Here is a 115343-nt window from a genome sequence, read left to right as displayed (position 1 = left end):
GCCGCACCGCCTCGGTCAGCTGACCGCCCTGGTCGTAGCCGACGTATCCGGGCGGCGCACCGACCAGGCGGGCCACCGAATGCTTCTCGGAGTACTCGCTCATGTCGATGCGGATCATGGCGCGCTCGTCGTCGAACAGGAAGTCCGCCAACGCCTTTGCCAGCTCGGTCTTGCCGACGCCGGTCGGACCGACGAACATGAACGAGCCGGTGGGACGGTTCGGATCGGCCACGCCCGCCCGCGCCCGCCGCACCGCGTCGGACACCGCGCGCACCGGATCGGCCTGCCCGACAACGCGACTGCCGAGTTCCTCCTCCATGCGCAGCAGCTTCTGGGTCTCGCCCTCGAGCATCCGCCCGACCGGAATTCCGGTCCATGCCGACACCACCTCGGCGATATCGTCCGGGCCGACCTCCTCCTTGAGCATCACCTCGCCGTCGGCGGCCGTGCCCGCCTTCCGCTCGGCCTCGGCGAGTTGCTTCTCCAGCTGGGGGATGCGGCCGTACCGCAGCTCGGCCGCCTTGCCCAGATCGCCGTCACGCTCGGCGCGCTCGGACTCGCCCTTAAGCGTCTCGAGCTCTTCCTTGATGACACGCACCCCGTCGATGGCCTGCTTCTCGTTCTGCCAGCGGGCCATCAGCTGGTTGAGCTTCTCGCGATCGTCGGCCAGTTCGGAGCGCAACTTCTCCAGGCGCTGCTTGGAGGCCTCGTCGGTCTCCTTGGCGAGCGCGACCTCCTCGATCTCGAGCCGGCGCACCGCGCGCTCGACCTCGTCGATTTCGACGGGGCGCGAGTCGATCTCCATGCGCAGGCGCGAGGCCGACTCGTCGACCAGGTCGATCGCCTTGTCCGGCAGGAACCGGGAGGTGATGTAGCGGTCGGACAGCGTGGCCGCGGCGACCAGCGCGGAGTCGGTGATGCGCACGCCGTGGTGCACCTCGTACCGCTCCTTGAGCCCGCGCAGGATCCCGATGGTGTCCTCCACCGACGGCTCGCCGACCAGCACCTGCTGGAACCTGCGCTCGAGGGCGGGATCCTTCTCGATGTGCTGGCGGTACTCGTCGAGGGTGGTCGCGCCGACCAGCCGCAGCTCGCCGCGGGCGAGCATGGGCTTGATCATGTTGCCCGCGTCCATGGCCGATTCGCCGGTGGCCCCGGCGCCGACGATGGTGTGCAACTCGTCGATGAAGGTGATGATCTGCCCGGCGCTCTGCTTGATCTCCTCGAGCACGGCCTTGAGCCGCTCCTCGAACTCGCCGCGGTACTTCGCGCCCGCGACCATCGCGCCCAGATCGAGCGAGACCAATCGCTTGCCGCGCAACGATTCCGGCACGTCGCCGGCGATGATGCGTTGGGCCAGGCCCTCGACGATCGCGGTCTTGCCCACGCCGGGCTCGCCGATCAGCACCGGGTTGTTCTTGGTGCGGCGGCTCAGGACTTGTACAACCCGCCGGATCTCGGTATCACGCCCGATGACCGGGTCGAGCTTGCCGTCGCGAGCGGCGGCGGTCAGATCGGTGGAGTACTTCTCCAGCGCCTGGTAGCTGCCCTCCGGATCGGCGGAGGTGACGCGGGCGTTGCCGCGCACCGCGGTGAACGCCTCGCGCAGCGCGTCCGCGGTCGCGCCGTACTTCAGAAGCAGTTGCGAGACATCGGAATCGCCGCGGGCCAGGCCGACCATGAGGTGCTCGGTGGAGACGTATTCGTCGCCGAGCTCGGTGGCCAGCTGCTGGGCGGCGGTGATCGCGGCCAGGGCCTCGCGGCCCAGCTGCGGGGTGGTCGTCGCGCCGGAGGCCCGGGGCAGGCGCTCGACGATGTCCTGGGCCTCGCGTCGCACCGCTGCCGGGTCGACCGCGACAGCCTTCAGCAAGGGGGCGGCGATGCCGTCGGTCTGATCCAGCAACGCCACCAGCAAGTGCGCCGGACGAATCTCCGGATTGCCCGCGGCCGACGCGGCCTGCAGGGCGGCAGTCAGGGCCGCCTGGGTCTTGGTGGTGGGATTGAACGAGTCCACATTCACCTTCCTACTTGTCGTCTGCTGCGCGGGCGGCCCACTCGGCCGCCCACGATCTGTTCAACGCAGTAGAAGTTGAGTCTGTTCCGCTCAAGTTTGAAATTTTTCTCCGGCTCACGCCGCGCTCGTCCCACGCTAACCCGTCGTGCCCACCCGCCGCGAGGATTCGGCCGCGACCGCGGCGGTAGCGTCATCTCCTCATCACCAGGTGATAACCGTGCGACCACGGATTCATCGGGGATACTGGATCGCAGGCCCCGGCAACCGGTGGTCCGCAGAGGTCTGGAGCAGAAGGGATGCTGGAGTCGTGGATGCGCGTTCGGCTGCGCTGGTCCGCGCCGATTTCCGGTCGATCATCGAATCACCGACGGGCCCGGAACGGCTGATCGGCGCGTTCTACGGGCATATGTTCGCCGAGGAGCCCGGGCTGCGCGAACTCTTCCCACCCGCCATGGAGATGCAGGCCAAGCGGGTACTGACCGCCGTGCAGTACGTGCTGGACCACCTCGAGGACTGGGATCGCGCCCAGCACTTCCTCGAGCAGCTCGCCCGCGATCACCGCAAGTACGGGGTGGAGGCGGCGCACTACGACGTCGCCGGGCGTGCCCTGCTCGCGGCCCTGCGCACCTACCACCACGCGGGCGACTGGTCCCGCGGCCTGGAGGAGGGCTGGCGCGATATCAGCATCTTGATCTCCGCATCCATGGCGATCGGCGCGAATTCCGACACCTCGCGGCCGTACTGGGAGGCGACGGTGGTCGGCCACCGCCGCGTCCTGGACGACCTGGCGATCGTGCGGCTGCAGTCCGATACCCCGATTCCCTACCAGGCCGGGCAGTACGTACCGGTGTCGATTCCGCAGCGGCCCCGGATGTGGCGGTACCTGTCCCCGTCGATTCCGACGAATCCGTACGGCGAGATCGAATTTCATGTGCGCAAGGTCCGCACCGGCTGGGTCAGCCCCGCCATCGTCACCGAGACCGAGGTCGGGGACGTCTGGCAGATCGCCGGGCCGCTGGGCGCGCTGCATGTGGACCGCGACAGCGACAGCGACGTGCTGATGATCGGCTCGGGCACCGGCATCGCGCCGCTGCGCGCCCAGCTCATCGAGATGGGGCGGCGCGGGGAGAATCCGCGGGTGCACTTCTTCATCGGCGGCCGCTACCCGTGCGACCTGTACGACGTGGACAACATGTGGCAGCTGTCGCTGAGCAATCCGTGGTTGACGGTGGTTCCGGTGTGCGAGAACGCCTCCAACCCGTGGTGGCACCCGCATCCGCCGGCCGATCCGCCGTTCGGCATGCACCGCAGGCTGATCGGTAACCTGGGTGCGGTGGTGGCCAGCTTCGGTTCGTGGGCCGATCGCCAGATCCAGATCGCCGGGTCGTCGCGCATGATCGCCGACACCACCCGCGCCCTGCTCGCGGTCGGCACGCCCGAATGGGCCATCAGCACGGATCCGGTGTAATCCGGCTCTATATTTCGTAGTGCGGCACAAGGCTTTTCGATCGTTAGGGATGGTGCATGACCCTCGGGCCCGATGAGACCGGCGAAATCCACCTGGGCAGGCCCACCGAATCGCTGGCGACGGTGGTGGGCCATCACCGCCTCCGGCACGACCTCGCGGTGATCCGGCTGATCGGGGAGTACATACCCTTCGCCGCGGGCCAGTCGGTGCAGGTACAGATTCCCCAGCATCCGGGCGTGCGCCGGCGACTCTCGCCCGCGCTGCCCCCCTCGCTGGACGGCAAGCTGGAATTCCACGTGCGGGCCGTCCCGGGCGGGTGGTGCAGCGGCACGATCGTCGCGGACACTCAGCCCGGCGACGAATGGGTGATCACCGAGCCGGAGGGCTGGCTATCGGTCGACGAGGGCGCCACCGATGTGGTGATGCTGGCGGGCGGGACCGGGCTGGCCCCGCTGCGGTCGCTGCTGCTGGACATCTCACGCCGCCCCGAGCCGCCGCGCACCCACCTGTTCATCGGCGGGCGCTTCCCCCGCGACCTCTACGCCTCGGACATGCTGTACCTGCTGACCGGCGAATTGCCCTGGCTCACGGTGGTTCCCGTGGTGGAGAGCTCGGTCGATCCGGACTGGCCGGACCCCTGGTACGACAGCTGCCGCGTCGATGTGGGATTCGACGTCGACGAGATGCTGGAGGGCACGCTGGCCGACGTCGTCGGGGACATGGGCCCGCTGCCCAACCACCAGGTGCTGGTGTGCGGCTCCCCTGGCATGACGCGGGCGACGGTCGATCGCCTCATCCAGACCGGCACCCCGGCGGAATCCATTCGATACGAAGGCGTCTGAGACGCGGGGCCGCCTACTCTCCGGGGATGAAGTCGGCGATCCGGGTGCGCGAGGTGATCCGGAGCTTCTGCAGGATGGCGCTCATCTGCGCATCGACCGTCCGGCGCGACGTGCCGCGCCGGGCCGCGATGACCGAATTGGTGTACCCGGCCGCGACCAGCCTCGAGATTTCCCGTTCGGCGCCGGTGAGGGCGTACCACTCCCGCCCCCCGGCGCGCCGTTCCCGCGTCAGCACCCGCGCGGTATCGATCGTCGCGGCGCCCAGAGCCAGCCGATGCACCTCCTGAGCCTCCGGTTGCAGTGCCGCCCCGTATCTTTCGGTGGCATCGAAAGCATCCCGGCCGAGTACCTCGCTCGCCACCTCGACCGCCTCCTCGGCGATGTCGCAGAAGGCTCCGAGCCGGGTGAGGTCGACGCCGAGCACGGCGCGCAACGTCCGGGTGCCGCCGGCGATCAGGGCGATCTCGGCGGCCGAGGTCAGGCTGCGCGGCCCCGCCGCACCAGCGGCCGCACCGCTCGCCGCGATCATCCGCGCCAGCGCCCAGGCCCGGAAGTGCAGGGCCCACAGGGCAGCCCACTGTTCCCGGGTGGCCACGACGTTCTCCAGCACCGCGCGCTGCAGGTCCAGGGCCTCGTCCACGCGGTCGAGCCGGGTGAGCACGATCGACCAGGTCAGCTCGGCCCAGTGCCGGGTCCACTAAACACCCACGGCGGCGGTACGTTCCAGATATCGCCGGGTGAGCTCGCGCGCCTGTTCGGGCGGTCCCAGCAGCGCGGCCGCGAGCGCCGCGAACTGTGCGCTGGGAATCGCGCCCGAGACGTTCCCGAGACCATCGAACTTCTCGCGGGCGCGCTCGAGCACCGCGACCGCCGCCGGATCCTTCTGGACGACGAAAAGTTCTACGCCCCGGGCGAAGTCGACGGCAGCGGGTAGCTCGAGATCCGCTGCCCGCCAGTCGCCGACCGGCTCCGGCACGCACTCCCGGACGCACTCGTCGAGCAGCCGCGCGGCGTCTCGGGCAGCTGGCGAGGCGAATTCGCGATCCGAAATGCGCTGCCTGGCAGCCCGTTCTCTGGGCCTGGCTGACGTCGGCACCCCAATTTCGCGAAAAGTCACGGAAATCCGTGGCTTCAGATGGTTTTCAGTGCACCTCCGTCGATGTACAGGTCGGTGCCGAGGATGCTGCGGGCGTGGTCGGAGACCAGGAAGGCGACCTGGGAGGCAATTTCGTCGGCCTCGATCAGCCTGCCGGTGGTCATGCCGACTGCGGCGGGTAGCTGGGGAAGGAAATCCTCGATTCCGATCCCGTTGGCAGCGGCCATTTTTCCGCCGGGTCCGTCCGGCGATTCCCAGAATGCGGTGCGCACCGGGCCGGGGGAGATGGTGTTGACTCGGACGCCTTGCGGCCCGAATTGTTCGGCGAGTGCCTTGCTCAGCGCGGTGAGCGCGGCCTTGGCGACGCCGTAGTCGGCGACCGCCGCACCGGGGGCACGGCCGACGATCGATGACATGTTGATCACCGTCCCGTGGCGTTCGATCAGGCTCGGCAGCGCGGCTCTGGTGACCCGGATCGCGCTGAAGAGATTCACATCGAGGGTCCGCCGCCAGGTTTCGTCATCGATGTCGAGGAAACCGTTGATCGCATTGAACTCCGCGCCCCCGACGTTGTTGACGAGGATGTCGACGCCGCCGAGCGTTTCGAGAGCCTGACTGACGAGCTCGGCCGCACCTGCGGGAGTTCCGAGGTCGACGGCGACCGCCGCCGCACCGGTCTCCCGCAACTCTTCGGTGACGGTGCGGGCGGCCCCGATCACTCGAACGCCTTCCGCGATCAACCTCGCCACGATGGCCAGCCCGATGCCCCGGCTCGCGCCGGTGACGATCGCGGTACGTCCGTTGAGTCCCAGATCCATTCGTACTCCTTGTTTCTCAGTAGCGGTGTCTCAGTAGCCGACGGTGAAACGGCGCTGAACGAATCGCGGCTGCTCGACCTCGTCGAGCAGAGCGATGGCGAGGTCGGGTGCGGAGATATGGCTGGTGCCGTCCGGGCGTAGCAGGATTTGGTCTCCGCCGATCCGGAAACGACCGGTCCGCTCGCCGCCTGGACCGATTCGCAGCGCCGACGGGCTGAGGTAGGTCCAATTGCGGTTGGACTGCCGGTAGAGGTTGAGCGCGTCCCGCAACGCCCGCACCACTGCCCCATACTCGACGGGTACTTCGAGGTCCTCGATCAGGCTCCGCTCGAATTCCGCTCCGCCGTCGACGATCTGCTGTCCCGGCGAGATCTCCAGACTGCCCGCTCCGCCGACCGTGATCACTCGCACCGACGGGTGCCGGTTCATCGCGGCGATCATCGCCTTGGCCCCGGTGACGAAGTTGCCCGCATGGGCAATGGTGTCGGGGACGCCGTATCCGGCGTTGACAGCGCTGATCACCACATCGAGTCCAGCGATGGCCGCGGCGATGCTGTCGGTGTCCAGCCAGTCGGCGACCTGCCAGTCGACCTGGCCGCGGTCGGCGGGGAAACGGGCTGCGTCGCGAGCGAACGCGGTGACCCGATGTCCACGTCGTTCGGCCTCGCGCACCGTCTCGCTGCCTATCACCCCGGTCGCGCCGAAGATTCCGATGTTCACGATACTCCTCCGACTACACTGCGTGCATTTACTACACGCTGTTCAGTAACAGCACTGCAGATACTAGCCGCACGGGGTAAAGTGTCAACCGTGGCCGAAGTCGTACAGCGTCGCCGGGAGCGCCTACGGGCGCAGACCGCCGAGGACATCAAGGCGATCGCGCTGCGGCTTTTGGCCGAGGGTGGTCCGGACGCAATCTCGTTGCGCGCCATCGCCCGTGACATGGGCATGACCGCCGGTGCCATCTACGGCTACTACGCGACCCGCGACGACCTGATCACCATGCTCATCGGCGATGTGTACGGCAGGCTGGTGGATGCGGTGGAGACCGCACGCGACCAAGTTCCGGCGGACGATGCGGCCGGCCGCGTGGTGGCCTGGGGCGAAGCGGTGCGCCGCTGGGCGCTGGCGAATCCCGAAGGCTTCCGGCTCATCTACGGCGATCCGGTCCCCGGATATCAGCCACCGCCGCGCGGTCCGGCGGCTGAGGCCGGGGCGCGAGCCTGTACCGGACTGGTCGGCCTGGTAGCCGCGGCCTGGCCCCACGCAGCCGCGCTACAGGACGACCCCGCCGTCACCTGGTCCGATTTCGACGCCGACCTGGCCGCTCACGTTCAGGCCGATTTTCCCGAACTGCCGCCCTCCGCCGTGGCGCTGGCGTTGCGGGCCTGGGGTCGCATGCACGGGCTGATCGCACTGGAGATCTACGGTCATCTCGGCCCGCAATCCCACGATCCCGCAAAGCTCTACCACGCTGAGATGGTGGACCTGGTGCGTTCCCTGGGGCTGTGATCCCTCGGATCGCTACGAGCTAGTGCGTTCACCACGAACGTTTGCCGGTTCAACAGCTACGCGGGGTGCCGGTAGCTTTCGCCGGAAATCGGGTGGATATGCCGTAATCCGTTGGACTGCAACAGATTAGAGGTACATCCTGAATGCAGGGTGGCGGTAAGGATCGTGCCACCTGGTACATGAGCCTGGTCAGAGGCACGCCTTCCGCTCGGGGCGATCCCCGGTCCTCGCATCAGATGCGAGACCGTTCCGCATGACGGGGGTCCACCGGAACAGACCGCGGAACACCTCAACGGACCGGCACGCAAGGTCGCAGATATCTCCGAATCAGCCGCGCCGGACGCAACCGGCCGGCCGGTCGGTGAACCTTCAAGAGGTGAAGGTGACCGATCTGGCCGGATGGAGTTCCGGACTGCGCGCGAACGACAACGGCAACGGCTTGACCAGCCCCCAACCACTAGATGGATGATTCCAAGGGGTGTGGTGGGAGCTCCGGCCGCTAGTCAGGACAGCAGCCGTCGGGGAAGTTCGTTGGTCCATTCGCGTTGCTCGGGGGTGTCGGGGACGGTCAGCCCGCGAGCTTGCTCGAGTCGATTCCATGCCGTGTCGGGGTCGGTGCCGCTGATGACGAGGAGCGCGGCGGCCAGCAGCGATGCGCGGCCGATGCCGAAGCGGCAGTGGGTGAGGACGTGTGCGCCGTCGTTCAGTGCCGCCGCGAGGTGCTGGAGGGTCGGCAGCACGCTGGCCCGGTCGGGGACGCCGCGGTCGACGATCGGGATGGAAACGAACTGCAGGCCCGCCTAGCGTGCTGTGCGCGCTTCGGCTCCGTGGTCGCACTCGTAGAGTTCAGCGACGGTGAGCGCGCAGACCAAGTGGTCGACGCCGGAGGCCTTCAGAGCGTCATCTCGTCTTCGAGCCACTCTCCGCCGCGTGGCTTGGCCATGATGCTCAGCCATTTGGGACCCTGATGGTCAACGGTGTAAAAGTTGGGGTGCATGCGCATGTTCATTGCCTCGGGTTGTGGTGGTTGTTTACGGAAATCGGCATCGCGAAGTCAGGCTGAACATCGAAGATGTTGCCGGGCAAGGGTTTTGCGCGCTGTCCGGCGTGATTCGGGGCAAGGTGCCCGTAGATCAAGGGTGTGAGCAATGACATCGACACCCTCGCCACGGCACTGTATGTCACTACCGACGACCTGTTGACCGCCCGCCCGGATCTGCGGCCGTGGCGACCGTCGATCGGGTTTGCCCCACGGTTGACCGACGCCGAGCCCACCCGACCTTGGGATCATTCATCTAGGCGTTGTATTCGTCGTGGAGGTGCCACCATGAATACGGTGAGGTCTGCGGCCATCCATCGGGAGAGTCCTCCCAGGTTTCCTGTCTGCCGAGGGGGGTCAGGTCGAGCAGGTTGAAATCGATGCGGAGCCGGTCGACACCGCGTGCGGTCGTGTAGTAGGTGCGGTAGACGCTGTCACGATCGCGCAGGAAGACGCTCAGGCCGAATCCGCCGCCTGTTCCGCAGTCGGCGTCGAAGTCGGTGTGCTGTGAGGAGTACCAGGGCACGGTCCAGCCCATGCGCTGTTTGAACGGTTCGATCTCGGTGAGCGGGCCGGGGGAAACCAGGGCCAGTGTGGTGTCGCGTGCGTGCAGGTGAGCCAGGTGGCCGATGTTGTCGGTGAAGCTCGAACAGCCGAGGCAGTGATGGCTGCCCGGCCACATGAAGTGGTAGACGATGAGCTGGCGGCGGTGCTCGAACATGTCGAGCAGGTCGGCTTTGCCGTCAGGTCCTTCGAAGACGTAGTCGGTGTCGAAACCGACCATGGGCAGCCGGCGGCGTTCGGCGGCCAACGCGTCCAGCGCGCGGGTCAACTCTTTTTCCTTCGCCAGGAGCTCGTCCCGGGCAGCCTGCCACTGCTCGGGTGAGACCACGGCGGGAAGGGCCGGCGGCGGGCTGGTCTGAGAGTTCATCGGTTCACCATCGCTTTTCAGTGTCTCGGTCCTTCTACCGGTCGGCGCCGAATGCGGCCAGGACGGGTTCGGGCGTACGGCGCGCGAACCGCTCTTGGAAATCGAGGACTCCGACCCAGGTCGGGCGCAGGCCGATCCGGACCATCCGCAGGCCGGGCTTGTCGATCGCCTCGAGGTAAGCGGTTCCGGCCTCGTCGCCCATCACCTGGCGCTGCATGGTCGCGTATTCCGGGAGTACGCCCGGAGCCTCGGTCAGCGACACCTTCCCGCGCAGCATGAGCACCTGAGGGGGGCTGTCGGTGGTGTCGACGCAGATCGCGACGTCGGGACGGGCCCGCAGGTCCCGGACCTTGTACGTTCCGGCGAAGGCGCCGATGACCAGTTCGTCGCCGGTCCAAAGGAAGTTGACCGGGATCACGCGGGGTGTCCCGTCCTTGCCGTTGTAGGCCAGGCGTGCCACCAGGGATGTGGTGAGCAGTCGCTGAGCCGTGGAGGTGTCCAGCAGTCGCACGTCACCTTGCGGCAGGCTCGCCGCTTTGCTGTTCAAGAAGCCCATGGCTCCAAACTAGGCGGAGCTACTCCTAAAAAACAAGCATTATTCCTAAATTAGGATCGACTGCTATTCTGGTTGCCATGAACGGCAGGCGTAGCTATGGGGATCCGTGCGGTGTGGCCCGCAGCCTCGATGTCATCGGTGAACGGTGGGCCCTGCTGGTGGTGCGTGAGCTCCTGCTCGGCCCCAAGCGCTTCAACGACCTGCTCGCCAGCCTGCCCGGTGTGAGCCCGAACGTATTGAGCCAGCGGTTGCGCGACCTGGTCGACCACGGTGTCGTTCACCGTCGGGACCTGGGGGCACCGGCTCGCGTCCACCTCTACGAGCTGACCGAATGGGGGCGCGAACTGGAACCTGTACTGCTCCAGCTCGGTCGGTGGGGAAGCCGGGCTCCGCTCCCACCCGATCGCGAACTCGGCCTCGACTCGCTGCTGCTCGGCATCAAGGCCGGTTTCGACCCAGCGCGTGCCGACGAACTCCACGGCACCTACGAGTTCCGCGTCGGCGCCGACACCTACGTTGCCGAAGTCACCGACGGCTCCGTTCAGGTCGGCCGCGGGCGCGCGGAGCGACCCGACGCAACGCTCACCATCGACATCGACACCTTGCGGGCCGTGTGCGCCGGCCGACGCACCCTGGCCGACGCGGTCGGTTCCGGCGATCTACACCTCGACGGCGACCAGCACGCAGCAGCGCGCCTGACCGACCTGCTCCTGGCACCGTTCTCAACGCTGCCGACCATCAGCTGACCGCGTGTCCATCATCCGAGCTCCCGCGCAACTGTTGATGTTGTGCTGGGTTTGGACCAACCCAGGCCCTTGGCCGACGATGCCGGAGTTGTTGCCGACGTGCATGTGGTACTGGTCGCTCGTGCCACCGTTGACGTGCACCTGAACGGCAGCATCAGCTTGCCCGCGGGAGGGCAGCTCGTCGAGAGGCAGATCCTTCGTCATGTCCATCACCATTTCCAGGAGAGCGGTACGCACGGTTCCGAGCAACCCCACCAATGTAGGCGTCAATACCTGGAAGTAGATGCGCCGCACGGCCGTTGGCCACTCCAACAGCTTGGTCCACTCGGCGGCGAGGATCGGAAACCCCGACAACCCCATCGTGATGGGTTCGTCGCTGGAGCCCGCCATAACCGCCAGCTTCTCGACAGGATCGGTGATGCACAGCTTTTCGGGTACGTACTCACGCAGGTCAGCGGGAACAGAGAATCGGCTGAGCTGCTTGGTTTCCCTATAAGGGCCCGCGCTGACCTCGACATAGAGCGGTGCCGCCAACATTCGATACGCCGGCAGCGGGTCGTTGTCTCCGTAGCCCTTGAGTTTCCGCGAAGCCCACAACCTCAAGTCGTCGGACCCGGTAACGGCACCGAGCATGAGGCACTTCCTCAGCAACCCCGCCAGGGGTTCGTGCTCGATCTCCGACACGGTCTCGAAGATCGCGGAGCAAATCGGCATCAGCCATGGGGAAAAGCTTGCCACTACCGGCCGACGAGTCACCGTGCACACCCCCGCGCGGAAAGGCTGGGCGGAAACCGGTACCCCCTTGCTCACCGCTACGGACCTGTTCGCCGGTGGAGGTGGCAGCTCTAGAACTTGCCGGACAGGTGTCAGGAAAGTGGCAGGCAGGAACCCAGATGGCCGCGCGTCGTCAGGTTCGGGACTGTGGCGCTGGCGTCTACCCCAAAACGACAGGGCGGCTCGCCGGTTCGACGAGCCGCCACGTTCGGCGCGGGGTCAGCTGTTCACGGACGGTTCGGATTCGGCCGGCGGAGTGACCGTCGACGCGGGCGCGTTCCCGGGCACCGGTATGCCCGGCGGCAGCGCCGGCAATCCGGGCGCCTTCGCCTGGGTGAAGGCCGCGGCCATGGCGACGGACAGCAGCAGACAGGCCTTGGGTATGCCGGTCACGAGTACCGCCGCCGCGGGGTGCAGCTGGTGCAGGTGGCCACCCAGGCGCAGCCCGTTGCCGATCATGGCCAGGCCGAGCCCGGTCCCGGCGACAGCATCGAAAACCCAGCGCGCCCAGCTCTCGTGCCACTCGGGCACGAACCGCACCCGGCAGCAGAAGGCCTGCGCGGTGGTAACCGCATCCAACAGGACCGGACTCCGACCAGCAGATGGATGCTACTTATTCAGTGTTCGCCCGAGTTCTCGTCTCTGTCCTTGCCCTTGCCCCCCTTACCTTTGCCCTTGCCCTTACCTTTGCCCTTGCCTTCACCCTTGTCCTCGTTGTCGGCACCACCCGCGCTGCCGCCATCATCAGAACTCTGCGGGTCGAAGATCTGCACGGGTTCGACAGCACCAGCCCGATTCCTGTAGTCGGTGCCCGTGGCACCACTGAGCAACCTGCCTGTGTCGTGCCGTTCGTCACGGGCCTTGCCGGTGCGATCATCAACGGTCGCGCTCATCGGTGCAGGCTTCTCGGCTTGGGCCAAGGTCTTGCCGGACTCCGGAGCGGTTTGCTTCCCCACTCGCCCTTCTCCCGATCCCGGGTCCAACACCTGGGCGGTGGCCACGCCTGCGGACAGGAAGACGGACAGTATGCCGACCGCGGCGGCGGTCGCGATTTTGTGAATCAACGTATAGCCCCTTCTCGTGCCGGAAGTGGTACGTGTGCGATCAACCGATCCAGCCTAAAAGCGGGCAGAAGCCTCGTCCCTGACCCTCAGTCCTGCGGCGATTCCCGCTATCGGGGGGCGGAGGGGAGTTCCGCTGGTGGCTCTGAGCAAGCTCTGACCGTTCTTTGATCCCGCTCGCGTCCGATTCAGGCCGTTCGGCCCCTCGAGCCCGAAAGGGCAGTGGATGATCGCCGCAGTTGCGCATGCTGGAATGCGCACCCGGCGCCGCTGAATGTGTCCCTTCGCGCAGAGCGGCACCGGATCCGGTGGGCTCGCCCAAAGCCGCACCGGGCTCGCGGTCCGGGTGTCCGCGGGGTAGCGCCGGGTGGCGTTCGTCAGCGGGCCGCTATGTCGAACAAGGTCAGCTCCCGCACCTGGAGGTTGCACCCCGGGCAGCGAGATCACCCGCATCGAATGGCGCTACCTCAAGCCGGGCGGGCAACAGGGCGTGCTGTTCTGACCCCTTCTTCTCCGCACGCCCGTTGCGCGACACCCTGTTCTGACACCGCCGCAGGTCAGCCGGGAATGCTGCCGAGGATCGGGCGGATATGGTGTAGCAGCTGTTCCCGGTGCCGGAACGCGGCTCATTGGTGAGGTCGTGTTACGTGCTGCAAATCGCCTGCAGCGCTTCGATCCCGGCGCGCAGGTGGGCGGCCACGACCTCGGTCGAGGCGAGCGTGACCTGGTGCTGCTGCTGGATTCTTTCGATCTGGCGCAAGGTCTGGAGGTCTCGGGCGATGTCGTCGAGGACCGAGCGGATCTGTTCGGACGTTCCGACACCGGTGGTGTCTGGCCGCGCGGGAGCGGAGGTGCCGGTCATGACCGATCGCGGTGGTCGCGGAGCTGGTCGCGTTCGGCGGTGAGTGCGGCGTTGGTGTCGCGCAGTTCGGTGTTGGCGTCTTCGAGGTCCAGGATGCGCGCGATCGCGGCGAGGTTGACCCCTTGCCCGGCCAGGATGGCGATGCGCGCGAGGCGTGCCACGTCGTCATCGCTGTAGCGGCGGGTCCCCCCGGTACTGCGCGCGGGGGTGAGCAGCCCGTGCTGCTCGTACAGGCGCAGCGAATGCGTTCCCATCCCGGACAGCTCAGCGGCCACCGAGATCCCGTACACCGCCTGGCCCGGCCCGGGCCGGTGACCGCGCCCAGACCCGGGCGGGTGGTTGTTCCGATCAGGCAACATGTGTGTTCCTCTCTCGCTGCCTCCAGATTACCTTGCCACGATGCTTGCACTCACCTAGCTAGAGTGCTAAAACAAATCTAAGTCAAATGACAGAGGTTATCTGAACCGACATCGAGATTGGAGTGAGTGGAGGTGGCGACCATGTTGATGCGCACCGACCCCTTCCGGGATCTGGATCGTTTGACCCAGCAGGTGTTCGGCACCCCGGCCCGCCCGGCGGTCATGCCGATGGACGCCTGGCGCGAGGGCGATGAGTTCTTCGCCGAACTCGACCTGCCCGGCATCGACCCCGAATCCCTCGATCTGGATATCGAGCGCAACGTGGTGACCGTGAAGGCCTCGCGGCCGGAACTGGATCAGGGCCGGAGCATGATCGCCGCGGAACGCACCCGCGGAGTGTTCTCCCGCCAGCTATTCCTGGGAGAGAACCTCGACACCGACGCCATCCGCGCCGAATACCGCGACGGGGTACTGCGCCTGGTGATCCCGGTCGCGGAGAAAGCCAAACCCCGCAAGATCGAGATCACCCGCCACGACGAACGCCAGGCGATCAACGCCTGACCCGCGCGGCATCACGGCAGGATCCTGTGATGGCACCCGCGAGGATGTACGCGATCGGTCTCTCACCGGCCGAGACCGTCGCGGAGCTGTCGTGGCCCGAGGCCCGGTTGCTGGAACTCGATCCGGATCTCGAGGCGTTGTTCGCCGAGGTCGACCAGGTGCTGTGTGAGGCCCGGGCCCGGTGGTGGCCCCTGCCACCGCGCGAGCCTCACATGCGCCGGCCACGGCCCGGCCAGCGCCGGCGGCAGCGGGCCACCCGGCTCCGCGGCCGCCGACCGGGCGCCGAGCCGGCCCGCCAGCGCGCCCCACCCCTCAAGGGCGCGGCGGCCGGTCTCGGTACCCGATGAGCAGTGAGAGCGAGGTGATGCCCGTCAACAACGCAAACCACACGAACCGTTCTCGAACACCAAGCGCTTCCGCGCGATCGGGACGGCGGCCCGGCCGGCAAGGACCTGCACACCGGCACCAGCCGCCGGACACCACGTCCAGCGCGTGCACAGCCACTGTGGGTGGCATCTGCAGGCAGGCACGAGCCGCGTCCCGCGCGGGAGCACCACGACAACCTCACGTTCACAATCCATCCGCCGACGGGTGAGCCCGGTCAGCGCCCAGGACTTCCGGGCTCACCCGGCCTTTCCGACTTAAGGAAGGGGACTCATCGTGATGAGCACCTGGCCCGCCACCCCGGCAGGCAGCGACTTCGACCGCGCCCAACAGAACATCCTCGTCCGCGAGGACGACCGCCACATCGGCCTGGACACCACCGTGCTGCGCCCGCCGCCCGAAGCAGTGCGCGCGGTGATCGACCCCGCCGACCTCACCGACCGTATCGACCAAGCCTGGATCACCCCACTGGACCTCGATGACGACCGCGACGACGACTCCGACTACGGCCCCGCCCACTGACCACCACAGCACCCCGGGCGGGTCGGCCCGCACCGCGACCACACGGCACCACCCACGCACCCGCGAGCAGGAAGAACCGGCGCGCTGGCAACACGGGCAGGTCGCCTGGTTCAACACCGAGAAGGGCTTCGGGTTCCTGACCCCCGACACCGGCCCCGCAGTGTTCGTCGACCACCAGGTGATCGAGGTCTGCGGGTTCAAGACCCTGGTGGACGGGCAGACGGTGGTGTTCACCGCCGCCCACACCCCACGCGGGCCCGAAGCCACGCGCGTCGTGCCCTACAGGTCGACGGCCTCGATGGCGGCGACGTTGGCGCGCCGGTAGCGCGTGTGCTCGGCGCCGGCGCTGCGAATGGCGTTGGGACGCCACTCCATCAGGGGCTTCACCGGGCACTCGTCGGGAATGCTCTGCTGCCACCGGCGCGTATCGGCCGGGAAGTGATCGGGGTCGTGCATGTGATGCGCACGGCCGCCCGGTAGCCGATGACCAGCGTCGCGGGCACGCCCGGGGACAGCTCCACCGGCACGAGCGAGCCGTAGGTCTCCCGCATCCGGCGATAGCTGGCGTGCGGATCGGCGGCGAACTCGGACGAGTACAGCGCCACTCGCTGGCCAGCACTGGCGATCGGCGAATCTGTCACGGCTCCACCTCGCTGGCGCTCGGCTCCGCCGTGCCCGGGGCTGGCTGTGTCATGGTGCCCTCGCTGCGCTCGGTCACACCGGCCTCAATTCGATCACAGTCCGGTCGTGCAGGTCGACGACGATGCGGGCGGCGCCGTGATCGTCGGCGCGGATCGAGGGTTCGTGGGCGCCGTGCGCGACATAGGTCCGCCCGGGCTGCAGCCCGTCCAGCACGAGCCCGAATCGCCCGGGCTGCAGGCCCGGCCGCAGGACGGCGTCCAGACCCGTGCCGTCGGTGACGGCACGGGCGACCATCACGTCCGGATACGGCACCTCGACGATCCGCGGGCCCAGGTCCCAGGACCGGGGGCGCGGGGCGGACATCATGTCGGAGAACGCGAACGGGCGTCCAAGCCCGCCCATCCCGAGCATGCCGTTCGCGTGCACCGAGGCAGCCCGGAAATCCCGGACGCCGGGCCGGTCCGCGGATTCGACGAAGCCCAGCTGATCGACCGCCGCGCGCCACAGCTCCGCGTGCCAGTCCTGATCGCCGAATTCGTTGGCCAGCAGCATCGCTGCGGCGAGCGATTCCGCGTTGGTCGCCGAGCGCGAGCCCCAGTCCTCGGCGGTCGGGGATTCCTTACCGGCCGAACCGGATTCGAGGTAGCGGCCGGTTTCCAGCCAGTCCCGGCGCAGGATTTCCCAGGCGCGCCAACCGAGTTCGGGTAGCAGCGTGACCAGGAACGCCGAGATGCCCGCCGTCGTGGTCGGTCCGCGGAAGGCCCGGGCGGTCAGTCCCAGGCCGGAGACGAGGAAGGTGACGATATCGCCGTCCGCGGCGGTGAATTCGGTCTCGAGGGCATGGCGTAGGCGCGGCGCCAGCTCGGCGGCGTGCCCGGTGCCGTACAGCGCGTCCGAGATGGCCAGGCCGGCCGCGCTGACCGCGTTGCAGTAGGGGAAGACCAGCCCCCGGGTGCGCGAGCGGCCGACCGGGACCGGCTCGCACGGCCACAGGCACAGCTCACCGCCGAAGTTGCGCAGGACGATGTCGTTGATCGCGTCGCGGCCGTAGGCGACCGAGCGATCCCGCGACCACCGGAACTCGAGCGCGGCCGGGTCGCGGTAGCGCAGGTCGCCGGTGGCCTGTTCGAACATGCCGAGCTGCAGGTTGAGGTATCCGGTGAACATGATGTTCTGCGGGACGTCGATCGGGTCGCTGCGACGCCGGATGTCCCAGTTGCCCAACAGGTTTTCCCAGTACCAGTAGCCCCAGACCTTGGTGTCCTGCATACGGTCGATCAAGTTGCGCTGCGCGGTGTGCAGCGGACCGGCCAGAGCCGGGGTGTGCGCGTAGTTGTACATCGACAGCGCCCAGCCCAGCGCGTTGAGCTGGTATCGGTACTGCTGCAGCGGCCCCGGGCCCTCGTCGTCGAAGCCGTGCCAGTCCTCCAGCGGCTGCATGGCAATGCTGAGCAGATGACGGGTCAGGGCGAGCTGATCCGGAGTCGCCTCCGACACCACCGGCGCGGTGGCGGGCTGGCGCAGCGGCACCGGGTTGGTGCGTGCCGGGGTCTGCCGTTCCCGGAGGAACTGTGCGCGCTCGGCGCCGACGCGCTGGGCGGCCTTGTGCCGGACCAGTTCGCGGATCATGCCCGCGGCGGTGCCGCCGAGCGCGATCAGCAGTGCGGCCCAGCCGAACCAGGACAGTGAGCCGGCCATGTCACCACCGGCCATGTCGCCGTGGTACCCGGCGAGCCCGGCGCCGACCGCCGCGGACACGACCACGATCGCGGGCAGGGTTACATAGTCCGAACGCGCGATGGACCGGAACATGTACGCCCAGCCGGCGGCGAGCAGGACCCCGAAGAAGGCCATGACGTGGCTGACGAGGACAACAACGGCGGGCGCGATCCACACACCGACGGCCAACAGCGACAACAGGACCACAACACCCACGGCCGCCAATGCCCGATGGCCGCGCAGCGCCAATCCGGCCAGGCAGATCTCCACGGCAATGAGTACGGCATGCCCGGCGATCATCGCCGCGCCGAAGTGATCGTGCGGCGAAGGCATCGCGACCAGCAGCCCGGCACCGGGGACGATCAGTCCGGCGCCGAAGGCACGCCAGGGGATCGAGAGCCCCAGCGCGGCGGGGGCTACCGCCGCGACCACCCACACCACCACAACCACGGACACGGTGCGCGTCCACCACCGCGAGACCAGCGGTCCTCGCAGGCGAGGCGCGGAGCTACCCTCGACTACCGCGCTCGTATCGACCGCCGAGCTCATAACGCCTCCGCGACTCGGGAGACAACCAGTTCCGGGGCGACGCCGACCTCGGCGAGCACCGCACGAACGGGACGGGACGCACTGCGGCCCCGAACCGTTCGCCACACGTTCCGGACCTCGGGCCCGAGGAGCATCAATCCCCCCAGCAACAGACAACACACCACGACCAGCGCACCTCCTCGACGGTTCCCTCGTCCCGTCTCGAAGTAGCGTGAATACCTAAGTAGCCGGTCCCACATCGGTATGCGTCCCGGTCCCGGACCGGTGGCGTAGAAGGCGAAACCGCCGCCTGAGGGGGGTTATAGACAGGACAGTGGGCTTTCGCTGAGCGAGGCCTGGCGGAGCAGCTCGACGTGATGCGTATCGGGCCGTCGTACGAGGCTCGCGCTCAGTCCCGGACCTTCGCGGAAACGGCGGAATCACCTCTGCCGGAACACATCCTCCCCTCAGAACAACGGGTCGTGCCGGATGCTGGCACCCGGGGTGCCCGCGGCCATCAGCCGGAACTTGGTGGTCTGCACCATCGACGGCGAACCGACGATCTGCACGTCCCGGTCCGCCCAGGGCCCGTAGCTCGCCACCACCCTGCCGATCTGGCCGACCCGGCGCGGGTCCAGGCCCGGCAGCTCGCGCGAGGGTTCCCCGGAATCGAGGTACCACCAGGGGTTTTCATTGCTCTCGGCGACGGGCGTGACGGTCAGCCACTTGTTGGCCACGGCCAGCGAGCTCAGCATCTCCAGGTCGTACAGGTCGCAGGGATGATGCCCGCCGACGAACAGATGCACCTTCGGGTTGGATCGCCGCTGCGTCATCGCCATGAGTTGTGCACGCAGCGGGGCGATTCCGGTGCCACAGCCGACCATCAGCATCTTGCGGCGGGTGTTGCGCGGGACGCCGAGCCCGCCCAGCGGCGAGCCCAGCAGCCACTGATCGCCGACCGCGGTGCGCATCATCGCCGGGCTGACCCAGCCGCCGGTGACGCTGCGGATGTGAAACTCGATCTCCCCGTTGTCATTGGAGGGAACAGCCGGGGACAGGTACCGCCACATCCGCGGGCGCGCGGGAATCTGCACGCTCATGTACTGACCGGCGGCGTACCGCATCGGCTGATCCAGCTGCAGCCGCACGATGGCCAGATTGCTGAGCGTCTCGCGGCGCTCGATCACCGTGCCGGTCCACACCGGCGGCGTGTCCTCCTGCTCGGCGGCGGCCATCATGGTTCCGGCGATCAGCTCGACGGCCTCGTCCCAGGCGCGATCGACGTCGTCGGTCCACAGCTCGGTGCCCGCATTGGCGCGCAGCGCGACGGTCAACGATTTCCCCACGGCCGCATAGTGTTCCGCGGTAACACCGTACTTGCGGTGATCGCGGCCGAGCTGCGCGAGAAAGGGCAGCAGCTTGTCCGGATCTTCGAGTTCGTCGACGACGTAGCCGATCGCCTTGACCAGCCGGTCGCGCTGGGCCTCCAGGGCCGCGGGGAAGAAGTCACGGATGTGCGGGTGCTCGGTGAACAAGATCGCGTAGAACGAGCGGGCCAGATTTTCGGGCCCCGACTCATTCGCAGCAACCGCCTTGAACGTCGTTCTTATCAATGCGATGGTCTGCGAATCCATTTGTCTCACAACCCCATTTCACACTCGAGCAAGAGCCTGGCCGCGGGTGGTGCACTGGCGGTCAATCGACAGCAGCCGATGGAGACCGAGTGTAGGCGAGGTTTGCCAGCAACGGAACTGGTCGTCTAAACAACGGGAATGTAATTCCCCAAAAACCAGGATAGGGCGCGTATAGCCCCATGGAAACAGACCGTTTACCAGGGACACGCCGGGTGATAGCGGCCAAACCCTCAGCGAAATACCAGTATTCATTTTGCAAGCCTCACGTTTGCAGCGATCATCCTGCAACCGCCGAGAGCTCGGACCGCGACCCCGCCCCTCCGCTCGGCACGCGCGGCTGGCAAGCTTCGAGCCACCTCGAGACAACTTCGGCACGAATGTCTCACCCGCGCTGTGTATCTCTTCCATCTGCAAGCACAGCACATATCTCGCAACAAAACGCAGTCCTGCGAACCGCGCGCACGAGGACGACCGGCCGGCCCATCACGCGGCGAACTACCTCAGCGCCCGATCCGGTACCACGATGGCGATTTCCCCGATAGCCGAGCGCATCTCGGTCAGACCTTCGAATAGCGGTCACGCGGCCCGCGCGCCCGGGTGAGCCTGCCGCCGTCTACCTCGGCCCGGTATTACACGAGGTGCGGGAGGCCGGCATCCCGGAGTTCGTGCGCGTATTGCGTGAGCGGTGCGCCCGTTGGGGTTACGGCCCACCGACCGCGGAAAGGCAGCTGGCGGGTGGATCGACCAGGATGCACAGGGACGGGGCGCGGACCGGCCGGTAGCCGGGCGGGACGCCGCCCGCGGCAATGAGCTGATTGTAGGTTCCGACGGCGTCGGTGGGGCGACGGGTGAGCGTGGGGTCGGTCCGGACATCCACGGTGTAGAGGCCGAATCGGGGTGCGTAGCTGCCCCATTCGTAGTTGTCGGTGAGACTCCAGTAGTTGTAGCCGATGACGTTCATGCCGTCGGCCTTGGCACGCTGCAGCCAGAACACGGTGTCGCGCAGGTGATCACTGCGGCTGTAGCCGTCCGCGCGCGGGCGGCCGTTGTCGGTCGGCAGGCCGTTCTCGACGATGTAGAGCGGCTTTCCCGGGAACCGTCGCGAATAGTATTGCAGCGCATAGTAAATCCCCTCGGGACGCACCGGCAGATCCGACAGCCGCGCGCTCGAGATGCTGGGTATCGCCGACCCGGTGGCTTGCGAGATGCCGTCGAGGAACGCCGAGGCCGGATCGTAGGCGAAGTAGTAGTCGATCCCGACATAGTCGAGCCGGTTCGCGATGCGGTCGACGATCCCACCGTTGACCCGTGCCTCCTCACCGGCGGCGTAGCCGAGGTTGCTGGTGACCTGTGCGCCGGGCTGCACCTGGTGGATGTAGTCGTAGATGGCGTTGTGCACCTGCGCGATTCGGTCCAGCATCCGGTTCGGGTCCGCGGCGCCGTGCCGGGCCTCCTGCTCGGCGTAGGCGACCGGCTCGTTCACGGTGACCCACAGCGGATTACGCGACCGGTAGCGGTCGACGACCCTGCGCGCGTTGTCCAGCCAGTCGCCGACCATGCCCGCAGCGCGCCAGCCGCCCCGGCCGGCCTCCCAGCCCGGGTACACCCAGTGGTCCAGCGTGATCATCGGCCGCATCCCGGCCCCTTCGATGCTCGCGACGACCGCGTCGTAGTGGCGGAACGCGCCCTCGTCCCACACTCCCGGCGCGGGCTCGAGCCGGGCCCATTCGATCGAGATCCGGAATACCCGCACCCCCATCGCCGCGGCCGCGTGGATGTCCGAGTCGTAGCGGTCGTAGAAGTCGACCGAGTCCTGCAGTCTGTCGTAGGCGGGGTTCGCGGCGACGTAACGCGTCCAATTGCTGTCGGGCGCATGCCCCTCCGACTGGAAGCCGGAGGTGGACACGCCCCAGAGAAATCCGGGGCCGAGCGACGGGAGGCCCGCGGCCGGCCGCATCGGCGGGGCGGCCGGAGCCGGTGGACACATCAAGACGGTCGATGCCGCGGCGGCGAGCGCGGCGAGGACGGACCTTCGAAACCGGGATCGCATAGTTCCAGCGTAGACGGATTCGGCTGCGGTCCCTGGGCGATTCGGTTCGGTCCGCGCGTTGGCCGGCCTCATCGTCCTGCACCGCCGATACGAAGACAGCGCCCCTGGGATCCAGGGGCGCTGTCTCGGTGGATGTTTCGCCGGTTACCGGCGCTTGTTGCGCGGCTGCCACACCACCAGGGCCGTACTGCGTTGCGGCGGGGTGAGATCGGGCCGGTAGGCCGAGCGCAGCCGCTCGACCTCGGCCGTCAGCTCGCCCACCCGCTCCTGCAGCGCCTCGACCTGATTGGTCAGGTCGATGATCCGCTTGATACCGGCCAGGTTGACGCCCTCGTCCTGGGACAGCCGCTGCACCTCGCGCAGCAGCTCCACGTCCCGATTCGAATAGCGCCGACCGCCGCCCGAGGTGCGGTGCGGCGTCACCAGACCCAGCCGGTCGTAGGTGCGCAGCGTCTGCGCGTGCATTCCGGCCAGCTGGGCGGCAACCGAGATCACGAAGTACTCGGCGCTCGCTCGACCCCTGTCTTCACCGGGTGGGGGCGGAGCCCCTGCGTGACCGGACATTACGCACCTGCCCATCCAGCTCGCGGATCGAACCCGGCGGCCTTCTCCGCCTCCGCATACTGCCGTAGCGCCTCGGTGGCATTGTCGTCCAGCTTGGGCGGCACCGCCACCTTGACCGTGACCAGCAGGTCGCCGGCGCCGCCGGTGCGCTTGGGCACACCGCGCCCGCGCACGCGCAGGGTGCGGCCGTCGGCGGTGCCCGCGGGCACCTTCACCCCGACGCGGCCCTCCAGCGTCGGCACGGAAACCGTTGTGCCGAGCACCAGTTCGCTGTAGCTGACCGGCAGCACCAGGGTCAGATCGTCGCCGTTGCGGCCGAAGACCTTGTCCTGGCCGACGTGCACGGTGACGAACAGGTCACCCGCGGGCGCGCCGCGCAGGCCCGCCTCGCCCTGACCCGCCAGGCGAATTCGCTGGCCGTCGCGCACCCCCGGCGGGATCCGCACCGTAATGGTGCGGGTCCGGTTCTGGATGCCGGTGCCGCGGCAGTCCACGCACGGGTCGTCGATGATCGACCCCGTGCCACGGCAGTCCTCGCACGGCTCGCTGAATCCGAACGCACCCTGGTTCCGGCTGATGACGCCGGTTCCGTTGCAGTGCGGGCAGACCCGCGGACTCGTGCCGGGCTTGGCGCCGCTGCCGTGACAGGTGGTGCACGGCGACGGACTGGTCATCCGCAGCGGGACCGTCACGCCCTGGGCGGCCTCGCGGAAGCCCAGGGTCGTCTCGGTCTCGACATCGCTGCCCCGACGCGGACGCGACGAGGTGCGCGTGCCGCCGCGGTTGAACAGGCCGCCCAGGATGTCGCCCAGGCCGCCATCGCCGCCGGCGGTCTGCGCGCCGCCGAAGATGTCGCCCAGGTTGAACTCGTTGAATCCACCCTGCGTGTAGCCGCCGCCGGGCGAGAAACCCCCGCCCCGCGGGAAGCCACCGCTGGCGAACAGCCGCCGGGCCTCGTCGTACTCCGAGCGCTTTTCCGGATCCGACAGCACGGCATGCGCCTCGCTGACAGCCTTGAACCGCTCCTCGGCCTTGGCATCACCCGGGTTCTTGTCCGGGTGCAGGTCACGGGCCAGCTTGCGGTAGGCCTTCTTGATCTCGTCCGGGGAGGCACCGGAGGAAACACCCAGCTCTTTGTAGAAGTCCTTTTCGAGCCACTCACGATTCACGGGGCATCTCCTCCTTTCTGTGCTCTACACATTCTCCCGCCCCACCGCCCGAGTCGGGTTCTATAGATCTCTGCTGCTGCTCAGATGTCGTCGCCATCGGCGCCAACGTTCGGTGAACCCGTCACCAGATCCGTTACCCCGTCGGTGACTCCGACAAGCGCGTGCCGCAGCACGCGGTCACCGAACCGGTAACCCTTGCGCATCACGACTCCGATCACCGGATCGTGACCCTCGCCCTCGTGCTGCACGGCCTCGTGCAAGGTCGGGTCGAAGGGCTCGCCCTCCATGCCGAACTGCTCGAGCCCCTGCTTCTGCAGGGCCTCGGCGAGCTTGTCCGCCACCGACTTCAGCGGGCCGGACTCCAGGTCGCCGTGGGCCCGGGCACGATCCAGATCGTCGAGCACACCGAGCAATTCGGTGACCACCGCGGACTTGGCGGTGTCGATCGCGGCCTTGCGGTCGCGCTCGACGCGTCGGCGGTAGTTGGCGTACTCGGCAGTCAGCCGCTGCAGATCGGCTGTGCGCTCGGCCAGTTCGGCGGCGACGGAATCGTCGCCGGACGGCGCGGGCTCCGGCGCGGGGGCCGCGGCGGCATCGGCCGCCGCGGCCTCGCGAACCTCACCGGTGACCGGATCGACCTTGCGATTGTCGAAGATCGTGATCGGTTCCTGTTCCGGGCCTTGCGGATCGATCGGCCCGGCGCCGTGTTCTGTCACTTCTTCTCCGGCTCTTCGACGACCTCGGCGTCCACGACCGTGTCATCGGACTGCGGGGCGGTCTGGCCGGTGGCGCCGGCCGCTCCGCCGAATCCCGCGGCGCCGTCGGAGGCGTCGCCGGCCGCGGAGGCCTCGTAGATCGCCTGGCCCAGGGCCTGCGACTCGGTGGCCAGCTTCTCCACCGCGGTCTTGATGGCCGCGATGTCGGTGCCCTTCAGCGCCTCGTTGGCGCCGGCGATGGCCTCCTCGACCTTGCCCTTGATGTCCGCGGGCACCTTGTCCTCGTTGTCCTTGATGAACTTCTCGGTCTGGTGCACCAGGGACTCGGCCTGGTTGCGGGTCTCGGCCTCCTCGCGACGCGTCTTGTCCTCGGCCGCGTGCGCCTCGGCGTCCTTGACCATCCGGTCGATCTCCTCCTTGGACAGGCCGGAGCCGTCCTGGATCTTGATCTTGTTCTCCTTGCCGGTGCCCTTGTCCTTCGCGGTGACGTGCACGATGCCGTTGGCGTCGATGTCGAAGGTGACCTCGATCTGCGGCACGCCGCGCGGGGCCGGCGGGAGGCCGGTCAGCTCGAAGGAGCCCAGCAGCTTGTTGTGCGAGGCGATCTCGCGCTCGCCCTGGAACACCTGGATCTGCACCGAGGGCTGGTTGTCGTCCGCGGTGGTGAAGGTCTCCGAGCGCTTGGTCGGGATGGTGGTGTTGCGCTCGATGAGCTTGGTCATCACCCCGCCCTTGGTCTCGATGCCCAGCGACAGCGGGGTCACATCGAGCAGCAGGACGTCCTTGACCTCGCCCTTGAGCACGCCGGCCTGCAGGGCGGCGCCGACGGCGACGACCTCGTCCGGGTTCACGCCCTTGTTCGGCTCCTGGCCGCCGGTCAGTTCCTTGACCAGCTCGGAAACGGCGGGCATACGGGTCGAACCACCAACGAGCACAACGTGATCGATGTTGGAGACCGAGATGCCGGCGTCCTTGATGACCGACTGGAACGGCTGCCGGGTGCGGTCCAGCAGATCGGAGGTGATCTTCTGGAACTCCGAGCGCGTGAGCTGCTCGTCCAGGAACAGCGGGTTCTTGTCCGCGTCGACGGTGATGTAGGGCAGGTTGATCGAGGTGCTCTGCGAGGAGCTCAGCTCGATCTTCGCCTTCTCCGCGGCCTCGCGCAGCCGCTGCATCGCCATCTTGTCCTTGGTCAGGTCGATGCCGCTGGTGCCCTTGAACTTGTCGACCAGCCACTGCACAACGCGCTCGTCCCAGTCGTCACCACCGAGGTGGTTGTCACCGGAGGTCGCGCGGACCTCGACGACGCCCTCGCCGATCTCCAGCAGCGAGACGTCGAAGGTGCCACCACCGAGGTCGAAGACCAGGATGGTCTGCTCCTTGTCGCCCTTGTCCAGGCCGTAGGCCAGGGCCGCGGCGGTGGGCTCGTTGACGATGCGCAGAACGTTCAGGCCCGCGATCTGGCCGGCCTCCTTGGTGGCCTGGCGCTGCGCGTCCTCGAAGTACGCCGGGACGGTGATGACCGCGTCGGTGATCTCCTCACCGAGGTAGGCCTCCGCGTCCCGCTTGAGCTTCATCAGCACGCGCGCGCTGATCTCCTGCGGGGTGTACTTCTTGCCGTCGATGTCGACGTTCCAGTCCGTGCCGATGTGGCGCTTGACCGAGCGGATGGTGCGATCGACGTTGGTGACCGCCTGGTTCTTCGCCGGCTGGCCGACCAGCACCTCGCCGTTCTTCGCGAACGCGACGATCGACGGAGTGGTCCGCGATCCCTCCGAGTTGGCGACAACGACCGGTTCGCCGCCTTCGAGAATGGCGACGACAGAGTTCGTGGTCCCGAGGTCGATACCGACCGCACGAGCCATTGTGATTCCTCCTGTATGACGAACGTATATGTGTCGATGCAGGGCAAATGCCTGCCGTGGCCGCCGGGCGGCGGCCACCGGACCTCACCCCGAACACCGCCTGGAGCACGGTCCTGCGCAACACTGAGCGTGGTCGACTCAATCCTGCACCCGCGAGGGGTACGAGTCAAACATAAACTTGAGTCTCACGCGCTCAATCTTGCGTCGATCAGCTCAACGAGCGGCACGTCTCGTCCATTCCCGAACGGCCGAAGAATTTTCCACCAGGTGACCGAATCGCCGGAAACCACCTGGTCAGCAGTGGTCCGCGTCACATCGATCCCGCAACGGCGCCGGGTCCGGATCGGTGAGCGGCGGCCGGCGGGGCCCGGACCGCCTCGACGAGGGTCCGGACCGGCCGCGCACTATCCGGCCGCAGCCAGCACCGTGTCGGCCAGATCGCGGTCCAGGGTGACGCGGACCAGCGCGGCGGCGAATTCGGCATCGTGGCCCGGCGAGCTCAGCCGGTCCAGACTCGCCGGATCGTCGGGTAGCCCGAGCCGCCTGGCGCCCTGCCTGGCCCGGTCGTCGAAGTGTGGCCGCACCCAGGTCCAGACGTCTTGGATCTCCCGCAGGAAGATGTCCGCGCCGACCGGGCCGATGCCCTTGAACTGCTGCAACAGTTCGGCCAGACGGCCCGGATCGCCGTCGGCCTCCTTCGCCAACCGCCGCAGATCGCCGTGATAACGCTCGAGCAGCAGCGTCGAGTTTTCGCCCAGACGGGTGGCTGTGGACTCGTCGTAGCGCCTGTAATGACCGCGGCCGAGCGCGTCGACGAGGTCCTGCCAGTCGGCCGCCGCGACGTGCCGCGGGGTGGTGTACCCGGAAGCGATCAGCTCCCTGACCGCGCGCAGCGCGATCTCCGAGGAAATCCGGATGCTCAGCAACTCGGCGAGCATCAGCAATTGGAACAGAGGCGCGGGCTTGTCGGCCGGCTCGATGCCGGCCCGCCGCGCGTAGCTGGTGCCCGCGCGATCGAGCAGCTCTCGCACGATATCGGTTCGGCTCATCTCGCACCTGCCTTCCTCTTCGGCCGGCATACCCGGTCTCGGGTCACTCGTCCGCCGCGCGCGGGATTCAGTCGCGCGGCCGGTTCAACATGGGGAAACGCCCCGAGCCGAGCAGGGCGGCGACGGCATCCCTGCGCGCCTCGGGTGCGGCATAGTCCGGATGTGCGCGAAATATCGCGGCCGTGTCGTGCAGCCGGATCATCTGCTGTTCGGCTTCCGCCGTGGTGCGGCCACCGGCGGTGACCGGGTGGGTGGCATAGGCCGGGCGGCGCGGATCGATGCGGCCGAGCTCGACGGCGCGCTCGACGCGGCGGGCACAGCGACACGGGGCCTTCGGGTCGACCAGGCCGCAGGCGGAGTTCACGAAGTTGCCGAGGCGTTTGCGGGCCCGTTCCAGACGCTTGCGATGCGCGGCCGGGGTGGTGTCGGTGATCCAGGCCGCCTCGTCCGAGCCGAGCTCGAAGACGTCGTGCAGCACAAAGGCGACGCGCTCGTCCCGGCTCAGGCACTGCAGCATGCCCTGGCTGCAGTTGAGCCTGACCTCGTGGGTGAGCACGGTCGCCTCGGGTCCCCGGTAGTCGTCGGCAGCCAGCCCGTTGCGCAGATCCGCGGCGAAGTCGTCGAGCGAGACCTGCGCGGCCTCCTGGGGGCTGCGGCGGCGCAGGTTCAGCAGGTAGTTCACCCCGATGCGGTAGGCCCAGGTCGACAGCCTGGCCTCACCGCGCCAGGTGCCGAGCCGCTCCAGCACGCGCAACAGGATCTCCTGGGTGGCATCCTCGGCGTCCGGCACGCGGCCGGTCATGCGCAGCGCCAGCCGGTACAGCGGATCCTGCAGCAGACGAGCCACTTCCGTCACCGCCGCACGCTCGCCCGCCACGGCCCGCGCCACCAGTTCGGCCTCCCCCGACTCCGGGTCGGCCACCGATTCGATATCCACTCCACCATCGTTCGGCGGATCGGCACACCTGGCAAGTGAGCGTCACCGCCGACGGCGGCCCCGAACACCCGGGCCGCCGCGCTCGCGGTGCGTGCCGACCGCCCGGCTCAGTGCGACACGACCTTTTTCGCCGAGGCGGATTCGAGCAGCCGGTGCCTGTGCAGCCAGTCCGCCACGGCCGCACCGATGGCATCGGGCTGGTCCTCCGGGGCATGATGCCCGGCCGCGCCGACCGAAACCGATTCGGCCGCAGCGAATGTGGCCACCGCCCATGCGATCGCCTCCGGCGCACCCAGACCCACGCCGTTCTCCACACCCATGACCAATTTGGGAATCTCGGGCGTAGCCGCCATGACACTGCCGTAGTTCTCGACAATGGCCACGACATCGGGCATCTCGCCATGAATCGGGAACTCCCGCGGCCACGCCAGCAGCGGCCGGCGGGTTTCCGGGGTCGGGTAGGGCGCGCGATACACATCCAGATCCGCCGAGGTGAGGCTCTTGGCGCCGAAGGGCAGGTTGAATTCGATGAACGAGTTCTCCTGCAGCACCTTTCGCTCCCCTTCGAGCGTCTTGTAGCTGCGGAACAGCTCCGCACCCTGGGGCGGAAGGTCCGACCAGCTCAGCGGTCGCAGGAACGTCTCGATCACCGCGATGCCGCGTACCCGCCCGGGATGCCTTGCCGCCCAATCCATCCCGAGCGCGCCGCCCCAGTCGTGCCCGACGATGACGACCTCGTCCAGGCCCAGGGCGTCGAACCAGGCATCCAGGTACCGCGCGTGATCGGCGAAGCGATAGGCGATGTCCGGCTTACCCGAATTACCCATTCCGATCAGATCGGGCGCCAGCGCCCGGGTCTCGCCGCTGACGTGCGGGATGACGTTGCGCCACAGGTACGACGAGGTCGGGTTGCCGTGCAGGAAAACCACCGGGACGGCGCCGGTGCCGATATCGGTGTAGTTGATGTAGGAGTCGAGCAGATCGATGGCGGGCATCGCGGAAATCCTTCCGGTTGACGTGCTTACATCCGGTTGGACACAGGATTCAGCGGGCCCGTGACGCCCGATTTATGTGATGCGCATCACAGCTACGACAGTCGCCCGCTTCGCACGACCCAGCGCGCCGGAACGGGCGGCCGGAGGGTTCCGGCCAGTCCCGCGAACCGGGCATCCGGGCCGGACAGGCGGGGTACGGTTCGCAGTATGAAGGCGGTGGTCTGTTCGAACAGCAAGCTGGAGGTCGCCGACATCCCGACGCCGGAGCCCGGCCCGGGGCAGGTGCTCATCACCGTGGAGCGATGCGGGATCTGCGGGTCCGACCTGCACGCGCGGGTGCACTGCGACGAGCTCGCCGACCTCGCGGCCGCGACCGGGTACGACGAATTCATGCGCTCGGATCAGCGCGTGGTGCTGGGCCACGAGTTCTGCGGCGAGATCGCCGATTACGGGCCCGGCTGCCATCGCCGCTGGCCGCGCGGCACCCGGGTGGTCGCGCTGCCGATCCTGCGGCATGGCAAAAAACCGCAGCTGACCGGCCTCTCGGCGGCCGCGCCCGGCGGGTACGCCGAACAGGTGATCGCCCAGGAATCGATGACCTTCGCGGTACCGAACGGCCTGTCGGCCGACCATGCCGCCCTCACCGAGCCCATGGCCGTGGCCTGGCACGCGGTGCGCAAGGGCCGGGTCGGTAAGAAGCAGGTCGCGTTCGTGATCGGCTGCGGGCCGATCGGCCTGGCGGTGATCGCGATGCTGAAGGCCGCGGGGGTGAAAACCGTTGTTGCCAGCGACTTCTCGCCCCGACGCCGGGAGTTGGCCGCCCGCTGCGGTGCGGATGCCGTCGTCGATCCCGCGATCGAGGCGCCCTGGACGGCCGGGCCGCGCGGGGGCCGCGCCCAGGGGGTCACCGACATCTTGAATCTCGGCTTCGACGCGATGGACCGCCTGCGGCGCATCCCGAATCTGCCGTGGTGGTACCTGTTCCGGCTGATGCACACCCTCGACCGGGGCCCGGCCGGTCCGGTGGTATTCGAATGCGTCGGCGTGCCCGGCATCATCGACCAGATCATCACCGCCGCCCCGCCGCGGTCCCGGATCGTCGTGGTGGGCGTGTGCATGCAGCCCGACGAGTTCCACCCCGCGATGGCGATCAACAAGGAGATCGAACTGCGCTTCGCGTTCGGATACGACCCGGGCGAATTCCGCGACACCCTGCACATGATCGCCGAGGGCAGGGTCGATCCGGCCCCGTTGATCACCGGCACGGTCGGGCTGGGCGGCGTCGAGGCCGCGTTCACCGCCCTGGCCCACCCCGACCTGCACGCCAAGATCCTGATCGACCCGGTTGCCGCGGCACTTACGCCCTGATTTCCGGCTCCACCACCACGGCTACCCTCGCGGTGAGGTCCTGCGACGTCAGCGGGCTCATCGCGCGCATTGTTACGCAAAAGGGCCAGAAGACCGGTAACGACGACTCCCCAGCAACCGACAGGCTCGGTAGGTCAGCACGAACACCGACACAGATCGACCGCGCATTCTCCAACGACAGAGGTTCTCGGGATGACTCAGGCTCGCACGCAGGGTTTCGGCGAGGCGAGGGGCTTCGCCGTGTGCACCCCTCCGGCCACCCCGGGTCCGGCACCCGGCGTGGCCGCCCATTCCCCGGGCGCCCGTTCCGCTCGGCCCGGCAACTGAGGCGGCAACTGTGCCCGGCACCTTTCCCGTCGCGGTCGAATCACTGGCCGGGGCGCGAGACATCCTGCGCGAGCTGGAATCCGAGACCACGGATCCGCTCGTATACCTGATCCGGGGCCGCTCCGGCACCGGCAAGTCCACCCTCCTCGGCGCGATCCGCCACCGCCTGCGCGGCCACGGCGTCACCGTCTGCGACACCCTCGCCGAGGCGCTCGCCGCATCGGACGTCGATCCGGCCGATCGCAGGCCCGGACCGCGGCCCACGCTGATCCTCGACGACGCCCACACGCTGTCGCGAATCGAACTGGAAAGACTGTGCGCGGCGGTCGGATCCGCCCGCTGCACCATGGTGATCGCGATCCGGCCCGGCCCGCACGACCCCGCGTTGCGCGCACTCGCCGACGCGGTGTCCCGGCGCGGCCGGGTGATCGACCTGCGCGCGCTGGGTGTGGCGGACATCGCGCCGTTCGCCCGGGAATTGGGCATGACGGTGCCCCGCGCGGTCGCGCAGCACGTGCACCGGCAGACCGGCGGAATCCACGGCGGCGTCGTCGCCGCGCTGTCCGCCGCCTGCGCCACCCGGCTGGATGCGGGTGTGGACGCGGTCGACGAGGCGGTCGCGGCCTGGGCGCGCTCGATGCTCGACAACGCGGACCCGAACCTGCTGGAGGTCTTCGTCGTCGCCACCACCGGCGCGGGGCTGGATCCGGGCGAGTTCACCGAGGTGCTGGGGACGAGCCCGAGCGCCGCCCGGGATCTCATCGATCGGGCCCGCGCGACCGCGCTGGTGACCGACGCCGATCTGCTGCTCGAATCGGCCGAGGCGCCGCTGCGCACGCTGGTGGGCGATCGCCGCTACCTGGCGGTCCTGCAGCGGCTGCTGCACGCGCGCCTCGCGGCGGGGTTGTTGCGCAATCACACCGCCCTGCTGCTGGCCGAGTCCGGGGTGTGCGATCCGCGGCTGGCCGAGTTCCTGTGCGCGGCCGCGGACCGGGCGGGCGAGGACGCGGTGCGGTACTACACCGCGGCGGTGCGCAGCGGCGCCGATCAGCGCCCCATCGCGCTGCGCTGGGCGGACGCGGCCGCCCGCGGCGGCGACGGCGACACCGCGCTGCGACTGGCCGAACCGCTGCTCACGGACGCTACTCCCCCCGCCGAACTCGCTGCGGCCGTGCGGATCTGCGCCGTGGTGTGGACCCAGCGCGGTCTGGTCGATCGCGCCGCGCAGCTGTATTCCTGGCTGGGCGCCGAGCGGATCGGGCCGGACTGGGCGATCGGTGCGACCGTGCTGTACCTGGCGGGCCGCGCCCGCGAGGCGCAGGCGCTGTCGGCGTCGGCGGCCCTGTGGCCACCGACCGAGGCCACGACCCGCGCCTCGCTCATCGCCGCGGCCCTGGCCCAATCCCTCTGCGCCGCAACGCCGTTGCCACTCGACGACCGGGCGACCGGCGCTCACCTCGCCGCCGCGGGCAACACCGCGCCGGACGACCGCCACGCGCCCGCCCCCGTCGCCACACCAGACAGCGGATACGCGCCCGCCTATCGCCCCGCACCGGCCCGAGGCGCGGCGACCGCCGACGGCCTGGCCCCGCGCCCCGCAGGCGCGGCCACCAATGGTGCCGCCCCGGCCGAAGAGAGCACGGCCGTCCGGACCGCGCCGATCGACGGGCCCGCCGCACCCCGAACCTCGCGCGATGCTGCGGTTGCCGCCGCATCGGCGTTGATTCAGGCGGGCCGCGTGGGCGGTGTCCCCGTCTCCGACCGCCTCCTGCCCTGCGCCGGAACCGCGATCGCCACCCTGCTGTGCCTGAGCATGGGCGAGCCGGGCCGTGCCGCCGATGCGCTGCGGCCCGCCGGTGCGTCGAATGGCGTTGCGTCCCAGGACCGGCCTGACACCCCACGGGTCAACGGCGGTACGTCGCAATCCCCCGCGTGGTCTCGCACGCTGCCCCCGGCAGGCCTGCCGGACACCACGCGAGCATCCGCCCCCCGGACGGTGCTGGCGGCCTGGACCGCCCTGTACGGCGGCGACGAGCACTCCGCCGCGACACTGCTGGCAACCCTGGACATCGAGGCGCTCGCGCCGCGGGACCGGTTCCTCGGGCACGGCCTGCAGGTCGCGCTGGCGCGCCGCGGTGACGACCCGGCCGCGCTCGCCCAGGCCTGGCGGGCCGCCTGCCCGATGTTCGACGTCGTCGGCGTGGATCTGCTGGCACTGCTGCCGATCGGCGAACTGTGGCTGGCCGGCATCCGGCTGCGCGACGAGGGCCGCATCGCCGCGCTGGTGAATGCCGCGCGGGATGTGCTGCACCGCTTGGGAAATCCGCCCGCCTGGGCCAATACCTTCCACTGGTACGCGATTCAGGCCGCGATCACCCGGTCCCGTCCCGCGGAGGTGCTGCTCCCCGCGCGGCTGCTGGCCGCGTCCGCCGCGACCGGCGATCCGCACGCCGCGATCCTGGCCGAGGCGGGTCACACCTGGATGCTGATACTTCGCGGTCAGGTCGCCCGGCCCCGGGTCGAGGCCGCGGTGCGGCGGCTGGCCGAGATCGGACCGAGCTGGGATGCCGCGCGCCTGGCGGCCGACGCCGCCCTGGCCACCGAGGATCCAGCGGCCGCGGGCGCACTGCTGACGCTGGCGCGCACCGTGCGGTCGCAATCCGGTCCGCCGCAGCGCCCGCAAGCCCCGTCCGCGGCCCCCGCCGAGGCCGCGCCGGCCGCACCCGGCCCGGCCCTGAGCGAACGCGAGCGCGAGGTCGCCGAACTGGTGCTGCTCGGGCTGACATACCGGGAGATCGGCGCCAGGCTGTACATATCCGCCAAGACGGTGGAGCATCATGTCGCGCGGATCCGGCGTCGGATCGGAGCCGGGTCACGGTCGGAGCTATTGTCTATGCTTCGCGCCATGGGGCACGGCTCGCTGCTGGTGTGACGGACGCGCAGCGGGATCTCGGGATGGACCGGAGCGAGGTAACGAGGATGGCCACAGGGGTGGGCCTGCGAATCGCCGAGGACGAATGCCTGGCGGCGATCGTCAGCTCGACGACGCCTGAGCCGGGCGCGCCCGCGCCCGAACCTCTCTTCGTCGTGCGCGAACCGATCCTGTACATGTCCGACGACGGCGACACCGAACTCGGTGGCGATCCCCCGGGTGGCCACTCCCACGCGATCACGGGATTCGTCGCGGCCGTGGGCGATCCGGCCGGCATCCCGGTCGACGAGGGTGAGGCCTATCGCGCCGAGGACCTGGTGGCCACGGCCCTGTTCTGCCTGATCGATCTGGCCGCGGCGCATCTGAACGGTCCCGCGGAGTTCTATGCCGTGCATCCCGCGCACTGGCCCGCCGCTCAGGTGCTGGCCCTGCGCGATGCGCTGGACTATCTGGGACTGCGATCGGTGGTGCTGATCAGCGAGTCGATCCTGCCCGATGTGCACTCCGGCCGGGAGGTGGCCACCGCGGCCGCGCGCGGCGCGCTGGCGTCGGTGCTGTCGACCCCCGCCGGGGCGGCCCCGCCGGATCCGACCCGCACCGAAAACTCGTTGGAGTCCACCGACATTCTGCCCGCGATCCCGACACCGGAGGCACATGCGCAGGCCTACTCCGCGGCGATCCCGGTGCATGCGATGGCGGTGGAACCACCGATCACATCGCAGGGCGATGCCGAGGCCGGCGAATCGAGCGAACCCCCCGCGACGAAACTGGCTCCGCCCGTTGTCCTTCCGGCGGCCGTCCGCTCCCGGCGCACCCCGCTGCTGATCGCCGCCGCGGCGATCATCGGCCTGCTGCTCGGCGGGATCGTCGTCGCTGCGGCACTGCAGGGCAATGGTTCCCCGAGTCCGCAATCCTCCGATGCCCGTTCGCCATTGACGCCTACCGCACCGGTGACGACCCGGGCCCCGGCGACCGTGCTCGCGCCGCCCCCGACCACCCGCGAACCCGCGCAGATTCCGGTGCACCGTCCCGCCCCGACGACGCCCCCGCCGCCGGCCACCACACCGCCGCCGGCCACCACCACGACGACGCCCGACCCGAGCTCCATCACCGCGACCCCGTCCCGGCCCTGGCGCACCCCCACGACCCAAACGCCGTTCAACCCTTACAATTTCGACCCCTTCGACCCCAATACCTACGATCCCTTCTACCCGACGAATCCCACCGCCCCGGCGGCCCCGTACGTCTGGTCACCACCGGCGGGGACTCCATGATCAGTTCGTAGCGAACTTCACGCGCTTGTGCCCTAAAGTGGTGCGCTGACACACATCTGTGCCTTATCGAAGGGACTTCATGCGCCACCCGAGGGGCCGTCGCGCAACGGTCAAAGTTTGTACCGTCGCGTTCGCCTCGACCCTGCTCCTGAGTCCCTTACTGGCCACCGCACCCGCCACCGCGGCCCCGGTCGCCGGCGGCCCCGTTCAGCTCTCGGCCGACAAGCTGCCGCCCGCACTGGCGCAGGCCATCGCCCGCGACCTGAAGATGACCCCGGCGGAGTATCTCGATCGCGCCGCCAAGGCACAGCAGCTACGCGACTACGCGCACAACTTCCGCTCCACCCATCCCAAGGACTTCGCCGGCGCCTGGATGACCCCGGACGGCAAGCCGGTCATGGCGGTCACCTCACTGAAAGCGGCGCACCTGGTCAGCTCCGACGGCTACCAGACCCGGCTGGCCCCGATCTCGGCGGACAACCTGGACAGCTCGCTCGATCAGCTCACCGCCTGGATCGGCACCCTGCCGCGCACGCTGTCCTCGGCGATCAACTCCGTGGCCATCGACTTCCTGAACAGCCAGCTGGTGCTCAGCGTCGCCAATACGCCCGCCGGACATCTGCTCAACCTGCCGACGCTGATCGCCAACGTGAAGGTGGTGCTCGCGCCCGACAGCGGCGGGCCGATCCAGCACCATCCGATGGGCGGGGACACCTACATCAGCGCGCCCACCTCGCTGCACGATTCCGCGCTCAAGACCGTGGACGTGTGCTCGTTCGGGTTCAACAGCACCGACAAGCACGGCAACGCACTCAATATCAGTGCGGGACACTGCGATCCGAACCTGGGCAAGGGTGATCAGCAGGCGGGCGTGTGGGTGCCCGACCCGCATAACCTCAAGTCCAGCCCGCAGGCCGGCACGTTCGCCGCCGCCCGCCTCGGCGGCGCGAGCGGCCTGGACTACTCGGTGATCAAGCTGACCGATCGCGCGGTGAAGGCCGGCATGGACCAGCCCCAGGTGCGGGGCGCGAACGGCACCACCCTCACCGTCACCGGCACCGCCGAGCCGGTGACCGGCGCGCCGCTGTGCAAGTCGGGCCAGTCCTCGACCTTCACCTGCGGCTTCGTGGTGGCGGACCGGGTCGAGACGCAGCTGTACACCGCCGAGGGCGAATCCAAGACGGTGCGCGGTTTCGCCAGCTCGGCCTGCACACTGGGCGGCGACAGCGGCGGCGCCATCGTGACCGGCACGCTGGCGCTGGGCATCACCAGCGGCTCCAACGCGGCCGACGCACCGGACTGCAAGGAGGCCAATATCGACCTCGCGCAGTACGGCGGCACCGCCTCGCTGGGCATCCCGATCCGCTCGATCCTGTCCGATATCGACGCCGGTTCCGGCGGTGGTCTCGGCTCGGGCATCTCGATCCGGACCCGCCCCAACGCCGGATAAGAGCAGACCGAGGTGGCGGGGCAGGGGTTTGCATCAATGTTGCATGCCCGTGAACATCGGACAAACCGCGGCGGCGTGCGCAAACGCGCCCCGAAATACACGCCGAGATGAGTAGGCATTACCGTGCGAACCCCATATAGTCGGCACATGCTTCTGCCACGCACCCTGTCGTCGCATGCTGCCCTCCGCAGCTCGCGCACCCGTATCCGCAATGCCGCCATCGCCGCCTCGGCGGCGGCGCTAGTCCTGGGTCCGCTGACAGCGACGGCATCGGCCGATCCGGCGCCGGCGCAGGCGCCGAACCTGCCGCCGGCCCTGGTCGCGGCAGTGCAGAAGGATCTGAAGATCTCCCCGCAGGAGTACCTGCGCCGGGCCGACGTGGCCCAGCACGTCGCCACGTTCACCACCACCGCGCAGCGCCAGTTCCCGCAGACCTTCGCCGGCGCGTGGCTGGACCAGAACGGTAAGGCCGTGGTCGGGCTGGCTCCGGGCCAGGGCCACGACGACGCCGCCAAGGCGGTCAAGGCCGCCGGGTACCAGGTCAAAGAGGTCGCCAAGAGCGAGACCGAACTGCGCAGCGAGAAGAACGCCTTCCAGCAGTGGCTGGCCGGGCAGCCCAAGTCGGTGGCCGCGCAGGTGCGTGGTGCGGTGATCGACACGATCAGCAATGCCCTCGCCGTGCGGGTGGACAAGTCCGGCCTGCCGATGCCCGGATTCATCGACCCGTCGCGAGTGCTGGTGATGGCCGCGGCCCCGGCCGGGCCGCAGCAGTCCGACATGCGCACGGCCACCGCGATCGCGGATCGCAGCGGGGCTCCGATCGCCGCGGGTGACGCATACGCCTCGGTGGCGGGCAAAACCCAGCTGATCTGCTCGTCCGGTTTCAACGGCACCGACTCCCGCGGCGCCGTGGTGAACATCACCGCCGGTCACTGCGACCCGAACATCCCCGCCGCCGGCACCTCCAACGCCCCCGGCATGTTCGAGGTGCTGCCGGGCAACGAGCTGGGCCCGCAGGTCGGCACCTTCGCCAAGTCGGTGCTCGGCGCCGAGGACTACTCGATCGTGTCCATCAACGCCGCCAACCGGGGCCGGTTCAGCAACAACCTGGTCCGGGTTCCGGGCCGGGCGCCGATCGCGATCACCGGCGTGGTGGATCCGGTGGTGGGCCAGCCGATCTGCAAGGTGGGCTCCCGCACCGGCTTCAGCTGCGGCGTCGTGAACGCGGTCGATCAGGAGGTCCAGGTCGGCGATCACAACCTGGAGCACTCCTTCTCCGCCAACATCTGCGCGCTGCCCGGTGACAGCGGCGGCCCGCTGGTCTCCGGCACGAACGCGGTCGGCGTGTCCAGCGCCTCCTCGGTGGCCGACTACCCGATCTGCGAGATCCCCAACATCATCGGCGCGGTGACCGGTAACGCTCCCCAGCTGTTCGCCCAGCCGATGCGCGCGATCCTCGCGGACAACCCGGGCCTGCGGGTGCGCACCAACTGAGACAGCCACGACGAGGGCCGGCAGCATTCGCTGCCGGCCTTTTTCGTGTCCGAACCTCTGCTGCCCGTTCCCTGTCCCAGCGGCTCATCCCGGCCCGTCACCCGCCGAATTTCCGGCATGCTTGGGGGTATGTGTCTGGTGTTGACGGGTTGGCGGGCGCACCCGGAGTATCGGCTGATCGTCGCGGCGAACCGGGATGAGTTCTATACCCGGCCCACCGAATCCATGCGCTGGTGGCCCGAGGTGACCGGCCTGCTGGCGGGCCGCGACCTGGGCGCGAGCGGCGCCATCCCTGGCACCTGGCTGGGCCTGTCGCGCACGGAGAGCCGGTTCGCGACGGTGACCAACGTCCGCGGCCCCCGGGAGAATCGCCCCGACGCCCGCTCGCGCGGCGCGCTGCTGATGGATTTCCTGCGCGGCGAGGCGGGGCCGGAGAAGTTCGTGCGCGCCACCGCGGCCGCCGCCGACGAGTACAACGGTTACAACCTGATGATTTCGGATCTGGAAACGCTGTGGTGGCACAGCAATCGCAGCGCGCTGACCCCGCTCGAGCTCACCCCGGGCCTGCACGGGATATCCAACGGCGCCCTGCTGGCCTCGGTGGACCCGCTGGGCGACAACGGCATTCACACCGACACGGGCGCGCCCGCGTGGCCGAAGGTGCACGAGGGCCTGCGCGGTCTGCGCGCGGTGATCGCCGCGGATCCGGGCGATGTGGACGGCTATTTCGCGGTGCTGGCCGACCGCACGCCCGCCCGCGACGACGAGCTGCCGGACACCGGCCTGTCGCCCTCGCGCGAGCGTGCGGTGTCCTCGCGGTTCATCGCCAGCACCCTGCACGGAACCCGATGCAGCACGGTGCTGTTGGTGCGCGAGGACGGCAGCTTCGAGATCGCCGAGCGCTCGTTCGCGCGCCTGGGCGACCCCACCGGCGAGGTCTCGTTCACCGGACGACTGCGGCTCCCTGCCTGAGCGGCGGGCCGGGAGCGCCCGGCGTCAGTGCGGCTTCGTGGCCTGCGGCTTGGGCTGGGGCTGAGGCGCCACCGGCGCCGGGTTCGAGGCGTTGGCCCACTGCGTGGAGCCGTCGGGCGCCTGCAGCGTGTTCTGCAGTTCGACGGCGGAGGACTGCAGCGTGGGGCCGCCGGCCGCGATGGTGCCCAGCACGCCGCCGCCGATGGCGCCGACGACCAGGCCCGGAATGCAGATCAGGAAGAACGTGAGCACGCACCCGATGGCGCCGCCGATCAGCGCGCCGATGAGGCCGCCGACGGCGAAGGCCAGGCCCGCCTTGGTCGCGAAGTCGTTGAAGGCGCGCTGATCCTCGACCGGCGAGGCGATCTGCTTCAGATTCAGCGGCTTGCCGTCGATCGAGGCGCCCACGAGCCGCGGCGCGACCGGCTTGCTCAGATCCACTCCGGCGGGCCGCTGCGGCGTCAGATCCAGCTCGCGGCCGTCCTCGCGCACCACGGGGGTGACCGGAATCCGCGCGCCGGAGATGCTGAAGTTCAGCGGCAGCTCGAGCGCTACGTTCCCGGCCCGATCCTTGACCCGCACGACCTGCTGTTTCGTGTCGGGCGTCGCGCCCGCCTGGTCGACCAGCTGGAACGTCCCGCTCTTCAGCTTGGTGACGACCGTCTTGCCGACCGCCCGGGCCGAATAGTCGATTTGCTGCGACACGGGCGCCGGAGCGGCGTGGGCGGTTCCGAGCGCGATGGTCATTGCGCCGATGACCGTGGCCGCGGCCACAGTGCCTCTGCGGAACGTCATACGGTATTTCCAATCCATCATCAGGTTCGGCGTGGATCTTAGCGGAACAGTTCGAGACAGACCGGTCTTCCGGTGGGCGTACCCACAAGTACGGCCCGCTCCCCCGAGGGGAAGCGGGCCGTACCGATGCCGATTTCCGGCGGTCAGTGCTTTTTCTGCGGAGCGGGAGCCGGAGCCGGGGGCGCGGCCGTCTCGGTCCACTTGGTGGTGCCCGGCTTGGCATTGAGGGTGTTGACCAGGTCGTAACCCGCCGCGACCAGGGTCGGGCCGCCGAAGGCGAGGGTGCCGAGGATGCCGCCGATGGTGGCGCCGGTCGGGAGGCCGACGAGGCATCCGACGACAATGCCGATCAGGCCGATGGCGCAGCCGACGATCGCGCCGACCGCCAGGCCGACGAAGCTGCCGATGCCGACGGCCAGGCCGAACTTGGTCGAGAAGTCGTTCATCGCCGCGTTGTCCTCCACCGGGGAGGCGATCGGCTGCGCGACGATCTTCTGCTTGTTCGCGGCGAGCGCGGTGGTCTGAATCGGGGAGGCGACCGGCTGGGCGAACAGGGTCTGCTTCGAAATGTTCATGGCCGCGGGCTTCTGCGGGGTCAGCTCCAGGACCCGGCCGTTGTCCTTGATCATCGGCTGGACCGGAATCTGCACGCCGGAAACGCGGTAGTCCACCGGCATCGCCATGGCGATATTGCCGGCCTTGTCTTTCACATTGATGATCTGCTGGTGCTTATCAGCGGGAGTCGCACCCGGCTTGTCAACCAGCTGAAAGGTCCCCCCCTTGAGCGTGGTCACCACAGCCTTGTTCACCATTTGGATCGAGTAGTCGATCAACTGGTCCTTGGTGGGCGCCGGCGCGGGGCCGGCATGGGCGGTACCCATCGCGATTGTCATCGAGCCGATGACAATCGCGGCACCCGCAGTAGCGCTGCGGAACTTCATTCGGTTTTCCAATCCATCATCAGGTGCTGCCGTGCACCTCTCTCGACCGCGAGAGCCCACGCTTCCCTCGAGGCACCGTGGCGCCCGCGGGAGCCCTCCCCGAGCGGTGTAGAGATTTTGCACAGCAAAGCAGGACGTCGTGAGCCTAATCCAAGAGCTCCCGGGATGCGAGATCCTTTTCCTCCCAAGGGGAGTAGGCGTGTCCCTGCACCCGTGCATTCGCCCGGATTTACCGTTGTAGGGGCTCGCCCTATCGCAAAAGCCCTGGAACCGCGCGTGAGTCGAGTCACATCACGTGCGAATAAGCCCCCGCCAGCTGGGGCGCACGACGCCGCGATCGTAGTATGGGCACGTAAGTTACCGATGGGTAACTTACTGGCAGTTAGTATGCGATGCAACCGCGGTGGCATCAGCCCTGCCGCCGACAGCTCGGCAACGCCGAGTTGGTTGAACTACAGGAAGGTCGCGACATGAATGCCCTGACAGCGACGCTGGGCACGATTGGTGTCCTCGTCAGCATCCCTTGTTGGGCGTTGTTCGTGTGGGGTGTGTGGAAGATCGTTCGCGCCATCCGCCTCGGGCAGCCCGCGCCGGATCGCTGGCATCCGTTCATCCCACGCCTTGCCACCATGATCAAGGAGTTCCTGGCGCATACCCGGATGGTGAAGTTCCGCACCGTCGGCTGGGCGCACTGGCTGGTGATGATCGGCTTCCTGCTCGGCTTCATTCTGGTCTTCCAGGCCTACGGGCAGATCTTCAGCCCGACATTCACCTGGCCCTGGGTGGGCCACACGCTCGTGTATCACCTGATCGACGAGTTGCTGGGCATCGCAACGGTCGTCGGTGGCGTGGCGCTGATGACCATCCGTCAGCTCAACCACCCGCGCGTGCCCGCGAGGCTGTCCCGCTTCAGCGGCTCGAACTTCCTGGCCGCGTACTTCGTCGAGTGGGTCGTTCTGCTCGAGGGCCTCGGCATGGTGGGCGTGAAGTCCGCGGTGATCAGCTACACCGGCGAGTCGAACGCGGCCAGCGACTTCCTGACCATGCAGATCGCCAAGGTGCTGCCCGCCAGCGCGGCCCTGGTCTCGATCCTGGCCTTCGTCAAGCTGATGTCCGCGATGGTCTGGCTGGCCGTGGTCGGCCAGAACATCAACTGGGGCGTGGCGTGGCACCGGTTCGCGGCCTTCTTCAACATCTACTTCAAGCGCGAGGACGACGGCGGCGTCGCCCTGGGTGCGGCCAAGCCGATGACCTCCAAGGGCAAGGCGCTGGTCGACATGGAGGCCATCGACCCCGACAACGACACCCTCGGCGTCGGCAAGATCGAGGACTTCTCCTGGAAGGGGTGGCTGGACTTCACCACCTGCACCGAGTGCGGCCGCTGCCAGTCGCAGTGCCCCGCGTGGAACACCGGCAAGCCGTTGTCGCCCAAGCTGTTGATCATGTCGCTGCGCGACCACGGCCAGGCCAAGGCTCCCTATCTGCTCGCCGGTGGCCGCAAAGACATGGGCGGGGACGAGATCGGCCTGGTCGATGCCGAGGGCACGCCGAACGAGGCGGCGCTGGCGAAGATCTCCGAGGCCGCGCGCGCCGAGGCCGAGCGTCCGCTGGTCGGCGCTGAGGACGTGAGCGGCATCATCGATCCCGAGGTGCTGTGGAGCTGCACCACCTGTGGCGCGTGCGTGGAGCAGTGCCCGGTGGATATCGAGCACGTCGACCACATCATCGATATGCGCCGCTACCAGGTGCTGATCGAATCGGAGTTCCCGTCCGAGCTCGCGGGCCTGTTCAAGAATCTGGAGAACAAGGGCAACCCCTGGGGGCAGAACGCCAAGGACCGGCTCAACTGGATCTCCGAGCTGGACTTCGACATTCCGGTCTTCGGGCAGGACGCCGAGACCTTCGAGGGCTACGAGTACCTGTTCTGGGTCGGCTGCGCCGGCGCTTACGAGGACCGCGCCAAGAAGACCACCAAGGCGGTCGCGGAGCTGCTGGCCACCGCCGGTGTGAAGTTCATGGTGCTGGGCCAGGAGGAGACCTGCACGGGCGACTCGGCGCGCCGCGCGGGCAATGAATTCCTGTTCCAGCAGCTGGCGATGCAGAACATCGAGACGTTCAACTCGGTGTTCGAGGGCGTCGAGGCGTCCAAGCGCAAGATCGTCGTGACCTGTGCGCACTGCTTCAACGCGCTGAACAACGAGTACCCCCAGGTGGGCGGCACCTACGAGGTCGTGCACCACACCCAGCTGCTCAATCGCCTGGTGCGCGGTAAGCAGCTGGTGCAGGTGAAGCCGGTGTCGGAGAAGGTCACCTATCACGACCCGTGCTACCTGGGCCGGCACAACAAGATCTACAACGCGCCGCGTGAGCTGATGAGCGCGTCGGGCGCCACCCTGACCGAAATGCCGCGGCACGCAGAGCGTTCCATGTGCTGTGGCGCCGGTGGCGCCCGGATGTGGATGGAGGAGCAGCTCGGTAAGCGGATCAACCTCGATCGCGTAGACGAGGCACTGGCGACGCTGGACGGCGGTAACTCCCCGTCGATGATCGCGACCGGCTGCCCGTTCTGCCGGGTGATGCTCACCGATGGTGTGACCGCGCGCAAGGATTCGGGCGAGGTCGGGCAGGGTGTCGAGGTGGTCGATGTGGCGCAGCTGATGCTGCAGTCCATCGAACGGGTCGAACCGGCGACGCTGTCGGAGAACCTGCGGGTGATCCAGGAGCCGAAGCGGGCCGAGCCGGAGCCGGTTTCGGCGCCCGAGCCGGCCGCGGCGGCCGCCGCCGAGGCGCCGACCGCGGAGACGCCGGCCGCCGCACCGGCCAAGCCGGCGGCCAAGGGCCTGGCCATGAAGGGCGGCATGGCGCCGGGCGGCAAGGGCCTGGCCATGAAGGGCGCGGCAAAGGCGCCCGGGGCCAAGGCGACTCCCGCCGCACCAGCCGCCGAGCCGACCGAGGCTCCGGTCGCCGATGCGCCCGCCGCACCCGCGAAGGGCCTGGCGATGAAGGGTGCGGCGAAGACGCCCGGGGGCAAGGGCCTGGCCATGAAGGGTGTCGCAAAGGCGCCCGGAGGCAAGGCAACTCCCGCCCCGGCACCGGCCGCCGAGGCCACCGACGCACCGGCCACGGACGCGCCCGCAGCACCGGCCGCGAAGCCCGGCGGCCTCTCGATGAAGGGCGCCGCAAAGGCACCGGGCGGTAAGGGTTTGGCCATGAAGGGCGGCATCAAGGCACCGGGCGCCAAGCCTGCCGCCGAGCCGACACCGGCCGCGGAATCCGCGAGCGCGGCAACGGCGTCGGCTCCCGCGGCCGCGGAATCGGCTCCGGCCGAGGCGACCTCGGTGGAGTCCAAGCCGACGGTGGCCCCGAAGGGCCTGGCCATGAAGTCCGGCTTCAAGCGTCCCGGCCCCAAGGCTCCGGGTGCGGCCAAGCCCGCGGCCCCCGCCGAGGCGGCACCGGCCGAGGCGGCACCGGCCGAGGCGGCACCGGCAACGCCGAATGCCGAACCCGCTGCTGCCACGGAATCGGCGGTGGCACAGACGACATCGAAGGTCACCGATGCTCCGGCCGACTCCGACGGCAACGGCGCGCCGAAGCCGCCGACCGCCAAGCCGGGCGGCATGGGCTTCAAGTCCGGAGCGAAGGCTCCCGGCCGCAAGGGCTGATCCGCACAATCACACCCGAGGGGTGCGTCGCCGACCATCGGTGACGCACCCCTCGGTGTATCCGCACCCAGTACCGCCGTGTCACCGACACCGCCACGCATCGCAGTGCGCCCGCCAGACCGCGGCGGTCACTGAAGCATCGGACCACCTCGGCCATCGCGGACCGCCAGCGGCCTGGCCTCCATGTGCACCGACGCCGGGGCGAACTCGGCCTCCGCGTCGGCATGCAACTCGAGGACGACTGCGGGGGTTCGTGGCCGAGGCCACCGGAAGTGAGGCATCCGGCTGAGCTCCACGGGCATCGCGCGGATCACGCTGACCCGCTTGGGAATCGCCTCGGTGCTGCCGGCAGCTTCTCCTCCGCCTACGGCAGTCGGCGGTTCCGTTGAGCGGCCGGGACAGCCGTACTCAACGCGGGATGTGCCCGCGCACCGGGTCCGCCCCGTCGACTGCCGGGAAGGGGCGGACCCGGATCGGGGCGGCGAGGACCGTCTGCGGTCAGTCCTCGCCGCCGCCCACCGCCAGCGCTGTCGTGATCACGACCGACAGGGGTGGGAGTGTGGCGCCGGGAGCCTCGCGGGGGTACGCACCCCGGCCCGCCCCGGCGCGGACCGGCATGGTCCGGGTGGGCGGCACGATCCAGTGGCAGCCCTCCCGGGTCCAGCGGCCCAGACCGGTCGGCAGCATGACCGCGCTGCCGATGCCGGGAATGCCGATATCCAGGCGATTGAGCACGTCCACAACGCGATTCGCGGGGCGCTCGTCGGGGGTCACCACGAAGCTCCAGCGGATCTGGCGGGCCAGCATCGGGACCGATACGCCCTGGTCCGCCAGGGCCGTGCGCACCCGCTCGGCCCGCAGGACGGGTAGGTGAACCACGCCGATGCTGCCTGTGATCGGTAGCATGACGAATCCGCCGCGCTCGGTCACCGGCAGCGCGAACTCGTGCCGGTACAACGCAACCCAATCCTCGACGGTTCTGAGCTTTTCGACGTTCACGGCGAACTCCCTTGCTCCCTCACCAGGTTCGCGCGTGCAGGGCCCCGCAGGTAACGTCCGACCACACGCCTTGCGCTGCCCTTCCGCTGCCCCTGGCACACGACTCCACCTCGCCGGCGCTCGGCTCCGTCGTGCGCCCAGCGCGCTGGCCTGTTGGTTCGCTCCGCTCACGGCCTGCTGTTTCGGTGATATCAGCTGCATTTCGACTGTGGCTGTGATCACCTCGCACTCGTACTCTGGACTACGAGATTCGTGCGGAAGGGATGACATCGTGGTCCGGCAGTGGTCAGGCAAGGAAGCCCGTGCCCTTCGCGATGCCAAGCGGATGAGTATCCGGGACTTCGCGGCCCACTTGGGCGTCCACGAGCGCCTGGTCTCGAAGTGGGAGGCCGGGGGCGTGCGGGTCCATCCCCGCCCGGTCAACCAGGCCGCACTGGATACATCCCTTGCCCGGTCCGACGATGTCGTGCGGGCACGGTTCGCGGCCATGCTCGATCAGCCCCTGATCGACCGCCCCGCACCTGAATTCGAGGCGCACCATGAGGATCCGGTGCGCACCCACTATTCCAGTGACGCGGAACTTTTGGCACTCGTTGACGCCGGTGCGATGAGAGGCGATGCGTTAGCAGCGATTTCGGAGAGGGATCTGATCATGGCGGCCGCCCACGAGGCCAGCGAACATGCCGGTCGAGCCGAGTCGACGAATGTCGGCGCGTCCACCTTGGAACAGCTCGATGCCGATGTCACGCGCATCGCGAACGACTACGTCCATGTGCCACCGGTACCGATGATGGTGGAGATGATGCGGGTGCGGCGGCGGGTGTACCGCCTGCTGGAGGGACACCAGAGGCCCTCGGACACCGGCCATTTGTATCTGCTGGCCGGCACCCTGTCGGGCCTGCTGGCCAATGCCAGCACCGATCTGGGCTATCACGACGCCGCGGGCGAGCAGGCGCGGGCGGCGTGGGCCTATGCGGAACTGTGCGGGCACAACGGATTACGCGCGTGGACCCGCGGCATGCAGGCCTTGATCGAGTACTGGTCCGAGCGGCCGCGGCGGGCGGTGCTGCTGGCGCAGAGCGGGCTGCAGTTCGCCGATTCGGCCACGGCGCAGGTGCGGCTGCTCAATATCGAGGCCCGCATCTGGTCCAGGCTGGGTTCGACCTCCGATACCGAACGCTGCATTCACGCGGCCGACGCGGCCCGCACGGGCACCGTCACCGATGTGCTGCACGACGAGGTCGGCGGCGTCTTCGGATTCAACGAGCCCAAGAGCCAGTACTACGCCGGCGCCACCTACATCCACCTCGGCCAGGCCGCGCCCGCGCTGACCGCCACCGCGCACGCCATCGACCTGTACGCCAACGGCCCCGAGGAGCAGCGCTCGTACGGCGCCGAATCGCTGGCGCGGGTGGACAACGCGACCGCGCACCTGATCAACGGCAGCCTCGACGGCGCCACGGAATCGGTGCGCCCGGTGCTGGAGCTGTCCGAGGACATGCGGATCGCGCAGCTCGAGGAGCGGTTGACCGGACTGCGCATGCGCATCGCCGGGCCCACGTTCCGGGCCGCCATCGAGGCGCGCCGCCTGGATGAGCGGATCGAGGAATTCTGCGGGGCCACCGCCGCGCGCGGGATGCTCCCGGTGAACCCGGCATCCTGAAATCCTGTTTGCTGGTGGTGGCACCATGGGACGGGTGAGTCCTACCAGCCAGTCACCTCAGCGCCCGAGATCGCTGGAGCAGTCGACCAAGCTCCAGAACGTCCTGTACGAGATCCGGGGGCCGGTACACGCGCATGCGGCACGGCTGAAAGCCGAAGGACATCGCATTCTCGAGCTCAACATCGGCAACCCCGCGCCGTTCGGCTTCGACGCGCCCGATGTGATCATGCGCGACATGATCGCGGCCCTGCCCTACGCGCAGGGATATTCGGAGTCCAAGGGCATCCTGTCCGCGCGGCGGGCGATCGTGACCCGGTACGAGCTGGTCGCGGGCTTCCCGGAGTTCGACGTCGATGACGTCTATCTGGGCAACGGCGTCTCCGAGCTGATCACCATGACCATGCAGGCGCTGCTGAACAACGGCGACGAGGTGCTGATCCCGGCGCCGGACTATCCGCTGTGGACGGCGATGACCAGCCTGTCCGGCGGCACGCCCGTGCACTACCTGTGCGACGAGTCCAATGGCTGGCAGCCCGATGTCGCCGACATCGAATCGAAGATCACCGAGCGCACCAAGGCACTGCTGGTCATCAACCCGAACAATCCGACCGGCGCGGTGTACTCGGCCGAGGTGCTACAGCAGCTGGTGGATCTGGCGCGCAAGCACAACCTGCTACTGCTGGCCGACGAGATCTACGACAAGATCCTCTACGACGACGCCAAGCACATCTCGCTGGCGACATTGGCACCCGACCTGCTGTGCCTGACCTTCAACGGCCTGTCCAAGGCGTATCGGGTGGCAGGCTACCGCTCCGGCTGGCTGGTCATCACCGGCCCGAAGGAGCATGCCGAGGGCTTCCTGGAGGGCATCGACCTGCTGGCCTCCACCCGGCTGTGCCCGAACGTGCCCGCTCAGCACGCGATTCAGGTGGCCCTGGGCGGACATCAGAGCATCGAGGATCTGATTCTGCCGGGCGGGCGGCTGCTGGAGCAGCGGGATGTGGCCTGGGAGCGGCTGAACGCGATCCCGGGTGTGTCGTGTGTGCAACCCCGGGGTGCGCTCTACGCCTTCCCCCGGCTGGATCCCGAGGTGCACGAGATCCGCGATGACGCGAAACTCGTGCTGGATCTGCTGCTGCAGGAGAAGATATTGATGGTGCAGGGCACCGGCTTCAATTGGCCCTGGCACGACCATCTGCGAATCGTGACGCTGCCGTGGGCACGCGACCTGTCGGTGGCGATCGAGCGGTTCGGCAACTTCCTGGCCAGCTATCGCCAGTAGTGGCCGTGCGGGTCTCGCTCAGGCAAAACAGACCGAAGGTTTGAGAATCGAGGTTTTTGAAGACTTAACTAGCGCAAAGATCGTCGGTTTGTGTACAGTGGTTTTCGGCACCGAAAGTGCCCCGGCCGAGCCGCCTACCCCCCTGGGCCGCTCGGCCCTGGATTCAGCCGCCTACCCCCCTGGGCCGCTGAATCCCGCGGGCGGCGGAGACATCCCCCTGCTCTCCGCCGCCCCCTCCCACTTCTCCTCTCACTCGATTGCCCCGGGTTTGCTTGTCTCGAAGCAACTTTCGCTCTCACCGCCGATTCCCGGCCCTAGCTGCGCTCCCAGGGACTTCTGCACCACGATCCTCTAGGCTCGCAGCGGTCAGGCGAGACGAATGGACAGGCAGGGACCCGGCGTGAGCCAGCGTACGAGCGAACAATTCGATACGGCGCGGACGCTGGCATGAGTGATCATCACCATCACCACCATCACGATCACTCCGGTCCGATCGCGATCGGGGCCACCGCGGCCAAGGTGGTCGTCGGGCTGCTGACCAGCATCGGCGTGCTCGCGGTGATCGCCGCGGTCGTGCTGTGGCCCAGCCATCAGCACATCGACATTCCGATACCGATGCAGAACGGCGGCGGCGGGGCCGTACAGACCCAGGCCGGCACCGTGACCGTGCAGGACGTCGGGCCGTGTGGCAGTCCGTCCAACGGCAAGGTCTTCGACGACACCCCGCAGCCGCCGCCGAACAACAGCTACAGCTGCGGGCGCAGCGTGGTCTCGATCGAGTCCGGGCCGGACAAGGGCAAGCACACCCTGCTGGAGATTCCGCCCGGGCCCGATCAGCCGAAGCTGAAGGTCGGCGACCACATTCGCGTCTCCCGGCAGAACGATCCCAGCGGCACCCCCAACTACGCCTTCGAGGACTACTCGCGCGGCCTGCCGCTCACACTGATCGTGATCTTCTTCGTCGTGGTCGTCGTCGCGGTGGCGCGCTGGCGCGGCCTGCGGGCGGTGATCGGGCTGGGCCTGGCCTTCGCGGTGCTGATCGAGTTCATGCTGCCCGCCCTGCTCGACGGCAAGCCCGCGCTGCCGGTCGCGGTGGTGGCGGGCACGCTGATCCTCTATGCCGTGCTGTATCTGGCGCACGGGGTGAATCTGCGCACCAGTTCGGCGCTGCTGGGTACCCTGAGCGCGATGCTGCTGGCGACGGTGCTGTCGTGGGTGACGCTGAAGATCACCCACGTGACCGGGCTGTCGCAGGAGGACAACACCAACGTCGCCACCTACGTCCAGCACGTGAGCATCACCGGACTGCTGCTGGCGGGCTTCATCATCGGCTCGCTGGGTGTGCTCAACGACGTCACCATCACCCAGGCCTCGGCGGCGTTCGAGCTCGCCGCGATCGACGAGACGCACACGCGCCGGGATATTTTCGTCGCCGCCATGCGGGTGGGCAAGGATCACATCGCCAGCACGGTCTACACCCTGGTGCTGGCCTATGCCGGCGGCGCGCTGCCGCTGCTGCTGCTGTTCTCGGTCGCCGGGCGGTCGCTGGGCGACGTGGTCACCGGGGATGCGGTGGCGATCGAGATCGCCCGGTCCGCCGTCGGCGGCGTGTGCCTGGCGCTGTCGGTGCCGCTCACCACCGTCATCGCGGTGCTGCTGGCGCGCCCGTTCTCGCTGCGGTCCGAACCGGAACCGGAGCCCGCGCCGCGGCGCGCGCGACGCCCGAAAGAGGGTTCGGGAGAACCGCATTCCCATCGCGGCGGCGGCCAGCAGCCGCGGCGGCGCGCGGCGGAACACCGGCACACCGCGGACGACGACGATGCGCCCGACGAGGACGAGGACTACCTGCACAGCCTCTCGCGGGAGGCGTACCAGCCCAGGCAGACCGGGCGCCGCCGCGCCGATCCGGAGGGTCCGGCCCGTCACACCGCCGAGCGCAACCCGGGGCGGTCCGCCGACACCCGGGGCAACCGCCCAGCAGACACGGGAGCTCAGGCCGCCGCGCCGCACCGCCGGGTCGGTCCACGGACGGACACCCAGACGAATCGCCTTCCCCCCGAACCGGATTCGTACCGTCAGGCCCCGCCCCGACGTCATGCCGCAGACCCGGGCCGCCAGCCCACGGACCCCCGATCGACACAGCCCCCGTCGGGCCGCCGTCCGGCGGAACCCTACGGATCCACCACGGGTGGCTGGCCCACCACATCGGGCCGCCACACGGGTGCGAACTACCAGGCGCAGGCCCCCGATCCCGGATACGCGGACGACGACTACGACGAGCCGACCCACCGGCAGCAGCGCCGCACCGACAACCGGCCGGACACCGCGGGCCGCAGGTACCGGAGGGATTGGCCCACAGCCGATTACGACGAGTAGGCGCTACCTCCCGCACTACTGTCGGAATACAGCGCCTCGCAACAGCGTCCGGACGCCGCCGTGTCGTCTTATCGGCGTCGTCGTATGAACGTCGCGTCCGACCGGTCGCACTCCGTACCGGCTACTTGTCGCACCGGCATCACACCGCACCGGAATCTCGTCGGACCTGCATCATGCCGCACCGCGCGGCGCGTATTGGATGGCCGCGACCGTGGCCGGATTACTTTTGCGGAGACTGGAATTGGGGCAGGAGCGGCGGCAGGGTGGGCACCACGATCGCCGGGAGGCCCGGAACGACCACGATCGTATTGGCGCCGGGCCGGGGCGGGGCCGAGGACTGTGCGGGGTGGCGGTACGGCGGGGGTGCGGCGATCGAATCGTTGGTCGAGTCGGGGGTCGACGGTGCGATAGTGGGCGCCAGCACGACCGGCTGCGGCGCGCTGGTCGTGACCGGGGTCTGCGTGGTCTTGGTGCTCTGCGAATCTCCCTGCAGCACTTGCGGACCCCAGCCCAGAGCCAGCCCCAGCGCGGCGACCACCACCAGGGCGGCGACCGCGACACCCGCCACGCTCAGCTCACGCTTGCCGCCCAGGGCCAGCTCGCGCCCGGCGGAGGCGGCGGCCTCGCGGCCCTTGCCCGTCGCGGCACGCCGCCCGCCCAGGAGCTGCCCGACCCGACCGGCGAACACCGGTGTGCCGCCGCGCCGCCGGCGCCGGTGACGCGCGGAGAGCGAATCGTCCGCCCGGACAACGGGTAACACCTCGGTCTTGGCGTCGAAGGACACCGCCGACTCCGCGACCGTCCGGCCCGGGCGGGCCAGCAGCGCCGCCCCGCGCGCGACCACCGTCTCCGGCTGCTCGGGCACCACCACCGGAACCCTGAGCGAACGCTCGACAACCCTTGCCACCTGCGGGATCTGCGCGCCGCCGCCGATCGCGAGGACGGCCTGGACGGCCCGGTCCGAGCGCACGATCACATCGCGAGTCATCCGGGCCGACGATTCGACGGCCAGCATGATCAGCGCGTCCAGATTCTCCTGCGACAGCAGCAACAGCCCGTACTCCGACGGCAGCGCCACGGCGTTCGTGGTACTCAGCTGTTCCTTGGCGGAGCGGCACAACTCGTCGAGCTCGGCCAGGCCCTGGGCATCCGGTGGATGGGCGATGCGGCCGGAGGCGATCTGCTGCTCGCGGATCAGCAGATCCAGGTAGTCGCCGCTGATCTCGCTGGTGCGCTCGCTGTTGTGCACCTGGCGGGTGGCGACGTCGACCACGCTGACGGACAGGCCCGTGGCGCCGAAGTCGTAGAGCGCGATCGTCGCCACGCCCTGGAGCCGGCCGGCGGCCTGCGCGAATTCCACCGCCGCGGCGGCCTCGGGCATCAGTTCGTAATTGGTCAGCTGGCGGCGAGCCAGTGCGATGCGCACGGCCCGGGCATGCTGCTCGCTGCGGTACGCGATGGCGGTGGCGGCGACGCCGTGCTCGCCTCCGCTTTCGCCGCGGGTGAGCACGGCGGCGATCGCCTCCGCGGCGACCTCCTCCACCGGCTGCTCGCCGACGGGTGTGGTGTGCAGATCGAAACGGTCGGGAGCGAACTCCTGGGCGGAATTACCGGCGTGCGGATATGCGACGCGAATGGCGCCGCCCCCCACCGATATTCCCACTACCGAGCTCATCTATTGCCCATCTCGTCTCACACTTCACGACATGCGCGCGGCCACTCCTCACCACGAAAACACCCATGGCCGCGCGGTGTGAGTCACTCTACAGCGCCCATCGGCGCCATTCCCTGGGCTTGCGTGGTTACGCAAGCTGCCGCCTTCGGCCCTGACGGTCACGCCGCCAGGCCCCACCGACACCCTACGGCGTGCCGAGGCCCGCGTACACCCATCCGGCCCGACGCCATCTGGCGTGCTCGAGACAGTTGCGGCCGTCGATGATCGAGCGATTGCGGACCACCGGATTCAGATCCTCCGGGCGCAGCGCGGTGAACTCGTCCCATTCGGTGAGCACGAGCACCACATCGGCGCGATCACAGGCCTCGGCGACCGAGGTGGCGTAATTGAGCGTCGGGAACACCCGCCGCGAATTCTCCAGCGCCTTGGGGTCGTAGACGGTCACCACCGCGCCGTGCAGCTGAATCATCCCGGCGACATTGAGTGCGGGCGAATCGCGCACGTCGTCGGATTCGGGTTTGAACGCCGCGCCGAGCACCGCCACATTCGCGCCCAGCAGCGATCCGCCGACCGCGCGTGCGGCCATATCGACGACCTTCGCGCGCCGGCGCATATTGATGTTGTCGACCTCGCGCAGGAATGCCACCGCATGATCGGCGCCGAGTTCACCGGCGCGGGCCATGAAGGCGCGGATGTCCTTGGGCAGGCAGCCGCCGCCGAATCCCAGGCCCGCGTTGAGGAATCGGCGGCCGATGCGAGCGTCGTAGCCGAGCGCGTCGGCCAGCATCGTGACGTCGGCGCCGGTCGCCTCGCACACCTCGGAAACCGCGTTGATGAACGAGATCTTCGTTGCCAGAAAGGCATTCGCCGACACCTTCACCAATTCCGCGGTGGCCAGGTCGGTCTGCAGGAACGGCACCTCGGCCTCGAGCAGGTCGGCGTAGATCTCGCGGACCAGCTCGGCCACCCAGTCCGCACGCGGCCGAGCGGGATCGACGCCCAGCACCAGGCGATCGGGGCGCAGCGTGTCCCGCACCGCGAAACCCTCACGCAGGAATTCGGGGTTCCACGCCACCTCGACGTCCACCGACGCCGCTGCCCGCGCCCGCGCGCCCAGCTCGCTCGCGGTCCCGACCGGCACCGTGGACTTGCCGATGATCACCGACGGGCGCTCGAGCAGCGGCGCCAGCGAATCCACCACGGCGTGTACATATTTCAGGTCCGCGGCGTATTCGCCCTTCTTCTGCGGCGTGCCCACGCCGAGGAAGTGCACGTCGGCATGCGCGGCGGCCTCCGGATACGAGGTGGTGAAGCGCAGCCGGCCCGCGTCGAGGTTGCGCCGCAGCACCGGTTCGAGCCCCGGTTCGTAGAACGGCGTCACCCCGTCGGAGAGCTTGGCGATCTTGCCCGGGTCGACATCGACCCCGATCACATCGTGCCCGAGCTCCGCCATGCACGCGGCATGGGTGGCTCCCAGATAGCCTGTCCCGAAAACTGTGAGACGCATATTCGATTGGTAAACGTCTGCTATGGCCAGGCCGCATCGTCGAGGCAAGACTCCGGGCAACATCAGATGTACAAGCGGAAACCCGCAGGTGGTAGCGCAGTCCGGGAGCCGGTCCCGGCCGGGGGCACACACCTGAGGCGTCGATCTCACTGTTTACCATCGGTGCCATGCGACTGCGCCGCGGGACCACGACCGCCGCGGCGCACGGCCCGGCTCGCCGGTCGGCGACGCGGCGGAATCCCCGCCATGGAGAAGGCCGGTGAGACGCCGCGCCCGCCGGGGCGGAGTGAGGGCGGCCGGGGCGGCGCTCGTCCTCGCGCTCGTGGTATTCGTCGCGGCGCTGTGGCCGGTCTACGTGCACCCGCGGGTCGACGCCCCGGCCCGCGCCGACGCGATCCTGGTCCTGGGCGGGGCCCACGACGGGCGGGAGGAACTCGGCCTGCGGCTGGCCCGAGCGGGATACGCACCGCGGGTGCTGTTCTCCGACCCGTACGAGGTCAGCCCGCTGATGAACCGAATCTGCCACGGCGGCTACAGCTTCGAGGTCGACTGCTTCGACCCCCGCCCCCGGACCACCCTGGGCGAGGGCCGCGAGCTGGCCGTACGAGCCCGCGCCGGGCACTGGCGGCGGGTACTCGTGATCACCTTCACCCCACACGTCTCGAGGGCCCGCTACGTGCTCGAAAAATGCTGGGGCGGAAATATTTTCATGCTCGACGCCCAACCGGATATCTCAGTGTGGCGCTGGGCGTACAACTACGTCTACCAATCCGCGGGCTATATCAAGGCAGCCACCGAGGGTTGCTAGCTTCCGGCAACTGCCCCTGAACTACGTAACGCGTCCGTAACGGCTCGGAAAACGCGGCACCACATTGACGCATCACGCTCTGCGCAGGACCTGCTCGCGCGGGTCGGAGTGTGAGGAGTTCTCGTGGTCGACGTCGAAGATCGCCCGGCGCATGCCGCCGCCGCGACAAAGGAAACGCTGGAAGATTACACGCTGCGGTTCGCGCCGCGCAGCTACCGCAAGTGGAGTCCGGCCGTGGTCGGCGTCTCGGCCCTGGGCGGCATCGCCTACCTGGCCGACTTCTCTATCGGCGCCAATGTCGGCATCGCCAACGGCACCGGAAACGCGCTGCTGGGCATCGGCATCTTCGCGGTCGTCATCATGCTGACGGGATTTCCGCTGGCCTACTATGCCGCGCGGTACAACATCGACCTCGATCTGATCACCCGCGGCAGCGGATTCGGATACTACGGTTCGGTGATCACCAACCTGGTGTTCGCCTCGTTCACCTTCATCTTCTTCGCGCTCGAGGGCTCGATCATGGCCCAGGGACTGCAACTGGGCCTGCACATTCCGCTGTGGCTGGGATATCTTTCCTCCACGCTGCTGATCTTCCCGCTGGTCATCTACGGGATGAACACCTTGGCCAAACTGCAGGTGTGGACGACGCCGCTGTGGCTGCTGCTGATGGTGCTGCCGTTCGCGTTCCTGGTTGTGCGGCACCCGAATTCGGTGCACAGCTTCTTCGCCTACGGCGGTAAGGACGGCGGCGGGGTGAGCCTGCCCGGCGCGCTGCTGGCCGCGGGTGTGTGCTTGTCACTGATCGCCCAGATCGCCGAGCAGATCGACTATCTGCGCTTCATGCCGCCGAAAACCCCCGAGAACGCCCGCAAGTGGTGGGGCTGGATGCTGCTCGCCGGACCGGGCTGGGTCGTCTTCGGCGCGATCAAGCAGGTGGTCGGGCTGTTCCTGGCGGTCTATCTGATCGCGAATCTGCCTGGCGCGCAGGGTATCGCCAATCAGCCGGTGCATCAGTTCCTGGAGATCTACCGCGACATGGTGCCGGGCTGGCTGGCCATGACCCTGGCGGTCGGGCTGGTGGTGATCAGCCAGATCAAAATCAATGTGACCAACGCGTATTCGGGCTCGCTGGCGTGGACCAACTCGTTCACCCGCGTCACCAAGACCTATCCGGGCCGGCTGGTCTTCCTCGGAGTGAACCTCGCGATCGCGCTGATCCTGATGGAAGCCAACATGTTCGACTTCCTGAACAACATCCTGGGCTTCTACGCCAACTGCGGCATCGCCTGGATCGTCACCGTCGCAACGGATATCGCGGTCAACAAGTATCTGCTGAAGATCTCGCCGAAGCAGCCGGAGTTCCGGCGCGGCATGCTCTACAACTTCAATCCGGTTGGTCTGGTGGGCTTCGGGGCCGCGGCGGTGCTGTCGATCCTGACGTTCTTCGGGGCCTTCGGGGGGACGCTGAAGCCGTACTCGCCGATCGTCGCGGTGGTGCTGGCCTTCGTGCTGACGCCGCTGACTGCGGTGCTCACCCGCGGCAAGTTCTATCTACGGCGCACCGACGACGGCATCGAGCTGCCGATGTTCGACGAACACGGGAACCCATCGGGACAGACGCTGACCTGCCATGTGACCGGGCTGGACTTCGAGCGTCCCGACATGATCGCCTCCGCAGTCCCCGGGCCCGAGGGCGAGATCCAGTACATCAGCTCCCTGGCCCTGTCCACGGACAGGTCGGGCAGGCACGTACTGCCCGGGCACTGACCCCACCGCGTCAGGCTGTTACCCTAGCGCACCCCGTCCCGAGATCCGCACTCGTGCGGCTCCGCGCGGGGTGTGGTTGGGCGCGGTGTCAGTGGTTGGGCAGTGGAAAGTTCAGGTAGGCGCGAGATGGCGTCGGCCCGCGTTGGCCCTGATACTTCGACCCCGCCGCGGAACTCCCATAGGGATGCTCGGCGGGGCTGGTCAGCCGCAACAGGCACAGCTGACCGATCTTCATGCCCGGCCACAGGGTGATCGGCAGATTGGCCACGTTCGACAGCTCGAGCGTGATGTGACCGGAGAACCCCGGGTCGATGAACCCGGCGGTGCTGTGGGTGAGCAGGCCCAGCCGGCCCAGGCTCGACTTGCCCTCCAGCCGCCCGGCCAGATCGTCCGGGAGCGAGCACACCTCCAGCGTGGAACCGAGCACGAACTCGCCCGGATGCAGGACGAACGGCTCCCCGTCGGCGGGCTCGACGAGACTGGTCAACTCGTCCTGGCGCTGCGCCGGATCGATATGGGTGTACCGAGTGTTGTTGAACACCCGGAACATCCGGTCCAGGCGCACGTCGATGCTCGACGGCTGGACCAGTTTCTCGTCGAACGGCTCCAGCCCGAGCCGCCCACTGGCCAGCTCGGCACGAATGTCGCGATCGGAAAGCAGCACGCAGGAATCCTAGCGACCAGGGGCCCAGCCCCAGCCGGTGCCTGCGAACTTGCACCGCTCGCCCCGGCGTCTGATAAGGTTGCGAGCGCGCTCGACGCGATGCCGGTGTGGTGTAGTGGCAACACGCTACCTTCCCAAGGTCGAATTGCGGGTTCGATTCCCGTCACCGGCTCCACGACAAACCCCCATCCGCTACCGGATGGGGGTTTCGTATTTCGCGTGGGGGTTCTTCGGCCCCTATTTGATGCAGTCGGACACGATCTTCTTGGTGGCGTCCTGGGCCTTGGCGGCGTCGTCCTTGGTCAGGCCCATGGTGTTGGGGTCCTGCTGCTGGGCGTTGGCGCCGGGCTTGGTCATGAGGCGCAGGCCGTCCTGCGAGATGCCCTCGCCGACATAGATTTTCGCGGCGCAGTCGGCGAGCTGGGGATCCTTGAGACCGCTGCTCTGTAGCGACTTGGACAGGTCGTCCTGGGTGATGGCCGGTTGGGCGGGGGTTTTGTTGTCCGAACCGCAGGCCGCCAGCAGCGGCAGGGCGACGAACGCGGCGGCGATCAGCGTAATCCTCAACTGATTCCTCAATTCTCACGAAGTACGGCTACGGCGGCGGGGGGGACAGACCGCCGTGGTGATACTGCCGCATCGGACCGCGCAAGGACAGTCCAGGTGGTGTTCCCCAGCGCCGGAGGCTACAGATCCATCGCGGCGCGCAGCGCGGTGTCCAGGCGCTCGAGGGTTTCGTCGTCGACCGCGCCCGTGCGCTCGGCCAGCCAACCCCGGTAGATGCGGCCCAGATTGCCCGCGTGCACCCAGCCGTGTCCGGGAATCGTGACGGCCAGGATATCCCGCGGATCGGAGTCCAGCAGTTCGGCCGCGATCAGCCAGGGACGCGGCGACTCGTTGATGCCATCACTCGAGATCAGGATGATATTGCGACGCCGAGACGAACCGTGCGGGTTGTAGATCCACAGCTCACCCCTGCGCACGCATCGCCTCCTCGGCGGCGACCAGCTCCGCCTCGTCGTCCGTGGCGAAACCGGCCGGGTCGGGCACCGTGCCGCAGCCGGTGCGCAGCGCCTCACGCCGGGCCGCGCGGGATATCCACGCGGAGGGGGACATTCCCGCACGGGCCGCTGCCTGCTCGGCGAACGACCAGGCAGCCGCGTCCAGGGACAGCGTCACCTTACGGGTAGCCATACCAATTATCGTACCGCTCGCACACCTGTTGGCATATGGCCAATGATTGCTACCGTATCCCGGTGCTGAATCACCACCGCTCCGGCACCGGCGAGCCGCTGGTCCTGGTGCACGGCGTCGGGAGCCACTGGCAGGTGTGGGAGCCGGTGATCGCGCTACTGAAGCATTCTTTCGAGGTCTACGCCATGGACCTGCCCGGATTCGGCGCATCCGAGCCGCTCGCGCACACCACGGTCGACACCCTCACCGACGCGCTGGCGGCCTTCCTCGCCGAGACCGGTCTGGAGCGAGCGCATCTGGCGGGCAATTCCATGGGCGGGCTGATCGCGCTGAACCTCGCCGCGCGCGGCCTGGCCCGCTCGGCCACCGCGTTCTCGCCGATCGGCTTCTGGTCCACCCCCGGCCGCATCTGGTGCCAGCGGTCGCTGGGCCTGTCCAAGACGCTGGGCCTGGCCCTGCGTCCCGCGCTGCCCGCGATCCTGCGCACCCCCGCCGGACGAACCGCGTTCCTGTCCCTGGTGTTCGGCCGGGCCTGGGCCGTCGGCGCCGACGACGCACTGGCCACCGCCGAGGGCGCGATCGACTCCCCCGGGTTCGACGACGCCCTCGCCTCGTTCGATGGTGCCCGGCTGCAGGACGGCGGCCGCCTGGCCCGCGTGCCCGTCACCGTCGCCTGGGGAAACCGCGACATCCTGCTCACCTACGCGACCCAGAGCCGCCGCGCCCGCCGCCGCCTGCCCGGCGCCCGCCACCTGTCCCTGACCGGCAGCGGTCACACCCCGTTCTACGACGATCCCGCCGGATGCGCGAAGATCCTGCTCGACCAGTTGGAGGCGAGCCGGCCATGACCGCGGAGACGATCGCGCACAACAATGTGGCGCTGACCTTCGAGGGCGACCGCGCCTACGTCGCGCTGGACCGGCCCGGCAAGCACAACGGCCTGACCGTCGACATGCTGCGCGAGCTCGCGCGTGTGGCGCGAATCATCGCGGGCCGCAACGATATTCGCGCCGTCATCCTGTCCGGCAACGGCCCCAGCTTCTCCAGCGGCCTCGATATCGCCAAGGCGATGGGCGATCCGCTGACCGTCGTGCGCAATTTCCTCCCGGTCCCGTGGCGGGGAACCAACGCCTTCCAGGAGGCCTGCTGGGCGTGGCGGCGGCTGCCGCAGCCGGTGATCGCGGTCGTGCACGGGCACTGCTACGGCGGCGCGCTGCAGCTCGCCCTGGCCGCCGACTTCCGTTTCGCCACACCCGATTCCGACTTTTCGGTCATGGAGGCCAAGCACGGCCTCGTCCCGGACATGACCGGCGCGGCGACCCTGTCGCGGCTGATCGGAATGGACAAGGCGCTGCTGCTGGCCATGACCGCCGATCCGGTGGACGCCGGGTATGCCGAGCGGATCGGCCTGGTGACCGAGGTGAGCGCGGATCCGCGCGCGGCGGCGGAACAATTGGCGGCCCGCATATCGGCCCGCTCGCCACACGCCGTCGCGGGCGTCAAGCGATTGTTCGACCGCAGCTGGAACGCGGGGCCGTGGCGCACCTTCGGTATCGAGCGGGCGACCCAGTTGCCGTTGATACTTCGCCAGGCACTCGCGCGCCGATAATCCCGGTTTCCCACGGCTCACGACACGAAAAGCTGTGTAATACCCCGAAACCAGCGGCGATAAACCCGCCGCGCGCGCATCCGCTGTTAGCATTTGGGCACTTTGCCAGCCAGTCGATGATCGTGTGTGGCCGCACAAGCTCGATCGGTGTTGGGCCCCACCCGTCTCGACCAGACGCAGGAGGGCCCGCCGACCTTGTCCAGAGTCGCATCGTTCCTGTTGCCCGCGATCGCGGGCGCCTCGGCGTTGTTGCTGGCCGTGACCGGGCCCGCCGCAGCGAATCCCAATGCCATCAATCCGATTCCGGTATTGAACGGAACCACCGGCCTGCCGCATCTGGTCGGCCGCTCACGCGCGATCTTCCAGGTCACCGGCATGGCCAGCCCGAACAACACGCAGAACTACGGCATGCTCGGCACCGACCTGGGCATCATGTGGGACAACGGCCACGGGCAGATGCTCACCGCATTCGGCGACACCGCCGGTTTCGGCTTGCCGAATCTGCTGGCGGGCAGCATCTGGGCCTGGCGCAGCAACGTCCTGTTGCGCAGTCACACCCACGACCCGGTCAGCGGCATCTATTTCGACAGCGTGGTGCGCGATTTCTTCGGCCAGGCCCGGGATCTGATTCCCAGCCCCAAGATTCCGTTCCTCGAGATCAGCCGAATTCCGACCGCGGGTATCGAGGCCGACGGCGTGCAGTACATGAGCCTGATGTCGGTGCGCAGCTGGGACGACGTCGGCAAGTGGACAACCAATTACTCGGGCCTGGCCGCCTCGGCCGACAACGGTGAAACGTGGGCCGATCTCGGCTTCACCCGCCGCCCGAATTCGGGCGCGAACGCGAAATTCCAAATGAATGCGTTCCTGAAGTCCGGCGGCTGGGTGTACGAATACGGCACGCCGTCCGGGCGCAACAATGCGGCCTATGTGGCGCGGGTGCACGAGCGCGATATGCAGGATCTCGGCGCCTACGAATACTGGGACGGCGGACGCTGGCGGCGGGGCGATGTGGGCGCGGCCGCCCCCATCGCAGGCGGCGTCGGCGAGCTGTCGGTGATGTGGAATCAGTACCTCGGGCAGTACGTGATGCTGACGACGGACCCGTTCAATTCGGTGGTGATGCGCCGTGCCTCCGCCCCTGAGGGACCGTGGAGCCCGCCCGAGGTCCTGATCGACACCCGGGAGCTGCCCACCGCCTACGCCCCGTCGATCTTCCCGTACCAGACCGGCCGCGACCTGTACTACCTCACGACCGTGCACAGCCAGTACAACGTGGTCCTGATGCGCACGACACTATAGCCGGGTCCCTCCGGCAGGGCACACCTAGACTCGGCGTCATGGATGCGGCCGAGTGGGATGCGCGCTACGCGAAGAGCGAGTTGGTGTGGGGCGCACCGCCGAATGCCACCGTGGTCGAGCACGTGTACGGGCTGGAGCGCCGGATCGTGCTGCGGCCCGACGCGCCGGGACAGGAGCCGCCGCCGCTGCCGCGGGCCCTGGATCTCGCCTGCGGGGAGGGCCGCAACGCACTGTGGCTGGCCACCCACGGCTGGCAGGTGCACGCGATGGATTTCTCCCAGGTCGGGATCGATAAGGCGCGCACGGTGGCCGCGCGGCTGTCCCGGACGGTGCGCGGCCGTCTCACGTGGCAGTGCGCGGATGCGACCGACCTCACCGCGGCGGGCGTCACGGGCCCGTTCGAGCTGGTGCTGATCGTCTTTCTGCATCTGCCCGCGCCCCAGCGCCGCGAGCTGGTCACGCGGGCGGCGCAGATGCTCACCCCCGGTGGCAGCCTGCTGGTGCTCGGGCACGACACCATCAACCTCACCGAGGGCTTCGGCGGGCCGCAGGATCCGGAGATCCTGTTCACTCCGCAGGATGTCGTCGAGGACCTGTCCGCGGCCCCCGATATGCACATCCGGGTCGCCGATCGGGTGCTACGGCAGACCGAGGGGCGCGAGGCGATCGATGCGCTCGTCGTCGCGACGCGTGCCGGCGGGCCCGAAGGAGACAGCGGAGCGTAACGAGGATCAGCGCGCCCCGGTCCATCGACGAAGCCATACCGCAGCGGTCTCGCCGATGACATCGAATCCCGTGCGGAACGAATGCGGCTGCCCCGGAATGATTTTCACCTCCGCCGCGTCGGCGGCATCGGGTATCCCGAAGGGATCGCGCTCGCCGTTGATCACCACCACGTCGACCGCCTGAGAGGCCGCCAGCAGCTCCTCGCGCCGGGTCTTCTCCGGCTTGCCCGGCGGATGCAGCGGAAAGGACAGGGCCAGCACGCCTTTCGCCTCGACGACGGTGGCGGTGCGGCACACCACCCGCGCCCCGTTGCTGCGCCCGCCCTGGATCAGCGGTACCCCGCGCACCTTCTTGCGCAGCGCCGCAACGATTTCCAGCCAGGCGGCGTCCTGTTTGATCGCCGACCCCGGCGCGCGCCTCCCGGCCACCCGATAGGGCTGCACGACCCGCGCCACGGCCCCACCGAGTTCGAGCGCGCGCTCACGCACCTCCAGCAGATCCCTCGCCTCGACGCCGCCGCCGGACCCGTGCGTCAGCAGCAGCAGGAAGCTCGCCCCCCTGGGCTTGTCGAGCTCGATCTCCGCAGGTCCCGCACTAGTTTCCAGGCGCACGCCACAACGGTAGCCCCCACCCCGGCCCAGCACTGCCGGCATCCATCGCAAGTCTCCCGACGCCAGGGCCAGCGCAACAACCGATGGCGGAACAGCCACTGTTCATCGCGTCACATCGGCCGTTCAGCTCTTTGACGACAGATTTACTCACCGGTAATATACAGTGTAAGTTACCCGCGAGTAGTGGACGGCGATCCGCCCGCTACCCGATGGAGACCGCGGGCGGGAACGGCAACCCACCGACCCGCACCCAACTCGATGGAGAGTGAGAAGACCGATGGGTCACTACAAGAGCAACGTCCGCGACCTGGAGTTCAACCTCTTCGAGGTGCTCGGCCTCGGTTCGATCCTCGACGGGGGCGCCTACGGCGACCTGGACTCCGACACCGTCAAGGAGATGCTGCGCGAGGTACGGCGGCTGGCCGAGGGCCCGCTGGCCGAATCCTTCGCCGACGCCGACCGCAACCCGCCGGTCTTCAACCCCGAGACCCACACCGTGGCGATCCCGGAGTCGTTCAAGAAGTCCTTCCGCGCGATGCAGGAGGGCGGCTGGGAGAAGCTGGGCCTGCCCGAGGAGCTCGGCGGCCTCGGCGTTCCCCGCGCCGTGCACTGGGCCATCAGCGAGCTGATCCTGGGCGCGCAGCCCGCCGCGTACATGTACGCCGCCGGTCCCGGCTTCAACGCCATCTTCCACAACAACGGCACCGAAGAGCAGAAGAAGTGGGCCAAGATCGCGGTCGACCGCGACTGGGGCGCCACCATGGTGCTCACCGAGCCCGACGCCGGTTCCGACGTGGGCGCGGGCCGCACCAAGGCCGTCAAGCAGGACGACGGCACCTGGCACATCGAGGGCGTCAAGCGCTTCATCACCTCCGGTGACTCCGACGACCTGTTCGAGAACATCGTCCACCTGGTCCTGGCCCGCCCCGAGGGCGCCGGCGCCGGCACCAAGGGCCTGTCGCTGTTCTTCGTGCCCAAGTTCCACTTCGATCACGAGACCGGTGAGCTCGGCGAGCGCAACGGCGTCTTCGTCACCAATGTCGAGCACAAGATGGGCCTGAAGGTCTCGGCCACCTGTGAGGTCACCTTCGGCGGCCACGGCGTCCCGGCCCAGGGCTGGCTCGTCGGCGAGGTACACAACGGCATCGCGCAGATGTTCGACGTCATCGAGAACGCGCGAATGATGGTGGGCACCAAGGCCATCGCGACGCTGTCGACCGGCTACCTGAACGCGCTGGAGTACGCCAAGACCCGCGTGCAGGGTGCGGACCTGACCAAGATGACCGACAAGGCCGCCCCCCGCGTCACCATCACCCACCACCCGGACGTGCGCCGCAGCCTGATGATGCAGAAGGCGTACGCCGAGGGCATGCGGGCGATCTACCTGTACACCGCCGCGCACCAGAACGCCGATATCGCCGAGCTGGTCTCGGGCGCCGACGCCGACCTCGCGGCGCGGGTCAACGACCTGCTCCTGCCGATCGTCAAGGGCGTGGGTTCGGAGCGGGCGTACCAGTACCTGACCGATTCGCTGCAGACCTTCGGCGGCTCGGGCTTCCTGCAGGACTACCCAATCGAGCAGTACATCCGCGACGCGAAGATCGACTCGCTGTACGAGGGCACCACCGCGATCCAGGCGCAGGACTTCTTCTTCCGCAAGATCGCCCGTGACCGCGGCGTGGCACTGGGCCACGTGGCCGGCCAGGTCGGCAAGTTCATCGAGCGCGAGGGCGGCAACGGCCGCCTGAAGGCCGAGCGCACATTGCTGGCGACCGCCCTCGAGGACGTGCAGGCCATGGCCGCATCCCTGACGGGGCACCTGATGGGTGCCCAGCAGGACGCGAGCGAGCTGTACAAGGTCGGCCTGGGCTCGGTGCGGTTCCTGATGGCCGTGGGCGACCTGCTCATCGGCTGGCAGCTGCTCGCGCAGGCCGAGGTCGCGATCAAGGCGCTGGACGGTGTTGTTTCGAGCGACCTGCAAGCAGTCGCAAGCGGCGGCTCGACCGAGTCGTTCTACCAGGGCAAGATCGCCACCGCGCAGTTCTTCGCCCGCAACGTGCTGCCCGAGCTGACCGCGACACGCGCGGTCCTGTCCAACCTCGATAACGACATCATGGAGCTGGACGAGGCGGCGTTCTAACCCCTGCGCTCCACGACAAAGCCCCGCGCCCCGGACACAAACCCCAGGTCGCGGGGCTTTATTGTGCGGGCCGAGCCGCGCGGCCGACCGATCGATGTGATCGATATGGCGTGGCGCATATCTCACATCGATGCTGTAAAGCGGGCACAATACCCTCGGCGTCACTCGTGGGAAGGGATTCAGACTATGAAACGACTGTCCGCATTTGCCGGAGTGTGCGCGGCGGTCGCGGTGTTAGCGGTCGGGGCCTCCACCCCGGCCGGAGCGGACCCCAACAACATCAATCCCTTCCCCGGCCTGAACGGCGGCAACACCCTACCCCACCTGCCCGGGTCGACGCAGGCGATCTTTCAGCTAACCGGCATGGCCAGCCCGAACCGCACCGATGCCCAGAACGTGCTCGGCACCGATCTGGGCATCATGTGGGACGACGGGCGCGGCCAGATGATCACCGCCTACGGCGACACCGCCGGACTCGGCCTGCCGAACCTGTTGGCCGGGAGTGTCTGGGCGTGGCGGTCCAATGTGCTGTACCGCAGCCCCGCCAATGCGGATCCGGCCCACGGCATCCACTACACGAGCTTCGTCGACAACCCGCTGCCCAGCCCGAAGATCCCCGGCATCGAGATCAGCTTCATCCCGACCGCGGGCATCTCGGTCAACGGCGTGCAGTTCATGCGGATGATGTCCGTGCACGACTGGGGGCCGGACGGGCGCTGGAACACCAACTTCTCCACGCTGGCCGCGTCGGGTGACGGCGGGCAGACCTGGGCGCAGCTGCCCACCACTCGCCGCGCGTCGGACCTGCCCGGCTGGGGCAACTTTCAGCAGGACGCGTTCCTGAAGTCCGGCGGCTACGTGTACGAGTACGGCACGCCGGGCGGCCGCCACAATCCGGGATTCATCTCGCGGGTCAAGGAAGGCGATATCGCCAACAACGACGCCTACGAGTTCTTCGACGGCAAGAACTGGAAGCCGAAGGATCCCACCCAGGCCCAGCCGATCGTCGGCGGCGTCGGCGAGCTGTCGGTGATGTGGAACGACTATCTGCACCAGTACGTCATGCTGACCACCGACCCGTTCGACTCGGTGGTGATGCGGACCGCGCCGCATCCGGAGGGGCCGTGGGGTCCGGAGCGCGTGCTGGTCGACGTGCGCAACCTGCAGACCGCCTACGCGCCGATGCTCTTCCCCTATCAGACCGGCAAGGCCCTGTACTTCGCGCTGGGCATCCACAGCCAGTACAACGTCGTGTTGATGCGCGCGCAGCTGTGAGAGGAACAAAAGGCTCCGTGCGGTTGCCGGGTCGGGGGTCTGGCAACTGCACGGAGCCGATCTGTATATCGGCGCCTCCGCTGCCGTGTTACATCACTTTCGGGCGGACCGGAGAGATGCGTGACAAGGCGGAAGAGGACAATCGAGAAAAGTTGCGGCGGGACTGGTTCACTGAGTTCGGCCGCCAGGTGAGCGAGCTCGGCCCCGCCGGCGCTCGGAGACGACTCGAGGAGAAGGTATGCAGCTGGGAATGATCGGCCTCGGCCGGATGGGCGCCAACATCGTGCGCCGCATCGTCAAGGACGGGCATACCGCGGTCGGCTACGCCCGCCGCGAGGAGCAGATCAAGGAGTTCACCGACGAGCTGGGCGACAAGTTCACCGGCGCCACCGACTACAAGTCGTTCGTGGCGCTGCTGGAGGCGCCGCGCGTCGTCTGGGTGATGATCCCCGCCGGTGCGACCGGTGCGGTCATCGACGAGATCGCCGAACTGCTGGACCCGGGCGACATCATCATCGACGGCGGGAACAGCCGCTACCACGAGGACATCGCGCGCGCGAAGGAGCTCGCGCCCAAGAACATTCACTACCTGGACATCGGCACCTCGGGCGGCGTGTGGGGCCTCGAGCGCGGCTACTGCCTGATGGTCGGCGGCGAGGCCGAGACCGTGGCGCACATCGAGCCCCTGCTGAAGTCGATCGCACCCGGTATGGAGGCGGCGGAGCGCACGCCCGGCCGCACCGGCGAGCCGTCCCGCGCCGAGCAGGGCTACCTGCACTGCGGCCCGGCCGGCGCCGGCCACTTCGTGAAGATGGTGCACAACGGCATCGAGTACGGCGCGATGGCCGCCTACGCCGAGGGCCTGAACATCCTGCACAAGGCCAATATCGGCGCGCAGGCCAGCGATTCGCACTCCGCCGAGGAAACCCCGCTGGACAACCCCGAGTACTACCAGTACGACATCGACGTCCCCGAGGTCACCGAGCTGTGGCGGCGCGGTTCGGTGGTCGCGTCTTGGCTGCTCGACCTGACCGCGCAGCAGCTGCACATGGATCCCTCGCTGTCCTCGTTCGGCGGCCGGGTCTCCGATTCCGGTGAGGGCCGCTGGACGGTCAGCGCCGCGATCGACGAGGGCGTCCCGGCCCCGGTCCTGTCGGCCGCGCTGTTCGCCCGCTTCTCCTCGCGCGGTGAATCGCTGTACGCGGACAAGGTGCTCTCGGCGATGCGCAAGGGCTTCGGCGGGCACAACGAGCTGCCTGCGAAATAGATCTCGCACATACTGCCCCGCACCGAAACTCGGTGCGGGGCAGTCTCGTTCTGGGCTTGCCGGATCCCCCGGGCCTTCGGCCCACCGCCGGAGGGGCTCGGGCAGAACGGGCGGTGGCCGGGAATGCGCGCGCATCGCACTGGCGCCGGGACCGTCGCTCACAGCCTGACACACGTGCTCCCAACTACCAGGGGTTAGGCAACCCGCGCCGCGGCGGCTACGGTCGGAAGTCATGCGCAACCTTCCCGGGATCGTGCTCGCGGTGGTGGCGGTCGGGCTGACCGCCTGTTCCAGCGGCCCCACCTCCTCGGCGCCGTCGAGCACCACCGGCGCGGCCCGCACGAGCAGCCCGACCACCACCAAGTCCCAGCTCGACTGCGATGCGGGCTATCTCGCGCAGTTCAGCACCCGCCAGAAGCTGGCGCAGCTGCTGACCGTCGGCGTCAAGGACACCGCGGACGCGGACAACGTGGTGCGCACCGAGCAGGTCGGCGGCATCTTCGTCGGCAGCTGGACCGCCCCGGCCCTGCTCGCGAACAAGCAGATCGACCAGGTCAAGGCGGCCGCGCGGGTGCCACTGATGGTGACCATCGACGAGGAGGGCGGCCGGGTCTCGCGGCTGAAGGACCTGATCGGGGCCGCGCCCTCGGCCCGGGTCGCCGCGAAGACGGTCTCGGCCGACGAGTTCTACCAGCAGAGCCTCGCGCGCGGGCAGGCGATGAAGAACCTGGGCATCACGGTCGACTTCGCGCCCGATACCGACGTCAGCGACGAACCGGCGGACGCCGTCATCGGCGATCGCTCGTTCTCCAACGATCCGAACGTGGTGACGCAGTACGCCGGCGCCTTCATCCGGGCCATGCACGATGCCGGGGTCGGCACGGTCATGAAGCATTTCCCCGGCCACGGCCACGGTTCGGGCGATTCCCACACCGGCGCGGTGCGCACCCCGCCGCTGGCCCAGCTGCAGAACGACGATCTGGTGCCGTTCCGCAACCTGATCGGTTCGGGTGCGGCGGTCATGGTCGGGCATCTCGACGTGCCGGGGCTGACCGCTCCGAACGTCCCGGCCAGCATCAGCCCGCAGGCGATGGCGCTGTTGCGTCAGGGCACCGGTTACAACGCCGCACCCTACAACGGCCCCATCTTCACCGACGACCTCAGCGGAATGGCCGCGATCACCAGCCGGATGAACATCGAGGACGCGGTCGCCGCGGCGCTGGAGGCCGGGGCCGACAGCGCGCTGTGGATCAGCACGAATGCGGTGACCCAGGTGCTGAACCGGCTCGAGCAGGAGGTGAGCTCCGGTCGGCTGCCGCTCGCGCGGGTGAACGAGTCGGTGCTACGGATTGCCCGGTACAAGGGCATCCCGCTGACCTGCTGACCGGAATGCGGGCTTCCCGGCACACCGCCGGGTGCCGTACGCTGCCCCCTTCGGCCCCCACCGGGCAGCAACTATGCAGCAAAGCTCAGGTCGAGGGAACTTACCTTGGAGTAAGATGTAAGTTTCACGATGGCCTAGGAGTGTGCATGGCAGGCGGTACGAAACGGCTCCCCCGAGCGGTTCGTGAACAGCAAATGCTGGACGCCGCCGTCGAGGTCTTCTCCCGCAAGGGATACCACGACACGTCGATGGATGCCATCGCCGCCGAGGCCAGTATCTCCAAACCGATGCTCTACCTGTACTACGGCTCCAAGGACGAGTTGTTCCGGGCCTGCATCGCGCGCGAGAGCCTGCGCTTCATCGAGGCCGTCGCGGTAGCCGGCAATCCGCAGCTGACCCCGCACGAGCAACTGCGCGCGGGGCTCGAGGCGTTCCTGTCCTACGTCGACAACAACCGGCTGTCCTGGCAGGTGCTGTACCGGCAGGCATTGGGCCAGCAACCGTTCGCCTCCGAGATCGCCAACAGCCGCGAACGCATCATCGAGCTGACCGCGAAACTGCTCGAGTCCAGTGCCAAGTACGCCGAGCCCGGCACCAATTTCGACATCGTCTCGGTAGCGGTGATCGGCGCGGGCGAGGCCATCGCGGACCGAATCGCCAGCGGGGAAGTGGAAGTCGCCGAGGCCGTCAATCTCCTCGACGATCTGGCCTGGCGCGGTCTGGCGGGTAAGAAGAAGGCCGAATAGGGCGCGTCGCGGCAGCATGAGGTGGTCGGGGCGGTCGGCGTGTCCGGACACCGAATCGCTTGCGAGATATCACGGTTCAGTGGTTGCGCGCTTCCTGTGGCGTCAATCCGAACTGTGCCTTGAAAGCCGCGCCGAAGGCACTGAGCGAGCGGAAACCGCTGGCGTAGGCGATCTGCGCGACGGTGCGGTCGGGTGAGCTCTCCCGAAGCAGGCGACGTGCGTGGCCCAACCGCTCGGCGCGGATCAATCGGCTCGGTGTCGTACCGGTGTGCTGCAGCGCCAGCTGGACCTGTCGCATGGACCAACCGAGGTGGTGCGCGATCGCTGCCAGGGTGAGTTCGGGGTCCGTGGCGCGTCGGCGGACGTAGTCACGGACCGCAGCGTCGACCGCCCCCAGCGTGGTGGGCAGCTCTCTACCGGATCGCAGGCACAGTTTGAGCAGTTCGATCGCCATATCGGACGTCGTGGCGAAGCCGAGTCCGTCGACAGCCGCGCGCTGCCTGCTGAGCTCGCTGATCATGCCGAAGGCGACCGATCCCACCCCCTGTCGCAAATCGATCACCGCAGGTCCGGCGCCGACCTCGAGCGGAAGCGAACCGGCGGGGATGTTCATCACCCACCCCTGTGCGCTGTGGGCCTGCGCGAAGTCGAACGGGCGTGCCTTCGTGACCACCGCACCCTGGCCGGGCGAGACCTGAACGGTGGTGTCGTCCTGCCGGAACTTCATCGCGCCGCCGGTCGGAACGACGACCCGCAGGCTCTCGTCGTCATCCCGGCGAACATCAGTGCGCGTTCGTGCGTAGGTGATGCCGTCGGACCGGAAGCCGATCAGCTGATAGCCCGCGTAGTGCTGGGCCGCGGTGACGCCGTGGAATGTCGAGGCATCGGCGAAACGGAACTGCAGGGTCCCCTGGTTTCGGCAGATGTGCTCGGCCCAGAAATCGGCGGACTCGCGGACCGAGACCGCGGAGGTGTCGACCTCCTGCACGAGATACGGCTCGGAATCTCTCATGGGGCAACTCTCCAGCGGCTTGCGCGTGTGCGTGCATTCCATGCGCGCACACGGTCGAACGGGCACAGGCGCACTCATAACCTGGAGTCGAATTATGGCCGATCACACCGAGGAAAGACATCATGTCCTGCCGCAACCCTGACGATCAGGCCGATGAGAGTGCCGGCTGCGGGTCCTGCGATGCACAAGGGTGTCCGTTGTGCAACGGCGCTCGGTCGTGCCGCACGCACACCGACCGGACAGCCCGCCTGTTGTACACCTCGCGTCGAGCTCACATCCAAAAGTTCTCGCCGTAGCCGGTCACACATTTCCAGGAGATATCGACGATGACGAATGTCCAGACCGTGCGTGGTCCGGTGCCGGCCGAGCAGCTCGGCAACACGCTCATGCACGAGCACGTGTTCGTGCTGGGTGAGGAAATGCGGCAGAACTTCCCGGACTTTCGCGACCGCTGGGACGAGGACGTGCGGGTCGCAGACGCGGTGGACAAGTTGCGCCGGTGCGCGTCGCGGGGCATCGCCACGATCGTCGACCCGACCGTGATCGGCCTGGGCCGATACATCCCGCGCATCCAGCGGATCAATGAGCAGGTCGACATCAACATCATCGTCGCGACCGGCATATACACCTACAACGACGTTCCGTTCCAGTTCCACTACACCGGCCCGGGGCTGTTGTTCGACACCCCTGAGCCCATGGTCGAGCTGTTCGTCCAGGACATCCGCGAGGGGATTGCCGACACCGGGGTCAAGGCGGCGTTCCTCAAGTGCGCGATCGAGGAACCGGGCCTGACCCCGGGGGTGGAACGCGTGCTGCGCGCCGTCGGGCAGGCCCAGGTCGAGACCGGTGCGCCGATCACCGTGCACACCAACCCGCATACCCGGTCCGGGCTCGTCGCGCAGCAGGTCCTCGCCGAAGAGGGGGCGGACCTCACCAAGGTCGTCATCGGCCACTCCGGGGACAGCACCGACCTGGACTACCTGTGCGAGATCGCCGATGCCGGTTCGTATCTCGGCATGGACCGGTTCGGCCTCGACGTGTTGCTGCCGTTCGAGCACCGGGTCGACACGGTGGTCGAACTCGTCCGCCGCGGCTACGCGGACCGGATGGTCCTGGCGCACGATGCGGCCTGCTTCATCGACTGGCTCCCCGCGGAGGGCAAGGCCGCGGCGCTCCCGAACTGGACCTATACCCACATCAGCGACGACGTGCTGCCGGCCCTGCGCGAGCGCGGAGTCACCGACGAGCAGATCACCACGATGCTTGCAGACAACCCGCGCCGCTACTTCTCGGCGTGATGCGACGGGGCTCCCGGGGCACGGCAAGACCGAGGTCGAGATGAGGACCGAATGATCCATCCGCCCACCTACGCCCACAGTGATCGAATTGCCCTGTACGGCCCGGAATTCGCCGCTCTGCCCCACGAGTGTTACCGGGACATGCGCGAGCGCTACGGATCGCTGGTGCCGGTCGAATTATCGCCCGGAGTCCCCGCCACTCTGGTGATCGACTACCGCACGGCCGTGCAGGTTCTGCACGATCCCGCGCATTTTCCGGTCGATCCGCGGGTGTGGGAGAAGGATGTTCCGGGCGAGTGCCCGGTGAAGCCGATGCTGGCCTGGCGGCCGAACGCGATACGCAGTTCCGGGCAGGAACACTGGCGCTATCGGGAGGCCAATGTCGCGGCGCTCTCGGCGGTCGATCTGCACGGTCTGCACGCGGTGGTGGAGCGGATCGCGGTACCGCTGATCGGACAGTTCTGCGAGACCGGCTCGGCCGATCGGCAGCCTGTCCACCCGTGACGCGCTGGACGAGGTGTTGTTCCTGGACCCGCCGATCGCGAATTTCTGTATGACCTATCCGCGCCAGCCGGTGCTGCTCGACGAGGTGTGGCTGCCCGCCCACCAGCCGGTGATCATCAGCATCGCGGCGTGCAACAACGACCCGGCCATCAGCGGCGGCGACCACACCGGCAACCGATCGCACCTGGCCTGGGGCGCCGGACCGCACGCCTGCCCCGCACGCCGATCCGGCTACCTGATCGCCCAGGATGGCGTGGACCGGCTGGGACACAGCAGTGTGCTGACCGATGCGGTGGACCTTCTCGGCCGCAGACATATCTTGTTCGGCAGCAATACGTTGTCGTGGTGGGGAATCCAAATCCCGGACGATACGATCCTCTACAACCTGGAGGCCGTCACGCCGGAATCGGATTGGCACTCCGAGGAATTGCTCGAATTGTTCCGCCGTTATCACGTGTGGGACTACAACCGGCACAACGGCCGGCCCTGACACAGGATATCGATGTCCTCTTCATCGGCACGTACAGCGCCAAGCGCGCCGCACCGATCGAGCAGCTCCAGCGGGCCGGCTACAACGCACAACTCCGTGAGGGCGTCTGGGGCGCACAGCGAGACGACCTGTATGCACGGGCGAAAATAGTCCTGAACCTGCACGGCCCCACGATCTTCGAAGTCGTCCGTATTCGTCGAATACGACCGGATCGCCGAAACCTGCATCCGCTACCTTTCCGACCACCGAGCGCGTGCGGCCAGAATCACCGCGGGTCGCGAAATCATGCGCAAACGATCGGCCAGGAAATACATCGGCGCCGCGCTGGCGGAACCCGCATTCTCCGGCTGAAAAAACAAGGGTCCCCGTGAGGATGTCGAGCGTTTCAGCCACGCCGGGATTTTCGTCTGTTCCGCAGACCCACATCATCCGTCCGGTTACTTCGCTGGGTAGACGATGCCGCGGCAGGCTGCACCTGGCCCTGAAATCAGAAGAACCGCACAGCCTTTCCGGGTTCGGACTATCGAATCCCCCATGCGATCCGATAGCCGCCCCGGAAAGGCGTGCGGCCCTATCTATCAGCCGGCTGAGGCGAACTCAGCGTAGCGTCGCGGTCAGATACGGGTAGCCCTTCTTCGGATGTTTCAGGGACAGGTCCCAGCCGCCCTCGGCCTGATCGGCGTACGCGTTGATCGTCGAGGGCAGCAGGATCGGCTTGCCGAATTTCACCGAGTAGGTGGTGGCGGCGGGGATGCGGCCCTCGATCGTGCCGAGGATGGCCGCGGCCGACCACATCCCGTGCGCGATCGCCCGCGGGAAGCCGAATGCCTTGGCGCTCAACGAGGACATGTGGATCAGGTTGCGATCGCCCGAGGCCGCGGCGTAGCGGTGGATCCGTGCCTGATCGACCCGCAGCGCGCGCAGCGGCGGCGGGGGCACCTCCTCCGGCTTGGGTTCGGGCTTGGGCCCGCCCGACAGCGAGGTGCGCTGCTGGTGCATGAACGAGGAGGTCTGCCGCCACACCAGTTCGCGCCCGACGCTGATCTCGGTGACGGCGTCGACCACCAGGCCCTTGGGATGCTCGCGCAGATTCTCCATGTGCGTCCGGATATCCAGCGGCTCGCTCACCGAGATCTCGCGCGTGCGCTCGATCACGTTCTCCATGTGCACCGAACCGACCGCCGCGAACGGGAAATCCCGTGCGGTAAGCAGCTGCATCACGGTGGGGAAGGCCAGCACGAACGGATAGGTCACCGGCAGTGAGTCGCCGAACCGCTGGCCGGTCGCGTGGCTGTACGCGGCCAGATTGTCGGCGTCGATGGTCTGGCCGGTCAATTCCACCGCGCGGTCCGGGATCCGCGAGCTCCGCGCCGAAAGCATCGGCAGCGGAACGGCTCCCAGCGCGGCCTTCAGGTAGAGGCTGCCGGTGCCGGGGGTCTGGCTCAGCTTGATGGTCTCGGTCATGGTGTCCCGCTCAGGCGCCGATGAGGCTCTGGCCGCAGACGCGGACGACGTTGCCGCTCACCGCGTTCGAGGCCGGGCTGGCGAAGTACGCGATGGTCTCCGCGACGTCGACGGTCTGCCCGCCCTGCGACAGCGAGCTCATCAGACGGCCGGCCTCGCGGGTCGCGAGCGGGATGGCCGCGGTCATCGCGGTCTCGATGAAGCCGGGCGCGACGGCATTGATGGTGACGCCCTTCTCGGCCAGCTTCGGCGCCTCGGCGTTGACCATGCCGATGACGCCCGCCTTGGAGGCGCCGTAGTTGGTCTGGCCGCGGTTGCCCGCGATGCCTGCGATGGAGGACACGTCGATCACGCGCCCACCCTCGCGCAGCGCGCCCTTGGCGACGAGCGCCTCGGTAATGCGGTGCGGCGCCGCGAGATTCACGCCGATGACGGCGTTCCAGCGGGCGTCGTCCATATTGGCCAGCAGCTTGTCGCGGGTGATGCCGGCGTTGTGCACGATGATGTCGATGCCGCCGAAGCGCTCGGTGGCGAATTCGGCGATCTTGTCCGCGGCGTCGGCCGCGGTGACGTCGACCGCGAGGGCGGTGCCGCCGACCCTGTTGGCGGTCTGCGACAGGGCCTCACCGGCGGCGGGGATGTCGGCGACGATGACCTTCGCGCCGTCGCGGGCAAACACCTCGGCGATGGTGGCCCCGATGCCGCGCGCGGCGCCGGTGACCACGGCGACCTTGCCCTCGAGCGGCTTGTCCCAGCTGGCGGGCGCGGTGGAATCGGCCTTGCCGACCCGGAAGACCTGACCGTCGACGAAGGCCGACTTGCCCGACAGGATGAACCGCAGGGTGGACTCGAGGCCCGTCGCCGCGGCGGCGGCCTCGGGGTGCAGGTAGACCAGGTTCGCGGTGGCGCCGCGCAGCAGCTCCTTGCCGACGCTGCGGGTGAAGCCCTCGAGCGCGCGCTGGGCGATCTGCTCCTCGACGCCCGCGGTCAGCTCCGGGGTGGTGCCGACGACCAGGATGCGGCCGCTGCCCGCGATCGAGCGCATGGCGGGCTGGAAGAACGCGAACAGCTGCGACAGCTCCTCGATGGAGGTCACGCCGGTGGCGTCGAACACCAGCGCGCCGAATTTCACGCCGGCGGCCGGGGCATCCACGAAGGTGTAGTCCGACAACAGGTTTCGCGCCGCATCGGCGACCCGGCCCTTGCCGCCGAGCAGCACCGGCCCGGGCAGCGGCGGCTCACCGGCACGGTAGCGGCGCAGGTTCTCCGGCTTGGGCAGGCCCAGCTTGCTCGCCAGGAATGCGCCGGGAGCCGAGTGAACAAACGATCCGTAGAGGTTGGGAGCGCCCTTGCTTTTGCTGGCTGCCACTGTTCCTACCTTTTCCTTTGCTCGTAGGTGACCCGTCGTCGTGCCGGTTCCGCGCCCCGCCGTAGTTGCACAGATCTCCGGGGCACGTGTCGACAATGAACTTACTCCAGAGTAAGTTTAATGTAAACCGACACACCATGAGCATCGGACGGCGCCGAGACTTCGACACGGCCGACACGCCGGACGCACCCACCCCGACGAGACTGTGCCTACCCACCCCGCCGACTCCGTCGGCTCACCGTCCCCCAATGCCTACCCACCCCGCCGGCTCCGCCGGCTTTACCGTCCCCCGAAGGAGACTCGAGTGACAACCAAAGCCCGTTCGGCGAATGCCAGTTCGGCCAGGAGCACCAAGCAGGCGCGCCCCGTCGCCATCCTCGGCGGCAACCGGATTCCGTTCGCCCGCTCCGACGGCAAGTACGCGCACGCCTCCAATCAGGACATGTTCACCGCTGCGCTGAACGGCCTGGTCAGCCGGTTCGGGCTGCAGGGCGAGCGGCTGGGCATGGTGGTCGGCGGCGCGGTGCTCAAGCGCGTCGGCGAGCACGGTCTGATCCGCGAGAGCGTGCTGGGCAGCGAGCTCTCGCCCTACACCCCCGCGCACGATCTGCAGCTGGCCTGCGGCACCGGCCTGCAGTCGATCGTCACCGTCGGCGACGGCATCGCGCTGGGCCGCATCGAGGCGGGCGTCGGTGGCGGCACCGACACCACCTCCGACGCGCCGATCGGGGTGAGCGAGTCGATGCGCGAGTGGATGCTGGATGCCAACCGCGCCAAGAAGAATTCGGACTACGTCAAGCTCGTGGGCCGCCTGCGCCCGAGCATGGTCGGCATCGAGATCCCCCGCAACGCCGAGCCGCGCACCGGCCTGTCGATGGGCGAGCACGCCGCCATCACCGCCAAGGAGTTCGGCATCACCCGCGAGGCGCAGGACGAGCTGGCCTACCTGTCGCACCGGAACATGGCCGCCGCCTACGACCGCGGCTTCTTCGACGACCTCATCACCCCGTTCCTCGGCCTGACCCGCGACGACAACCTGCGCCCGGGCTCGACCCTGGAGAAGCTGGCCACCCTCGAGCCCGTCTTCGGCAACAAGCTGGGCGATGCCACCATGACCGCGGGCAATTCCACCCCGCTCACCGACGGCGCGTCCGCGGTGCTGCTGTCCAGCGAGGAGTGGGCCACCGAGCACAACCTGAAGCCGCTGGCCTACCTGGTCGACAGCGAGGTCGCCGCGGTCGACTACATCTGGGGTCCGGACGGGCTGCTGATGGCGCCCACCTACGCGGTGCCGCGGCTGCTCGCGCGCAACGGCCTGACCCTGCAGGACTTCGACTACTACGAGATCCACGAGGCGTTCGCCTCGGTCGTGCTGGCGACGCTGCAGGGGTGGGAGTCCGACCAGTACTGCAAGGAGCGCCTCGGCCTGGACGGCGCGCTGGGCTCGATCGATCGCGCCAAGCTCAACGTCAACGGGTCCTCGCTGGCGGCCGGTCATCCGTTCGCGGCGACCGGTGGACGCATCATCGCCCAGGCCGCGAAGCAGTTGGCGGAGAAGGGTTCCGGGCGCACGCTGATCTCGATCTGCGCCGCGGGCGGCCAGGGCGTGGTCGCGATTCTGGAGCGCTGAATTCGCTTATTCGCCAACGGCATCCGGCTCGGGATCGACCGGGCCGGATGCCGCTACCGCTGGAATTCCTGCTGCTCTCGCAGCTGTTCCTGCTGCTGCTCCCACAGCGCCTGTGCCTGCCACTGTGACTCGCCCTCGGCCTCCCACGTGATCGGCGACCCGCCCGGCCCGCAGTCCTCGGTGAAGGCCTGCGTGCTGTCGGCCGCCACCTGGTAGCCGGGCAGGGGCCACAGGATGCGCCCATTCGTGCACGCCGCGTGGAGGTATCCCGTGCCGGGTGCGTCGTCGTCGTTGACACAGGTGGTCACGACCTGCGTGCCCTGCGGTCGTGCGGAACAGTTGACCTGGCCGAACGGCCGAGCCGACGCCGAACCGGCGCCCAGCAGCAGCCCGCCGCCGACGACCGTGGTGATCGCCGCGTACGCCGCGAATGAACGGATTCTCATACTTCCCCACCTCGATTTCTCCCCAGGGATACCAGCTTCGCAGCCACTGTTCCCGGCAGTCAACAGGTTTGGCCGCCGACTTGGAAATGCCAGGACCCGCCCGCAGGACATACAGTCGCAGGATGCGAGATGTTTCCGCGGATGCGACTCTGGACACGGCCCGGCTGGCTCTGCGCCGCCCGGTCCCCGGCGATGTCGATGCGATTCTGGAGATCTACGGCGACACGCATCCCGGGGTGTTGACGGTGACCACTCGCGATGGGGCGCAACGCATCTACGACGAATGGAACGAGCACTGGGATCGGCACGGCTACGGCTACTGGGTGATTCGGCTGCGGGGCGAGAGTGCCGTGGCGGGCTTCTCCGGGGTCCGCACGATGCAGTATCCGGCGGGCACGGTCCTGAATCTGTTCTACCGCCTGGCGCCCGCGGTCCGGGGTCGCGGCCTCGCCACCGAGGCCGCGAGCGCGGTCGTCGCCTGGTCGCACGCCCACCTGCCCGAGCTCCCCGTCATCGCCCGAATCCAGCCGGATAACCACGCCTCGCCCGGCGTGGCCCTGCGCGCGGGTCTCTCCCCGGCCGAACACCTGAACACCGACAGCTGGATTCACTACTGCGATCCGGCCGACTGGGACCGGGAAGGCTGAGTTCGCCGGAATCACCTGTTGCGCAACGGTAATGGCGGCCAGGGCATCGGCGGCAGTGAAGGCCGCGGCGACCACCGCGGCCGCCCACATCGCAGCCCAGCGCCCGTTGCCGGTGTGTGAAAGCGACGCGTCGCGGGCCGCGAGTCCGGCCGCGCGCGCCGAATCGCCGGGGCACACGTAGCCGTAGATGTCCGCGCGGATCAGCCCGCCGATCCACTCGCGGTAGGGATTCCGGTAGTTCGCGGTGGTGTGTCCGTCGGACCCGGCGGGGGAGCGCAGCCACGCCGGGCCCGCATCCGGTGCGGTCAGGCCATCGATCAGGTTGCGGTATGCGACGCGCTCGGCGCTGTTGGTCTGCAGAAACGGCAGCCGCTCGAGCCATCCGTCCGCGACGTCAGCGGGGGTGAAACTCATGCCCTGGTGCTCGAGCAGGTGCAGGCCGAGCACGGTGTAATCCAGATCGTCGTCGCGCGGGCACCCGTCGACGCGGCCCCGCGTGGATTCCGGCCAGCTCGGATTCAGCTGGTAGCCCTCCGGCATCGGGCTGGGACACGGGCACGTAGTCGATCAGGGGATAGGCGTCCGTGCGTTCCAGATACGTGCGGATGTGCCGCGGGGTCCAGGTGGATCCGTTCGCCAGCGGCCGGCCCAGCGTGCACCCGACACATCGACCCAGCCAGCCGCCCAGTATGCGGTCGTAGAGATGGGTCGGCGGCGTCGGCGAGCGGAGGGGATGGTCGGTCGACGGAGCCTGCGAGGTGGGTGAATGCAGCGGGGCGCCGGCGCCGTTCTCGCGGTACTGCCAGGCGGGGTCGCGGGGTGCGGCCTCGACCCGGTCGAGCAGGCGCCAGCACGCGGCGGTGTTGAGCGTGCCGGTGCAGGTGAGATCGCGGACCTCCTCGCCGAAATCGTCGACGACATATCCGGATTCGCGGCGCTGGCGCCATTCGAAATACAGCAGCGCGCGCGGATCACCCTCGGGATGACCGAAGGAGGCCGATTCGATCGGGTCCATGGCGTTCAATGGGTGCGACACCCGAATCCGGTGGGCAGAACGACAGTGCTGCGATGCGGGCCGATATCCACGACGCTCCCCATTGGACGGTGCATTCGAGATCAGGATACCCGTCGAAGACCGCGAGGAATGTGCGCCGGGAAGATCCAGTCGAACCCAAACCTGCCGCCGCACCCGTTCTTTCGGTGAACCGCTGGCGAATCATGTCGCACCGGGCGGCTTTCTGACTACAAACCGACCGGACGCAATGCCGAATGCGGCCGTCGATATTTCCGGACCGCGCCCCGCAGTGGCCCGCCGGGTCCGGGGACATTTCCGCTGGCAAGAGGCCCTGACATCCCCGTTTCGAGGCGTGCGGACGGGTACTCTCTCCACGTAGTCAAGGCACCGGAGCCCGGGAGGTTCGTCATGCCCTGCGACCTGATGCTCATTGCGTACGACGGCTCGGAGAATGCCAAGCGGGCCGTCGAATATGCGGGGCGGTTCCTGTCCGCGCCCAGGGCGGTGGTGCTCACCGCCTGGGAGCCGATGGTCCGCCAGACCGCGCGACTGTCCGGAATGTCGGGTGTCTTGCAGCCCGAATGGGTGCCCGACGAGGAACTCGAGGACATCGCCTACGTCGACGCCAAGCACATCAATTCCGAGGGGGTGCGGCTGGCGAAGCTGGCCGGGCTCAATGCCGAACCCCGGACGGCCGAATGCACCTCGACCATCTGGAATGCCATCGTCGATGTCGCCGACGACCTGGACGTCGATATCATCGTCGCGGGCACCCGGGGCGCCACCGGCATCCGCGCGCTGCTGCACTCGAGCGTCGCCGAGGCGGTCCTCAAGCACTGCCATCGGCCGATCCTGCTGGTCCCGCCCGCCTGCAGATAGCGCGCCGCGGCCGACCCTCGCCGCGGGTGCGTCGCGGTCCGCCGCGCCCGACAACGCGCCCGGGCACGGCGACGCCACCCGGGCCGCCCATCGCCCCGGGCGCCGTCCCTGCGTGACATCACAGTGAGACGTGCATCCCTTCCCCGGCTACCGCGCGGGGCCCGCGGACTATCGTCGGGTGACTATGGACGGATTTCTGCTCGCGCAGCCCGGGGGCGTCGTACGGACCACCGGCACGCGGCGCGCGTTCGACGACGCCGCCGCCGCGTGCGCCGAGCTGGCGAGTGGGGCGGCCGACCTGATCGTGGGGGCGCTGCCTTTCGATCCGCGGAATCCGGCCGCGCTGTGCGTGCCCGAGCGCGCGGAACACACCGCGGGGCCCTGGCGCCCGGCCGCGCTGCCGCCACTCCCCGCCGTCCGGGCGATCACCGAAATCCCCAGCGCCGCAGAGCATATCGCGCGCGTGACGAAGCTGGTCGAGCAGCTGTCCGATCCCGCGCAGCCGCTGCGCAAGGTGGTGGCGGCGCGCTCGGTGCTGGCGGAGGCGGACGAACCATTGGAGTCCGAGGTGATCGCCGGGCATCTGCAGGTGCGCCATCCCCGGGCCAATATCTTCGCCGTCGACCTGACCCCCGCGGGACGAACCGGTGCGGCCCTGGTCGGCGCGACCCCGGAGGTACTGGTGGCCCGGCACGGCGAGACGGTGACGCTGCGCCCGCTGGCCGGCACCGAACCCCGCCGATCCGATCCGGAGCTCGACGCCCAGCGGTCCCGCGAACTGCTGGCCAGCGCCAAGAACCGCGAGGAACACGCCTACGTCATCGAGTGGATCCGCGAGCGCCTCGCCCCACTGTGCGAGCTGACCATCCCCGACGAGCCGGAACTGATCAGCACCCACGAGGTGTGGCACCTGGCCACGCCGATCCGGGGGCGCGTGCGCGACCGCACCACCACCGCGCTGGATCTGGCGATGCGACTACACCCCACCCCCGCGGTCTGCGGCACCCCGACCGACCTGGCCCTGGACACCATCACCGAACTCGAGGAGGACCGCGGCTTCTATGGCGGCGCGGTCGGCTGGTGCGATGCGCGCGGGGACGGCGAATGGGTCGTCGCGATCCGCTGCGCCGAATTGTCCGCCGATGGCCGCACCGTGCGCGCGTTCGGCGGCGGCGGCATCGTCGCGGCCTCGGAGCCCCGCGCCGAACTCGACGAGACCACCGCCAAGCTGCGCACCTTCCTCGGCGGCCTCGACTGCGCACTACCCTAGGCCGGTCCGCGCCATCGCTGCGCCGGTCCGGGCCCTGGGCGGGCCGCGCTTACGATCACGGTTCGATGTTGTAGGTTGACCCGGATACGCCTGCGTCGATGTATGGGAGTTCCGCGATGAAGTTTGCCGTTCCCGGTGTAGCGAGCGCTGTCGCCGGAGCCGTGATCGGTGCTGTCGCGGTGTTCGTCATCACGGCGGCGGCCGCGCAGAATTCGCGGCCCGCCATCGACCGCAGCGGCAACCAATCGTCGTCGCTGCTCAACAACGTTGAATACGGCAGCCGCTGAGCCAACCGCCGGCTCCCATCGCACCGCGCCGCTGGGGCGGCGCTGGTTCGCCGGAACGGTCGCCGCGGCCTTCCTGCTGACGTTCCTGCAGACGCCCGGCCTCACCGTCGCCGACACCAAATACGATCTCGCCCAGAATCCCCTGGGCTTTCTGCGCCGGGCCGCGCACCTGTGGAGCAGCCAGGCCCCGATGGGGCAGGTGCAGAACCAGGCCTACGGATATTTCTTCCCGCACGGCGCATTCTTCGCTCTCGGGCACACGCTGGGCCTGCCCGCATGGATCATGCAGCGGATCTGGTGGGCCCTGCTGATCCTGGCCGGATTCTGGGGAGTGATCCGGCTCTGCGAGGTCCTCGGCATCGGCACCCGCGGCTCCCGCATCGTCGCGGCCCTGGCCTTCGCCCTGGCGCCGCGCGTGCTGACCACCATCGGATCGATCTCGTCGGAAACCCTTCCGATGATGCTCGCCCCCTGGGTGCTGCTGGCGCCCGCGGCACTTGGGCGAATCACCCAGGTGCGCAGGAGGATTCGGCGCTCATCCGGTGACACCGATCCCCCGGGCGAACCAGGCGGACCGGACACCGGTCGACCCGGGCATCGCCGATGGGCCACCGTGGTCCGAAAGTCCCGCTCATGGCTGTGGCGCGAGCACCGCAATCGGCGAAACGCGCCGCCGCGATCCGGCGCACACAGCCTTCCGACCCCTGCCGTGGGGACACCCGCGGGGGCCGCGCCCCCGGTGCGCCAAGAGGGAAGTGCGGATCGGCCCGACGGCGCAGATGCAACAGCCGCGCGGGGACCGAACACTCGGATGACCGGGTCGACCGGGATCGAGAGGTCTGCCGCGCACCGAGCGCAGGGGGTAGCAGTCGCCGACGATCGGGTCGGGCTGAGTGGTGCCCCGGCAGACCTCACCTCGTATGGTCTGCCTCGGCATGGGGCGCTATCGGCGGCCGGGAGCGCGCTGGCGCTGGCCCTGATGGGTTCGGTGAATGCGGTGGCGACGGCGGCGGCGTTTCTGCCCGCCGCGATCTGGTGGGCGTCGTACCGGCCCAATCGGGCCTGGTGGCGGTTCACCCGGGCCTGGATTCCGCTGCTGGCGCTGGGGACGCTGTGGTGGGTGGTCCCGCTGCTGGTGCTGGGCAAGGTCAGTCCGCCGTTCCTGGACTACATCGAATCGTCCGGGGTCACCACGCAGTGGGCGTCGCTGGGTGAGGTGCTGCGCGGCACCGACAGCTGGACGCCGTTCGTTTCGCCCGAGCGGATCGCGGGGGCGGTGCTGGTCACCCAGCCGGGGGCCGTGCTGGCCACCGGGCTGCTGGCGGCCGCGGGCATGGCCGGGCTGGCGATGCGGTCGATGCCCGGCCGCGGCCGGTTCACGCTGATCCTGATCATCGGGCTCGTCGGTATCTGCGCGGGCTACGCCGGTGAGCTGGGCGGGCCGTTCGCCGAGCCGGTGCGGGCGTTCCTCGACGCGGGCGGGGCGCCGCTGCGCAATGTGCACAAGCTGGAACCGCTGATCCGGCTGCCGCTGGTCATCGGGCTGGCCCAGCTGCTGGGGCGGGTTCCGCTGCCCGGGTCGGCGCCGATGCCGGTGTGGCGCAGGGCCTTCGCCCATCCCGAACGCGACCCGATGGTGGCACTCGCCGCGCTGGTGCTTGCCGCCCTGGCGCTGTCGACCTCGCTGGCGTGGACGAGCAAGCTGGCCCCGCGCGGCGCCTACGATCGGGTCCCGGCGTACTGGACCCAGACCGCGCAGTGGCTCGCCAGCAATGCCGCCGATACCCGTGCGCTCGTGGTGCCGGGCGCGCCGTTCGGCAGCCAGATCTGGGGGCTGACCCGCGACGAGCCGTTGCAGGCGCTGGCGACGACACCGTGGGCGGTGCGCGACGCGGTACCGCTCACGCCGCCCGGGGCGATCCGCGCCATGGATTCGGTGCAGCGGCTGATCGCCGACGGGCGGCCGTCGGCGGGGCTGGCGCCGACGCTGATCGGTCAGGGCATCGGAATTCTGGTGCTGCGCAACGATCTCGACCCCGACACCTCGCGATCGACCCGGCCGATGCTGGCCCACGAGGCCATCGAACGCTCCCCAGGGCTGACGAAGGTGGCGCAGTTCGGCAGCAGGATCATCACCGGTCACGGCAAGGGTCTGGTCGCCGATGGCGATCTGCGCCCGGCATATCCGGCCGTCGAGATCTACCGGGTGGAGGCGCCGTGGCCGGGCACGCCCGCCGACATCCACAGCGGCCTCGGCGCACCCGCATCGTTTCCGGGCGCGTATACGGTGCCGCTGGATTCGGTGCCGGTGGTGCAGGGCGGGCCCGAGGTGCTGGAACGGTTGCGGAGCTCCCCGGCGCTGCCCAACAGTCCCGTGCTGCTGGCCACGGATGCTGCCCGGGCCGGATTGTCCGGTGGCACAACGCTGATCACCGACACGCCGATGGATCGCGAGACCGACTTCGGGAAGGTCGACGACCACAGTTCGGCGCTGCGCGCGCCCACCGACGCCCGGCGCACGTTCAATCGGGCGCCGGACTACGCCGTCCCGGGCACCCCGCTGGTGGAGGGCCGATGGTCCGGCGCCACCATCACCGCGTCGAGCTCGGCCGCCGACGCCACCCAGCTGGGCGGCACGGCGCCGGGCAGCTCCACCGCGGCCGTCGTGGACGGCGACCCGTCCACCGCATGGCTGAGCAACAGCGCCGAACACGCTGTGGGGCAATGGCTCCGGCTCGATCTGGCGCATCCCATCCGGGCCGGGGTGCTGCAGGTGACGACGAGTGCGGCCGCCCTCGGGGATCCGGTGAAATGGATCGAGGTGCGCACCGCGAACGGCACCGTGGCCGCCCGCATCCCCAAACTCGGTGGGCCCGTTGCAGTTTCGCTGCCACCAGGCCGCACCGGCTGGCTCACCATCACCGCCACCGCGACCGAGGGCGGCACCGCGGGCGGGCAATTCGGCATCTCGGCGGTCGCCCTGGACGACTATTCGAACCGCGACGCACCGGTGCCGGTCGATATCCGCCACCGCACCGTGCTGCCACCCGTGCCCGCCGGAACGCGGGTGCGGGGCTGGGATCTCGGACAGGAATTTCCGGGCCGCGCGGCCTGTTTCGACGCACCCGACCGGGTGCGCTGCGATAACGGGCTGGCGCTGTCGGCCGAGGAGCCCGGCACGTTCCAGCGCACCCTGAGCGTCCCCGGGCCGATGGACATCGCCCCGCAACTGATCGTGCGGGCCCGGCAGAGCCCGGAACTCGAGGCGCTGCTCACCGATCACAACCTGCCCGTCGCGCGCGGCTCGGCCGACGTGGGCGACCTGCGCGGCTCGGCCTTCGCCGTCACCGACTCCGATCCGCGCACCAGCTGGATCGCCACGCAGGACACGGTGCGAAATCCCGCGGGCCCCAAACCGACCCTCACCCTGGAACTTCCGGCCCCCACCCTGGTGACCGGGCTCGACATAACCCCGCCGACCGGAGCGCTGCCCGCCCGGCCCACCTCGGTCTCGGTCAACCTCGGCGACGGGCCGCAGGTACGTACGCTGGATCCCGACGCTCCCGCGGGCCGCCCGATCCGCATCACGCTGCACCCCCGCCTGACGGACCGCATCGAACTCAGCATCGCGACGTGGAACACCGTATTGGACCGCACCGCACTGGGTTTCGCACAGCAGCAGCCGCCGGGCCTGGCCGAGGTTCGCGTGCTGGGCCCGGACTATCCCGCCCCCGCCCCCGATGACCGCCCCATCACCATCGACTGCGCCCACGGTCCCACGATCGCCGTCGGAGGGCGGATCGTACACACCACGATCACCGCCACGGCCGACCAATTACGGTCCAGCGCACCGGTTCCCGCGCAGGTCTGCGGAATCGATACGATCGGCCCCGACGCGACCGGGCCATCCGTTGCGAAGTCCGTCGATCTGCCGGACGGCCAGGTGGACGTCACCGTTACCCCCACTCCGATGTTCTCCGTCAACGAGCTACGCCTGAACCGCACAGATGTTGCGGCCCAGCCCGTTTCGGCGCCACCCGGTACCCGCCTGCTGGTCCTGCCCCTGAGCACCAACGTAGGCTGGCGCGCCCACACGGCGGACGGTCACACACTCACCCCGACAGTCGCCGACGGCTGGGAACAGGCCTGGCTGGTACCCACGGGCGCCCAGGGCCCGATCACCGTCGAATTCCCCATCGACCGCTGGTATCGACTGTCCATCTTCGGTGGACTACTGCTGTTGCTCCCCCTGATCGCCCTGGTACTCCCCCGGTTCCGACGCCGCCGGGCAGTCGATCGGCCACTGAATCCTGCTGCCGAGCAAGCATCCCCCGCCACGGAACCTGACACGGCATCCCCCACGACGGAACCCGATGCACCGGCTGATCCGGCCCCGCGCACCTGGAACAGCCGGGTGCCGGGCGCGATCGGGCTGACACTCGCAACATTTCTGATCGCCGGGCCGGTCGCGATCGGGCTCACCGCCGCGGGCCTGGTGGCCGACCGGTACTTCGGCCGCCGGTCACCACGCATCCTGGTCGCGGTCGCCGGGATCGGCACGGCACTGGCCATGGCGGCACTGTCCACCGGACCCTGGCGATCCCCGGACGGGTACATGGGCGGCTCACTCTGGGTGCAGTTCCCCGCCCTGGTATCGATTGTCGCGCTGGGGATTTCCGCGCTGCCGCGCCCGACGCGGGCGACCGACCGCTAGCCGAAACGGCGCCGTACCCATCGGCGCACCGGTTCTTCTATCAGCGCGTAACCGGCCGCCGCGATCGGCAGGGTGAACAGCACCGTCAGCGCCAGCACGTGCAGGAACATGCCGTGGAACGGGACGATTCCGAAGACCTGGAATACCACGCTGAGCACCGCGAGATGCCAGATGAAGATGCCGTAGGACCAGCGGCCGATCGTCGCGGCGAGCCGGCTCTCCAGCCAGCGGTGCCGGGCGTCGCCGAGGACCAACGGGGCCAGCAGGCCGAATCCGATCAGCGCACCCAGGCCCATCTTGCTCACGTACTGCCAGGCCTGGCCGCGAGCCAGCCCGGGCGGGCCGCCCAGGTCCGTCGCCGACAGGAGCAGCGCGATCAGCGCCATCGACCACATAGCCCGGCGGCTTGCGACGATGCGGCGCCACACCGGCGGCTTCGCGGCACTGCCACCACCGAGCGCCCGCCCCTCCACCAATTCGGCCAGCAGCATGCCCGCGGCGAACCACGGCAGATATCCGGGCAGCCAGTTGTCCGAGTGAATGGCGTTGGGCGTCGGCACCGGCAGCAGATTCCAGCCGAGGCTGATCAGGCCGAACCCCAGCACCACCGGCGCCCGCCAGCGCGCGGCCGGACCGCGCAGCCACACCATGGCCAGCGCCAGCAGCGGCAGCAGCAGATAGAACGCCACCTCCACCGACAGGCTCCACATCTGGGTCAGCCCGTCGGTCAGGGTCAGCGGCACGAATACCTGGATCAACGTCAGATTCGCCACCCACACCCGCCGCCCCGCCGACTCGGCCGCGGACGGCAGCAGTGTCAAAACCGCACACACCACGACCCAGTAGGCGGGCAGGATGCGCGCGGCCCGATGCAACAGGTACCGCCCCGCCGACGGGGCCGCGCCCAGCCCCCGGGCCGCGGCCGCGTGCGGACGCCAGAGCAGGAATCCCGAGAGACCGAAGAAGACCGCGACGGCCATGTCGAACCGCTCCAGCACCCGGCCGAGCACCGGAATCCCCGTCGCCGCGGTCTGAAACGCGACATGGGTGACCACCACACCCAGCGCCGCCAGCCCGCGCATCCCCTCGAGCGCCGGGACGAAACCACGAGCGGCGGTGCGCTGCCGCGGAACCGGCGCATCGCCCTGCCCGGCTCCGGGCTGGGCATCCGATGTCATGGTCGTGGTCATCGGGTTCCAGTGTGCCCGTGTTGTCGGTCGACACGGGATTGGGGATGTTTCCGGCCTCACATCGATGCTTCCTCGGTTCGGACTGTTAGTGTCGGGGCTCACGAGCGCCGCGCAGTGGACGCACCGCGACTCGGTACTGCCTGTTGGATGACGAGGAGAGTTTGCATGGCACTGCGTGCCGGTACTCGAAGGACGGTGGCCTGCCTGCTCGTGGGTCTCGGCACGCTGCTGATCATCGCGGCGGTGCTGACCCCGACGTATGCCCTCGGCCAGCTGGCGAAGACTCCCCTCGACCTCGAAATCACCACGATCGCCAACAACAGCCCGAACGCGCCGAGCCAGGTGCTGGAGGCGAGCTCCCTGACCTCGGGCTCGGGGGCGGCGAAGGTCGATTCCAACGTGCGGTTGATCTCGCAGCGGTATCTGACCGTCGAGGATCCCTCGGACAAGAACGAGATGACGATCCAGGCGGGCCAGACGCTGCGGAACATCGACCTGCAGGGCGACACCGGCCTGCTGTCGGCCACCATCGACCGGGTCACCATCAACCGCAAGTCCGGCATGCCGGTCGACGACGATCCGAACGGCTCGATCGCGGTCGCCACCGACAGCAAGGGCAACAGCATCGCCGACCCGGTGCAGCACGACGGGCTGCAGTACCGGTTCCCGATCGGCACGAAGAAGCAGACCTACCCGTACTTCGATATCAACGTGCGCAAGTCGTCCGACATGAACTTCGTCGAGCAGACCGAGATCAACGACCTGAAGGTCTACCACTTCCAGCAGAAGATCCCCGCCACCGATCTGGTGAAGGTGGTCAGCTCGCCCACCAATCAGGTGACCCTGCCCGCCGCCAAGTGGGGCGTCGCGGGCGGTGAAACCAACATCACGATGAACCGCTACTACACCAACACCCGCGATGTCTGGGTCGAGCCGGAGACCGGCACGATCATCAAGGGCTCAGAGCAGATTCACCTGTACTACGCCCGCAGCGCCGACAAGCCCGAGCTGACCGCGGTGCAGACAACGCTGGTGTTCGACGACAACACGGTGAACTCGCAGATCGCGATCGCCAAGCAGAACATGGACAAGATCTCGCTGTACGGGCGGACGGTGCCGATCATCCTCGGCGTCGTCGGCGTGATCGCGCTGATCGTCGGGCTGTTCTTCGGGTTGCGCGGCAACGGATCCGAGAAGCCCGGCCGCCTGGTCAAGCCAAAGAAGCCCAAGGGCACACCGGCGGCCGAGCCACCCATCGGGTCCGCCCGGCTCGCTTCGAGTCTCGCCGAGCAGCCCACCCAGCAGCTGAAGATCCCCCGGAATATCTGAGCGTTCTCAGAACCTATCTGATCGGTGGCTCCCCGCGTATTCGGCGGGGAGCCACCGCTTTCCTGCCACAGCCCACATCGCGCTCCGCCGAGGGCGCACCACCGCGAAGCGAGATCATTCGCGGCACTATGCCGTAGCAAATATCTACCGCAGAGAGCAATTCGACAGATCGGCCGATACCTACGCCGACGGGCGGTCCCCGGCCCCACGCGCGGCCGCCCGCAGGACGATGACGATGATCGCTGCCGCAACGACGGCGACGACACCCGTTGCGGTACCGATCAATACGGGCAGCGAACGCGCGAACAGCCCGATCACGATCACCTCGACCGCCAGGCCGACCCAGGTGATGGCCGTGGGCGCGGTGCGATCCACGGCGATGGCGGAGAGCAGCGCGCCCTGCAGCAGCGCGAGCAGCGCACCGTCGAGCGCGAACAGCCACAGCCAGCCCTCGATCGGGGCATAGTCGTGTCCGGCAAACACCGGGGCGAGCGGCGCCAGCATGGCCGCGCCCGCGACCGCCGCAATCCCCACCGCCAGCAGCACCCCGAGCGCGTCCCGGATCGCCCGGGCCGAGTACTGCGGCTGCGCCATCCGTGGATACAGCACCACCCCGACCGCCTGTGGCAGCCAGAACGCGATCTTGGTGGCAATGGCGCCCAGGGCGTACCGGCTGGCATCGGCATCGTTCAACACGATCCGCGCCACGATCAGATCCGCCGAGGACAACGCCATCAGCGCCGCCTGCACCTGGGCGGCCCGCAGCACGGCCGCGCCGCCTTCGGGGATTCGCATCCGTTCGAGAACTCGGTGGGGAGCCCGCCCGCCACCGGGTGCGACCGGGTCGTGCCCACCACCGACCGCTTCGTCGCCCGTTCCCGCGGGGATCCGCTCCATGTGGGCCCGGGGGCTGCCGGGAACGAGCACGCTTCCTGGAACTCGATCGCCGATATCGCCGACGGCTGGATCCGCTCGGTCCGCCGCGAGCGGGAGCGTGCGCGCGCCGATGCGGGCCGCGAGGGCGGCAACGAAGAGCCCGAGGGCGGCAGCCCACAAGGCCCCGCCGGAGCCCGCACCGAATGCTAGGGCGAGCAGCGCGGGAGCCACCCGCGCGAGGCCCGCACCCCCGAGCACGACGGCAAGCGCGCGGAATCGGCGCGCGCCCTGCAGGATCCCCTGCTCGCCCGAGAGCAACACCTGCGCGGGGGCCGCGACCAGCGCACCAGCGGCCGCGACCGAGCCGACCTGCAGCACCGCGCTCACCACCGGAATCAAGACCACCGCGACCACCGCCACGACAACCGCACTCCGCCGGCCCAGCCCGCGCACCGCCGCGACGGCAGCACCGCGCACCAGCTCGCGCGCCACCACGTTCTGCAGCGCCAGCGCGGGCACCGCAGCCAACAGCTGCACCGCCAGCAGGCTCGCGAATTCGCTGTACCCCGCCACCCCCAGCCACCGCCCGGCCAGCAGCTGCAGCAGATACCCCGCCGCATTCGCCGTCATCGCCCCCGCCGTCACCAACGTCAAATCCCGGACACCGGGCAGACGACGGAGAGCAGACATCCCGCCATGCTCCCATCTCCCCCACCTCCCGCCCGTATTCACCCGGCCTCAGCCGCCCGCGCCGTGCCCACATGATGCGACAGGCCCATCTGGCGCGCCAAGTCCACGCGATGCGCCGGGCCCGCATGGCCGCGCCAAGTGCACATGATGCGCCAGACCCCTGTGGTACGCCAGACCCACGTGACGCGCAGGCCCACGTGATGCGCCGGGCCCCTGTGATGCGCCAAGCCCACATGGCCGCGCCAAGCCCACGTGGTCCGCTAGGCCCACATCGCCTCGCCAAGCCCATGTGGTGCGCCAGACCCACCTGATGCGGCGAGCCCACGTGGCGCGCCACGCCCACGTGAAGCGGCAAACCCACGTGATGCGCCACGCCCAGCTGATGCGGCAAGCCCGCATGAAGCGCCACGCCCACATGAAGCGCCGGGCCCACATGATGCGGCAGGCCCATATGGTGCGCCAAGTCCACGTGATGCGCCGGGCACACACGGCCGCACCGAGTGCACGTGATGCGCCGGGGCCGTGTGGTGCGCCAGACCCACGTGATGCGGCACGCCCAGCTGATGCGGCACGCCCGCATGGCGCGCCACGCCCACGTGAAGCGGCAGGCCCATATGGTGCACCAAGTCCACGTGATGCGCCGGACACACGGCCGCACCGAGTGCACGTGATGCGCCGGGGCCGTGTGGTGCGGCGGGGCCGTGTGGTGCGGCGGATGCGGGCACGTAGGGTGGCTGAGCGTGACTGGGCGTGGGCGCGGCGGACGGTGGGTTCGGATCGTGCCCGCGGTGTACAGCCTGGTGCTGGCGCTGGTCGTGGTGGGGCCGCTGCTCGGGTCCGGATATCTGCTGCTGCGGGACGCGGTGACGACGCCGCGGTCGTATCTCACCGATTCGGCGCTGGGATTGGGGGATGCGGCCCCGCGGGCCGTGCCGCAGGATTGGCTGCTCGCGATCCTCTCGACGGTGGTGGACGGCGGGGTCGTCGTCAAAGTGATCCTGGTGGGGGCGCTGTGGGCGGCGGGCGGCGGCGCGGCGGCGCTGGCACGACGGTTCCTCGGGGTCGGCCTCGCGCCGCAAATGGTGGCGGCCACCGTCGCGGTGTGGAACCCGTATGTGGCCGAGCGTCTGCTGCAGGGGCATTGGAGCCTGCTCGCCGGATACGCCGCGCTGCCGTGGACGGCCCTGGCGGCCCAGCGAATTCGCACCTTGCCGCCGCGCCGGACCGAACGTGCGGCGCAGGAGCCGACGCCCCGGCCCGGCGCAGCCACCTCGGGCGCGGACAATCCGGATCACCACGCCCCGCGAACCCGGACGGGCGACGACGCACTGCCGGAAACTGTTGTTCCGGAAGCAGAAACACAGCCTCAGCCCCAGTCGCATCAGCTCGAAACACAGCACCGGCGTGGACGACGCCACCGGATCGGACCGGCCGCGGTAGATGTCTCCGGGCCGATGCTGACGGCCGCAATGGATTCCGAGCATCGGCGAAGGTGGGGCGGCCACACGCTGTCGGCATGGCTCGCGCTCGCCGGGACGCTGGCGGCGGCGGGGTTGACGCCAACCGGGGCGATACTCGCAGGCTTTGTCGCCGTGCTGCTGGTCGGGCGGCGCAATGTGCTCGGGACGGTCGGGCTCTGGTGCCTGGCCTCGGCGCCGTGGCTGGTGGCCACCGCGCTGTCGGGGGCGGGGGCCGAGCCCTCGGATCCGGCGGGCATCGCGGCGTTCGCGGCGCGCGCGGAACCGGGTCTCGGCACGATCGGCAGCCTGGCCGGACTCGGTGGGATCTGGAACGCACAGGCCGTACCCGGTTCGCGCACAACGCTGTTCGCACTGGTGGGGACGGTCGTGCTGCTCGCCATTGTCGCGACGGGCGTCCGGCGCGTGGCCGCCTCCGGGGCCGCGCGCACCCATCTCGACGACAGCCCGGAACAGTCGGTGGCAGGACCGGATGCCGACACGGCCACCCGGTACGCTCGGCAAACACTGCTCGTGCTCGCCGCCGCGGCGATCGTGCTGCCCGCGCTGGAGGCCACCGGATGGGGTGTGCACTTCGGCGAGTTCCTCGTGGCCCACGTGCCGGGCGCCGGATTGCTCCGCGACACACAGAAATACGTCGCCCTCGCCATGCCCGCGTTCGCCCTGTGCGCCGCGGCGGGTTGTCACGCCATCGGAGCTCGCGGACGTCGCACCAGTCGCGCCCCGGCCATCGACGGGACATCAGCGCACCACGGCGGTGAAAGCCATATGCAGGACGATCGCGCCATAACGCCCGGAGTGGCCCTGACCGCAACGCTTTTCATTGCCCTGCTGATCGCGGTCCTACCCGACCTGGCGTGGGGCGTGGGCGGCGCGCTGCGGCCGGTGCACTATCCGGCGGGTTGGGCGCGGGTTGCCGCGCGGCTGGACGGGCCGGGCGATGTTGCGGTGCTGCCGGGCGGGATGTTCCGCGAATTCCCTTACAGCGGTAGGGTTCCGGTGTTGGATCCGGCGCCCAGAATGCTGCCGCGCGATGTGCTGCAGACCGGTGAGCTGCCGGTACGCGGTGGTGTGGTCGCCGGGGAGGGCACCCGCGCCCGCGCGGTCGAGCGGTCGCTGCTGAGCGGTGCGGCGCCCGCACCGCTGGCGGCCCGGGGAGTCGGCTGGATCCTGGTGGAGCACAACACGCCGGGGCCGCTCGGCGACTCGAAAACCACTCTGGCCCAGTTGAACACCATCTACTCGGATGACGATCTCACCCTGTATCGGGTCGCGACGCCCGCGGATCTGCGGCCGGCATCGCGAGCGGCCGACCGGCGCATCGCAATCGGCGCACACCTGGTCTGGGCGTTGCTACTCGCAGTGCCGGTGGCGGCCTGGACAACGCGGGCCCGGCCGAACAGCGCCAGAACTAGGCCGATTCCGGCTCCCGGCCGGTGATCAACCCGGTGGCATAGCCACCGCGCGCCACGGCGCACAGCACCTCGTGGACGCCGTTGGCGGTCAGCTCCCAGGAGAATTCCCGGGCCCGGGCGCGGGCCTTCTCGCCCATGACGGTGCGGGTTTCGGCGGCGGCGAGCAGGTCGCCGACCGCCTCGGTCAGCTGCGCGGCGTCGTCGACCAGGATTCCGGTGGCGCCGTCGACGATGGAATCGGTCAGTCCGCGCGACCCGCGGTATCCGACCGTGGCGACGCCGTGCTGGGCCGCCTCGATCACCGCCAGCCCCCACCCCTCTTTGCGCGAGGGCAGCACGTGTACCCATGCGCGAGAGAGCAATTCGTGCTTGCGGGTCTCCTCGACGTGGCCGTGGAAGGTGACCGAATCGGCGATATCCAGTTCGCGCGCACGGCTTTTCAGGTTCTCGGCCCACCAGCCGCCGCCGATCACGTCGAGATGCAGGTCCGGGTGGCGGGCCCGTAGCCCGGCCACCACCGCGAGCGCGTCCTCGATCTGCTTGTGCGGCACCAGCCTCGACAGCACCACCAGGCTCGGGTGCGCGGTGCGGGTCTGCGCCGCGCCGGTGGGCACCTGCTCCGGCACCGGTTCGGCGCCGTTGCGCACCACCGCGATGCGCCCGCTGTCGACCCCCAGCGAGATGAGCTCCTCCGCCGACGGCAGCGAAACCGTCAGATACTGATTGCGCCGGTGCGCCCACGGGGACAGCCGAGATTCGATCCACCAGCCCACGCGCCCCACCCAACGCCCGGCGACCGGCCACTGCTCGCGGTGGCCGTGATGCACCAGCACCACCGCGGGCGCCCGCGTCGCCAGGCGCGCGAAGAAGGGGATGCCGTTCTGGGTGTCGATCACCGCGTCCGGCTGGACACCGCGCAGCGGGCCGAGGCCGAGGCGGCCGCACAGGATCGCCGCCAGGGCTCGCGGATAGACCGTGTAGCGCCCCCCACCCCGGCTGATGTCGATGCCGTCGAGCTGTTCGCGCCGACGCGCACCTGGGTAGTGCGCAGTGCGCAGCGTCACCTTCACCCCGCGCGCCGCCAGCGCGGCGCCGACCTGCTCCAGATACCGCTCGCTGCCGCCGCCCTGCGGATGCCCCGTATCTCGCCAGCACAGCAGCAGTACCTCGCGAACGCCGGAGGCGGGCGGAGCGGTCAGGTGCGCCACGGACTTCCCGTCGGGCCCGGGGAAACCGGTATCGGGCACAGCGCACTCCAGGTCGTTCTCGGACGGATGGGATGACAATCCGCTCCACCCTAGCGGCCGGATCCGTGATGGGAGCTGATGGATCGCTGTGCAAAACTGAGGCGCCATGCAACGCCCCGCAACACCGCATCTCGAGCCCGGGACCGGATCACCGTCCCAGCGCCGGGCCACACCCCGCTTCGCGCGCCGCGCAACCCTGCGCCGGTCGCTGCGGCTGCTCGGCAGTTTCCGGTTCGAGCAGACCGATCCGGCGCGCTTCTACGGCGGTATCGCCGCCGACACCGCCGATATGGTGGCCGACTTCTTCCGCGACCTGACCGGACGCGACCTGACCGGCGTCACCGCGCTCGACGTCGGCGGCGGGCCCGGCTATTTCGCCGACGAGTTCGGCGCGGCCGGGGCGCGGTACATTCCTGTCGAACCGGATCCGACGGAGATGCACGCCGCGGGACTGACCGTGCCGGGCGCGGTGCGCGGTTCGGGCATGGCCCTGCCGTTCCGCGACGACGCGGTCGATATCTGCCTGTCCTCGAATGTGGCCGAGCATGTGCCGGCGCCGTGGCTCATGGCCGAGGAGATGCTGCGCGTGACGCGGCCGGGCGGACTGATGGTGCTGTCCTACACGGTCTGGTCGGGCCCGTTCGGCGGGCACGAGACCGGGCCCTGGCACTATCTGGGCGGCGAGTACGCCGCGCGCCGCTATCGGCGGCGCACGGGCCGCGAGCCGAAGAATCGCTTCGGGGTCTCCCTGTTCGCGGTGCGCGCCGCCGACGGGCTGCGCTGGGCATCGGCCGCAAGCGGTTCGCGCGCAACGATTCTCGCCGTTTTCCCGCGGTACCACCCGCGCTGGGCGTGGTGGCTGGTGCGGGTGCCGGGCATTCGGGAACTACTGGTCAGCAATCTGGTCGTGGTGGCCGCCAAGCGCTGACACTCCGAGCCGCCATTAGCGCTCCAATCGCCCGCGGCGCCAGAAGCGGCCGCCGCCCGCGCATTCCGGCTCCTGCCAGGGCGGTTCCTGCATCGCCAGACCGACGGTCTCGAGCGGAGTGAGGCCGACCGTGCACGCCAGCGCGCGCACCGCCGCTACCGCCTCCGCGGCCTGTAGCGCCGCTGCCGCCTGCTCCAGCGTCAGCGTCCGGCCCGGCAGGAAGGATACGACCCATCCGCCCGTACCGACGGATCTTGCCTGATGCGGCGTCTGATCGCTGGTCATCAGCGATCTACCGACCACTTGCACCGCCACGACGCGCACTCCCCTGCGATTGCATTTGAAAAATCATTCTCTGCAGCCAGCTATCAGCATGCTCCGCCATCGGGGGAAACGCAATAGTGCGTTCTACGAAAAGCGAACCGGCAGGTAGGATTTCGTGATTTGGGATGCCTGAAGATAACTGACGGGGCCGCTGTGGCGGCTACTGATCGTAGGAGGCTCGCACGCGCAGCACGGCCGCGGGAATCTGGCCCGGACGCCGCGGCGGATCCACGACATCCACCTCCCACCCCGGCGGCAGGACCTGCTGCAGGCGCTGCCCGGCGCGCTGCAGCGGGGTGCTCGGGGTCAAATGGTCCTCGGCTACCTCCGGGACAACGGGTATATCGAACTCCAAATCGGTCACGCCCACCACCTCCACGCATTCGGCCTCCGTCGACGGAGAGCGAGCGCTGGCCGCCGACGACGGTATGGCATTCAGTTCAGGGACCTGGGATGTAGAACACCCCGAGAATAAGCCACCGCGGGCCGTCGGCGGGCATCGTTTCCGAATGCACGAAAAACCGCCCGTGCCGTTGGAGGAAACGACACGAGCGGTTGGTATTCCGGGCACTCAGCCCAGGCGCTCCTTGAGCGCCTCGAACTCGTCGCGCAGACCCGTGGGCAGCTTGTCGCCGATGAACTCGAACCACTCCTCGATGAGCGGAATCTCCCGGCGCCACTCCTCGGGGTTGACGTTCAGCGCCTCGTCGACATCGGCCGCATCCACATCCAGGCCCACCAGATCGAGGTTCGCGGCGAGCGGCACATTGCCGATCGCGGTGGACTCCGCCTCCGCGGAGCCCTCGATGCGGTTGACGATCCACTCCAGCACGCGGGAGTTCTCGCCGAATCCGGGCCACAGGAAGCGGCCGTCCTCGCCGCGCCGGAACCAGTTGACGTAGAAGATCTTCGGCAGCTTGGCCGCGTCGGCGTTCTTGCCGAGGTTGATCCAGTGGCCCAGGTAGTCGCCCACGTGGTAGCCCATGAACGGCAGCATCGCCATCGGATCGCGGCGCACCGTGCCGACCTTGCCCTCGGCGGCGGCGGTCTGCTCCGAGGACAGCGTGGCGCCCATGAACACGCCGTGCTGCCAGTCGAAAGACTCGGTCACCAGCGGCACCGTCGTCTTGCGGCGGCCACCGAACAGGATCGCCGTGATCGGCACGCCGTGCGGGTCGTCCCACTCGGGCGCCAGCGTCGGGCATTGCGACATCGGCGTGCAGTAGCGCGAGTTCGGGTGGGCGGCAAGGGTTTCGGTCTCCCGCAGGAACCAGTCGTTACCCTTCCAGTCGATCAGGTGATCGGGCTCGCCCTCGAGGCCCTCCCACCACACGTCGCCGTTGTCGGTGCGCGCGACGTTGGTGTAGACCGTGTTGCCCGCCTCGACGGTGGCCATGGCGTTCGGGTTGGACTTGTGGTTGGTGCCCGGGGCGACGCCGAAGAAGCCGAACTCCGGGTTCACCGCGTACAGGCGGCCGTCCTTGCCGAAGCGCATCCAGGCGATGTCGTCGCCCAGGGTCTCCGCGCGCCAGCCCGGCACCGTCGGCTCGATCATCGCGAGGTTGGTCTTACCGCAGGCGCTCGGGAAGGCGGCCGCGACGTAGTAATTCTTGTTCTCCGGCGAGATCAGCTTGAGGATGAGCATGTGCTCGGCCAGCCAGCCCTCGTCGTGCGCCATGGCCGAGGCGATGCGCAGCGAGTAGCACTTCTTGCCCAGCAGCGCGTTGCCGCCGTAACCCGAGCCGTAGCTCCAGATCTCGCGGTCCTCGGGGAAGTGGGTGATGTACTTGGTGTCGTTGCAGGGCCACGGCACATCGGCCTGCTCCTGCGCCAGCGGCGCGCCGACCGAGTGCAGGGCCTTGACGAACGGCTTGTCCGTGCCCAGCTTCTCCAGCGCGACGCTGCCCATGCGGGTCATCACGCGCATCGAGACCACCACGTACTCGGAGTCGGTGATCTCGACGCCCAGCTTCGGATCCTCGGCGCCCAGGGGGCCCATGCAGAACGGCACCACATACATGGTGCGGCCCTTCATGGAGCCGCGGTACAGCTCGGTCATCGTCGCGCGCATCTCGGCGGGATCGACCCAGTTGTTGGTGGGGCCGGCGTCCGCCTCGCTGCGCGAGCAGATGAACGTGCGCGACTCCACCCGCGCGACGTCGGAGGGATCCGACAGCGCCAGGAAGGAGTTGGGCTTCTTGGACTCGTTGAGCCGCTGGAACGTACCGGCCTCGACCAACTGGATGGTCAGCCGGTCCCACTCCGCGTCGGAACCGTCCGCCCACACCACCCGATCGGGCTCGGTGAGTTCTGCGACCTCCCGCACCCAGGCGAGCAGCCCTGCGTGCTGGGTCGGTGCGGTGCCATCGGATCCGTGAAGACCAGGAATGGTCGCTGAGGTCATGAAAACTCTCCTGAGATGGGCGGCTCGGGTGTGGTGAGCTTGCAGCCGGAACGGCCCACAACACCGGGAAAGCCACCATTGGCGGTAAAGGCACCCACTCCGACTTGCCGACAGCTGGGCTGCATACCAGAACGGCGCGGATGCCCATGTTCCTTAGGTAAAGAGGTTAACGCGATGTGACGGCGAGTACGGAATGGGGTTCCTCACTCGGTACCCCGCCGAGATGAACCGCAACCTCGGGCGCGAGAAACATCACGAATCGGCCGTTTCCCCGAAATGCGCCGGTCCGGAGTGTTAGAAAGTCCCTCGCGCCCTCGGTATCATCGCGCAGCAAATTCCGCGTTCGCACCGATCAGTGCTGGGTGGCGGCGGATTCCAGAATCTCGAGGTCACGTCGGCAGGCGGCCAGTTGCGCGGGCTGGCGGGAATTGAGTTCACGCACCTGGGACTCCAATTCCGCAATGCGGCGGTCCGTTTCCACCACTCGCGCGGTCGTCGTCAGCACGACCAGATCGGTGAGCCGTGACTCCGCCTCCACCAGCGCCGTCGAGACCCGTTGCTCCAGCTGGGCCTTCACGTTCACCAGCGCATCGTTCACCCACTGCCGCAGGTGCGCCCGATCAGCGATGCGCCCGCGCGCCCGCACCACCCAGTAGGCCACCGCGGCCCCGAGCAGCAGCGTGACCGGAATCGTCGCGTAATTCAGCGCGGGAACCAGCGTGAGTGGGGCAACCACGAGCCGGCCCAGACCGAACCCGCCCGAGGCGCCCAGCGCGATCATCAAGTGATCTTCCACACCCCGATGCCGGGGTTCGGGATCGGGACCCACCCGCGGCGGCGGATCCGTGCGCGGCAACAGCGCGTTCGCCTCGGCGGATTCCGGCGCGGGACCGGTGACGGCCGCGACCTGACGGGACAGCTCCGCCAGCCGGCCGATCAGCACGCCGTCCAGCTCCGCGGTCAGCTGATTCACCGACAGCTGCAGCTGCTCGGGATAGGTCTTGGCCTCGGCGCGGCTGAGCCGGTCCAATTCCGTTCTGGCCGAGGCGTTCAGCGCCCGGATGCGGGCGCCCGTCTCATGCAGCAGGTCCACCCGCGCCAGGTGCATGCGATTGCGCAGCGCCGACATCGCCTGGGCGCGGCCGCCGTCGCGGCCGGCCAGCAGCGTCGCACGCTCCGCACGGAGGCGGGCCACCGCCGCACCGGAGTTCAGCTCCGCGGCCTGATCGACGATGCGCTGGCGGGTGTCGGCCAGCACCCTGGTGACCGCGGCCGCCAGCCGGCCCTGCGCCGGGCCCGCGACCGACGCGGCGGTCAGCCGGGCGTGCAGGACGGCCAGGCCGGAGCGGTCCAGGAGCGCGGCGTCACCGGAACCGCGCGCCGCCACCGCCAGCCGCGCCGAGACCGGCACGATCCGCGGATCGGCACCCAGCACCGGCGACAGCAGCGCGGTGTTGCGGTCCAGCACCGCCCGCCAGTCCGGATGGGCATGAATTCCGTTCATGGCGAACAGGATTCGAGTGTCGTCGGCACACAGGCGGCCCACCAGATCCAGGGTGGTCGCGCCGAGCGTGGCCCCGGCGTCGAGCAGCAGCAGCGCGACGGGCGGGGCGCCGAAGGCCGGGCCCACCATCGCCGGATCCGCAGCCGGTGCGCCCGGCGGGCCCGGAGGAGGCAGCCCGCGTAACCACGCAGGGCCCTCGGAAGCACCGTCATCGAACACAGGATCGGTGAGATCGACGCGCGGTTCGAAACGGGCCAATTCGGTGCGCAGCAGCACGGTATTGGCGTCGGCCGGACCGATCAGGGCCACCGACGTGGCGCCGTTCGCGCGGCCGTCGGGGCCCGCGGCGCCGCCCCGGGCGGCCCGTAACAGCGCCGCCCCCTGCGGGTTCCAGCGCGCCACGACGGCCTGTACCTCGGGCGGCAGGTCCGCGGTCGCATCGGATGCCGCATCCGAGGGTGCGGGTGGATCAGAGTCCGGCACTGCTCATCCGCTCGAACAGCCGGACATACCCGTTGTGCACCCGGAGCGCGGCGCGCCGGGCCGCGGCGGGCATATCGCTGGACACCACCGCGCGCCAGCGCTGGGCCCGCGCCACCGCATCGTCGGCGTCGGCCGGATACGGCGAGGGGTATCCCGCGGCCAGGTGGATGACCTCCGGGCAGGCCAGGCCGGCCCGCAGGCCGATCCACAGCGCCTCGTCCCCGGCCAGGTAGTCCTCGATCAGATCCCGGGCCCGGCCCGCGCCCACGCCGCCGGCCCGCGCGCCCAGGCGGGCCATTTCGTCGAGGAATTCCCCGCCGCGCCGCGCGCCGACCTGCTCGTACCGGCGGTGCAGCAGGGCGTGGACGGGATCGATCCCGCTGACCGCGTGCAAGATCTGCCGCACCGGCTGCGGCCCGAGATCCGGATCGCGGTGCAGCGCGGCCATGGCCGTGGACACGCCGAACAGTCCCCAGTGGCCGACGACGGCCTCACGGTCGGCCACGTCGGGCCCGAAATCCGTGCCGGTGAACAGTTCCGCGGTCAGCGTGAACGACGGATCGGCCGTGCCCGCGTGCCGCCGCAGGGTGGTCAGGTCCTGCTCGGCCGGAGTGCCGGCGCGGGTGCGCACGGCCAGCTCGGCCACCACCGGCAGGGTCGCCATGCCCATCTCGTAGGCGCAGTGATCGACCGCCGCCACCGCGTCGGCACACCGCGAACCGACCGCGTCGGCCTTGTTCAGCACGATCAGCGTGCGATCGCGCGGCAGTCCGGACAGCACGGCACGATCACCCGCCTGCAGCGTCGAGGCCAGCACGTAGACCACCAGGTCCGCGTCCAGGACCGGATCCGGCGCGCCCGGTGCATCCACGGGCGCGGTCTCCTCCGCCGACATCAGCGCCAGCGCGTGCAGCAGCGTCGTCTTGCCGGCCCCGGCGCGCCCGGTCACCTGAATGCGCGCGGGACGCTGCCAGGCCTGCGCGGCGGCGGCGACCTGCTGAGCGACCTGCGGATCGGTCCCCGGGCCGGTCCGCAGATTCGCGATCAGCTGATCGAGCTCCGGCGCGGGTCCCTGTGACGACAGCGCTTCTGTAGGCACGGTCCTACCCCCTTCCGGCGGGCAATTCTCGCAGAACTGACCCGGTTTGTCGGCACGGAACACCGTATTCCCCCGCCGAATATCGACCCCCGCCCCCACCCCGTCAAGCCGTACCCACCAAACGCACTCTCGTCGGGCACACGCACCCGCTCCACGGTCCCGCGCCGAATAACTCCGGACACACTTTGCCCGAATTGTGTCTTTAATCACAACTCGGCATTGGGAATCGGCAATTGCGGGCGGGTGTTCTTTTGAGAGACAGCACAATTCGGAGTCGGCTAGCTTTTCGGGCGAATGTCCAATCGCATACTCTCAGGCGATCGGCGAGGATGCGTCGATACGCGGCGGCGCCGCATCGACGAAGTACGTAGAGCACCGCCTCGCCCGGCAGCCCGGGCATACGGGCCGGTCGCCGGAGCAACGAGGAGGTTGCGATGACCGTCATCGAGGACGTCATCGGACGGGGCGAGGGAGTATCGGCAGGCGGACCGCATGCGGTCACGACCACCGCACAGACGGGCACCGAAGGCTCCCGGCACCCACTGCTTCCCTCCCGCGACCCCTTCCTGGTGCCACCGGCCGGCCTGGCCGGGTACGCCCCCGGCACCATCCTGCGCAGCCGCGCGGTGCGGATCGGCCTGCTCGGGGTAATTCCGCAGCAGGTTTCGGCCTGGCAGCTGCTCTATCGCAGCAACGACATGCACGGCGAGGCCGAGGCGGCGGTCACCACCGTGCTGCTCCCGGCGGATGCGGATCCCGACGCCGAACGCCCGCTGCTGGCCTTCGAATCGGCTGTCGACGCGACCGCGGAACAGGGCGCGCCCTCCTACGCCCTGCGGATGGGCGCCAACGCACCCGGTTCGATCACTCAGCTGGAATGGATGCTGGTCGCGGGCGCCCTGCGCCGCGGCTGGGCAGTGAGCATCGCCGACCACGGGGGCCCGCACGGCAATTTCGGCGCGCCACGCGAGCCGGGCTACCGATCCCTCGACGGCATCCGTGCCGCGCTGCGCTTCGCCCCGCTCGGCCTGCACTCCCGCACGGCCGTCGCGGTCTGGGGATACTCCGGCGGCGGCATGGCCGGATCCTGGCTGGTGGAGATGGCCCCGTCCTACGCGCCCGAGCTCGATATCGTCGGCGCGGTGCTGGGCGCGCCGGTCGGCGATCCGGAACTGGTCTTCCGCCGGGTCAACGGCGGCCCGTTCGCAGGATTCCCGCCGATCATGATCGCTGCGCTGCGCCGCCTGTATCCCGCATTGGATCGCATCCTGGACGCCGAGCTGAACACCGAGGGGCGGCGCCTGCTGGATCTGGCCGCGCGGCTGGCGCCCATCCTCGCGCTGCCCCGCCTGGCGCACCGCGACGTCGGCGACTATCTCGACCGGCCGCTCGATGAGGTGCTGGCCGAGCCGGAGCTCCAGGCGATGTTCTCCGAGCTGCGCCTGGGCGGGCACATTCCGCGCTGCCCGCTGCTGGTGCTGCAGCCGGTGCACGACGAGGTCGTCACGGTCGATGCCATCGACGAGCAAGTCGAGCGCTACCGTCGCGGTGGCGCGAATGTGACCTACCTGCGCGACCGGCTCAGCGAGCATTTCACCCTGTTGCCGCTGGCAACCCCGCTGAGCCTGGACTGGCTGGCGGACCGAATCGCCGGACGACCGGTGTGCAATACCGGCACCCGGACCGTCTGGTCGGTGCTGGCGGATTCCTCGAGCTGGCGCGGCCTGCTCGAAATGACCGCCACGGCAACACGAGTCGCGCTGGGCCGGCCGTTGCGGCAGCGGGAACAGCCGCGGCCGCGGCCGGTCGGCACGATGGCCGCCTGAGCAGCCGCACCGCCCCCGCGGGCCCGCCGGACACCACACGCATCGGCGTGGATGCCCGGCGGCGCGGCGCGGTGATATGTACGCTGCCTGCTGCCCTGATCATCGAATACTGGACAATGGACGCCGTGAACGACGCCGCGAACCACACTGCCGAGTCAGTCCCCGGGCCGCGGTCCACAGGATCGGCCCCGCTCACCACGCCGCACACCGCATCGGATTCGGCCGCGAATTCCGCGCCGCGGCGAGCCGGGGGCGACGCACCACTGCCGAGCGTGGGGACCGCACCCGGCGGCGCGCAGCCCGGCGCGCGGGCCGGGGAACCGGGGCCCGCCGATGCGGCCGGACCGGGCCATCCGACCGGATCCCGCCTGCACCCCCGGGTCACCAGCTTCCGGTCGCGCCGCGGCGCGCTCACCGCAACTCAACAGCAATCGTGGGCCCGGATGTGGCCGCGCATCGGCCGCGACGTCGGCGACGAGCGCCTGGACGCCGCCGCCTGGTTCGGCCGCGAGGCGCCCCTGATCATCGAGATCGGTTGCGGCACCGGCACCGCGACGGCCGCCATGGCGCAGGCCGAACCGCAGTTCGATCTGATCGGCATCGAGGTGTACAAGCCCGGCCTGGCACAGCTGGTGCAGCGCCTCGAGCGCGAGGGCATCGAGAATGTCCGGCTGCTGCGCGGAGATGCGGTGGACGTCCTCGAAAACATGATTGCCGAAAGTTCTCTCACTGGCGTTCGAGTCTTCTTCCCCGACCCGTGGCCCAAGGCCCGGCACCACAAGCGGCGACTACTCCAGCCCGCCACCATGGCGCTCATCGCCAGCCGCCTGCGCCCCGGCGGAATCCTGCACGTGGCTACCGACCACGCCGAGTACGCCGAGCACATCGCCGCGGTCGGCGCCGCAGAGCCACAGCTCATCGGCCTGAACGAGGCCGCGGGCGGCGATCGCGAGCACGCACGCACCCCCACCCCGATCGGCTTCGACCGGCCCGTCACCAAATTCGAAAGCAAGGCACATCGGGCCGGAAGCGCCATCACCGAGCTCATTTGGGGGAAGATCGACTCATGAGCGTGCGAAGCGAGCGAACAATTAGCTCAGCCAGCCCGGCCATGCCCGGCACCCCGGGGGCCATGTCATGACGGTCAGTGAGATCGACCGCGATGTGATGGACGTCGCCGAGATGGTCGAGGGCGGCGGCGAGAGCACCCCGTCCGCCCCGGCCGCGGCGGCCTCGGGCGGCGCAACCCCGCAGGGCGGGGCCACCGACGTGCGGAGAGTGCTGCTGGTCTGGGACGCGCCGAACCTCGACATGGGTCTGGGCGCGATTCTCGGCGGGCGACCCACCGCGGCCTACCGGCCCCGCTTCGACGCGCTGGGGCGCTGGCTACTGGCCCGTACCGCCGAGCTCTCGGTCGGCAACACGCAGCGGGTGGAGGCCGAGGCCACCGTCTTCACCAACATCGCCCCCGGCACCGCCGATGTGGTGCGGCCGTGGGTGGAGGCCCTGCGCAACGTCGGCTACGCGGTCTTCGCCAAGCCCAAGATCGACGAGGACTCCGATGTGGACAGCGACATGCTGGCCCATATCGAATTGCGCCGCCGCGGCGCCGGCCTGGCGGGCATCATGGTGGCCTCGGCCGACGGCCAGGCGTTCCGCGAGCCGCTCGAGCAGATCGCGGCGAGCGGAGTTCCGGTGCAGGTGCTCGGATTCCGCGAGCACGCGAGCTGGGCCGTGACGTCCGATATCCTCGATTTCATCGACCTCGAGGACATCCCGGGCGTGTTCCGTGAACCGCTGCCCCGGGTCAGCCTCGAGTCGTTGCCCGACGAAGGAGCATGGCTGCAGCCCTTCCGGCCGCTGTCGGCGCTGCTCACCTCCCGCCCCGCGCAAGGAGTCGCTTAGTGTTCACCCGCTGGGGCGATCTGGTCTACCGATTCCGATTCGCCGTACTTGGTGTGATGGTGGCCGGTCTACTGGGCCTGGGCGCGTTCGGACTCAATCTGGGCGACCATCTCAGCTCCAGCGGGTGGGACGATCCCGGCTCGGAGTCGACGCAGGCGGCCGAGATACTGGATTCGACCTACGGTCGCGACCACACCGGCGACGTCATCGTGCTGTACACCGCGCCGGACGGTAAGACCGTCGACGATCCCGCCTTCCAGCAGACGGTCGTCAACAGCCTGAACAACCTACCCAAGAACCATCCCGACCAGATCTCCCAGGTCTTCGTCGCGCCCTGGAAGGTCACCGGCGCGGCCCAGTACTCGCCGACGGTGACCATTTCCAAGGACCGGAAGGTCGCCTTCGCCTCGGTCATGCTCAAGGGCGACGACGACACCTCCACGATGCAGAACTTCCGGGAGATCAAGGACGCCTTCGACATTCCGGGCGTGAATGTCCAGGTGGCCGGTCTGCAGGCGGTCGCGGGCACGCTCAACGACACCATCGCCGAGGATATCCATCGCATGGAGATCCTGGCCATCCCGGCCGTGGCCGTACTGCTGTTCTTCATCTTCGGCGGCGTCGTGGCCGCGGCGCTGCCGCTGATCGTCGGCGGACTCACTGTCATCGGCGCCAACGGCATCGTCATGGGCATCACGAAGCTCACCGAGGTGAACTCCTTCGTGGGCGCGGTCGTCTCGATGGTCGGCCTGGGCCTGGCCATCGACTACGGCCTATTCATCGTGAGCCGCTTCCGCGAGGAATTGGCCGACGGCTACGACACCCGCGCGGCCGTGCGCCGCTCGGTGATGACCGCGGGCCGCACCGTCGCCTTCTCCGCGACCATGATCATCGCGGCCAGCGCAAGCATGTTGCTGTTCCCACAGGGCTTCCTCAAATCCCTCGCCTACGGCACGATCGCGACCGTCGCGCTGGCCGCACTGGCCTCGCTCACGATCCTGCCCGCCATCCTGGGCATTCTCGGGCGGCGCGTCGATATGCTGGGCCTGAAGTGGTTCCGCAAGACCAAGACCACCGAGGAGATCGAGAACGGCCTCTGGGGCCGGTGCGTGCAGTGGGTGATGAAACATCCGCTCAAGGTGGCGTTGCCGCTGTGCATCCTGCTGCTCCTGCTGATCATCCCGGTGAAGAATCTGCAGTTCGGCGGCATCAGCGAGACCTACCTGCCGCCGGACAATCCGGCCCGCATGGCGCAGGCGAAATTCGATCAGCTGTTCCCGGACCGGCGCACCGACCCGATCATCCTGGCCATCGAGACCAAGAACACCACCGAGATCAGCAGCGTGCTCGCGGAGGCGAACAAGGCGCCCGGTCTGGTCGGGCACTTCCAGCTCACGACGCCGCCACCCAAGGGATCCGATGTCTGGAAGGTCTCCACGACGATCCAGGATCCCGAACACCCCAACGACACCCTCGATTATCTGCGGTCGATCCCCCTGCCCGCCGACGTGCAACTATTGGTCGGCGGTTCCCCGGCGGTGACGATGGACAGCGTCAACGCGCTCCTGAGCCGGATGCCGCTGATGATCATCCTGGTCGTCCTGATCACCACGCTGCTGATGTTCCTGACCTTCGGTTCGCTGGTGCTGCCGATCAAGGCCGCGCTGATGAGCGCCCTGGGCCTGGGCTCGACGCTGGGCATCCTGACCTGGATCTTCATCGACGGTCACGGGGCCGGGCTGATGAATTTCACGCCACAGCCGATCACCGCGCCGGTGCTGGTGTTGATCATTGCACTCATCTACGGCCTGTCGATCGACTACGAGGTCTTCCTGCTCTCACGGATGGTGGAGGCGCGCGCCCAGGGGGCGAGCACGACCGAGGCGGTGCGGATCGGCACCGCGCAGACCGGCCGCATCATCACCGCCGCCGCGCTGATCCTGCTCGTGGTGACCGGCGCGTTCGCCTTCTCCAAGCTGGTGATGATGCAGTACATCGCCTACGGCATGGTCTCGGCACTGCTCATCGACGCGACCGTGCTGCGCATGCTGCTGGTTCCGGCGACGATGAAACTGCTCGGCGACGACTGCTGGTGGGCGCCGGCGTGGATGAAGCGAATCCAGCAGAAGGTCGGCCTGGGCGAGCCCATCCTCGACGATGCGCGGCCCCAGGACGGCGAGGTCGTCGACCTGATCAAGACCACCCCGGTCACCGACCCGGTGACCATGCAGATTCCGATGATGCCCGATGGCACGCCGGTCAAGCAGGGGCGTAAGCCCCGGCGCCCGCGCTTCCTGCGTCACGTCGACCCCGAGGCGCCGACCGAGCGGATCGCGGAATCCCCGGCCGTCGAGTCGGATGCGGATGCCGCGCAGGGACTCATCGCGCCGGCGGCCGAGAAGCCGGAGCCGGGCCAGTCCACCCTGAACCTGCCGGATGCCACGGCGCCCGTCGCGTCGGCGGACGTCTCCGCCTCGCCCGCGATCTCACCGCCGCGTCAGCCGAGGCGCCCCGCGGTGCCCTCGGGCCTGCCGGAGGCCGGCGCCGAGCACGCGGCGAGTGAGGCACCGCGGGATCCGGGCGCCGCGCCGCGGATCCTGCCGCCGCGGCCCACGCAGACCGGACCGGTGCCGCCGCATCCGGCCACCCGTGCCCAGCGGTATCAGCCGCACGAGACCGCCACCCCGGACCCGGCGAACGCCGCGCCACTCACCGCGGCCACCGAGCCGGTACCCGCCACGGAATTGCCCCGACCGCAGGCGGATTCGCTGCCGCGGGCGGACTACACCCGGCCGCCGGTGGATCCGCCGCAGCACGCCGCGCCGGTCGCGCACGGCGAATCGCCGCGGCACGTCGCACCGCGCCCCGCGGCGGCGACGGAATCGTCGCGCCCGCAGGACGCCGACCGCAGCAGTATCGAACAGTGGATGGCCGATCTGCGCTCGTCGCGCCGCCGCTCGCTCGAATCCGATCCGGACGAGGGCAAGCACCACGACAGCGGCAACCGGACGGTCAGTGTGAACGAACTACTCCGCCGCCAGAACCGGGAGTCGTAGGGCTACCGCGCGCGGGCCATGCCCGCACGGATTTCGACGGCCACCGCGCCCGGGTCCTCCAGCATGGGGACGTGGCCGACCCCGGGCAGGGTGCGGGCCTCGATACCGGGCAGGGTCTCGGTCCGGCCCTGGAACCGGGCCGGAAGCACCCGGTCGTGCTCGCACAGCAGCACGGTGACCGGCGCCTCGATGTCGGCCAGGCGGGTGAATCCGGTTGCGAGCGTGGGATCTTCGGCGAGATCGTCGACGATGTGGCAGTGCGCGGGCGCGGCGGCGCTGGCGGTGGCCAGGGCATGCGGCACCGCGGCGGGCCGGTAGGCCAGCAGGGGAATCACCAGGCTGCGCACCATCGGCGGGGCCGCGGCGCCCGCGCCGATCCCGATCACCGGCCCGAAGGCGCGGTACTTGCGGATCAGCTGCTGGGCGGCCTGGGCGTCGGAATCCCACAGGCCCCCGGGCGCGATGACCGTCACCGATCGGGCACGGCCGCGCGCGGCCAGCTCCAGCGCCAGCCATCCGCCCAGCGAGTTGCCCGCCACATGCACTGTGCTCCAGCCATTTTCGTCGAGTACGGACTCCGCGAAATCGGCTAGCGCCGCGAACGTCGCGGGCCGCGGCGCCTCGGGACCGCCCCAGTGGCCGGGCAGGGTGGGCGCCAAAACCTCGTGATCACTGGATAATTCGTCGAGCACCCCACCCCAGGACTCCCAGGTCAGCAGCAGGCCGTGCAGCAGCAGCACGGGCGCGCCCCGGCCGGCACGATAGTACGGTTCCGGTTCGGCCGCGACACGCTTCACCATGGCGGGAACGATACCCGGGTACCGCACGACGTACCCGGGGGCGGACAGCACCGCCCGTCGATGCCCAACCGGCGAATCAGAATCCGGACATCAGGCGGCGCCACTGGGCCGCGGCCGAATACTTGGCGGTGACCGATCCGAACCGCACCCGTCCGTGCACGACCACGTGCAGCGGGCCGAGCGGTGGGCCGGTGCGCGCCTTGTTGTTCGCGCTGGATCCGATCAGGTCGAGGCCGTTGAGATCGACGGTGGCCGCCGGCGGCAGGATCAACGTCAGAGAGGAGCAGAAGTCGTCCATCCGCAGCTCCACCACCTGGGTGGACATCACGGCCTGGGTGAAATCCAGCGTGACGCCGGACATGTGGTTGTTCAGGTACATCGAGGGCGGAACCTGCCAGGCGCCCTTGCGGTTCACCGAGGACATCCGGGCGCGGATGACGGTGCCGGGCGCGGACCGCGGGCCCTTGGCATAGGTCGGCGGTGCCGGATTCGGCTGACCGATCAGGCGGATGCCCGGCAGATCGATCAGGACCGCATTGAGCTCGCCGCGCGTCTTCGCGGCCAGCGCGGTGTCCATCCGCTCGGTGAACTCCCCCAGCGACAGCATGCCCAGGCCCACCGCACGCTGCAGCAGCATCCCGACGTGGTCGCGCTCGCCGTCGGAGACCCGCAGATCCCGATCGCCCACCGCACCCCCGGCGTCGGCCTTGGGCGCGGCGCCAGCAGCGGAAACCGTTTCACCAGCCATGACACCGAGGCTACCGACGCCGCGGGACCCGCACATCAGGGCAATCCCTGAGGTTGCACCCCGTTCGTCCCGCATGCTCCGGCCGGATCGCCCGGACCGGCTCGGTGCCTGAACGGCCGGGCCTTATTCCAATCCCTGCTCGATGGCATAGCGGTTGGTGCGCTGCAGCTCGGCGCTTACTCCAGTCCGTGCTCGATGGCATAGCGAGTGAGCTCGACACGGTTGGCCAGCTGCAACTTGCGCAGCGTGGCCTGCACATGGTTCTCCACCGTACGATGGCTCACGGTCAGGCGGGTGGCTATCTGCTTGGCGGACAGGCCCTTGGCGACCAGGCGCAGCACCTCGGTCTCCCGATCGGTCAGGGCCGGAGTGTCCCGCTCGGCCGGGGCGTTGGCGATGCGCCGGAATTCACCGAGAACCAGCCCGGCCAGGCCCGGGGTGAAGACCGCCTGACCGGCGGCGGTGGCGCGCACGGCGGCGATCAGCTCGGCCGCCGAGGCACTCTTGACCAGATACCCGAGGGCGCCGGCCTTGATCGCGTCGAGCACATCGGCGCGCTCGGCCGACGCCGACAGCACCAGCACCCGGCTGCGCGGGGATACCCGCAGCACCTCGGTGGTGGCCAGGGCGCCGTTGCCGTCGGGCAGCTGCATGTCCATCAGCACCACGTCCGGCCGCACCGCCGCGGCCCGGCGGGTGGCGGTGGCGACCCCGTCCGCGGTCGCGGTCACCGTGTATCCGGCCTCGGTCAGATCGCGGGACACCCCGTCCCGCCACATCGGATGGTCGTCGACCACCATTACCGAGATCGCCTGCGGCACAACGTCGTCGGTCATGTCATCACCCTCCGCCCGCGCGGTACCCGGAATTCCCATTCGATCCCCTCGTCGGTGCGCAGCCGCGCGACGCCGCCCAGCGCGGCGATCCGCCCGAGGATCGAGTGCGAGACCCCCATCCTGCCCTCGGCGGCGGCCGCGTCCAGGCGCCCCGGCGCGATGCCCGGGCCGTCGTCGCGCACGCTGAGAATCAGCTCGTCGCCGGTATCCTCCAGCAGCACATAGGCTTTCGCGCCGGATCCGCCGTGCCGCACGGTGTTGGACAGGGCCGCGGCGACCGCCGCGGACAGCTCCCGCGCCACCGCCCCCGCGACGGGCACCGGATCGCCGGGCGCGGAGACGAAGACCGACGGCGTGGCCTGGACGGCCAGCAACGGACGCAGATCCTCCTGGGCCGCACCGGAATCCGAGCCACGCAGCGCTTCCGGGCTCGGCGCGGCGCCCTGCTCGGACAGCAGCACCCGCAGCGCCACCTCCTGCTCGCTCGCCCGATTCGCCAATTCCGCTGTCGCACCGCCGATCTCGGTGCCTCGCCGGGTGATATAGCTGAGCACCTGCAGCACCCCGTCGTGCACCTCCCGCGACAGGCGCTCACGCTCGCGGGTGGCGGCGGCCAGCAGCGTGGCCCGCTGCAGCTGGCGCTGGGCGCGGCGGGCGGTATTGGCGGCCAGGCCCAGCGCCAGTCCGACCGAGACCAGCATCGGCGCGGTCGCATCGGCCCACAGATCCAATTCCCATTGCGCCCGAACGGCAATGCTCACCGCCGAGATCAGTATCCCCGACAGCACCCCGCCGACCGGACCGGTCAAGATCGCCGCGGAGATCACCACATTGGCCGCCCACATGGTGGTCGGAAGGGTCTGATGGCCGTGAAACCACCCGTAGCCGGCGACCACGCGGGTGGCCGCCATCAGCGCGATCACCACCACGTGATCCCCGATCACCACCGCCGTACGCAGCCGGACGATCCCGGGGCCCGATGACGGCAGTCCGCGTAACCACGCGGAGCCCTCGGCGGCACCACCGGCGGACAGCAGCACCGCCGAGACGATCGACCAGACCACCAGCACACCGATCAGCACCCAACTCAGCCCCGGACGGGTGTAGTGCGGCACCGAGGCGATCTGCTGGCCGATCGCATACACCAACGTCACCAGGCGAAATGCTTGAGCCGCACGCCAGAGGGGCACGGTCGCCACCGCATCGGATGCGGACTCCGCGGTATCGGCGCGGCGCATGGTCACGCCGTCGTCACGAGGATTACGGGAATGCCGTTGCCGCACAGCGGATTCGCGGTCAATCGGCATCGCCGCGCTCGGCGGCCAACCCGGATTCGCCCGCATCGGATCGCGCATCGGACACGATGGCATCCGCGCTCGGCTCGGGCACGGTGTACTTGTCCGGATCCGGCGTGTCCGGCTCGGCGTGGAACATGGGCGTGCCCGGCGATCCGCTGTGGAGCTCCTGGTACAGCTCATCCGAATTACCGGCCAGCAGTGAGTGGATCGCGGTATTCATCACCGCGGCGAAGGGCACCGCCAGCAGCCCGCCGACCAGCCCGTAGAGCACCACACCCGTGGTGATCGCCAGCACCACCGCCAGCGGGTGGATCCGCACCGCGCGCCCCATCACCAGCGGTTGCAGCACATGGCTTTCCAGCTGCATCACCGCGATCGTGATGCCCAGCACGATCAGCGCCGTGACCAGCCCCTTGGTCATCAGGGCCAGGAAGACCGCGATGGACCCGGCCAGCAGCGAACCGACGATCGGGATGAATGCGCCGATGAACACCAGCGTGGCCAGCGGCAGGGCCAGCGGCACCGAGAGAATCGCCAGGCCCGTGCCAATGCCGATGGCATCCACCGCGGCCACGACGACCGTCGCGCGCACGAATCCGATCAGCGATCCGAAGCCCAGGCGCCCGGCGGTGCGCACCCGCTCGCGCTGTCGGGTCGGCACCACCCGAGTGACGAAGTTCCAGATCTGATCGCCGCCGTACAGGAAGAAGATCAGGATGAACAGGGTCAGGAAGGCGCCGGTCAGGAACTCGCCGATCACGGCGGCGGTGGTCAGCGCGCCGCTGGTCAGCGCGGACTGGTTCTGTTCCAGGGTCTTGACGATGGTGTTGCCCGCGTTGTTGATCTGATCGGTGCTCAGGTGCAGCGGGCCGTTGATGAGCCAGTCCTGCACGGTGTGGACGCTGGTCTTGAATTCGTCGGCCAGCTGCGGCACACCGGTCACGATCTGCTCGATGACGAAGGTGAACAGTCCGGCGATCACCCCGAGTGAGCCGACCAACGCGACGAACACGCCGACGGCGCGCGGCAGGCCCAGTCGCTGCAGCAGATTCACCAGGGGCGCGAGCAGCGCCGCGGCCAGCAGTGCGATGGCCACCGGGATCACCACGGTCGCCAGCCTGCGGGAGATATATCCGATCACGACGACGGACAGCACCAGGATCAGCAGCCGCCAGCACCATTCGGCGGCCACCCGCACGAAGGGATGAACCGAATCGGCCGCGGTCCGCCGCACCGCCGCGCCGCCGGGTGCCGCGGCGCCCGCGTCGCCGGATGTGCCCCCGCCCGAACCCACGTCAGTCACCCGGCCGAGCCTATCGGTCCGGCTCACGGCTGGCATGTGACATGGGCTACGGTGGGCCGGGCGAGCCCGCGGTGCCGGCGGGGTGGGTAAGCACGACGAACCGCCGCAGGACGCTAGATTGGTGACCGTGTCCGCCCCCGGAGATGCCTTGTCGATCACACTACCGACCCGTCGGTGAGTGCGATGGATGCTGCGCACCTCGAGGCTGTCAGGCGGACCATGCACACGCGCTGGCCGCTCTACCTGGCATCGATGCTGGCCGCCAACGCCTTCGGCGCGATTCTGGTGTGGGCCTTCATCCAGTACGGACTTCCCTCCCCGGAGGGTGCCCCCACCGGCGTGCGACGCACCGGCCTGCTGGTTCCCGGACTGGTCTTCGTGATCGGCGGCGTGCTCAGCCTGACGGCGTCGGCGTTGATGCTGCGGCCGGTCATGCGCTGGCAGGTGCGCGGCGGGCCGCCGAGCCGCCAGGAGCAGATGGCCGCGCTGCACGCCCCGCTGCGCCAGGCCATCGTCCATCTGACGCTCTGGCTGGTGGGCGGTGCGGTACTGGCCGCGACGATCATCGTGGACACCCCGCAGCTGGCCGGCGCGGTCATCGTGACCGAATGTATGGCCGCCACCATCGTCTTCGGCTTCACCTACATGCTGGGCGAGCGGATTCTGCGCCCGGTCGCCGCGCACGCGCTCTCGGTGGGTAGCTTCGATCACACCCTCACCCCCGGCGTCGGCACCCGCATGGCCATGACCTGGGGCATGGGCACGTTCGCACCGGTCATCGCGATCGTGCTGCTGTGCACCACCCAGATCACCTCACAGGTGCACTTCTCGGCGCAGTCGCTGGCGGTGTCGATCCTGCTGCTGTGCGGCGTGGTGATCATGCAGGCGCTGGCCCTGTCCATGCTGACCGCCTCCAGCATCTCCGACCCCGTGCGCCAGCTCTCCCAGGCCATCGACCGGGTGCAGGAGGGCGCCCGGGATGTGCAGGTCGAGGTGTTCGACGGCTCCGAGATCGGGCTGCTGCAGGTCGGTTTCAACCGGATGATGGGAGAGGCCGCGCAGCGCCGCGAGCTGCAGGAGCTGTTCGGCCAGCACGTCGGGGAGGAGGTGGCCCGGCGGGCGCTGGAGTACGGCACCGAACTGGGCGGTGAAACCCGGTTCGTGGCAGTGTTGTTCGTGGACATGGTCGGCTCCACCGCGACCGCGGCCGAACGGCCGCCGACCGAGGTGGTCAGCCTGCTCAACGAATTCTTCCGGATCGTGGTGGATGTGATCGACCGGCACAACGGGCTGATCAACAAGTTCGTCGGCGACGCCGCGCTGGCCATCTTCGGTGCGCCGCTGGACCGGCCCGATGCGCCGACCGCGGCGCTGGCCGCCGCGCGGGACCTGCGCGAGGCGCTGCGGGAGGTGCCCGGCCTGGACATCGGCATCGGCGTCTCGGCGGGGCTGGCGGTCGCCGGAAATATCGGTGCGGCCAATCGTTTCGAGTACACGGTGATCGGCGATCCGGTCAACGAGGCATCCCGCCTGACCGAACTGGCCAAGGACCGACCCGAGCGGGTGCTGACCTCGGGCAGCGCGCTGTACTTCGCCGACCTGGACGAACAGCAGCTGTGGGAGTCCGGCGACGAGGTGCAGTTGCGCGGGCGCCGCCGCAAGACCAGGCTCGCCTGGCCCCGGGCGGCGGCCGAGGACATCGCGCCCGATGCGGCCGCGGACACCGACGCACCATCCCCGATAGGCTGACCCCTGTGACGGCTCATGGCGAACCGGCCGGCCAATCCGAGCCGCCCCCGGCATCGAGTCGGCGCCGGTTCTGGTGGTTGAGATGGGTGCTCGGCGTCGCCGTCTCGGCACTGCTGATCGCCGAGGGCATCTACCTCTACCCGCGCCTGCACGAATCCTGGCGCAATCTCACCAGCATCCACTGGGGCTGGCTCGCGGCGTGCATCG

General features: G+C 69.0%; 97 protein-coding genes, 1 tRNA gene and 4 pseudogenes (2 of these 102 running past the window's edge). 49 read left to right on the top strand and 53 right to left on the bottom strand.

Translation table 11 applies throughout. The features are described from left to right. Window positions 1–2014, bottom strand: the 5' portion of a protein-coding gene (clpB, locus tag ABH933_RS08550; protein ID WP_429418938.1) for an ATP-dependent chaperone ClpB. It extends 542 nt beyond the left edge of the window; 2014 of the gene's 2556 nt are visible here — the first part of the coding sequence; its start codon is at window positions 2012–2014; its stop codon lies off the left edge, out of view. A gap of 307 nt (window positions 2015–2321) precedes the next feature. On the opposite strand from clpB, the gene ABH933_RS08545 reads away from it, so the two are divergent. Both ABH933_RS08545 and ABH933_RS08540 read left to right on the top strand, forming a co-directional pair. Then, window positions 2322–3482: a globin domain-containing protein gene (locus ABH933_RS08545; RefSeq protein WP_215922217.1), complete on the top strand. Its 1161-nt coding sequence runs from the start codon at window positions 2322–2324 to the stop codon at window positions 3480–3482. A 56-nt stretch (window positions 3483–3538) separates the two neighbouring features. Next, window positions 3539–4324 (top strand): FAD-binding oxidoreductase, encoded by a 786-nt coding sequence (locus ABH933_RS08540; protein WP_429418935.1) that lies wholly within the window; start codon window positions 3539–3541, stop codon window positions 4322–4324. A 13-nt stretch (window positions 4325–4337) separates the two neighbouring features. On the opposite strand, the gene ABH933_RS08535 is transcribed toward ABH933_RS08540, so the two are convergent. From ABH933_RS08535 to ABH933_RS08520, 4 genes are all read right to left on the bottom strand, one after another. Then, window positions 4338–4985 (bottom strand): helix-turn-helix transcriptional regulator, encoded by a 648-nt coding sequence (locus ABH933_RS08535; protein ID WP_429418933.1) that lies wholly within the window; start codon window positions 4983–4985, stop codon window positions 4338–4340. Between the two features lie 36 nt (window positions 4986–5021). Further along, window positions 5022–5300, bottom strand: a complete 279-nt coding sequence (locus tag ABH933_RS08530) for a hypothetical protein (RefSeq protein WP_429418931.1) — start codon at window positions 5298–5300, stop codon at window positions 5022–5024. Window positions 5301–5455: 155 nt separating this feature from the next. Further along, window positions 5456–6238, bottom strand: coding sequence for an oxidoreductase (locus tag ABH933_RS08525; protein WP_429418929.1), 783 nt, complete (start codon window positions 6236–6238; stop codon window positions 5456–5458). A gap of 30 nt (window positions 6239–6268) precedes the next feature. Next, a complete protein-coding gene (locus tag ABH933_RS08520) occupies window positions 6269–6958 on the bottom strand; it encodes an NAD(P)-dependent oxidoreductase (RefSeq protein ID WP_429418927.1) in 690 nt (229 codons plus the stop codon). 90 nt (window positions 6959–7048) lie between these two features. On the opposite strand from ABH933_RS08520, the gene ABH933_RS08515 reads away from it, so the two are divergent. Beyond that, window positions 7049–7750: a TetR/AcrR family transcriptional regulator gene (locus ABH933_RS08515; RefSeq protein WP_429418924.1), complete on the top strand. Its 702-nt coding sequence runs from the start codon at window positions 7049–7051 to the stop codon at window positions 7748–7750. A 503-nt stretch (window positions 7751–8253) separates the two neighbouring features. Here the strand turns inward: ABH933_RS08515 and ABH933_RS08510 are convergent. Then, on the bottom strand, window positions 8254–8544 hold the full coding sequence (locus tag ABH933_RS08510; RefSeq protein WP_429419247.1) for a protein-tyrosine phosphatase family protein: 291 nt from the start codon (window positions 8542–8544) through the stop codon (window positions 8254–8256). 347 nt (window positions 8545–8891) lie between these two features. Here ABH933_RS08510 and ABH933_RS08505 point away from each other — a divergent pair. Next, window positions 8892–9020 (top strand): annotated as a pseudogene (locus ABH933_RS08505) (IS982 family transposase); the annotation flags it as partial. Between the two features lie 25 nt (window positions 9021–9045). On the opposite strand, the gene ABH933_RS08500 reads toward ABH933_RS08505, so the two are convergent. Beyond that, on the bottom strand, window positions 9046–9720 hold the full coding sequence (locus tag ABH933_RS08500) for a DUF899 domain-containing protein (RefSeq protein ID WP_429418922.1): 675 nt from the start codon (window positions 9718–9720) through the stop codon (window positions 9046–9048). A gap of 34 nt (window positions 9721–9754) precedes the next feature. Then, window positions 9755–10276 carry a pyridoxamine 5'-phosphate oxidase family protein gene (locus ABH933_RS08495; protein WP_429418920.1) on the bottom strand — a complete coding sequence of 174 codons (522 nt, stop codon included), beginning with the start codon at window positions 10274–10276 and terminating at the stop codon, window positions 9755–9757. A 77-nt stretch (window positions 10277–10353) separates the two neighbouring features. On the opposite strand from ABH933_RS08495, the gene ABH933_RS08490 reads away from it, so the two are divergent. After that, on the top strand, window positions 10354–11022 hold the full coding sequence (locus ABH933_RS08490; protein ID WP_429418919.1) for a winged helix-turn-helix transcriptional regulator: 669 nt from the start codon (window positions 10354–10356) through the stop codon (window positions 11020–11022). On the opposite strand, the gene ABH933_RS08485 is transcribed toward ABH933_RS08490, so the two are convergent. From ABH933_RS08485 to ABH933_RS08465, 5 genes are all read right to left on the bottom strand, one after another. Beyond that, a complete protein-coding gene (locus ABH933_RS08485) occupies window positions 10999–11832 on the bottom strand; it encodes a hypothetical protein (RefSeq protein ID WP_429418916.1) in 834 nt (277 codons plus the stop codon). The genes ABH933_RS08490 and ABH933_RS08485 overlap by 24 nt on opposite strands. Before the next feature lie 183 nt (window positions 11833–12015). Beyond that, complete coding sequence (locus ABH933_RS08480; protein ID WP_429418914.1) at window positions 12016–12375, bottom strand: hypothetical protein; 360 nt, start codon at window positions 12373–12375, stop codon at window positions 12016–12018. A gap of 38 nt (window positions 12376–12413) precedes the next feature. Then, window positions 12414–12860 (bottom strand): hypothetical protein, encoded by a 447-nt coding sequence (locus ABH933_RS08475; protein ID WP_429418913.1) that lies wholly within the window; start codon window positions 12858–12860, stop codon window positions 12414–12416. Window positions 12861–13500: 640 nt separating this feature from the next. Continuing rightward, window positions 13501–13719 carry a hypothetical protein gene (locus tag ABH933_RS08470; RefSeq protein WP_429418911.1) on the bottom strand — a complete coding sequence of 73 codons (219 nt, stop codon included), beginning with the start codon at window positions 13717–13719 and terminating at the stop codon, window positions 13501–13503. Further along, the gene (locus tag ABH933_RS08465) at window positions 13716–14078 is read right to left on the bottom strand and encodes a MerR family transcriptional regulator (protein ID WP_429418908.1); all 363 of its coding nucleotides are present in this window, start codon (window positions 14076–14078) and stop codon (window positions 13716–13718) included. Before ABH933_RS08465 ends, ABH933_RS08470 begins: the two co-directional genes overlap by 4 nt. Window positions 14079–14219: 141 nt before the next feature. Between ABH933_RS08465 and ABH933_RS08460 the strand changes: the two genes are divergently transcribed. From ABH933_RS08460 to ABH933_RS08445, 4 genes are all read left to right on the top strand, one after another. Further along, window positions 14220–14639: an Hsp20/alpha crystallin family protein gene (locus ABH933_RS08460; RefSeq protein ID WP_429418906.1), complete on the top strand. Its 420-nt coding sequence runs from the start codon at window positions 14220–14222 to the stop codon at window positions 14637–14639. Window positions 14640–14668: 29 nt separating this feature from the next. Next, window positions 14669–14986 carry a hypothetical protein gene (locus ABH933_RS08455; protein WP_429418904.1) on the top strand — a complete coding sequence of 106 codons (318 nt, stop codon included), beginning with the start codon at window positions 14669–14671 and terminating at the stop codon, window positions 14984–14986. A 316-nt stretch (window positions 14987–15302) separates the two neighbouring features. Continuing rightward, window positions 15303–15545 (top strand): hypothetical protein, encoded by a 243-nt coding sequence (locus ABH933_RS08450; protein WP_429455017.1) that lies wholly within the window; start codon window positions 15303–15305, stop codon window positions 15543–15545. Next, window positions 15502–15870: a cold-shock protein gene (locus ABH933_RS08445; RefSeq protein WP_429418900.1), complete on the top strand. Its 369-nt coding sequence runs from the start codon at window positions 15502–15504 to the stop codon at window positions 15868–15870. Before ABH933_RS08450 ends, ABH933_RS08445 begins: the two co-directional genes overlap by 44 nt. Window positions 15871–15928: 58 nt before the next feature. Here the strand turns inward: ABH933_RS08445 and ABH933_RS08440 are convergent, their stop codons facing one another. The 11 genes from ABH933_RS08440 to ABH933_RS08390 all read right to left on the bottom strand — a co-directional run bounded on the left by ABH933_RS08440 (window position 15929) and on the right by ABH933_RS08390 (window position 29413). Beyond that, window positions 15929–16186: a hypothetical protein gene (locus ABH933_RS08440; RefSeq protein ID WP_429418898.1), complete on the bottom strand. Its 258-nt coding sequence runs from the start codon at window positions 16184–16186 to the stop codon at window positions 15929–15931. A 73-nt stretch (window positions 16187–16259) separates the two neighbouring features. Continuing rightward, entirely contained in the window at window positions 16260–18455 is a 2196-nt protein-coding gene (locus tag ABH933_RS08435) for a hypothetical protein (RefSeq protein WP_429418896.1), read from the bottom strand. Window positions 18456–18901: 446 nt separating this feature from the next. Continuing rightward, window positions 18902–20068: a globin domain-containing protein gene (locus ABH933_RS08430; protein WP_429418894.1), complete on the bottom strand. Its 1167-nt coding sequence runs from the start codon at window positions 20066–20068 to the stop codon at window positions 18902–18904. 700 nt (window positions 20069–20768) lie between these two features. Beyond that, window positions 20769–22118 carry a family 1 glycosylhydrolase gene (locus ABH933_RS08425; RefSeq protein WP_429418892.1) on the bottom strand — a complete coding sequence of 450 codons (1350 nt, stop codon included), beginning with the start codon at window positions 22116–22118 and terminating at the stop codon, window positions 20769–20771. A gap of 144 nt (window positions 22119–22262) precedes the next feature. Beyond that, window positions 22263–22682 carry a heat shock protein transcriptional repressor HspR gene (locus tag ABH933_RS08420; protein ID WP_429418890.1) on the bottom strand — a complete coding sequence of 140 codons (420 nt, stop codon included), beginning with the start codon at window positions 22680–22682 and terminating at the stop codon, window positions 22263–22265. Next, window positions 22682–23851 carry a molecular chaperone DnaJ gene (dnaJ, locus tag ABH933_RS08415; protein WP_429418888.1) on the bottom strand — a complete coding sequence of 390 codons (1170 nt, stop codon included), beginning with the start codon at window positions 23849–23851 and terminating at the stop codon, window positions 22682–22684. Before dnaJ ends, ABH933_RS08420 begins: the two co-directional genes overlap by 1 nt. Before the next feature lie 80 nt (window positions 23852–23931). Next, window positions 23932–24543: a nucleotide exchange factor GrpE gene (gene grpE, locus ABH933_RS08410; protein WP_429419245.1), complete on the bottom strand. Its 612-nt coding sequence runs from the start codon at window positions 24541–24543 to the stop codon at window positions 23932–23934. Window positions 24544–24563: 20 nt separating this feature from the next. Continuing rightward, window positions 24564–26432 carry a molecular chaperone DnaK gene (dnaK, locus tag ABH933_RS08405; RefSeq protein ID WP_215922225.1) on the bottom strand — a complete coding sequence of 623 codons (1869 nt, stop codon included), beginning with the start codon at window positions 26430–26432 and terminating at the stop codon, window positions 24564–24566. 404 nt (window positions 26433–26836) lie between these two features. Continuing rightward, entirely contained in the window at window positions 26837–27481 is a 645-nt protein-coding gene (locus ABH933_RS08400; RefSeq protein WP_429418886.1) for an endonuclease, read from the bottom strand. A 67-nt stretch (window positions 27482–27548) separates the two neighbouring features. Continuing rightward, window positions 27549–28418 carry an RNA polymerase sigma factor gene (locus tag ABH933_RS08395; protein ID WP_429418884.1) on the bottom strand — a complete coding sequence of 290 codons (870 nt, stop codon included), beginning with the start codon at window positions 28416–28418 and terminating at the stop codon, window positions 27549–27551. A gap of 107 nt (window positions 28419–28525) precedes the next feature. Next, window positions 28526–29413: a haloalkane dehalogenase gene (locus tag ABH933_RS08390; RefSeq protein ID WP_429418882.1), complete on the bottom strand. Its 888-nt coding sequence runs from the start codon at window positions 29411–29413 to the stop codon at window positions 28526–28528. A 207-nt stretch (window positions 29414–29620) separates the two neighbouring features. Here ABH933_RS08390 and ABH933_RS08385 point away from each other — a divergent pair, with 207 nt between their 5' ends. The 6 genes from ABH933_RS08385 to ABH933_RS08360 all read left to right on the top strand — a co-directional run bounded on the left by ABH933_RS08385 (window position 29621) and on the right by ABH933_RS08360 (window position 39230). Further along, on the top strand, window positions 29621–30781 hold the full coding sequence (locus ABH933_RS08385; RefSeq protein ID WP_429418880.1) for a zinc-binding dehydrogenase: 1161 nt from the start codon (window positions 29621–29623) through the stop codon (window positions 30779–30781). 337 nt (window positions 30782–31118) lie between these two features. Continuing rightward, complete coding sequence (locus tag ABH933_RS08380; RefSeq protein ID WP_429418878.1) at window positions 31119–34040, top strand: LuxR C-terminal-related transcriptional regulator; 2922 nt, start codon at window positions 31119–31121, stop codon at window positions 34038–34040. Window positions 34041–34087: 47 nt separating this feature from the next. Continuing rightward, window positions 34088–35314, top strand: coding sequence for a hypothetical protein (locus ABH933_RS08375; protein WP_429418877.1), 1227 nt, complete (start codon window positions 34088–34090; stop codon window positions 35312–35314). A gap of 79 nt (window positions 35315–35393) precedes the next feature. Beyond that, window positions 35394–36764, top strand: a complete 1371-nt coding sequence (locus ABH933_RS08370; protein ID WP_429418875.1) for a S1 family peptidase — start codon at window positions 35394–35396, stop codon at window positions 36762–36764. Window positions 36765–36911: 147 nt separating this feature from the next. Continuing rightward, on the top strand, window positions 36912–38258 hold the full coding sequence (locus ABH933_RS08365; RefSeq protein WP_429418873.1) for a S1 family peptidase: 1347 nt from the start codon (window positions 36912–36914) through the stop codon (window positions 38256–38258). 129 nt (window positions 38259–38387) lie between these two features. Further along, window positions 38388–39230 carry an NRDE family protein gene (locus ABH933_RS08360; protein ID WP_429418870.1) on the top strand — a complete coding sequence of 281 codons (843 nt, stop codon included), beginning with the start codon at window positions 38388–38390 and terminating at the stop codon, window positions 39228–39230. 24 nt (window positions 39231–39254) lie between these two features. Here ABH933_RS08360 and ABH933_RS08355 read toward each other — a convergent pair whose 3' ends face one another. Further along, window positions 39255–40025, bottom strand: coding sequence for a hypothetical protein (locus ABH933_RS08355; RefSeq protein WP_429418868.1), 771 nt, complete (start codon window positions 40023–40025; stop codon window positions 39255–39257). 143 nt (window positions 40026–40168) lie between these two features. Continuing rightward, window positions 40169–40918, bottom strand: a complete 750-nt coding sequence (locus ABH933_RS08350; RefSeq protein ID WP_429418866.1) for a hypothetical protein — start codon at window positions 40916–40918, stop codon at window positions 40169–40171. Between the two features lie 518 nt (window positions 40919–41436). On the opposite strand from ABH933_RS08350, the gene ABH933_RS08345 reads away from it, so the two are divergent. After that, on the top strand, window positions 41437–44628 hold the full coding sequence (locus ABH933_RS08345) for a (Fe-S)-binding protein (protein WP_429418864.1): 3192 nt from the start codon (window positions 41437–41439) through the stop codon (window positions 44626–44628). A gap of 498 nt (window positions 44629–45126) precedes the next feature. On the opposite strand, the gene ABH933_RS08340 is transcribed toward ABH933_RS08345, so the two are convergent. Beyond that, window positions 45127–45627: a hypothetical protein gene (locus ABH933_RS08340; protein ID WP_429418862.1), complete on the bottom strand. Its 501-nt coding sequence runs from the start codon at window positions 45625–45627 to the stop codon at window positions 45127–45129. Window positions 45628–45952: 325 nt separating this feature from the next. Between ABH933_RS08340 and ABH933_RS08335 the strand changes: the two genes are divergently transcribed. The 3 genes and pseudogenes from ABH933_RS08335 to ABH933_RS08325 all read left to right on the top strand — a co-directional run. Continuing rightward, window positions 45953–47290, top strand: a complete 1338-nt coding sequence (locus ABH933_RS08335) for an XRE family transcriptional regulator (protein ID WP_429418860.1) — start codon at window positions 45953–45955, stop codon at window positions 47288–47290. Window positions 47291–47315: 25 nt separating this feature from the next. After that, complete coding sequence (locus tag ABH933_RS08330; RefSeq protein ID WP_429418859.1) at window positions 47316–48572, top strand: pyridoxal phosphate-dependent aminotransferase; 1257 nt, start codon at window positions 47316–47318, stop codon at window positions 48570–48572. Window positions 48573–49019: 447 nt separating this feature from the next. Continuing rightward, window positions 49020–50294, top strand: a pseudogene (locus ABH933_RS08325) (YibE/F family protein); the annotation flags it as partial. A gap of 874 nt (window positions 50295–51168) precedes the next feature. On the opposite strand, the gene ABH933_RS08320 reads toward ABH933_RS08325, so the two are convergent. Both ABH933_RS08320 and ABH933_RS08315 read right to left on the bottom strand, forming a co-directional pair. Beyond that, window positions 51169–52623 carry an Hsp70 family protein gene (locus ABH933_RS08320; RefSeq protein WP_429418857.1) on the bottom strand — a complete coding sequence of 485 codons (1455 nt, stop codon included), beginning with the start codon at window positions 52621–52623 and terminating at the stop codon, window positions 51169–51171. A gap of 184 nt (window positions 52624–52807) precedes the next feature. Further along, on the bottom strand, window positions 52808–54130 hold the full coding sequence (locus tag ABH933_RS08315) for a UDP-glucose dehydrogenase family protein (RefSeq protein ID WP_215922250.1): 1323 nt from the start codon (window positions 54128–54130) through the stop codon (window positions 52808–52810). A 259-nt stretch (window positions 54131–54389) separates the two neighbouring features. On the opposite strand from ABH933_RS08315, the gene ABH933_RS08310 reads away from it, so the two are divergent. Together ABH933_RS08310 and ABH933_RS08305 are read left to right on the top strand one after the other, a co-directional pair. Then, window positions 54390–54938 (top strand): YdcF family protein, encoded by a 549-nt coding sequence (locus tag ABH933_RS08310; RefSeq protein ID WP_308166848.1) that lies wholly within the window; start codon window positions 54390–54392, stop codon window positions 54936–54938. Between the two features lie 123 nt (window positions 54939–55061). Next, window positions 55062–56705 carry a purine-cytosine permease family protein gene (locus tag ABH933_RS08305; protein WP_429418854.1) on the top strand — a complete coding sequence of 548 codons (1644 nt, stop codon included), beginning with the start codon at window positions 55062–55064 and terminating at the stop codon, window positions 56703–56705. An 88-nt stretch (window positions 56706–56793) separates the two neighbouring features. Here ABH933_RS08305 and dcd read toward each other — a convergent pair whose 3' ends face one another. Further along, window positions 56794–57369, bottom strand: coding sequence for a dCTP deaminase (gene dcd / locus ABH933_RS08300; RefSeq protein WP_215922252.1), 576 nt, complete (start codon window positions 57367–57369; stop codon window positions 56794–56796). Window positions 57370–57470: 101 nt separating this feature from the next. Between dcd and ABH933_RS08295 the strand changes: the two genes are divergently transcribed. Next, window positions 57471–57544, top strand: a tRNA-Gly gene (locus tag ABH933_RS08295). Between the two features lie 62 nt (window positions 57545–57606). Here ABH933_RS08295 and ABH933_RS08290 read toward each other — a convergent pair. The 3 genes from ABH933_RS08290 to ABH933_RS08280 all read right to left on the bottom strand — a co-directional run bounded on the left by ABH933_RS08290 (window position 57607) and on the right by ABH933_RS08280 (window position 58563). Continuing rightward, window positions 57607–57936 carry a hypothetical protein gene (locus ABH933_RS08290; RefSeq protein WP_429418852.1) on the bottom strand — a complete coding sequence of 110 codons (330 nt, stop codon included), beginning with the start codon at window positions 57934–57936 and terminating at the stop codon, window positions 57607–57609. Between the two features lie 119 nt (window positions 57937–58055). Continuing rightward, entirely contained in the window at window positions 58056–58352 is a 297-nt protein-coding gene (locus ABH933_RS08285; protein ID WP_215922254.1) for a hypothetical protein, read from the bottom strand. After that, window positions 58339–58563, bottom strand: a complete 225-nt coding sequence (locus tag ABH933_RS08280; protein WP_429418850.1) for a hypothetical protein — start codon at window positions 58561–58563, stop codon at window positions 58339–58341. Before ABH933_RS08280 ends, ABH933_RS08285 begins: the two co-directional genes overlap by 14 nt. A gap of 62 nt (window positions 58564–58625) precedes the next feature. On the opposite strand from ABH933_RS08280, the gene ABH933_RS08275 reads away from it, so the two are divergent. The 4 genes from ABH933_RS08275 to ABH933_RS08260 all read left to right on the top strand — a co-directional run bounded on the left by ABH933_RS08275 (window position 58626) and on the right by ABH933_RS08260 (window position 62199). Further along, the gene (locus ABH933_RS08275) at window positions 58626–59411 is read left to right on the top strand and encodes an alpha/beta fold hydrolase (protein ID WP_429418848.1); all 786 of its coding nucleotides are present in this window, start codon (window positions 58626–58628) and stop codon (window positions 59409–59411) included. 26 nt (window positions 59412–59437) lie between these two features. Next, window positions 59438–60172: a crotonase/enoyl-CoA hydratase family protein gene (locus tag ABH933_RS08270; protein ID WP_429419244.1), complete on the top strand. Its 735-nt coding sequence runs from the start codon at window positions 59438–59440 to the stop codon at window positions 60170–60172. Window positions 60173–60367: 195 nt separating this feature from the next. Next, window positions 60368–61474 (top strand): DUF4185 domain-containing protein, encoded by a 1107-nt coding sequence (locus tag ABH933_RS08265; protein ID WP_429418846.1) that lies wholly within the window; start codon window positions 60368–60370, stop codon window positions 61472–61474. Between the two features lie 38 nt (window positions 61475–61512). Continuing rightward, window positions 61513–62199: a class I SAM-dependent methyltransferase gene (locus tag ABH933_RS08260; protein WP_429418844.1), complete on the top strand. Its 687-nt coding sequence runs from the start codon at window positions 61513–61515 to the stop codon at window positions 62197–62199. 6 nt (window positions 62200–62205) lie between these two features. Here ABH933_RS08260 and ABH933_RS08255 read toward each other — a convergent pair whose 3' ends face one another. After that, window positions 62206–62811 carry an alpha/beta hydrolase family protein gene (locus ABH933_RS08255; protein ID WP_429418843.1) on the bottom strand — a complete coding sequence of 202 codons (606 nt, stop codon included), beginning with the start codon at window positions 62809–62811 and terminating at the stop codon, window positions 62206–62208. A 277-nt stretch (window positions 62812–63088) separates the two neighbouring features. Here ABH933_RS08255 and ABH933_RS08250 point away from each other — a divergent pair, with 277 nt between their 5' ends. From ABH933_RS08250 to ABH933_RS08230, 5 genes are all read left to right on the top strand, one after another. Then, a complete protein-coding gene (locus ABH933_RS08250; RefSeq protein WP_429418841.1) occupies window positions 63089–64951 on the top strand; it encodes an acyl-CoA dehydrogenase in 1863 nt (620 codons plus the stop codon). Window positions 64952–65137: 186 nt separating this feature from the next. Continuing rightward, entirely contained in the window at window positions 65138–66226 is a 1089-nt protein-coding gene (locus ABH933_RS08245; protein WP_429418839.1) for a DUF4185 domain-containing protein, read from the top strand. A 238-nt stretch (window positions 66227–66464) separates the two neighbouring features. Continuing rightward, on the top strand, window positions 66465–67493 hold the full coding sequence (gene gnd, locus ABH933_RS08240; RefSeq protein WP_429418837.1) for a phosphogluconate dehydrogenase (NAD(+)-dependent, decarboxylating): 1029 nt from the start codon (window positions 66465–66467) through the stop codon (window positions 67491–67493). Between the two features lie 232 nt (window positions 67494–67725). Further along, complete coding sequence (locus ABH933_RS08235) at window positions 67726–68877, top strand: glycoside hydrolase family 3 N-terminal domain-containing protein (RefSeq protein ID WP_429418835.1); 1152 nt, start codon at window positions 67726–67728, stop codon at window positions 68875–68877. Between the two features lie 146 nt (window positions 68878–69023). Continuing rightward, window positions 69024–69623: a TetR/AcrR family transcriptional regulator gene (locus tag ABH933_RS08230; protein WP_429418833.1), complete on the top strand. Its 600-nt coding sequence runs from the start codon at window positions 69024–69026 to the stop codon at window positions 69621–69623. 76 nt (window positions 69624–69699) lie between these two features. Here the strand turns inward: ABH933_RS08230 and ABH933_RS08225 are convergent, their stop codons facing one another. Continuing rightward, complete coding sequence (locus ABH933_RS08225) at window positions 69700–70635, bottom strand: AraC family transcriptional regulator (protein WP_429418831.1); 936 nt, start codon at window positions 70633–70635, stop codon at window positions 69700–69702. Between the two features lie 326 nt (window positions 70636–70961). Here ABH933_RS08225 and ABH933_RS08220 point away from each other — a divergent pair, with 326 nt between their 5' ends. Then, window positions 70962–71933, top strand: coding sequence for a phosphotriesterase family protein (locus ABH933_RS08220; protein ID WP_429418829.1), 972 nt, complete (start codon window positions 70962–70964; stop codon window positions 71931–71933). A 51-nt stretch (window positions 71934–71984) separates the two neighbouring features. Next, window positions 71985–72702 (top strand): annotated as a pseudogene (locus ABH933_RS08215) (hypothetical protein); the annotation flags it as partial. Window positions 72703–73524: 822 nt separating this feature from the next. Here ABH933_RS08215 and ABH933_RS08210 read toward each other — a convergent pair. Together ABH933_RS08210 and ABH933_RS08205 are read right to left on the bottom strand one after the other, a co-directional pair. Then, window positions 73525–74391 carry a MaoC family dehydratase gene (locus ABH933_RS08210; RefSeq protein ID WP_429418827.1) on the bottom strand — a complete coding sequence of 289 codons (867 nt, stop codon included), beginning with the start codon at window positions 74389–74391 and terminating at the stop codon, window positions 73525–73527. 10 nt (window positions 74392–74401) lie between these two features. Next, window positions 74402–75760 carry a 3-oxoacyl-ACP reductase gene (locus ABH933_RS08205; protein WP_429418824.1) on the bottom strand — a complete coding sequence of 453 codons (1359 nt, stop codon included), beginning with the start codon at window positions 75758–75760 and terminating at the stop codon, window positions 74402–74404. Between the two features lie 304 nt (window positions 75761–76064). Here ABH933_RS08205 and ABH933_RS08200 point away from each other — a divergent pair, with 304 nt between their 5' ends. Beyond that, window positions 76065–77390, top strand: coding sequence for an acetyl-CoA C-acetyltransferase (locus tag ABH933_RS08200; protein WP_429418823.1), 1326 nt, complete (start codon window positions 76065–76067; stop codon window positions 77388–77390). Window positions 77391–77443: 53 nt separating this feature from the next. On the opposite strand, the gene ABH933_RS08195 is transcribed toward ABH933_RS08200, so the two are convergent. Then, a complete protein-coding gene (locus tag ABH933_RS08195; protein ID WP_429418821.1) occupies window positions 77444–77836 on the bottom strand; it encodes a hypothetical protein in 393 nt (130 codons plus the stop codon). Window positions 77837–77958: 122 nt separating this feature from the next. On the opposite strand from ABH933_RS08195, the gene ABH933_RS08190 reads away from it, so the two are divergent. After that, on the top strand, window positions 77959–78483 hold the full coding sequence (locus tag ABH933_RS08190; protein ID WP_429418819.1) for a GNAT family N-acetyltransferase: 525 nt from the start codon (window positions 77959–77961) through the stop codon (window positions 78481–78483). A 54-nt stretch (window positions 78484–78537) separates the two neighbouring features. On the opposite strand, the pseudogene ABH933_RS08185 reads toward ABH933_RS08190, so the two are convergent. Continuing rightward, window positions 78538–78897, bottom strand: a pseudogene (locus ABH933_RS08185) (ADP-ribosylglycohydrolase family protein); the annotation flags it as partial. Beyond that, the gene (locus ABH933_RS08180; protein WP_429418817.1) at window positions 78878–79498 is read right to left on the bottom strand and encodes a hypothetical protein; all 621 of its coding nucleotides are present in this window, start codon (window positions 79496–79498) and stop codon (window positions 78878–78880) included. The gene ABH933_RS08180 and the pseudogene ABH933_RS08185, both read right to left, overlap by 20 nt. Window positions 79499–79906: 408 nt before the next feature. Here ABH933_RS08180 and ABH933_RS08175 point away from each other — a divergent pair, with 408 nt between their 5' ends. The 4 genes from ABH933_RS08175 (at window position 79907) to ABH933_RS08160 (ending at window position 86648) form a co-directional block, all read left to right on the top strand. Continuing rightward, the gene (locus ABH933_RS08175) at window positions 79907–80377 is read left to right on the top strand and encodes a universal stress protein (protein ID WP_429418815.1); all 471 of its coding nucleotides are present in this window, start codon (window positions 79907–79909) and stop codon (window positions 80375–80377) included. Window positions 80378–80561: 184 nt separating this feature from the next. Then, window positions 80562–81647 (top strand): isochorismate synthase, encoded by a 1086-nt coding sequence (locus ABH933_RS08170; RefSeq protein ID WP_429419242.1) that lies wholly within the window; start codon window positions 80562–80564, stop codon window positions 81645–81647. 116 nt (window positions 81648–81763) lie between these two features. Next, a complete protein-coding gene (locus ABH933_RS08165; RefSeq protein WP_215922274.1) occupies window positions 81764–81934 on the top strand; it encodes a DUF2613 domain-containing protein in 171 nt (56 codons plus the stop codon). Further along, window positions 81915–86648, top strand: a complete 4734-nt coding sequence (locus tag ABH933_RS08160) for an alpha-(1->3)-arabinofuranosyltransferase domain-containing protein (protein WP_429418813.1) — start codon at window positions 81915–81917, stop codon at window positions 86646–86648. Before ABH933_RS08165 ends, ABH933_RS08160 begins: the two co-directional genes overlap by 20 nt. Here the strand turns inward: ABH933_RS08160 and ABH933_RS08155 are convergent. Then, on the bottom strand, window positions 86645–87838 hold the full coding sequence (locus ABH933_RS08155) for an acyltransferase family protein (protein WP_429418811.1): 1194 nt from the start codon (window positions 87836–87838) through the stop codon (window positions 86645–86647). The genes ABH933_RS08160 and ABH933_RS08155 overlap by 4 nt on opposite strands. A gap of 165 nt (window positions 87839–88003) precedes the next feature. Here ABH933_RS08155 and ABH933_RS08150 point away from each other — a divergent pair, with 165 nt between their 5' ends. Next, a complete protein-coding gene (locus ABH933_RS08150; protein WP_429418809.1) occupies window positions 88004–89167 on the top strand; it encodes a DUF3068 domain-containing protein in 1164 nt (387 codons plus the stop codon). 180 nt (window positions 89168–89347) lie between these two features. On the opposite strand, the gene ABH933_RS08145 is transcribed toward ABH933_RS08150, so the two are convergent. Beyond that, window positions 89348–90733, bottom strand: coding sequence for a polysaccharide biosynthesis protein (locus ABH933_RS08145; protein ID WP_429418807.1), 1386 nt, complete (start codon window positions 90731–90733; stop codon window positions 89348–89350). A 509-nt stretch (window positions 90734–91242) separates the two neighbouring features. Here ABH933_RS08145 and ABH933_RS08140 point away from each other — a divergent pair. Then, window positions 91243–91404 (top strand): hypothetical protein, encoded by a 162-nt coding sequence (locus ABH933_RS08140; RefSeq protein ID WP_429418806.1) that lies wholly within the window; start codon window positions 91243–91245, stop codon window positions 91402–91404. 132 nt (window positions 91405–91536) lie between these two features. Beyond that, window positions 91537–93651, top strand: coding sequence for a hypothetical protein (locus ABH933_RS08135; RefSeq protein ID WP_429419240.1), 2115 nt, complete (start codon window positions 91537–91539; stop codon window positions 93649–93651). On the opposite strand, the gene ABH933_RS08130 is transcribed toward ABH933_RS08135, so the two are convergent. Next, a complete protein-coding gene (locus ABH933_RS08130; protein WP_429419238.1) occupies window positions 93623–94825 on the bottom strand; it encodes a glycosyltransferase family 4 protein in 1203 nt (400 codons plus the stop codon). The genes ABH933_RS08135 and ABH933_RS08130 overlap by 29 nt on opposite strands. A gap of 154 nt (window positions 94826–94979) precedes the next feature. Between ABH933_RS08130 and ABH933_RS08125 the strand changes: the two genes are divergently transcribed. After that, the gene (locus tag ABH933_RS08125) at window positions 94980–95801 is read left to right on the top strand and encodes a class I SAM-dependent methyltransferase (RefSeq protein ID WP_429418804.1); all 822 of its coding nucleotides are present in this window, start codon (window positions 94980–94982) and stop codon (window positions 95799–95801) included. A 15-nt stretch (window positions 95802–95816) separates the two neighbouring features. Here the strand turns inward: ABH933_RS08125 and ABH933_RS08120 are convergent, their stop codons facing one another. From ABH933_RS08120 to ABH933_RS08100, 5 genes are all read right to left on the bottom strand, one after another. Continuing rightward, entirely contained in the window at window positions 95817–96116 is a 300-nt protein-coding gene (locus ABH933_RS08120; RefSeq protein ID WP_215922280.1) for a hypothetical protein, read from the bottom strand. Window positions 96117–96285: 169 nt separating this feature from the next. Then, entirely contained in the window at window positions 96286–96489 is a 204-nt protein-coding gene (locus ABH933_RS08115; RefSeq protein ID WP_429418802.1) for a hypothetical protein, read from the bottom strand. Window positions 96490–96696: 207 nt separating this feature from the next. Further along, entirely contained in the window at window positions 96697–98529 is a 1833-nt protein-coding gene (locus tag ABH933_RS08110; protein WP_429418800.1) for a phosphoenolpyruvate carboxykinase (GTP), read from the bottom strand. A gap of 352 nt (window positions 98530–98881) precedes the next feature. Continuing rightward, window positions 98882–100516 (bottom strand): hypothetical protein, encoded by a 1635-nt coding sequence (locus ABH933_RS08105; RefSeq protein ID WP_429418798.1) that lies wholly within the window; start codon window positions 100514–100516, stop codon window positions 98882–98884. Continuing rightward, complete coding sequence (locus ABH933_RS08100; protein WP_429418796.1) at window positions 100503–101615, bottom strand: hypothetical protein; 1113 nt, start codon at window positions 101613–101615, stop codon at window positions 100503–100505. Before ABH933_RS08100 ends, ABH933_RS08105 begins: the two co-directional genes overlap by 14 nt. A gap of 434 nt (window positions 101616–102049) precedes the next feature. Here ABH933_RS08100 and ABH933_RS08095 point away from each other — a divergent pair, with 434 nt between their 5' ends. From ABH933_RS08095 to ABH933_RS08080, 4 genes are all read left to right on the top strand, one after another. Continuing rightward, entirely contained in the window at window positions 102050–103441 is a 1392-nt protein-coding gene (locus ABH933_RS08095) for a lipase family protein (protein ID WP_429418794.1), read from the top strand. Window positions 103442–103557: 116 nt separating this feature from the next. Beyond that, window positions 103558–104511 carry a tRNA (guanosine(46)-N7)-methyltransferase TrmB gene (gene trmB, locus ABH933_RS08090; protein WP_429418792.1) on the top strand — a complete coding sequence of 318 codons (954 nt, stop codon included), beginning with the start codon at window positions 103558–103560 and terminating at the stop codon, window positions 104509–104511. Window positions 104512–104608: 97 nt separating this feature from the next. Beyond that, window positions 104609–105346 carry an NYN domain-containing protein gene (locus ABH933_RS08085; protein WP_429419237.1) on the top strand — a complete coding sequence of 246 codons (738 nt, stop codon included), beginning with the start codon at window positions 104609–104611 and terminating at the stop codon, window positions 105344–105346. After that, window positions 105346–108402, top strand: coding sequence for an MMPL family transporter (locus tag ABH933_RS08080; protein ID WP_429418790.1), 3057 nt, complete (start codon window positions 105346–105348; stop codon window positions 108400–108402). The genes ABH933_RS08085 and ABH933_RS08080 overlap by 1 nt, the downstream gene beginning before the upstream one ends. Before the next feature lie 2 nt (window positions 108403–108404). Here the strand turns inward: ABH933_RS08080 and ABH933_RS08075 are convergent, their stop codons facing one another. The 5 genes from ABH933_RS08075 to ABH933_RS08055 all read right to left on the bottom strand — a co-directional run bounded on the left by ABH933_RS08075 (window position 108405) and on the right by ABH933_RS08055 (window position 113387). Continuing rightward, window positions 108405–109202, bottom strand: coding sequence for an alpha/beta fold hydrolase (locus ABH933_RS08075; protein WP_215922287.1), 798 nt, complete (start codon window positions 109200–109202; stop codon window positions 108405–108407). A 76-nt stretch (window positions 109203–109278) separates the two neighbouring features. After that, complete coding sequence (locus ABH933_RS08070) at window positions 109279–109890, bottom strand: DUF1707 SHOCT-like domain-containing protein (RefSeq protein WP_215922348.1); 612 nt, start codon at window positions 109888–109890, stop codon at window positions 109279–109281. Window positions 109891–110126: 236 nt separating this feature from the next. Then, complete coding sequence (locus ABH933_RS08065) at window positions 110127–110786, bottom strand: response regulator (protein ID WP_429418788.1); 660 nt, start codon at window positions 110784–110786, stop codon at window positions 110127–110129. After that, a complete protein-coding gene (gene macS / locus ABH933_RS08060) occupies window positions 110783–112024 on the bottom strand; it encodes a MacS family sensor histidine kinase (RefSeq protein ID WP_429419234.1) in 1242 nt (413 codons plus the stop codon). The genes ABH933_RS08065 and macS overlap by 4 nt, the downstream gene beginning before the upstream one ends. A gap of 58 nt (window positions 112025–112082) precedes the next feature. Next, window positions 112083–113387, bottom strand: a complete 1305-nt coding sequence (locus ABH933_RS08055) for an AI-2E family transporter (protein ID WP_429418786.1) — start codon at window positions 113385–113387, stop codon at window positions 112083–112085. 183 nt (window positions 113388–113570) lie between these two features. Between ABH933_RS08055 and ABH933_RS08050 the strand changes: the two genes are divergently transcribed. Continuing rightward, window positions 113571–115136, top strand: a complete 1566-nt coding sequence (locus tag ABH933_RS08050) for an adenylate/guanylate cyclase domain-containing protein (protein WP_429419232.1) — start codon at window positions 113571–113573, stop codon at window positions 115134–115136. 5 nt (window positions 115137–115141) lie between these two features. Next, on the top strand, window positions 115142–115343 hold the 5' portion of the coding sequence (locus tag ABH933_RS08045; protein ID WP_429418784.1) for a lysylphosphatidylglycerol synthase transmembrane domain-containing protein. It continues 980 nt past the right edge of the window; 202 of the gene's 1182 nt are visible here — the first part of the coding sequence; its start codon is at window positions 115142–115144; its stop codon lies beyond the right edge, outside the window.

Origin of the sequence: Nocardia sp. GP40 (assembly GCF_050434125.1) — a bacterium.
Classification (GTDB): domain Bacteria; phylum Actinomycetota; class Actinomycetes; order Mycobacteriales; family Mycobacteriaceae; genus Nocardia; species Nocardia albiluteola.
This window is presented reverse-complemented; position numbering and strand designations above follow the sequence as displayed.

Coding starts and splice junctions, on each gene's coding strand:
- ABH933_RS08525 (WP_429418929.1), bottom strand. CDS start 6,238: ATGGATCTGGGACTCAACGGACGTACCGCGATCGTCACCGGCGCGAGC.
- ABH933_RS08315 (WP_215922250.1), bottom strand. CDS start 54,130: ATGCGTCTCACAGTTTTCGGGACAGGCTATCTGGGAGCCACCCATGCC.
- ABH933_RS08050 (WP_429419232.1), top strand. CDS start 113,571: ATGGATGCTGCGCACCTCGAGGCTGTCAGGCGGACCATGCACACGCGC.
- ABH933_RS08400 (WP_429418886.1), bottom strand. CDS start 27,481: ATGAGCCGAACCGATATCGTGCGAGAGCTGCTCGATCGCGCGGGCACC.
- ABH933_RS08335 (WP_429418860.1), top strand. CDS start 45,953: ATGAGTATCCGGGACTTCGCGGCCCACTTGGGCGTCCACGAGCGCCTG.
- ABH933_RS08360 (WP_429418870.1), top strand. CDS start 38,388: ATGTGTCTGGTGTTGACGGGTTGGCGGGCGCACCCGGAGTATCGGCTG.
- ABH933_RS08420 (WP_429418890.1), bottom strand. CDS start 22,682: ATGTCCGGTCACGCAGGGGCTCCGCCCCCACCCGGTGAAGACAGGGGT.
- ABH933_RS08540 (WP_429418935.1), top strand. CDS start 3,539: ATGACCCTCGGGCCCGATGAGACCGGCGAAATCCACCTGGGCAGGCCC.
- ABH933_RS08110 (WP_429418800.1), bottom strand. CDS start 98,529: ATGACCTCAGCGACCATTCCTGGTCTTCACGGATCCGATGGCACCGCA.
- ABH933_RS08225 (WP_429418831.1), bottom strand. CDS start 70,635: ATGAGAGATTCCGAGCCGTATCTCGTGCAGGAGGTCGACACCTCCGCG.
- ABH933_RS08320 (WP_429418857.1), bottom strand. CDS start 52,623: ATGAGCTCGGTAGTGGGAATATCGGTGGGGGGCGGCGCCATTCGCGTC.
- ABH933_RS08145 (WP_429418807.1), bottom strand. CDS start 90,733: ATGTCTGCTCTCCGTCGTCTGCCCGGTGTCCGGGATTTGACGTTGGTG.
- ABH933_RS08235 (WP_429418835.1), top strand. CDS start 67,726: ATGCGCAACCTTCCCGGGATCGTGCTCGCGGTGGTGGCGGTCGGGCTG.
- ABH933_RS08095 (WP_429418794.1), top strand. CDS start 102,050: ATGACCGTCATCGAGGACGTCATCGGACGGGGCGAGGGAGTATCGGCA.
- ABH933_RS08170 (WP_429419242.1), top strand. CDS start 80,562: ATGGACGGATTTCTGCTCGCGCAGCCCGGGGGCGTCGTACGGACCACC.
- ABH933_RS08500 (WP_429418922.1), bottom strand. CDS start 9,720: ATGAACTCTCAGACCAGCCCGCCGCCGGCCCTTCCCGCCGTGGTCTCA.
- ABH933_RS08430 (WP_429418894.1), bottom strand. CDS start 20,068: ATGGATTCGCAGACCATCGCATTGATAAGAACGACGTTCAAGGCGGTT.
- gnd (WP_429418837.1), top strand. CDS start 66,465: ATGCAGCTGGGAATGATCGGCCTCGGCCGGATGGGCGCCAACATCGTG.
- dnaK (WP_215922225.1), bottom strand. CDS start 26,432: ATGGCTCGTGCGGTCGGTATCGACCTCGGGACCACGAACTCTGTCGTC.
- ABH933_RS08250 (WP_429418841.1), top strand. CDS start 63,089: ATGGGTCACTACAAGAGCAACGTCCGCGACCTGGAGTTCAACCTCTTC.
- ABH933_RS08195 (WP_429418821.1), bottom strand. CDS start 77,836: ATGAGAATCCGTTCATTCGCGGCGTACGCGGCGATCACCACGGTCGTC.
- ABH933_RS08085 (WP_429419237.1), top strand. CDS start 104,609: ATGGACGTCGCCGAGATGGTCGAGGGCGGCGGCGAGAGCACCCCGTCC.
- ABH933_RS08175 (WP_429418815.1), top strand. CDS start 79,907: ATGCCCTGCGACCTGATGCTCATTGCGTACGACGGCTCGGAGAATGCC.
- ABH933_RS08150 (WP_429418809.1), top strand. CDS start 88,004: ATGGCACTGCGTGCCGGTACTCGAAGGACGGTGGCCTGCCTGCTCGTG.
- macS (WP_429419234.1), bottom strand. CDS start 112,024: ATGCGCCGCGCCGATACCGCGGAGTCCGCATCCGATGCGGTGGCGACC.
- ABH933_RS08345 (WP_429418864.1), top strand. CDS start 41,437: ATGAATGCCCTGACAGCGACGCTGGGCACGATTGGTGTCCTCGTCAGC.
- ABH933_RS08495 (WP_429418920.1), bottom strand. CDS start 10,276: ATGGGCTTCTTGAACAGCAAAGCGGCGAGCCTGCCGCAAGGTGACGTG.
- ABH933_RS08190 (WP_429418819.1), top strand. CDS start 77,959: ATGCGAGATGTTTCCGCGGATGCGACTCTGGACACGGCCCGGCTGGCT.
- ABH933_RS08385 (WP_429418880.1), top strand. CDS start 29,621: ATGAAGGCGGTGGTCTGTTCGAACAGCAAGCTGGAGGTCGCCGACATC.
- ABH933_RS08260 (WP_429418844.1), top strand. CDS start 61,513: ATGGATGCGGCCGAGTGGGATGCGCGCTACGCGAAGAGCGAGTTGGTG.
- ABH933_RS08365 (WP_429418873.1), top strand. CDS start 36,912: ATGCTTCTGCCACGCACCCTGTCGTCGCATGCTGCCCTCCGCAGCTCG.
- ABH933_RS08220 (WP_429418829.1), top strand. CDS start 70,962: ATGACGAATGTCCAGACCGTGCGTGGTCCGGTGCCGGCCGAGCAGCTC.
- ABH933_RS08370 (WP_429418875.1), top strand. CDS start 35,394: ATGCGCCACCCGAGGGGCCGTCGCGCAACGGTCAAAGTTTGTACCGTC.
- ABH933_RS08425 (WP_429418892.1), bottom strand. CDS start 22,118: ATGCGATCCCGGTTTCGAAGGTCCGTCCTCGCCGCGCTCGCCGCCGCG.
- ABH933_RS08455 (WP_429418904.1), top strand. CDS start 14,669: ATGGCACCCGCGAGGATGTACGCGATCGGTCTCTCACCGGCCGAGACC.
- ABH933_RS08140 (WP_429418806.1), top strand. CDS start 91,243: ATGCGCCGGGGCCGTGTGGTGCGCCAGACCCACGTGATGCGGCACGCC.
- ABH933_RS08350 (WP_429418866.1), bottom strand. CDS start 40,918: ATGACAATCGCGATGGGTACCGCCCATGCCGGCCCCGCGCCGGCGCCC.
- ABH933_RS08065 (WP_429418788.1), bottom strand. CDS start 110,786: ATGACCGACGACGTTGTGCCGCAGGCGATCTCGGTAATGGTGGTCGAC.
- ABH933_RS08390 (WP_429418882.1), bottom strand. CDS start 29,413: ATGCCCGCCATCGATCTGCTCGACTCCTACATCAACTACACCGATATC.
- ABH933_RS08210 (WP_429418827.1), bottom strand. CDS start 74,391: ATGACCGAGACCATCAAGCTGAGCCAGACCCCCGGCACCGGCAGCCTC.
- ABH933_RS08450 (WP_429455017.1), top strand. CDS start 15,303: ATGAGCACCTGGCCCGCCACCCCGGCAGGCAGCGACTTCGACCGCGCC.
- ABH933_RS08465 (WP_429418908.1), bottom strand. CDS start 14,078: ATGTTGCCTGATCGGAACAACCACCCGCCCGGGTCTGGGCGCGGTCAC.
- ABH933_RS08375 (WP_429418877.1), top strand. CDS start 34,088: ATGGCCACAGGGGTGGGCCTGCGAATCGCCGAGGACGAATGCCTGGCG.
- ABH933_RS08470 (WP_429418911.1), bottom strand. CDS start 13,719: ATGACCGGCACCTCCGCTCCCGCGCGGCCAGACACCACCGGTGTCGGA.
- ABH933_RS08435 (WP_429418896.1), bottom strand. CDS start 18,455: ATGAGCTCGGCGGTCGATACGAGCGCGGTAGTCGAGGGTAGCTCCGCG.
- ABH933_RS08180 (WP_429418817.1), bottom strand. CDS start 79,498: ATGGACCCGATCGAATCGGCCTCCTTCGGTCATCCCGAGGGTGATCCG.
- ABH933_RS08280 (WP_429418850.1), bottom strand. CDS start 58,563: ATGGCTACCCGTAAGGTGACGCTGTCCCTGGACGCGGCTGCCTGGTCG.
- ABH933_RS08075 (WP_215922287.1), bottom strand. CDS start 109,202: ATGGTGAAGCGTGTCGCGGCCGAACCGGAACCGTACTATCGTGCCGGC.
- ABH933_RS08245 (WP_429418839.1), top strand. CDS start 65,138: ATGAAACGACTGTCCGCATTTGCCGGAGTGTGCGCGGCGGTCGCGGTG.
- ABH933_RS08490 (WP_429418919.1), top strand. CDS start 10,354: ATGAACGGCAGGCGTAGCTATGGGGATCCGTGCGGTGTGGCCCGCAGC.
- ABH933_RS08165 (WP_215922274.1), top strand. CDS start 81,764: ATGAAGTTTGCCGTTCCCGGTGTAGCGAGCGCTGTCGCCGGAGCCGTG.
- ABH933_RS08445 (WP_429418900.1), top strand. CDS start 15,502: ATGACGACCGCGACGACGACTCCGACTACGGCCCCGCCCACTGACCAC.
- ABH933_RS08330 (WP_429418859.1), top strand. CDS start 47,316: ATGGGACGGGTGAGTCCTACCAGCCAGTCACCTCAGCGCCCGAGATCG.
- ABH933_RS08460 (WP_429418906.1), top strand. CDS start 14,220: ATGTTGATGCGCACCGACCCCTTCCGGGATCTGGATCGTTTGACCCAG.
- ABH933_RS08230 (WP_429418833.1), top strand. CDS start 69,024: ATGGCAGGCGGTACGAAACGGCTCCCCCGAGCGGTTCGTGAACAGCAA.
- ABH933_RS08355 (WP_429418868.1), bottom strand. CDS start 40,025: ATGACGTTCCGCAGAGGCACTGTGGCCGCGGCCACGGTCATCGGCGCA.
- ABH933_RS08155 (WP_429418811.1), bottom strand. CDS start 87,838: ATGACCACGACCATGACATCGGATGCCCAGCCCGGAGCCGGGCAGGGC.
- trmB (WP_429418792.1), top strand. CDS start 103,558: ATGGACGCCGTGAACGACGCCGCGAACCACACTGCCGAGTCAGTCCCC.
- ABH933_RS08125 (WP_429418804.1), top strand. CDS start 94,980: ATGCAACGCCCCGCAACACCGCATCTCGAGCCCGGGACCGGATCACCG.